The sequence below is a fragment of the Aminipila sp. genome (genome assembly GCF_032051575.1).
In the GTDB taxonomy this organism is placed as follows: Bacteria; Bacillota; Clostridia; order Peptostreptococcales; family Anaerovoracaceae; genus Aminipila.
Genome location: NZ_DAMBYD010000002.1, coordinates 176,751 through 292,093 on the forward strand (window position 1 = coordinate 176,751; position 115,343 = coordinate 292,093).

The 115,343-nt window shown below is 36.3% G+C and carries 106 protein-coding genes and 1 riboswitch (1 of these 107 only partly in view); of the genes, 91 read left to right on the plus strand and 15 right to left on the minus strand.

Translation table 11 applies throughout. The annotated features are described in order from the left end of the window. Positions 1-387: the final stretch of a hypothetical protein gene (locus tag RTW14_RS03080; protein ID WP_312648183.1), read on the plus strand. Its footprint begins 756 nt before the window's first position; the window shows 387 of its 1,143 coding nt (coding positions 757-1,143); the start codon falls outside the window, past its left edge; it ends in the stop codon at positions 385-387. Between the two features lie 129 nt (positions 388-516). On the opposite strand, the gene RTW14_RS03085 is transcribed toward RTW14_RS03080, so the two are convergent. Then, entirely contained in the window at positions 517-2,100 is a 1,584-nt protein-coding gene (locus RTW14_RS03085) for an amidohydrolase family protein (RefSeq protein ID WP_312648185.1), read from the minus strand. 357 nt (positions 2,101-2,457) lie between these two features. On the opposite strand from RTW14_RS03085, the gene RTW14_RS03090 reads away from it, so the two are divergent. The 35 genes from RTW14_RS03090 to RTW14_RS03260 all read left to right on the plus strand — a co-directional run bounded on the left by RTW14_RS03090 (position 2,458) and on the right by RTW14_RS03260 (position 42,798). Then, entirely contained in the window at positions 2,458-2,790 is a 333-nt protein-coding gene (locus RTW14_RS03090; protein ID WP_312648188.1) for a cupin domain-containing protein, read from the plus strand. A 153-nt stretch (positions 2,791-2,943) separates the two neighbouring features. Then, positions 2,944-3,636 (plus strand): response regulator transcription factor, encoded by a 693-nt coding sequence (locus RTW14_RS03095; RefSeq protein ID WP_312648190.1) that lies wholly within the window; start codon positions 2,944-2,946, stop codon positions 3,634-3,636. Beyond that, positions 3,636-4,553, plus strand: a complete 918-nt coding sequence (locus tag RTW14_RS03100) for a sensor histidine kinase (RefSeq protein WP_312648191.1) — start codon at positions 3,636-3,638, stop codon at positions 4,551-4,553. Before RTW14_RS03095 ends, RTW14_RS03100 begins: the two co-directional genes overlap by 1 nt. Before the next feature lie 86 nt (positions 4,554-4,639). After that, complete coding sequence (locus tag RTW14_RS03105) at positions 4,640-6,085, plus strand: serine hydrolase domain-containing protein (protein ID WP_312648192.1); 1,446 nt, start codon at positions 4,640-4,642, stop codon at positions 6,083-6,085. Further along, the gene (locus RTW14_RS03110) at positions 6,082-6,996 is read left to right on the plus strand and encodes an ABC transporter ATP-binding protein (protein WP_312648194.1); all 915 of its coding nucleotides are present in this window, start codon (positions 6,082-6,084) and stop codon (positions 6,994-6,996) included. The genes RTW14_RS03105 and RTW14_RS03110 overlap by 4 nt, the downstream gene beginning before the upstream one ends. Then, positions 6,989-7,714, plus strand: a complete 726-nt coding sequence (locus RTW14_RS03115; RefSeq protein WP_331654382.1) for an ABC transporter permease — start codon at positions 6,989-6,991, stop codon at positions 7,712-7,714. Before RTW14_RS03110 ends, RTW14_RS03115 begins: the two co-directional genes overlap by 8 nt. Before the next feature lie 144 nt (positions 7,715-7,858). Continuing rightward, complete coding sequence (locus RTW14_RS03120; RefSeq protein WP_312648198.1) at positions 7,859-8,464, plus strand: TetR/AcrR family transcriptional regulator; 606 nt, start codon at positions 7,859-7,861, stop codon at positions 8,462-8,464. An 84-nt stretch (positions 8,465-8,548) separates the two neighbouring features. Further along, complete coding sequence (locus RTW14_RS03125) at positions 8,549-9,733, plus strand: alpha/beta hydrolase family protein (RefSeq protein WP_312648200.1); 1,185 nt, start codon at positions 8,549-8,551, stop codon at positions 9,731-9,733. Next, on the plus strand, positions 9,734-10,408 hold the full coding sequence (locus RTW14_RS03130) for a Crp/Fnr family transcriptional regulator (RefSeq protein WP_312648202.1): 675 nt from the start codon (positions 9,734-9,736) through the stop codon (positions 10,406-10,408). A gap of 74 nt (positions 10,409-10,482) precedes the next feature. Continuing rightward, positions 10,483-11,049, plus strand: coding sequence for a nitroreductase family protein (locus RTW14_RS03135; RefSeq protein ID WP_312648204.1), 567 nt, complete (start codon positions 10,483-10,485; stop codon positions 11,047-11,049). A gap of 159 nt (positions 11,050-11,208) precedes the next feature. Beyond that, the gene (locus RTW14_RS03140; protein WP_312648206.1) at positions 11,209-11,895 is read left to right on the plus strand and encodes a response regulator transcription factor; all 687 of its coding nucleotides are present in this window, start codon (positions 11,209-11,211) and stop codon (positions 11,893-11,895) included. Then, the gene (locus RTW14_RS03145; protein WP_312648208.1) at positions 11,882-12,871 is read left to right on the plus strand and encodes a sensor histidine kinase; all 990 of its coding nucleotides are present in this window, start codon (positions 11,882-11,884) and stop codon (positions 12,869-12,871) included. Before RTW14_RS03140 ends, RTW14_RS03145 begins: the two co-directional genes overlap by 14 nt. Before the next feature lie 82 nt (positions 12,872-12,953). Then, the gene (locus RTW14_RS03150) at positions 12,954-13,637 is read left to right on the plus strand and encodes an ABC transporter ATP-binding protein (protein WP_312648210.1); all 684 of its coding nucleotides are present in this window, start codon (positions 12,954-12,956) and stop codon (positions 13,635-13,637) included. After that, positions 13,634-16,174, plus strand: coding sequence for an ABC transporter permease (locus tag RTW14_RS03155; RefSeq protein ID WP_312648212.1), 2,541 nt, complete (start codon positions 13,634-13,636; stop codon positions 16,172-16,174). The genes RTW14_RS03150 and RTW14_RS03155 overlap by 4 nt, the downstream gene beginning before the upstream one ends. A 337-nt stretch (positions 16,175-16,511) precedes the next feature. After that, a complete protein-coding gene (locus RTW14_RS03160; RefSeq protein ID WP_312648214.1) occupies positions 16,512-17,099 on the plus strand; it encodes a hypothetical protein in 588 nt (195 codons plus the stop codon). Positions 17,100-17,241: 142 nt separating this feature from the next. Beyond that, positions 17,242-17,883 carry a TetR/AcrR family transcriptional regulator gene (locus RTW14_RS03165; RefSeq protein ID WP_312648216.1) on the plus strand — a complete coding sequence of 214 codons (642 nt, stop codon included), beginning with the start codon at positions 17,242-17,244 and terminating at the stop codon, positions 17,881-17,883. Positions 17,884-18,058: 175 nt separating this feature from the next. Beyond that, positions 18,059-19,447: an MATE family efflux transporter gene (locus tag RTW14_RS03170; RefSeq protein WP_312648218.1), complete on the plus strand. Its 1,389-nt coding sequence runs from the start codon at positions 18,059-18,061 to the stop codon at positions 19,445-19,447. 51 nt (positions 19,448-19,498) lie between these two features. Further along, on the plus strand, positions 19,499-19,855 hold the full coding sequence (locus RTW14_RS03175; RefSeq protein ID WP_312648220.1) for a VOC family protein: 357 nt from the start codon (positions 19,499-19,501) through the stop codon (positions 19,853-19,855). 282 nt (positions 19,856-20,137) lie between these two features. Continuing rightward, positions 20,138-21,922 (plus strand): adenine deaminase, encoded by a 1,785-nt coding sequence (locus RTW14_RS03180; RefSeq protein WP_312648222.1) that lies wholly within the window; start codon positions 20,138-20,140, stop codon positions 21,920-21,922. 16 nt (positions 21,923-21,938) lie between these two features. Further along, positions 21,939-23,669 (plus strand): adenine deaminase, encoded by a 1,731-nt coding sequence (ade, locus tag RTW14_RS03185; RefSeq protein WP_312648224.1) that lies wholly within the window; start codon positions 21,939-21,941, stop codon positions 23,667-23,669. Between the two features lie 23 nt (positions 23,670-23,692). Beyond that, on the plus strand, positions 23,693-25,258 hold the full coding sequence (locus RTW14_RS03190; RefSeq protein ID WP_312648226.1) for a xanthine/uracil/vitamin C permease: 1,566 nt from the start codon (positions 23,693-23,695) through the stop codon (positions 25,256-25,258). A 297-nt stretch (positions 25,259-25,555) separates the two neighbouring features. Further along, positions 25,556-26,188 (plus strand): DinB family protein, encoded by a 633-nt coding sequence (locus RTW14_RS03195; protein WP_312648227.1) that lies wholly within the window; start codon positions 25,556-25,558, stop codon positions 26,186-26,188. A gap of 239 nt (positions 26,189-26,427) precedes the next feature. Next, positions 26,428-27,873, plus strand: coding sequence for a glycosyl hydrolase family 18 protein (locus RTW14_RS03200; protein WP_312648229.1), 1,446 nt, complete (start codon positions 26,428-26,430; stop codon positions 27,871-27,873). A 195-nt stretch (positions 27,874-28,068) separates the two neighbouring features. Then, entirely contained in the window at positions 28,069-28,335 is a 267-nt protein-coding gene (locus RTW14_RS03205; RefSeq protein WP_312648231.1) for a CD3324 family protein, read from the plus strand. A 176-nt stretch (positions 28,336-28,511) separates the two neighbouring features. Next, the gene (locus RTW14_RS03210) at positions 28,512-28,961 is read left to right on the plus strand and encodes a hypothetical protein (RefSeq protein ID WP_312648233.1); all 450 of its coding nucleotides are present in this window, start codon (positions 28,512-28,514) and stop codon (positions 28,959-28,961) included. Positions 28,962-29,056: 95 nt separating this feature from the next. Further along, complete coding sequence (locus RTW14_RS03215; RefSeq protein WP_312648235.1) at positions 29,057-29,437, plus strand: BlaI/MecI/CopY family transcriptional regulator; 381 nt, start codon at positions 29,057-29,059, stop codon at positions 29,435-29,437. Next, on the plus strand, positions 29,430-31,079 hold the full coding sequence (locus tag RTW14_RS03220) for a M56 family metallopeptidase (RefSeq protein WP_312648237.1): 1,650 nt from the start codon (positions 29,430-29,432) through the stop codon (positions 31,077-31,079). Before RTW14_RS03215 ends, RTW14_RS03220 begins: the two co-directional genes overlap by 8 nt. A gap of 494 nt (positions 31,080-31,573) precedes the next feature. Further along, positions 31,574-32,998 carry an amidohydrolase gene (locus RTW14_RS03225; RefSeq protein WP_312648239.1) on the plus strand — a complete coding sequence of 475 codons (1,425 nt, stop codon included), beginning with the start codon at positions 31,574-31,576 and terminating at the stop codon, positions 32,996-32,998. Between the two features lie 136 nt (positions 32,999-33,134). Continuing rightward, positions 33,135-34,592 carry a sigma-54 interaction domain-containing protein gene (locus tag RTW14_RS03230; RefSeq protein ID WP_312648241.1) on the plus strand — a complete coding sequence of 486 codons (1,458 nt, stop codon included), beginning with the start codon at positions 33,135-33,137 and terminating at the stop codon, positions 34,590-34,592. Between the two features lie 45 nt (positions 34,593-34,637). Then, on the plus strand, positions 34,638-35,333 hold the full coding sequence (locus tag RTW14_RS03235; protein ID WP_312648243.1) for a response regulator transcription factor: 696 nt from the start codon (positions 34,638-34,640) through the stop codon (positions 35,331-35,333). A 4-nt stretch (positions 35,334-35,337) separates the two neighbouring features. Beyond that, entirely contained in the window at positions 35,338-36,741 is a 1,404-nt protein-coding gene (locus RTW14_RS03240; protein WP_312648245.1) for a sensor histidine kinase, read from the plus strand. A 108-nt stretch (positions 36,742-36,849) separates the two neighbouring features. Next, positions 36,850-39,342, plus strand: a complete 2,493-nt coding sequence (locus RTW14_RS03245; protein WP_312648247.1) for an ABC transporter permease — start codon at positions 36,850-36,852, stop codon at positions 39,340-39,342. A gap of 15 nt (positions 39,343-39,357) precedes the next feature. Then, positions 39,358-40,044 (plus strand): ABC transporter ATP-binding protein, encoded by a 687-nt coding sequence (locus RTW14_RS03250; RefSeq protein ID WP_312648249.1) that lies wholly within the window; start codon positions 39,358-39,360, stop codon positions 40,042-40,044. A 65-nt stretch (positions 40,045-40,109) separates the two neighbouring features. Beyond that, positions 40,110-40,207: riboswitch (guanidine-I (ykkC/yxkD leader) on the plus strand. 59 nt (positions 40,208-40,266) lie between these two features. Further along, positions 40,267-40,587: a DMT family transporter gene (locus RTW14_RS03255; RefSeq protein WP_312648251.1), complete on the plus strand. Its 321-nt coding sequence runs from the start codon at positions 40,267-40,269 to the stop codon at positions 40,585-40,587. Between the two features lie 387 nt (positions 40,588-40,974). Next, entirely contained in the window at positions 40,975-42,798 is a 1,824-nt protein-coding gene (locus RTW14_RS03260) for a multicopper oxidase family protein (protein WP_312648253.1), read from the plus strand. 105 nt (positions 42,799-42,903) lie between these two features. Here RTW14_RS03260 and RTW14_RS03265 read toward each other — a convergent pair whose 3' ends face one another. Together RTW14_RS03265 and RTW14_RS03270 are read right to left on the minus strand one after the other, a co-directional pair. Continuing rightward, positions 42,904-44,406 carry an arylsulfotransferase family protein gene (locus RTW14_RS03265; RefSeq protein ID WP_312648254.1) on the minus strand — a complete coding sequence of 501 codons (1,503 nt, stop codon included), beginning with the start codon at positions 44,404-44,406 and terminating at the stop codon, positions 42,904-42,906. Positions 44,407-44,696: 290 nt separating this feature from the next. Next, positions 44,697-45,497: an EFR1 family ferrodoxin gene (locus tag RTW14_RS03270; protein WP_312648256.1), complete on the minus strand. Its 801-nt coding sequence runs from the start codon at positions 45,495-45,497 to the stop codon at positions 44,697-44,699. Positions 45,498-45,652: 155 nt separating this feature from the next. Here RTW14_RS03270 and RTW14_RS03275 point away from each other — a divergent pair, with 155 nt between their 5' ends. The 3 genes from RTW14_RS03275 (at position 45,653) to RTW14_RS03285 (ending at position 48,154) form a co-directional block, all read left to right on the plus strand. After that, the gene (locus tag RTW14_RS03275; protein ID WP_331654383.1) at positions 45,653-46,492 is read left to right on the plus strand and encodes a helix-turn-helix transcriptional regulator; all 840 of its coding nucleotides are present in this window, start codon (positions 45,653-45,655) and stop codon (positions 46,490-46,492) included. A 105-nt stretch (positions 46,493-46,597) separates the two neighbouring features. Next, positions 46,598-47,176, plus strand: coding sequence for a TetR/AcrR family transcriptional regulator (locus RTW14_RS03280; protein WP_312648260.1), 579 nt, complete (start codon positions 46,598-46,600; stop codon positions 47,174-47,176). A 114-nt stretch (positions 47,177-47,290) separates the two neighbouring features. After that, positions 47,291-48,154, plus strand: a complete 864-nt coding sequence (locus RTW14_RS03285) for a DUF4097 family beta strand repeat-containing protein (RefSeq protein WP_312648261.1) — start codon at positions 47,291-47,293, stop codon at positions 48,152-48,154. A gap of 53 nt (positions 48,155-48,207) precedes the next feature. On the opposite strand, the gene RTW14_RS03290 is transcribed toward RTW14_RS03285, so the two are convergent. Then, the gene (locus tag RTW14_RS03290) at positions 48,208-49,437 is read right to left on the minus strand and encodes a hypothetical protein (protein ID WP_312648262.1); all 1,230 of its coding nucleotides are present in this window, start codon (positions 49,435-49,437) and stop codon (positions 48,208-48,210) included. Between the two features lie 286 nt (positions 49,438-49,723). On the opposite strand from RTW14_RS03290, the gene RTW14_RS03295 reads away from it, so the two are divergent. From RTW14_RS03295 to RTW14_RS03305, 3 genes are all read left to right on the plus strand, one after another. Next, a complete protein-coding gene (locus RTW14_RS03295) occupies positions 49,724-50,695 on the plus strand; it encodes a hypothetical protein (protein WP_312648264.1) in 972 nt (323 codons plus the stop codon). Between the two features lie 257 nt (positions 50,696-50,952). Then, complete coding sequence (gene motA / locus RTW14_RS03300; RefSeq protein ID WP_312648265.1) at positions 50,953-51,738, plus strand: flagellar motor stator protein MotA; 786 nt, start codon at positions 50,953-50,955, stop codon at positions 51,736-51,738. 12 nt (positions 51,739-51,750) lie between these two features. Then, on the plus strand, positions 51,751-52,527 hold the full coding sequence (locus RTW14_RS03305; RefSeq protein ID WP_312648266.1) for an OmpA/MotB family protein: 777 nt from the start codon (positions 51,751-51,753) through the stop codon (positions 52,525-52,527). A gap of 83 nt (positions 52,528-52,610) precedes the next feature. Here RTW14_RS03305 and RTW14_RS03310 read toward each other — a convergent pair whose 3' ends face one another. Next, a complete protein-coding gene (locus RTW14_RS03310; RefSeq protein WP_312648267.1) occupies positions 52,611-54,059 on the minus strand; it encodes a DEAD/DEAH box helicase in 1,449 nt (482 codons plus the stop codon). Between the two features lie 240 nt (positions 54,060-54,299). Here RTW14_RS03310 and RTW14_RS03315 point away from each other — a divergent pair, with 240 nt between their 5' ends. The 11 genes from RTW14_RS03315 (at position 54,300) to ndk (ending at position 64,366) form a co-directional block, all read left to right on the plus strand. Then, positions 54,300-55,433, plus strand: coding sequence for an aldo/keto reductase (locus RTW14_RS03315; protein ID WP_312648268.1), 1,134 nt, complete (start codon positions 54,300-54,302; stop codon positions 55,431-55,433). A gap of 27 nt (positions 55,434-55,460) precedes the next feature. Further along, a complete protein-coding gene (locus RTW14_RS03320; protein WP_312648269.1) occupies positions 55,461-55,835 on the plus strand; it encodes a MerR family transcriptional regulator in 375 nt (124 codons plus the stop codon). Between the two features lie 113 nt (positions 55,836-55,948). Next, positions 55,949-56,704: a nickel pincer cofactor biosynthesis protein LarB gene (larB, locus tag RTW14_RS03325; protein WP_312648270.1), complete on the plus strand. Its 756-nt coding sequence runs from the start codon at positions 55,949-55,951 to the stop codon at positions 56,702-56,704. Positions 56,705-56,719: 15 nt separating this feature from the next. Continuing rightward, a complete protein-coding gene (gene larE, locus RTW14_RS03330) occupies positions 56,720-57,541 on the plus strand; it encodes an ATP-dependent sacrificial sulfur transferase LarE (RefSeq protein WP_312648272.1) in 822 nt (273 codons plus the stop codon). Positions 57,542-57,560: 19 nt separating this feature from the next. Next, entirely contained in the window at positions 57,561-58,568 is a 1,008-nt protein-coding gene (locus RTW14_RS03335) for an energy-coupling factor ABC transporter permease (RefSeq protein WP_312648273.1), read from the plus strand. After that, positions 58,568-59,368, plus strand: coding sequence for a cobalt ECF transporter T component CbiQ (gene cbiQ, locus RTW14_RS03340; protein ID WP_312648274.1), 801 nt, complete (start codon positions 58,568-58,570; stop codon positions 59,366-59,368). Before RTW14_RS03335 ends, cbiQ begins: the two co-directional genes overlap by 1 nt. A gap of 15 nt (positions 59,369-59,383) precedes the next feature. After that, positions 59,384-60,124, plus strand: a complete 741-nt coding sequence (locus RTW14_RS03345) for an energy-coupling factor ABC transporter ATP-binding protein (RefSeq protein WP_312648275.1) — start codon at positions 59,384-59,386, stop codon at positions 60,122-60,124. A gap of 63 nt (positions 60,125-60,187) precedes the next feature. Next, positions 60,188-60,604 carry an RrF2 family transcriptional regulator gene (locus RTW14_RS03350; RefSeq protein ID WP_312648276.1) on the plus strand — a complete coding sequence of 139 codons (417 nt, stop codon included), beginning with the start codon at positions 60,188-60,190 and terminating at the stop codon, positions 60,602-60,604. A gap of 106 nt (positions 60,605-60,710) precedes the next feature. Beyond that, positions 60,711-62,630, plus strand: coding sequence for an acyl-CoA dehydrogenase family protein (locus RTW14_RS03355; protein ID WP_312648277.1), 1,920 nt, complete (start codon positions 60,711-60,713; stop codon positions 62,628-62,630). Between the two features lie 18 nt (positions 62,631-62,648). Next, the gene (locus RTW14_RS03360) at positions 62,649-63,854 is read left to right on the plus strand and encodes an FprA family A-type flavoprotein (protein ID WP_312648278.1); all 1,206 of its coding nucleotides are present in this window, start codon (positions 62,649-62,651) and stop codon (positions 63,852-63,854) included. A gap of 113 nt (positions 63,855-63,967) precedes the next feature. Continuing rightward, positions 63,968-64,366: a nucleoside-diphosphate kinase gene (gene ndk / locus RTW14_RS03365; RefSeq protein WP_312648279.1), complete on the plus strand. Its 399-nt coding sequence runs from the start codon at positions 63,968-63,970 to the stop codon at positions 64,364-64,366. A 44-nt stretch (positions 64,367-64,410) separates the two neighbouring features. On the opposite strand, the gene RTW14_RS03370 is transcribed toward ndk, so the two are convergent. Continuing rightward, positions 64,411-65,283 carry a LysR family transcriptional regulator gene (locus RTW14_RS03370; protein ID WP_312648280.1) on the minus strand — a complete coding sequence of 291 codons (873 nt, stop codon included), beginning with the start codon at positions 65,281-65,283 and terminating at the stop codon, positions 64,411-64,413. Between the two features lie 133 nt (positions 65,284-65,416). Between RTW14_RS03370 and RTW14_RS03375 the strand changes: the two genes are divergently transcribed. The 4 genes from RTW14_RS03375 to RTW14_RS03390 all read left to right on the plus strand — a co-directional run bounded on the left by RTW14_RS03375 (position 65,417) and on the right by RTW14_RS03390 (position 70,455). Further along, complete coding sequence (locus tag RTW14_RS03375; protein ID WP_312648281.1) at positions 65,417-66,673, plus strand: APC family permease; 1,257 nt, start codon at positions 65,417-65,419, stop codon at positions 66,671-66,673. 32 nt (positions 66,674-66,705) lie between these two features. Beyond that, positions 66,706-68,490, plus strand: coding sequence for a DUF4153 domain-containing protein (locus RTW14_RS03380; protein WP_312648282.1), 1,785 nt, complete (start codon positions 66,706-66,708; stop codon positions 68,488-68,490). A gap of 101 nt (positions 68,491-68,591) precedes the next feature. Beyond that, positions 68,592-69,503 carry an AraC family transcriptional regulator gene (locus tag RTW14_RS03385; RefSeq protein ID WP_312648283.1) on the plus strand — a complete coding sequence of 304 codons (912 nt, stop codon included), beginning with the start codon at positions 68,592-68,594 and terminating at the stop codon, positions 69,501-69,503. A 187-nt stretch (positions 69,504-69,690) separates the two neighbouring features. Then, the gene (locus RTW14_RS03390; protein WP_312648424.1) at positions 69,691-70,455 is read left to right on the plus strand and encodes a DUF4241 domain-containing protein; all 765 of its coding nucleotides are present in this window, start codon (positions 69,691-69,693) and stop codon (positions 70,453-70,455) included. Positions 70,456-70,562: 107 nt separating this feature from the next. Here RTW14_RS03390 and RTW14_RS03395 read toward each other — a convergent pair whose 3' ends face one another. Continuing rightward, a complete protein-coding gene (locus tag RTW14_RS03395) occupies positions 70,563-71,396 on the minus strand; it encodes a S1 family peptidase (RefSeq protein ID WP_312648284.1) in 834 nt (277 codons plus the stop codon). Positions 71,397-71,619: 223 nt separating this feature from the next. Here RTW14_RS03395 and RTW14_RS03400 point away from each other — a divergent pair, with 223 nt between their 5' ends. Then, entirely contained in the window at positions 71,620-73,269 is a 1,650-nt protein-coding gene (locus RTW14_RS03400) for a methyl-accepting chemotaxis protein (RefSeq protein ID WP_312648285.1), read from the plus strand. A gap of 124 nt (positions 73,270-73,393) precedes the next feature. Here RTW14_RS03400 and RTW14_RS03405 read toward each other — a convergent pair whose 3' ends face one another. Together RTW14_RS03405 and RTW14_RS03410 are read right to left on the minus strand one after the other, a co-directional pair. Next, entirely contained in the window at positions 73,394-74,029 is a 636-nt protein-coding gene (locus tag RTW14_RS03405) for an SIMPL domain-containing protein (RefSeq protein ID WP_312648286.1), read from the minus strand. A gap of 22 nt (positions 74,030-74,051) precedes the next feature. Further along, positions 74,052-75,515 (minus strand): glycosyl hydrolase family 18 protein, encoded by a 1,464-nt coding sequence (locus RTW14_RS03410; protein ID WP_312648287.1) that lies wholly within the window; start codon positions 75,513-75,515, stop codon positions 74,052-74,054. 165 nt (positions 75,516-75,680) lie between these two features. Between RTW14_RS03410 and RTW14_RS03415 the strand changes: the two genes are divergently transcribed. The 15 genes from RTW14_RS03415 (at position 75,681) to RTW14_RS03485 (ending at position 90,472) form a co-directional block, all read left to right on the plus strand. Next, positions 75,681-76,448, plus strand: a complete 768-nt coding sequence (locus RTW14_RS03415; protein ID WP_331654384.1) for a MerR family transcriptional regulator — start codon at positions 75,681-75,683, stop codon at positions 76,446-76,448. 70 nt (positions 76,449-76,518) lie between these two features. After that, on the plus strand, positions 76,519-77,358 hold the full coding sequence (locus tag RTW14_RS03420) for a helix-turn-helix transcriptional regulator (RefSeq protein WP_312648288.1): 840 nt from the start codon (positions 76,519-76,521) through the stop codon (positions 77,356-77,358). A 13-nt stretch (positions 77,359-77,371) separates the two neighbouring features. After that, complete coding sequence (locus tag RTW14_RS03425; protein ID WP_331654385.1) at positions 77,372-78,736, plus strand: MATE family efflux transporter; 1,365 nt, start codon at positions 77,372-77,374, stop codon at positions 78,734-78,736. Positions 78,737-78,812: 76 nt separating this feature from the next. Then, a complete protein-coding gene (locus RTW14_RS03430; protein ID WP_312648289.1) occupies positions 78,813-79,547 on the plus strand; it encodes an ABC transporter ATP-binding protein in 735 nt (244 codons plus the stop codon). Beyond that, positions 79,534-80,277, plus strand: coding sequence for an ABC transporter permease (locus tag RTW14_RS03435; RefSeq protein WP_312648290.1), 744 nt, complete (start codon positions 79,534-79,536; stop codon positions 80,275-80,277). The genes RTW14_RS03430 and RTW14_RS03435 overlap by 14 nt, the downstream gene beginning before the upstream one ends. A gap of 348 nt (positions 80,278-80,625) precedes the next feature. Continuing rightward, positions 80,626-81,978: an MATE family efflux transporter gene (locus RTW14_RS03440; protein ID WP_312648291.1), complete on the plus strand. Its 1,353-nt coding sequence runs from the start codon at positions 80,626-80,628 to the stop codon at positions 81,976-81,978. Between the two features lie 112 nt (positions 81,979-82,090). Then, the gene (locus tag RTW14_RS03445) at positions 82,091-82,501 is read left to right on the plus strand and encodes a GNAT family N-acetyltransferase (protein ID WP_312648292.1); all 411 of its coding nucleotides are present in this window, start codon (positions 82,091-82,093) and stop codon (positions 82,499-82,501) included. A gap of 77 nt (positions 82,502-82,578) precedes the next feature. Next, entirely contained in the window at positions 82,579-82,899 is a 321-nt protein-coding gene (locus tag RTW14_RS03450; protein WP_312648293.1) for a TfoX/Sxy family protein, read from the plus strand. 67 nt (positions 82,900-82,966) lie between these two features. Further along, on the plus strand, positions 82,967-83,806 hold the full coding sequence (locus tag RTW14_RS03455; protein ID WP_312648294.1) for a metallophosphoesterase: 840 nt from the start codon (positions 82,967-82,969) through the stop codon (positions 83,804-83,806). Between the two features lie 82 nt (positions 83,807-83,888). After that, positions 83,889-84,755 carry an AraC family transcriptional regulator gene (locus RTW14_RS03460; RefSeq protein ID WP_312648295.1) on the plus strand — a complete coding sequence of 289 codons (867 nt, stop codon included), beginning with the start codon at positions 83,889-83,891 and terminating at the stop codon, positions 84,753-84,755. Continuing rightward, on the plus strand, positions 84,749-85,681 hold the full coding sequence (locus tag RTW14_RS03465) for a DMT family transporter (protein WP_312648296.1): 933 nt from the start codon (positions 84,749-84,751) through the stop codon (positions 85,679-85,681). The genes RTW14_RS03460 and RTW14_RS03465 overlap by 7 nt, the downstream gene beginning before the upstream one ends. A gap of 89 nt (positions 85,682-85,770) precedes the next feature. Beyond that, positions 85,771-86,403 carry a TetR/AcrR family transcriptional regulator gene (locus RTW14_RS03470; protein WP_312648297.1) on the plus strand — a complete coding sequence of 211 codons (633 nt, stop codon included), beginning with the start codon at positions 85,771-85,773 and terminating at the stop codon, positions 86,401-86,403. Between the two features lie 13 nt (positions 86,404-86,416). Continuing rightward, positions 86,417-87,529 (plus strand): Acg family FMN-binding oxidoreductase, encoded by a 1,113-nt coding sequence (locus RTW14_RS03475; RefSeq protein ID WP_312648298.1) that lies wholly within the window; start codon positions 86,417-86,419, stop codon positions 87,527-87,529. 24 nt (positions 87,530-87,553) lie between these two features. Next, the gene (locus tag RTW14_RS03480; protein WP_312648299.1) at positions 87,554-88,798 is read left to right on the plus strand and encodes a D-alanyl-D-alanine carboxypeptidase family protein; all 1,245 of its coding nucleotides are present in this window, start codon (positions 87,554-87,556) and stop codon (positions 88,796-88,798) included. 312 nt (positions 88,799-89,110) lie between these two features. Continuing rightward, complete coding sequence (locus RTW14_RS03485; RefSeq protein WP_312648300.1) at positions 89,111-90,472, plus strand: amino acid permease; 1,362 nt, start codon at positions 89,111-89,113, stop codon at positions 90,470-90,472. Here RTW14_RS03485 and RTW14_RS03490 read toward each other — a convergent pair. Together RTW14_RS03490 and RTW14_RS03495 are read right to left on the minus strand one after the other, a co-directional pair. Beyond that, on the minus strand, positions 90,456-91,043 hold the full coding sequence (locus tag RTW14_RS03490) for a CDP-alcohol phosphatidyltransferase family protein (protein ID WP_312648301.1): 588 nt from the start codon (positions 91,041-91,043) through the stop codon (positions 90,456-90,458). The two genes, RTW14_RS03485 and RTW14_RS03490, sit on opposite strands and share 17 nt — an antisense overlap. Further along, entirely contained in the window at positions 91,009-91,623 is a 615-nt protein-coding gene (locus RTW14_RS03495) for a class I SAM-dependent methyltransferase (protein WP_312648302.1), read from the minus strand. Before RTW14_RS03495 ends, RTW14_RS03490 begins: the two co-directional genes overlap by 35 nt. A 231-nt stretch (positions 91,624-91,854) precedes the next feature. Here RTW14_RS03495 and RTW14_RS03500 point away from each other — a divergent pair, with 231 nt between their 5' ends. After that, complete coding sequence (locus RTW14_RS03500; protein WP_312648303.1) at positions 91,855-92,241, plus strand: hypothetical protein; 387 nt, start codon at positions 91,855-91,857, stop codon at positions 92,239-92,241. 116 nt (positions 92,242-92,357) lie between these two features. Here RTW14_RS03500 and cooS read toward each other — a convergent pair whose 3' ends face one another. Then, positions 92,358-94,274 (minus strand): anaerobic carbon-monoxide dehydrogenase catalytic subunit, encoded by a 1,917-nt coding sequence (gene cooS, locus RTW14_RS03505; protein WP_312648304.1) that lies wholly within the window; start codon positions 94,272-94,274, stop codon positions 92,358-92,360. Between the two features lie 155 nt (positions 94,275-94,429). Here cooS and RTW14_RS03510 point away from each other — a divergent pair, with 155 nt between their 5' ends. The 8 genes from RTW14_RS03510 to RTW14_RS03545 all read left to right on the plus strand — a co-directional run bounded on the left by RTW14_RS03510 (position 94,430) and on the right by RTW14_RS03545 (position 104,058). Then, on the plus strand, positions 94,430-95,269 hold the full coding sequence (locus RTW14_RS03510; RefSeq protein ID WP_312648305.1) for a class I SAM-dependent methyltransferase: 840 nt from the start codon (positions 94,430-94,432) through the stop codon (positions 95,267-95,269). Positions 95,270-95,271: 2 nt separating this feature from the next. After that, on the plus strand, positions 95,272-95,691 hold the full coding sequence (locus tag RTW14_RS03515) for a YgjP-like metallopeptidase domain-containing protein (RefSeq protein ID WP_312648306.1): 420 nt from the start codon (positions 95,272-95,274) through the stop codon (positions 95,689-95,691). A 185-nt stretch (positions 95,692-95,876) separates the two neighbouring features. Next, positions 95,877-97,238 carry a GAF domain-containing sensor histidine kinase gene (locus RTW14_RS03520; RefSeq protein ID WP_312648307.1) on the plus strand — a complete coding sequence of 454 codons (1,362 nt, stop codon included), beginning with the start codon at positions 95,877-95,879 and terminating at the stop codon, positions 97,236-97,238. A 222-nt stretch (positions 97,239-97,460) separates the two neighbouring features. Further along, positions 97,461-99,710 (plus strand): heavy metal translocating P-type ATPase, encoded by a 2,250-nt coding sequence (locus RTW14_RS03525; RefSeq protein WP_312648308.1) that lies wholly within the window; start codon positions 97,461-97,463, stop codon positions 99,708-99,710. Positions 99,711-99,725: 15 nt separating this feature from the next. Further along, a complete protein-coding gene (locus RTW14_RS03530; RefSeq protein WP_312648309.1) occupies positions 99,726-100,409 on the plus strand; it encodes a hypothetical protein in 684 nt (227 codons plus the stop codon). A 52-nt stretch (positions 100,410-100,461) separates the two neighbouring features. Further along, entirely contained in the window at positions 100,462-101,889 is a 1,428-nt protein-coding gene (locus RTW14_RS03535) for an urease accessory protein UreH domain-containing protein (RefSeq protein WP_312648310.1), read from the plus strand. Between the two features lie 57 nt (positions 101,890-101,946). Then, the gene (locus RTW14_RS03540; protein WP_312648311.1) at positions 101,947-102,651 is read left to right on the plus strand and encodes a response regulator transcription factor; all 705 of its coding nucleotides are present in this window, start codon (positions 101,947-101,949) and stop codon (positions 102,649-102,651) included. Between the two features lie 18 nt (positions 102,652-102,669). Further along, positions 102,670-104,058 (plus strand): sensor histidine kinase, encoded by a 1,389-nt coding sequence (locus tag RTW14_RS03545; RefSeq protein ID WP_312648312.1) that lies wholly within the window; start codon positions 102,670-102,672, stop codon positions 104,056-104,058. A gap of 65 nt (positions 104,059-104,123) precedes the next feature. On the opposite strand, the gene RTW14_RS03550 is transcribed toward RTW14_RS03545, so the two are convergent. Then, complete coding sequence (locus tag RTW14_RS03550) at positions 104,124-105,209, minus strand: transglutaminase-like domain-containing protein (protein ID WP_312648313.1); 1,086 nt, start codon at positions 105,207-105,209, stop codon at positions 104,124-104,126. Between the two features lie 341 nt (positions 105,210-105,550). Here RTW14_RS03550 and argC point away from each other — a divergent pair, with 341 nt between their 5' ends. The 7 genes from argC (at position 105,551) to RTW14_RS03585 (ending at position 110,985) form a co-directional block, all read left to right on the plus strand. Further along, positions 105,551-106,591 carry an N-acetyl-gamma-glutamyl-phosphate reductase gene (gene argC, locus RTW14_RS03555; RefSeq protein ID WP_312648314.1) on the plus strand — a complete coding sequence of 347 codons (1,041 nt, stop codon included), beginning with the start codon at positions 105,551-105,553 and terminating at the stop codon, positions 106,589-106,591. Between the two features lie 74 nt (positions 106,592-106,665). Next, entirely contained in the window at positions 106,666-107,559 is an 894-nt protein-coding gene (gene argB, locus RTW14_RS03560) for an acetylglutamate kinase (RefSeq protein ID WP_312648315.1), read from the plus strand. Then, a complete protein-coding gene (locus tag RTW14_RS03565; RefSeq protein WP_331654386.1) occupies positions 107,559-108,743 on the plus strand; it encodes an aspartate aminotransferase family protein in 1,185 nt (394 codons plus the stop codon). Before argB ends, RTW14_RS03565 begins: the two co-directional genes overlap by 1 nt. A gap of 118 nt (positions 108,744-108,861) precedes the next feature. Further along, positions 108,862-109,218: a YxeA family protein gene (locus RTW14_RS03570; protein ID WP_312648316.1), complete on the plus strand. Its 357-nt coding sequence runs from the start codon at positions 108,862-108,864 to the stop codon at positions 109,216-109,218. Between the two features lie 193 nt (positions 109,219-109,411). Then, positions 109,412-110,008 carry a TetR/AcrR family transcriptional regulator gene (locus RTW14_RS03575; RefSeq protein ID WP_312648317.1) on the plus strand — a complete coding sequence of 199 codons (597 nt, stop codon included), beginning with the start codon at positions 109,412-109,414 and terminating at the stop codon, positions 110,006-110,008. Positions 110,009-110,010: 2 nt separating this feature from the next. Beyond that, positions 110,011-110,244, plus strand: a complete 234-nt coding sequence (locus tag RTW14_RS03580; RefSeq protein WP_312648318.1) for a zinc ribbon domain-containing protein — start codon at positions 110,011-110,013, stop codon at positions 110,242-110,244. A gap of 147 nt (positions 110,245-110,391) precedes the next feature. Further along, positions 110,392-110,985: a dienelactone hydrolase family protein gene (locus RTW14_RS03585; protein ID WP_312648319.1), complete on the plus strand. Its 594-nt coding sequence runs from the start codon at positions 110,392-110,394 to the stop codon at positions 110,983-110,985. Between the two features lie 101 nt (positions 110,986-111,086). Here the strand turns inward: RTW14_RS03585 and pdxR are convergent, their stop codons facing one another. Further along, positions 111,087-112,490 carry a MocR-like pyridoxine biosynthesis transcription factor PdxR gene (gene pdxR / locus RTW14_RS03590; protein ID WP_312648320.1) on the minus strand — a complete coding sequence of 468 codons (1,404 nt, stop codon included), beginning with the start codon at positions 112,488-112,490 and terminating at the stop codon, positions 111,087-111,089. 120 nt (positions 112,491-112,610) lie between these two features. On the opposite strand from pdxR, the gene RTW14_RS03595 reads away from it, so the two are divergent. Continuing rightward, a complete protein-coding gene (locus RTW14_RS03595; protein WP_312648321.1) occupies positions 112,611-113,450 on the plus strand; it encodes an arylamine N-acetyltransferase family protein in 840 nt (279 codons plus the stop codon). A 7-nt stretch (positions 113,451-113,457) separates the two neighbouring features. Here RTW14_RS03595 and RTW14_RS03600 read toward each other — a convergent pair whose 3' ends face one another. Beyond that, positions 113,458-114,201, minus strand: coding sequence for a 3'-5' exonuclease (locus RTW14_RS03600; RefSeq protein WP_312648322.1), 744 nt, complete (start codon positions 114,199-114,201; stop codon positions 113,458-113,460). Positions 114,202-114,365: 164 nt separating this feature from the next. On the opposite strand from RTW14_RS03600, the gene RTW14_RS03605 reads away from it, so the two are divergent. Then, positions 114,366-115,118: an MBL fold metallo-hydrolase gene (locus RTW14_RS03605; protein WP_312648323.1), complete on the plus strand. Its 753-nt coding sequence runs from the start codon at positions 114,366-114,368 to the stop codon at positions 115,116-115,118. Positions 115,119-115,343: the final 225 nt, after the last annotated feature.

Here is a 115,343-nt window from a genome sequence, read left to right on the forward strand (position 1 = left end):
GCCAAGATTATATCAACCTGTTGTGACATTCATGAAGACTTTATCTGTCCGACTTACGGACCTATTGCAGGAGTTAAGACAGCAGACGTAAAAATCTTTGCTGAGCTACAAATCCCAGTGACTATTCGAGCGAATGGTTGCACACCTATCACAACGCCATTTACTTGTGTTGAATGTGTTGTCTTCTCTATCGATAATGTGTTTATTTCAAGTGAAATTAAGAATTGTGAAGTAATTTCTGTAACGGATGTTGTAGGGACCGACTTTAGAATTATTCCTACTGCTCCGGGAACACCACATTGTTGCGTTGAAGGCTTTGCTTCCATTACTGCAAAAGTATCTGGATGTGTAATGACCAACAGTATTGAAGTAATTAAGTGCCCTTAATATGTAGTATTTTAAAAGGCCAGTTTGGGATAAATAGCAGACCCGCCTTAATAAAATGATTTTTTGTATAAGAAAAACAACCTTCAAATGCACTAAAACCAACGATTTGAAGGTTGTTTTATTGTAAGCCTAAATTTCAGGCAAAGATTTCACTGCCATCACCGTATTAGCTTTCTTTGTAATGGTTACAGTCATACTTTTTCCATCCCAGTTTACCTCTGCTCCTGATTCTTCTGAGATTGACCTGGCTGGATAAAGTTGGGGAGCTGAAAGAGGTGCTTTAACAAGATCGTATGTCTTAATAGATTTGTCTAATTCAGACTTCTCCATAAGCTTACCATCTAAAACAACAGCTGAAATAAGAGTTGTATTTTTAATATTGGCTAAAGGATTGGCTTTAAGTACAACTAAATCTGCCAGTTTTCCTTCTTCCACTGAACCAAGCTCTTTTTCTCTCTCCAGGTACTTGGCAGGATTTATTGTAGCTGCTTGCAGTGCCTGCAAAGGAGTAAGACCTGCTTTCACCAGCAGCTCCAATTCATCGTGTAGTGAAATCCCAAAAATCATATTAGGCACTCCAAATACAGAATCAGTGCCTGCTAGAAGAGGGACTCCTGCGGCATTCATTCTGCCTGTAAGCTTCACACAGTTCAGACTATATGTACTATACATTTCTTGAGATTTCTTTATTTCTTCGATTATTTGAATCCATTGTTTCTGATACTGGGTAGGCACATATTTCGCCCTTAAATCAATGTTTTTACAAGATGGATTTTTTAAAGCAACCAATGTAGGTACCTGCCATGTTTTATTTTTTATAAAGGTTTGAAACAGCTTCTCTGCACGTTGAGGGTCGTACATAATAAAAGCTTTGTTTTGTGCCTCTATTAAAGAATTAAATTCTTCCAATTTAGGATCTCCCAACAGCTCTTTTTCAATACTTGAAGTTGCAATAAACAAGCCAACCAGATGCTCCATACTTTTCATTCCCATTTCAGAAGCCTCTAAGGCTGTGACCTGGTTTGGTAAATGTCCTACAACGGGAAGCTTATAATTTTTGGCTTCATCAAACACAGCCTTTGTAAGCCTTTCTGGTAAGTTTGAATAAATCTTTATGTGGTCCGCCCCTTTATCAGCCATTTTACGCACAGCATTACGCGCTTCTTCTTCAGTATTTAAACTAAGCATATGGGGGGGAATACCATTTCCAGGGAGTTTGTTTAATGTCTGCCCAGCATATGCAATCCTTGGTGCAGGAGTACCATTTTTTATAGCTTTATTCCATAACTCAATATTTTCCAACGTTGCTCCCATATCTCTGACGCCTGTAACACCGTTGCCCAACAATAATGGAAAGGCATGTTCATGTTCAGAATTTTGAGTACTCAAATGGACATGCATATCCCACAAACCAGGAATGATATATTGACCTGTGGCATCATAGGATTGTGCTTTGTCAGGTATAATTACTTTGTCGCTCTCCTCAATTTTAGTAATCTTATTATTAGTGACAACTATGGATTGGTTGGGTTTCAATTTACCAGAATGTACATCAACAATGGTTGCATTTTTGATAACTAATGTCTGCCCAGCTTGTTTTTTTGGCTCCATACTCGCAGACACCGGACCGGTATTGGCTAATAATGTAAAACATAATACAAATACCATCAATAATACTGAATCTTTCCTTTGATGTGAACTTACTCTTTTCATTTACTTTACTCCTCTAAATTATTATGAACTTGATAATTTTATTGTACATACCAAAGCTTACTCTTTATTTAACAAAACCTTACAAAATCCTTACGCTTAGTACTCAATAATTCTGTAGAAACATAGGGACAGTTCTATCGCTTCCATATAAAGTTTAATACAAAATCGTTAACATACAGGATGTTTACAGCAAAAGAGAATGCTGCAACCCCTTTTGCTGTTGATTTTTTCATGTTGCATGAGCCAATAAGATTTACGTTTTTAGTAAAATGTGGTATTATTGTTCAAAATACGGGGTTATAAAAGAGTATACCAATTTAAAAAATTAATTTAATTAAGAAAGGAAAACGTGAGAATATGTTAAGTAATTTCCCTGAACCAATATTGAATCTCCCTGAAGCAGATATTCCGATTAAGGGTATAAAAGCCTATCTTTCCCAGGCAGAAAATCATCAGATTATTTTTATGGAGTTTTCAGAAGATGTTGATTTGCCAGAACATGACCATGAAAGTCAATGGGGAATCGTTCTTGAAGGAAAAATAGAATTAGTGATTGATGGGGTAAATTATACTTATGCAAAAGGAGATCGATATTTTATCCCAAAAGGTGTAAAACATTCCGGGAAAATATTTGCTGGATATGCAGACATTACTTATTTTAATCAAAAAGATAGATATAGAGTAAAATAGAAAAGACAAGGATTAAGAAAAAATCTGCCAAGGAACTATCAGGTGTCGATGACATATTATTGAGGCATTTGATTGAGGCATTTGAACCAAACAAGATGTTGTGGTTTTATTCTCTTGATTTGGGAGAAAATTTATAGATACGAGGTGCGATAAATGGCGGATATTTTAATCATTGATGATGATAAAGAATTATGTGTTTTGTTAAAACAATGTTTACAAAACGACGGATATAATGTCCATGTTTTACATAATGGAAATGGGGTTTCAGAATTATTAAAGGGTATTGATTTAGTGATTTTGGATGTTATGCTGCCCGGAGAAAACGGCTTTGATGTTTTGAAAAGAATAAGAAATATATCAGACATTCCTGTTTTAATGCTATCTGCCAAAAGCAGTGAAATGGATAAGGTAATTGGGCTTAGAACTGGAGCAGATGATTATCTTACAAAGCCATTCGGATTATCTGAACTTATTGCAAGAGTAGATAATCTAATTGAACGTTTTAAGGTTTTAAACAATATGGCGATTTCATCTGAGCCGCTTAAATTTAACAATTTAAAGATTGATACTAAAAAATGCATTGTTATTAAAAATAACAGTGCAATCGCATTAACTGCAAAGGAATATAGGCTACTTTGCTTTTTTGCACAAAACCCAATGCAGGTATTTACTAAGAGGCAAATATACCAAAATGTGTGGGATGAAGATTTTATGTATGATGATAATACCATTATGGCACTCATCTGCAGATTAAGAAAAAAATTAGAAGATAACCCCGAAAATCCTACTTTTATACAAACGGTTTGGGGTATAGGATACCGTTTTAACAACGAGGGAACGGTATAATGATTGTATTTCTTTGGGCAAGCATTGCTATTCTTTCTGGTATAGTGTGCTTTTTGATTATGAAACAATATATTCAGTACAGACAAATCAAAAATATAAAAATAACCATTGAAGACATTTTAGGCGGGCAGGACAGTTCAACCCTGTTTACTAATAAAGATGATGTACTTGGGGAATTGGTTTTTGAAATCAATAAATTAATATCTTCATATAGAGTGCAAAAGCAAAACTATGAAAAAGAACGAAACTCAAAAAAGGAATTACTTTCAAACTTATCTCATGATGTGAGAACTCCTCTTGTTTCGGTTATTGGCTATATAGAAGCTGTTATACAAAATAGAATAGATGAAAGAAATAAAAACGACTATATCGAAACTGCATATAATAAGGCCCTGGTATTAAAAGAGCAAATTAATCAGTTGTTTGAGCTAGTTCAAAGTGATGCAAATGAAATTGTATTACACTTTGAAAAGGTAGATATTTGTGAGTTGCTTAGACAAGTAATCATTGACTTTTTGCCCGCAATAGAAAAAGATCAAATTACTTTTGAATCCAATATACCCGATAATGAAATTTATATTTCAGCAGATAAATACTGCCTCACAAGAATATATCAGAATCTTATTAGAAACACTTTGATACATGGTAAAAGCGGTAATTATCTTGGTGTTTTTGTAAGTAAAACAAACTCTGATGTTTATGTTGATATAACGGACAAAGGCATGGGCATAGAAAAAGAACATTTACCATTCATCTTTGATAGACTTTATAAGGCTGATAATGCAAGAACAAGGGGCAGCGGCTTAGGACTTGCGGTGTCCAAAGAGCTTGCTAATAAAATGAACGGTAAGATAGAGGTACTTCGTTCTATACCTAGGGATACAGTATTTCGTATAACTTTTCCTGTCATTGAGTAATTTGTCAGAAAAATATCAGATTCTTATAAGTGCGATGTCATAAGCGTTTGTTACGATAAGCTCATACATAAAAAAGGAGAGCTTATATGAAAAACAAAATGATTAACAAAATGGTAATTAGTCTATTGATTTTAGCAACTTTATTTTCCGTAGCAGCTTGTAGCAGGAAAGACGAGGACTATAGGAATAGTTTAATTGACAAGTATAACCCGCAGGGGGCTTCTATTGTTCTTATTGAGGGTGGACAAATAGCAGAGGTGAGAAATTATGGCAGGGCAAATGTAGAAAAAAATATACCTGTTACTAATAAAACGACTTTTAAGATTGCTTCCATATCTAAAGTGGTAACAGCTTATACAGTCATGCAATTAGTGGATGAAGGTAAATTAGACTTAGATGCACCAATCTCAAGCTATCTGACTCGTTGGAAATTACCATCAAGTGAATTTCATAATGATAAAGTTACGTTGAGAACTTTATTATCTCATACATCGGGTGTCAGTGGCAGTGATGAAATATATGAAAAGTCATTGCCAGATGTTGCAACTGCATTAGAAAATAAGCAAATACATTTAAAACGAGAACCAGGAGAAGAGTTTGAGTATTCTGAATTTTCAGGGTTCGGGATTTGCCAGTTGGTGATTGAGGAAGTAACAGGGGAAAAGTTTGAAGATTATGTTGTAAAAAACGTGTTTCAAAAGTTAGGCTTGCTGGATACTTCTTTTGCAAATAAAAGTGTGGGAGATTGTTTTATGGCAACCCCTTACGCTGGTTTAGGAAAAGCAGTAGACCCAGCTCCGCTTGTTATGACTGGAGCTGGAGGCGTTACTACAACGTCTACGGATTTAGCAAAGTTTACTATTGCATTAATGGACTATTATAATAATGACACAGAAATGTTCCAGATTCAGAAGAACACTCAAAGTAACATCGGGGAGTGTTGTCTGGGAATATTTGCTCAGACTCTTTCTGATGGTAGGAAGGTATATGAACATAATGGAACACTGACTGGGTGGAATGCGCAAATGGTATTTGAACCTCATAGTAAAAATGGAATGGTTATAGTAACAAACTCTGACAAAGCTTACTATTTAACCTATGAAATGATGGAAAAATGGGGACAAAAAGTATTAGGTGAGCCAATAGAAATCAGCGCTATTGCTTCTCTTAGCAAAAATACCGATAATGTAGCTATTATTATGGCTCTAATAGATGGTTTAGCCCTTATAATATTGTTAACTAGAGTTTATCGAAAAAAACTAAAGAACATTGGTAAAAGATATAAAGGAACTGTGATTGTATTTCTACTTACTACAATTATATCGGGAAGCTGCTTTTTCTTATTTTATTCTGATATTCCATTTGATTTGTTATTTGGCATGAAAGATTATTGTTTATTTACATTTTTTCCTCCTTCCCTTAGAATTATTCTATTTGAGTTAGTAGTATTCTTTGGAATACTTATTGCCAGGACACGATTTGTCCGTAATAAGAAACCAATGACTAAAATTGCTGAGGAGAAACATATATGATTTTAGAAACTTTCGGATTAACAAAGCAGTATGGTACACAGTTAGCAGTTTCTGATTTGAATATTCATGTAAAAAAAGGTGAAGTTTACGGCCTTTTAGGTAGAAACGGGGCAGGTAAGACTACTGCAATTCGTATGGTAATGGGACTTATACAGCCCACAAAGGGAGATGTGATACTATTTGGTGAAAAAATGATTGTACCAACAAAACAGAGCTTTAACAGAATTGGTGCATTGATTGAAACACCGGCTTTTTATGAAAACTTAACTGCTAGGGACAATTTGAGAATTATTGCTGATCTAAGGGGAACTCAATCTAAGGATTCAATCGACAAAGCGTTAACTCTAGTAAATTTAGAAAATGAGAAAAGTAAAAAGGTAAAGCAATTTTCACTGGGTATGAAACAGCGGCTTGGTATTGCCATGGCGTTGATGCACGAACCAGAATTCATTATTTTGGACGAGCCCACAAACGGGCTTGACCCTGTAGGTATACAACAAATCAGATTATTAATCAAAAAATTATCTGTTGAAAAAGGAGCTACCATTTTAATTTCCAGCCATATTTTAAGTGAGATTGAGCAAATGGCAGATACAATAGGTATTATCCACCAGGGAAGACTAATTGACGAACTTTCTATGGACGAAATCAAACGCAGAAATCGTCATTATGTAAAGATGACAGTTTCTGATATGGCCAGGACAATTCCAATTTTGGAAAAAGGACTGAACATTACAGATTTTGAAATCAAAAATGACAGAGAACTAAAAATTTATCAAATTGAAGTAAACTTCGAAGAAGTAAATCGCCTGTTAAACAAGAATGAAATAGGAGTTTCAGAAATCAGCCTGAATAAAGGTAATTTAGAGGAGTATTTCCTAAAGTTAACAGGGGGTGATACAATTGGCTAACATAATTAGAACAGAATTAAGAAAGCTAAAGGGTTCAAATATTTTATGGATTTGCCTTGCAGGATGTTTTCTCTTACCAGTGATGTCACTTTTTGTAGGGAACAGCGTTAGTCGCCCTAACGGATGGGTGGAATATTGTACGCAAAGCATGTGGATGTCAATTTTATTATTATGGCCTTGCATTTTTGGGCTTATGGGAACTTACATTTTTACAAGAGAACGCATAGAGAATACATATAAAAATTTGTTTATTATTCCTGTAGGCAGAGTTTCACTTGTATTGTCGAAGTTGTTTGTCTTGCTAATTGGAATACTTGGAATAACGTTTTTATCTTATATATTAAATATTGCGGGAATCCTTATTGGTGTTAAGTTTAATTTGAATGAATTTCTGCAAGGAATGGAAACTTATTTACTGTCCGGATTGCTTACGTTTATAGCGATGCTCCCTGTTATGTTTATCGCTTTAATGAGTAAAAAAGGGTTTTTAGTATCTGTGTGTGTTACTTTTATTTATGCTTTTATTTCATTTATTGGAATTTGGTCACCTGTGCTTTCCTCTGTATTGCCGATTATCTCAATCTTGAGAATTTGCAATATTACGGCTCTAAGCATAGAGTATTCTTTTCCAATGGCAATGAATCTAATTTGTATGGCGATTATTGGACTTGTGTCTATAATAGGTATTATCTATGCTGCAAAGAAACAAGAGGCATAAAATGTTGTTTGGAATTTAAGCAGTTAAATGTCGAATAAATTATTTAAAAAAAAGTCAAAGCATATTGACATTTCATAAAATAAGGATATAGTTATATTACCAATGGTAATTACCATTGGTAATATAACTATATAGGCGGTTAAAATGAAGAAAAATATAACGAAGGAACAGATTATTGCAACAGCACTTGATTTAACAAAAACAAACCAAGATATTCGAAGCATAAACTTAAGAGAAATAGCTCGTACTATTGGGTGTGCCCATACAAATCTCTATAATTATTATCCGTCATTAATTGACTTGCTTTGGGATGTACATGTTGCAATCCAAGAATATTTTATTGTGGATTTGTCATCACGCTTGGCAAAAGTTCAAGAGTCAGAATTAAAACTGCATTGCTTTTTTGAAACGTTTATTGACGTGTATCTGACACATGTTGGCTGGTTCAGGCTTGCATGGGTAGATTATATTGGCGCTGATCGACCAGAAAGTAATAAAATTGCTACAGATAAAATTGTTGATGAATTGGTTGATATATTAATAAATATTTGTTTGGATTTATTCCGAAGTAAGCCTGATAAGGAAAAAACGAAATGTATTTTTCATAATGTCCATTGTTATATCATAGGGGAGATTTCAAATTTTATAAACGGAAGAAGGATACATCAAGATGAAGAGGCCTTGAGGCAATATGTTTCGATGACATCAACATCCATTTTTAAGCTGTGCTTGGAGGATGAAATTAAATAATTACCAGCTAGAAGATAGGCTATATTAGCCTTAAGAGGAGTTTGGATAATTAATTACGAATGAGCGGAAGGAGTTAATAGTAATATGGAAAGAAAAGTTGAGTTTAGCAAGGGTGAGTTTCAACTGCATCAAAATCCTAATTTCAATTATCAGTTAAACCGTACTTATAACGTAAGCAATGGAAATCTTGATGAAATGATAGAACTTGCAGGGAAATTAACCAGTATTAGAGACTGGGAGAAGGAAATGAAAACTCTTGCCGAAAAGGCATTATCAGAAGAAAGAATTAAAGACGCTATTGCATATTTCAGGATGACTGAATTTTTCATGTATGACGGTAATCCTGATAAAATTAAAGTATATGATAAGTCCATAGAATTATTTTACCAGTATCATGATAAATTGTTTAAAACCGGCATGTTGACGCTTGATCACGTTCCTTTTGCGCAGGGATATCTGCCTGTAATACATACCAAGCCCGAAGGAAAATGTGTGGATATCATTTTGATACATGGGGGATTCGATTCATATATGGAAGAGTTTCTGCCTTCCCTAATGTATCTTCGTGAAAACGGATTTGAGGTTTATTTGTTCGAGGGACCGGGACAAGGTAACGTTTTAAGGAAACAGGGCATCAACTTTTCAGTAGAATGGGAGAAGCCCATTAAAGCAATATTGAATTATTATGATTTAAATGACGTAACAATCATAGGCATATCCATGGGAGCTATTCTGGCACCAAGGGCTGCTGCCTTTGAAAATCGAATAAAAAGAGTTGTAGCATGGAGCGTATGTACCAACATGCTGGAACTACTGCTGGATGCCACACCGGAAGAAGAGCGAAAAGTTTTAACAGAGCTATTGGCAAAGGGTGATAGAAATACAATAAATCAAATCATGTACAGTCTGATGGAAAGAGAACCTTTAATCGATTGGGGTATGCATCACGGCTTTTATAACATGGGGGTAGATAACCCTTATGACTATATGCTGGCGGCAAACAGATATGAGTATAAGGATGTTGCCTACAAAATCACTCAGGATTTCTTATTGCTGGGTGCCGAAAAGGACCACTTAATACGGATAGAAAAGTATAAAGACGTTATTGACAGCCTTATAAATGTAAAATCGTTAACATACAGAATGTTTACAGCTAAAGAGAATGCTGCGAGCCACTGCAATACGGGAAATCCAAAGCTAGTCCTAGATACAATAATTTCTTGGATTAAAATGATAAAAAACCATCAAGAGTTTTATGGAGAAAAGTGAATGAAAAAAAGAAAATACTTATGTTTAAATGATATTCCAATATTTTCAAGAATAGATAAAAACTCTTTTACTTCAATTTGTCATGCTACAAAGAAGCAACATATGAAAAAAGGAGAATATTTGTTCAAACAAGGTGATTCGGAAGATAGAGTATATTTTATAAAAGAAGGAAGCTTAAAATTTGTAAGAATCACTGAAAATGGCGAAGAGGTCATTATTGAAATAGTGGGAGCCGGGGAAGTTATAGGTGAGACTTCCTTGTTTAGAGAAGGTGTATTTTCTCCTGTCTCTGCTATAGTTCTGGAAGAAGCCAATGTCTGCAGTATTGACAGTAAATCGTTTGAAAGGATTATTACAGAAAATCCGGAAATTTCTTTGAAAATAATAAAGAATCTTTCTACTCGACTATATGATACTTGGGAAAAGATTACTGAATTGAATACTCAAACAATTCAAGAAAAAGTAATCAGCTTCTTTATTCAATTGGCCCAAGAGCAAGGAGAACTCTGCACAGAGGGTACATTAATCAAAATCCCTTTGACTCAACAGGAAATCGCTTCTGCTGTGGGAGCCTCCAGGGTTAGGGTTGCTCAAACTTTACAGGATCTTATTAAGAGTAATTATATTTGTAGGAAGAGGAAACATTATATATTAAAGAAAAAATGTATTTATTAAAATGTAAAATATTTAACAGAATAAAACTCCTTTCAGCATTATAATTAAAAAAAATGTTAAAGGAGTTTTAAATTATGAATGAAACATTAAAGGCTATCAGCAACCGAAGAAGTACAAGGTCATATAAAGAAGAACAAATACGCGATACGGAATTAAACGACATATTAGAGGCTGCTATTGCAGCACCTAATGCAGTTGGTATACCAAAATGGCATTTAACGGTGGTACAGGATAAAGATTTGTTAGACAGGATAGTTGAAGACGTTATTGAAGCAATAAAAAAATCAAATAATAAATTTTTGATTGATGTAGTAAGTATACCAAATCATCATTCATTTCATCATGCCCCCACTGTAATTTTTGTTTCAGGTGATAACAATTCGCCTTATTGCCAATATGATTGTTGTGCAGCAACAGAAAATATATTAATAGCGGCGGAGTCGTTAAATATTGGTTCATGTTGGATTGGTACATTTCTCTCACTTTTTGCTTCAGAAAAAGGTGAGGAATATAAAAAAGAGTTGGGTATACCGGAAGGTTATAACCTAATAAGTGCAGTTACGCTTGGATATAAGGAAACCGAGAACGCAGTTGTGCCGTCTAGAAAAAAAGATGTTATTAATTTTATAAGGAGAAGATGATTTTGGCTCATAATAGATGAAAAAACAGAACTCTGTTTTTGAGCACTTGGAGGCAGAAAAACTCTGCCTCCATTTTTGCATGCCCCAGCTTGTATATTTCCGTCAAAAGAAATACAATAGAAATATAGGAGCAGTAAAGTAAAGGATGGTGAAAAATAGATGAAACGGGTATTTATGGTTGAGGACGATAAGGCAATCGCCAAAAACCTTGTGCTTTTGCTCCAATCGGAGGGATTTACAGTTACACACGCACCTACGCGGGAGGAAGCTCTTGCCGCCCTTGCCGGGAATAAATTTGACTTGGCGCTTGTTGATATTTCTTTGCCTGACGGAAATGGTTTTACAGTCTGCACAGAAATTAAAGAAACGCAAGATATTCCCGTTATCTTTCTGACGGCTTGCGGCGATGAGGCGAGTGTTGTGACGGGGCTGAACATGGGTGCAGACGACTATATAACCAAGCCTTTTCGTCCGCGTGAATTAATTGCGCGAGTCAAAACTGCTCTGCGAAAAAGCGGGCGTTCCGGGTCGGACTTTGAAATTCGTGGGCTTCATGTGGATACGGGAAGCGGTGTTGTGAAAAAAGATGGCAATGAGGTTTTTCTTTCAGCCTTAGAATACCGCTTGCTGCTGGTGTTTATTAGTAACCCTAAAAGTATTATCACCAGGGGCAGGCTGCTTGACGAATTGTGGGATGCGGCTGGGGAGTTTGTCAATGACAATACATTGACTGTGTACATCAAACGCTTGAGGGAGAAGATAGAGAACAATCCAGCGATTCCACAAATCATTCTAACCGTTCGCGGGACGGGGTATAGATTGGGGGGCGAGTATGCTTCGGAATAGAGAGTTTCGGCAATTTGCCATTTTGTTCTTCTTAATGGCTTTCGTCACTGTAATATTTGGATTTGTGATAAACCTTGCGGCGGGAATTCTTGCCATTGTTTGTGCTGTCGCCTTTGGCACAGCGTTTTTTGGGTTTACCAAAAACCGATACAAAAGCATAGCAAAGCTTTCAGATCAAATCGACCTTGTACTTCATAATGCTAACCGTATGGAGATTGACGAATTGGACGAGGGCGAACTTTCCATTCTGCACAGTGAAATAACAAAAATGACGCTACGTATTCGGGAGCAAAATGATGCATTGAAAAAAGAAAAACAACATCTTGCCGATTCGCTGGCTGACATCGCTCACCAACTTCGAACTCCGCTCACATCTGCCAACCTCATTCTGTCATTGTTAGCGAATAACCCGGATGAAAACCAGCGGAAAGCATTTGTTAGGGAAACAGAGGATCTGCTCGTGCGGATGGATTGGCTGATTACTTCTCTATTGAAATTATCCCGCTTAGACGCGGGCATTGTGGTGTTCCAAAGCCAGCAGATAGATGTACGTAACTTGATATGCGCCGCGCTTCGCCCATTCTTGATTCCAATGGAGCTGCATGATATTACTATTCAAACAGACGTGCCGGAAGGTGTGATGATTCAGGGGGATTCAGGCTGGCTTTCGGAAGCAATTCAAAACATCCTTAAAAATTGTATGGAAAGTACAGGTGATAACGGGAAGATTGAGATTATCTTCGGGGACACCCCTCTGTTTAGCGAAATTACCATCCACGATAGCGGTGAGGGCTTTGAAAAAGAAGATTTACCCTGTTTGTTCGAAAGGTTTTATCGTGGCAAAAGTTCCAACGCTACCGGATATGGGATTGGATTGGCTCTTTGCAAGATGATTATAACGAGGCAGGGTGGGACGATTACCGCAAAAAATCATTCCCAGGGCGGTGCGATATTTGTCATTCGTTTCCTAAAGTGACGAATCTCTCACCTGAAAGTCACCGAGATGTAAGTTGCAAGTTCTATTATATGGGTAAACCATGAGAAAGGAGACTCACATAATGGAGTTTTTAAAAATTGAAAATTTATGCAAAACCTACGGTAAGGACGAAAATCAAGTTGTCGCTCTTGACCATGTTTCGCTAACCATCGAAAAAGGAGAGTTCACTGCAATCATCGGTTCCTCCGGATCGGGGAAATCCACATTGCTTCATAGTATCGGGGGCGTGGATGTGCCGACAAGTGGAAAGGTGTATTTGGAGGGGCAGGATGTATATGCCCAAAACAACGAAAAACTCGCCATTTTTCGAAGGCGGCAGGTGGGACTGATTTACCAGTTTCATAACCTCATTCCCACTCTGAATGTGCTGGAAAACATCACTCTGCCTATCCTGATGGACAAGCGTAAGGTCAACGAAGAGCGGCTAAATGACCTGCTTGAAATGATTGGATTAAAAGACCGAAAAACGCATTTACCCAATCAGCTTTCGGGCGGTCAGCAACAACGTGTTTCCATTGCACGCGCTTTGATGAACGCCCCGGCGGTCATGCTGGCTGACGAACCCACAGGCAGCTTGGACAGCCGAAATGGACATGAAATCATCAAACTGCTGAAAGAAAGCAATAAAAAATATGGGCAGACCCTGATTCTTGTCACCCATGACGAAAATATAGCCTTGCAGGCAGACCGCATTATCGGCATATCAGATGGCAAAGTAGCCAGAGATGAGAGGGTACGGTCATGAATATTTTTAATAAATTCACTCTGCAAAGCTTGAAAAAAAGCCGCACTAGAACAATTGTAACGGTGATTGGAGTGGTTTTGTCTGCTGCCATGATTACGTCAGTCGCTACTTTTTCCGTATCCCTGCAAAGCTATTTGATAAACGGTGCTGCTGCAAAATATGGTGATTGGCATATTGAAATTCCAGACGCAGATTCCTCCTTTGTGCAGGAACAGGCAGAGGACAGCAGGGTAGCAGAGTCTGTAGATCTACAGAACATCGGCTATGCCACACTGGAAGGCGGACAAAATCCAGACAAGCCATATCTTTTTATTACTGGATGGAACCAGGAAGCCCTAAATACTCTGCCGATTAAACTGCTTTCAGGCAGACTGCCGGAGAGCAGCAGCGAGGTGGTGATACCAGCTCATATTGCGGCAAACGGGGGTGTGAAGATTTCGGTGGGCGACACACTCACCCTGGCGGTCAGTAACCGCATGTGCGGCGGTCAGAAGCTCAGCCAGCACGACCCGTATCGTGCTGGAGAAGAAACGCTTGTACCCATGACAGAGAAAACATATACGGTTGTCGGCATCTGTGGACGACCGGCAATCGAGGAGTATGCTGCTCCTGGATACACTTTAATCACAACAGAGGATACAGCAGCAGCGGACAGTCTTAGTGTATTCATTACGCTGAAGAACCCATATCAAGTTCATTCTTATGCAGACAGCATACCAGACAATAAGAGTTACGTTTTGAATGATGATGTACTGCGTTTTATGGGACTTTCTGGGGAAAAGATGATTACAGTTCTCTTGTACTCCATTGGGGGCATTTTGATTGCCCTGGTTATGCTTGGCTCGGTATTTCTGATTTATAATTCATTCAACATATCACTGAATCAACGCACACATCAGTTTGGGATTCTTATGTCGGTAGGTGCCACAGAAAAACAACTGCGTAATTCTGTGTTGTTTGAGGGGTTTTGCATCGGTACAATCGGCATTCCCATCGGTATTTTGGTAGGGATACCAAGCATTAAAATTCTTCTTACTCTTGTGGCAAAGAATTTCGCAAATGCCATGTATGACAATGTACCGTTGACGCTGGTGGTGTCTGCTCCTGCGCTTGTTGCTGCGGTGGTTATCAGTATGATCACCATTCTGATTTCAGCCTATATTCCAGCAAAGAAGGCTGCCAGCATGCCCGTGATGGAATGTATCCGCCAGACAAACGAGGTCAAGGTGGAAGCCAAAGCCATAAGAACCTCAAAGCTCACGAAACGTTTTTATGGTTTAGAGGAAACACTTGCGTTAAAAAGCTTTAAGAGAAACAGACGGCGTTATCGCAGTATTATCCTGTCACTTACACTAAGTGTCGTATTGTTTGTGTCGGCAAGCTCTTTCGGAACCTATCTAAATCAGATTGCAGAGAATTCATCTGTGGTAAGTGAAGATTATGACATCTGTTTCGATACGCGAGACATGGAGGAAAGTGAGCTATTGCAGCTTTATGATGAGATGAAAAACGTCGTCGGCGTTACTAAAAGCTCTTATCAGGCACTTTCCACTTATTCCTGCGTACTCAATACAAGGGATTTATCAAGTCATTTTTTAAATGAGTACGGCCAGCCCATTGGCTATGATGGGGCAAGTGAAACAGTGGATGTGCAGCTCGATATTCAGTTTGTTGAAAACAGCGTTTATCAGAACCTGCTTGAAGGCCTGGGCATGTCCGCAGAGGAATACACGGGGCAGGATAAAAAAATGATTATGGCAGGAATATTGCCTAATCGTTGGTATACGCAGGAAAAACCTATGGAATTTACGCTCCGCTCTAAGACCGGGGATGAGACGAAAACAATCTGTGCAACCTTTGTAAAAGACTACCCAGATTTGCTACCCTCGGAACCAGGTGAGTGGCCTGGATACACTCTTATGGTGATAGCCCCTTACGAGGTAAAGACGCAGTATGACGCACTCGGTTCGACTGTAAAGCCTACAAAGCTAGGTATGACCTTCCAGTCAGAAAATCCCGGTCAGTCTACAGCTGCGATGCAGACGATGATTGATGGGTCCGGCATTAACGCCAACTATAATCTGTACAATGTCTATGGGATACTGGAGCAAAACCGTAATATCACATTCATTGTCAATCTGTTCTCAGTTGTTTTTATTACGATGATTTCTCTGATTGCGGTTGCAAACGTCTTTAATACGATTTCCACCAATATCAAGCTACGCAGACGGGAATTTGCTATGCTTCGTTCTATAGGCATGTCCGACCGTGATTTCAATAAGATGATGCGTTTTGAATGCACTCTTTATGGAGCGCGGACGATGCTCTGGGGTTTGCCCATTTCAGGAGTCCTTTCCTGTCTGATTTATAAGGGTATGGTCATCGGCGGTGGAAACGTTGATTTTGCGTTCCCGTGGGGCAGTATGGCAATCAGCGTGTTTGGTGTACTTTTTATTGTATTTATTACAATGCTGTATGCCATTAGCAAGATAAAAAAAGAAAATATCATTGACGCGCTTCGGGATGATATGACTTGATAATGTCCATCAAATAAGTCCATAAGAAAGTATGAAATTAAGAGGCTATGTTTTAGGTCAATTTTAATGATTGAGAGGCATAGCTTCTTTTTTATATGTATAAGATACTAGTTGATAAAAATTCTGTCAGAAGGCAGTTGGGTCAGTAAAACCTAAAGCTCAATATATGGCTTCGGTGCCGGCGTTCAACCGGCTTATGGCTCATTGCACAGATGTAGTAAAAGACAGGGTTATAAGGTCTTTGTTCAAGATATAATAAAATATTAGATTGTGTGATATAATCTAAACTACGAAGGCAGAGAATTTTATAAAAATTAAGATTTGAAAGGTGATAGATATGAATAAAAGGATATTTCTTATGCTCACGTTCTTATGTTTAGTTTTAGGATTGTGTGCATGTTCGGCAAAGCAGAACGAAGTGAATCAGAATTCCAATTCAGATTCTTCTTTTGTGACTGACTCCACCGCTGCGGCTTTGAATGTATCTCTTGAAGAAAATCGAATTATACAAGATGAATCATTTAATGTTGAGCTAAATAATTGGGGGAACGTAAGGTTTATTTCATATGAACCAGATAATCACATTAATTTTGAAGATGTTTCGTTTTACTTAATAAAAGATGATAAGGTTATATATTCTTTCCCATATTATTGTGAGAATAACAGTACAGAAAATTACGTGGGTCTTTTTGATAGTGTGTCTGCGGTGGAGTTTTGTGACGTGAATAATGATAATATCAAAGATGTAATCGTCATAATTAATTACGTCACAGGTGCAGGCCCCCAGGGTATGGTTCCACGCCCCAGAGCTAGAATATTCTTAGCTGACAAAAAAGAATTTTATCTAGCAACTGACTTAATTGATGATATAACAAACAATATTGAGGAAAAAGATCTTTCAATTGCCGCCATATGTAATTATTAAAAAAATAAGTAAGGCTAGGTTCAATTTTATATAGGTATACGCGGAATCTGTGTTTATCTTCTATGACTTGACAGAAAAGCTAAAATGAACGATAATGAATATATTCATTCACTCATAAAATGATTTAAACGGAGGGAAAAATATGGCATTATCAACAAATAAATTCTCAGAAACCGAGGCCGAGGGTTCACGCAAAATACGGATATCAAAAGAACCGGATGAACGTCGTCAGGAAATTGTTGAAACAGCATTGGAGCTGTTTTCTGAAAAGGGTTATGAAAATACAACCATTCAAGATATCGCTGAACGAATGAATGTATCTCCTGGGTTATGCTACCGATATTTTAAATCGAAAACAGATATCTTTGCAGCAACTTCAGAATTTTATGCAATACAAGCGGTAGAACAGATGAAAATACCAATATCACAGGATATTCCAGCAGTTGAGAAGTTGAATCTTGTCATAAACCGTATGTTTGATTTTTCGGTTAGTCATCATGAGTTTGAATCGAGATATAATGAATGCTCAAGTATTAGGGCAATTTTGTTGGACGATGTAGCCTATCAATGGATGTCTGTGATGATCCCGATTATAGAACAGGGAATGATAGAAAATACTTTTAGCTGTAAGAATGCTACAAGAACAGCTCAGTTCTTGATTTCAGGTCTGATACACACGTTCCACGCAGAAATGCCTGAGGAAAATGCGAAGGAATATATGCAATCCTTTTTTGATTTTACACAAGATATGCTAGTCCGAGTTTTAGGAATCAAGATAGATTAGAATATATAATAATATAATATATGTGAAAGAAAATGTACATGAAAAATCTTTTAAATATCATGTACATTTTTTATTATTAACTAATTGAATAAATTCATTCATTGACATATTCAAGGAAAAGACTTATTATATGAGTGAATAAAATTATTCACTCATACCGAAGGGGGTTTTAATTATGAACAAGGAAGAACGTATCACAATGCTAAGGGAAGCACCAATCCCTCAGCTATTATTTAAAATGGGATTGCCGACAATGGTTGGCATGCTGGTGACAGGGTTTTATAATCTGATTGACGCTTATTTTGTTGGGGGTCTGGGGACAAGTCAAATGGGGGCGATATCCATTGCTTTCCCCCTTGGGCAGGCAATCGTAGGTATCGCAGTCATGTTTGGCGGCGGTGCAGCGGCGTATATTTCCAGACTATTGGGAGAGAGAAAAAATCAAGAAGCAAGTCGTGTGGCCTCAACCGCCCTTTATTCGAGCCTTATTATCGGTGCTGTTGTTATCATTCTGTTAGAGTGCTTCTTGGATAACGTAATATGGGGCTTAGGTGCAACGAAAACAATTTTTCCTTATGCAAAACAATATGCCATTATTTATATAGCAAGTTCAATTTTTAACATATTTAATGTTACTATGAACAATATTGCTTCAAGTGAAGGAGCGGTTAGGGTTTCCATGACTGCTATGCTGCTTGGTGCCGGATTGAATGTGATTTTTGCTCCGGCTTTCATTTTTGGACTGCATATGGGGATTATAGGAGCAGGTATGGCAACGGCTGTTGCTCAAATGGTCACATCTATTATGTATTTGTTTTACATATTAAAGAAAAAAAGTATTTTTAGTTTTTCGCTAAAAGAGGCCCGTTTTGAGGGTATAATTTTCAAAGAAATTTTTAAAGTCGGAATAGGAATTCTTGTCTTTCAGCTTGCAACTAGTGTTGCTATTAGCTTAACAAACATGGCAGCGCAGCCATATGGTGATTCTGTTATTGCTGCCATGGGAATTGTAACCCGTGTGATTTCCATGGGAATCTATGCAGTATTTGGTTTTGCAAAAGGCTTTCAGCCTGTTGCCGGATATAATTATGGTGCAGGACAATATGAACGGTTACAGAGTGCAACAAAGATAGCAGTAAAATGGACTAGTATTTTTTGTGTTTTGATGACACTGTTTATGATTTTATTACCACAGCCGGTTGTTTCTTTATTTACAACGAATAATGCATCAGTCATAGAAATTGGCTCATTTGCACTTCGTATAAATATTGTTACATTCATTTTCTATGGTATGGAAGCAATTTACTGTATGCTCTTTATGGCGCTTGGGAAACCGTTAGGAGGCTGGGTACTTTGCGCAGGACGCCAGGCAGTATTCTTTATTCCGATTATTTTAATTCTTCCTAAATTTATGGGAATAAAGGGAGTGATAGCAGCTCAGCCGATTGCCGATATAATTACGATTATCATTATGGGCATTTTAGCAGTAAAACTGAATGGAGAAATCAAGCAACATGCAAATGTACCAGCGTTGGATGTAAAATTGGGTTCAGTGAGTAAATAGTCACTTGATTATAAAAATGTTACAACTTAATAAAAAATAAGGAGAAAAGAAATGAAAGTTCAGCAAATTTTAAGTCGAATTTATGTTAATGAGATGGATCAGGCAGTAGTCTTCTATGAAAAACTTCTTAGTGAAAAATGCAGTATGAGATTCCAACACGAGAAGCTTCATTTGGAATTAGCACAAGTAGGCACCATTCTGATTATTGCAGGCTCAGACGAAATACTGCAGTCATTTAGAGACACAAGAACAGTATTTATTGTTGACTCCATAATAAAATTTAAAGATTTTCTATTAATGAACGGTGCCACCATAATGAAAGATATAAAGGAAACTCCTACAGGATTAAATATGATTGTAAAACACTTTGATGGTACGATAGCAGAATATGTAGAACAACGAAGCTGACATAAACACGAACAAATCATATAGCGTTAACTTGAAGTTTAGTTAAAATACAACGTTTTAATTATAAAACACGAACTTTAAAAATAATGTGCATATAGAAGTTCCTATTTTATCCGAAAAAATATATGTTTTTTTGTCGAAATATGGTAATATATCATAAAATATTATATTTCAATATTTTTAATCCAATATAAAATTCGTCAAGATACAAACTGCAGGACGGGAAACCTGGTTCATCAGAATTGGTCGGGGTATCTTAAATTATTTATTGGAGGTTTTTTTATGCAAAAAAACAAAAACAACTTAAAACAACTTATCCGTGCAGGGAGAGGAATTACTCCTGCACACACTGTGGTACTTCATGGAAGCTTGGTAAATGTTATGTCAAGCGAAATTTACAAGGCCGATGTGGCAATCTATGAAGATACCATTGTAGCCATTGGCGATGTAAGTGATTACATAGGCCAGGAGACGAAGACCATCGATGCAACAGGAAAGTATTTAGTTCCTGGGCTCATTGATGGACACATTCACAGCGAATGCAGTAAGCTTAGCATAACAAGTTTTGCAAAAGCAGTGGTACCTTGTGGGACAACCAGTATGATCTCAGGACTAGACGAATACATTTCAGTATCCGGATTAGAGGGTTTACAGGAAGTATTTAAAGAAGTAAAGGCAAGTCCTTTAAAAGTATTTTGGGGTGCCCCTTACAGAACACCTTATACTTTTCCACAATCAACAGTGGCCTTTAACTTCACTCAGGAAGTTCACAGGGAAGTACAAAAATGGCCGGAATGCTTTGGCGTTTGGGAAACTGTACGTGAATACATACAGGAAGAAGATGATGACACTTTAGGTGCAATTGAAGAGGCATTTAAAAATCGTCTGCCAGTGTTTGGATGTGCACCAATGGCAAGAGGCAAAGAATTAAACGGATATCTCTGTGCAGGGGTTAGATTGGACCATGAAAGCTATGACCATGAGGAAGTAGTAGAAAAAATGCGTAATGGTATGCATATGATAATCAGAGAGTCTTCCGTTACCCATTTCCTAAAGGAAAATATCAGAGCAGTAACGGAAGTAAACCCTGCTCTTGCACGCCGCGTAAGCTTTTGTACAGACGATGTAACCGCAACAGATGTAATAGAAAAAGGACATGTTGACAATCTTGTCCGTCTAGCTATTGCTGAAGGAGTAGATCCTATGACGGCGATTCAGATGGCTACCATTAACAGTGCTGAAGCTTATAGAATTGATCATCTTGTAGGTTCTATTTCTCCTGGAAGACTGGCAGATATTCTTTTGGTTGATAGCCCAGAAAATTTCCATGTGGAAGCTGTTATTACAAATGGCCGCCTGGTAGCAGAAAATGGTAAATTAAATTATGATCTGAAAGCACCGGTTAGAAGCAGTGTGCTAAGTAGTGCATTAAAATGTGCAAAAACTACAAAAGAAGATTTTGAATATAAAGTAGATCTTAAAAATGGACAAGCTAAAGTGCTTTCTATGAATGTGAAGGGACCTTTCGTCCGTAAAAGAAGAGATGTTATCCTAAATGTAAAGGACTATATTGTACAACCAGATACGGAGCAGGATGTTCTGATGGTTTCAGTTCTTGAACGTTTTGGTCGTAATGGCAATAAATCATTAGCATTTTGTTCTGGATGGAAGCTTAAAAAAGGTGCAATGGCTTCTTCTGCCGCACCAGATGACAATAATATCATTGTTATGGGAGCAGATGCTACAGATATGTCCATTGCAGTAAACCACCTCATAGAAAATGGTGGAGGGCAAGTTGTTGTTGCAGACGGAGAAGTAATAGAATTCCTTTCCCTACCTGTAGGCGGCATTGCCAGCGATTTAGAACCAGAAGAAATCGCTTATCGTGAAACATTACTGACAAAAGCAGCAAATAAGCTGGGATGTGACTTACCAGATCCTCTTATGTATATGTTTTTCTTACCAATTACAGCCATTCCTGACTATGCAATCACAGATGTAGGACCAGTTGACTGTATTGCGCTGACAACCTTTGAACCAGTTCTTGAACTGATTCAGATAAAATAGTAAGGAGTGTTAGCCAATGGAAAAGAAACAACTAAAAAAATTAATCGATGTTGCTGCGGGAAAAATTCCTGCGGATCTTGTTATAAAAAACTGCAAGGTTGTAGATGTATATAACGCTGTTATTATAGAAGGCGATATTGCTCTATGTGAAGGACTAATAGCAGGAGTGGGACATTACGAAGGAATTCAGGAAATTGATGCAAAAGGTCAGTATGCAGCTCCCGGTTTTATAGACAGCCATATTCATGTAGAGTCTTCTTATGTCAGCCCAGAGGAGCTTGGCAGGCTCATTGTTCCCCATGGGACAACCACAATTATTGCAGATCCTCATGAAATTGCCAATGTATGTGGGTTAAAAGGCTTAGACTATATGATAAAGGCTTCCGAAGGAACGGCCTTAGATATTAAATGGATGCTGCCCTCCTGTGTGCCTGCAACACCCTTTGAGCATGCAGGAGCGGTAATTGATGCAGAAACTATGAAAGAGCCAATAAAACATGAAAAAATCCTTGGACTAGGAGAATTCATGGACTTCCCTGGTGTAATAGGAGCCAATGACGGTGTTTTAGATAAACTTTTAGTCGCGAAAAATCAAGGAAAGTGTATTGACGGACACAGCCCTGGAGTAACAGGTAATGCGCTAAACGCTTATGCTGCTGCAAGAATTCATACAGATCATGAATGCGCTACTGTAGAAGAGCTGCAGGATAGAATTGCAAGAGGGATGTATGTGCTGCTTCGTCAAGGTTCTGCCTGTCACAACTTGAGGGAATTACTAAAAGGTGTAACTCATCTTAACAGTAGACGCTGCCTTCTTTGTGCAGATGATTGCCAGCCAAAGACGATTTTAAGTATAGGCCATCTTGATAATCATTTGCGTATTTGTGTAGATGAGGAAATTGACCCAATTATAGCCATACAAATGGCAAGTTTAAATTCAGCGGAATGTTTTGGGCTAGAAGACAGAGGGGCTATCGTGCCGGGTCTTCGGGCAGATATCGTGTTGATGGATAATCTTAAGGATTTTAAGGTACAAAGAGTATTTATTGCCGGACAAGAAGCATCATCAAATGGAATCTACAATTTACCGGTCAATCCATATGATACATCAGAAACAAAAGGAAGTTTTCATGTAAAGGATTTTTCAAAGGAAAAGCTGCGATTAAAGATTAATTCCCATCAAGCAAATGTGATTAACATCTTGCCTGGTGGTGTAGTTACAAGTAAAGAAGTAGCAGAAATTAAACGTGATGAAAATGGAGAATTTATCTATGATCCATCTTCCGATATCGTTAAGGTTTCAGTGGTTGAACGTCATCAAGATACAGGGAATGTAGCTGTAGCTTTATTAAAAGGGTACGGGATCAGAGAAGGAGCGGTTGCACTTTCTGTAGCCCATGATTCCCATAACATCATTGTGGTTGGTGTGAATGACGAAGATATGGCATTCGCTGTAGAGCAGCTGATCAAGCAGGATGGTGGAATTATTCTTGTGAAAGATCAGAAAGTTCTGGAAAGTATGCCGATGCCTATAGCGGGGCTTATGAGCGATAAAAGCGGTGAGTGGGTTCATGAGAAGCTAACTCATATTCACAAAACTGCCCATGAAACTCTTCATATCAATCAGGACGTTGAACCTGTTATGACCCTATGCTTTATGTCTTTAGCCGTTATTCCAGAAATAAAACTTACAGACATGGGCTTGTTTGACGTAACTAAATTTGACTTTATAACGATTGAAGCTTAATAAATAATATAGGAGATATATTTATGACTAAAAGTGAAAAGCGGTTAACACTCTTCAATAGAGGAGATATAGGAGGGTTAACTTATATTCTTGCAAACAATATAGTGAACTACATCATTGTTATTGCAACTCTGTCAGGGGTACTAGGCTGGCCGGCTGACCTGGTTTACGGAAGAGTTATTCCGGGCATGTCCATGGGATTATTGGCAGGGTGTTTTTACTACGCATATATGGCGGCTAAATTAGCCAAGAAAGAAGGAAGAACAGATGTAACGGCACTGCCTTCAGGCATCTCTACGCCCGCCATGTTTGTTATGTTATATGGGGTAATTATGCCATTACATTTTTCACTAAAAGATCCTTATCTTGCATGGTCTGCAGCTGTGGCAGCTTGCTTCATTGGTGGATTTGTTGAATTTTGTGGTGGATTTATCGGGCCATGGATGAAAAAGCATATTCCACGTGCTGCGCTTCTTGGAACTGTAGCAGGAATCGGCTTTATCTGGATGGCTACACAAGGTGTTTTTGATTTATTTGGAGATCCTATTCTTGGTCTACCTATATTCCTTGTAGGAATCGTTGGTGTTTTTGGAGGCTATTTATTTCCCAAGAGAATACCACCATTTGCCGTTGCTATTGTAGGTGGAATCATTTATGCTTTGGCAATTGGACGTACCCATGTTGATTTTACAGGTGTAGGCTTATTTATACCAAATCCTGTTACTACGATACAATCATTGATCAACGGTTTTACTGTTGTTTTACCATACCTAAGCATTATTATTCCAGTTAATATTTATAACTTTATTGAGACAATGGACAATGTAGAAGGAGCAAATGCTGCAGGCGATAATTACAGCGTTAGAGAGGCACAATTTGCAGATGGCATTAGTACTATGATTTCAGCAATATTTGGTGGTGTTGTTCCAAATACCGTTTGGCTTGGTCATGCAGGACTAAAGAAAACTGGATCCAATATAGGGTTCTCATGGGTCGGAGGAATTCTTCTTGCCCTAGCAGGTGTATGTGGGCTCTTTACTTTCTTTAGCGCGTTAGTTCCACCAGCTATTGCTGCGATTACCTATTTATGGTGCTCCATCATTATGCTCTCTCAATCATTCAGGGCATGTGACAAGAAGCATTACGCCGGAATCGGAATTGCTATGGTACCGCCCATTGCAGACTTTTTATATACTCAGGTTACGGGAGCGGTTGGCCTTGCAAATATATGGACAGAGAAATTGCCTTCAGGACTTGTAGGCTATGGCTCACAAGTATCCCAGCGGCTACTGGATTCAGGTGTTATGTGGAACGGTGTCCCAGCTGTAAAATCAGGAGCCATTGTCATAGGCATTATCCTTGGAACATTGACTGTGTTTATCATCGACAGACGTTTGGACAAGGCTGGCATAGCAGCGTTAGTAGGCTCTGCACTTTCCATGTTTGGATTTATACATAGTGCAGGGTTAGGTTTTTATCCGACATCCCAATTTACCATAGGTTATTTAATTATGGCGGTAATGTGCTTTATCCTTCATGCTGGCCGTGGCAAATGGCTGGATACCATTGATGATTATGATTATGTATAAATTATAGGATTGTTAACTCAATGGAAAACTACCTAGCGGGGTAGTATACACCCAAAGAAACCCACTATACAATAATGTATGGTGGATTTTTGTGATTGAAGCAATCACCCTGTTATGGTAAAATGCTAATATAAATGCTACCTTGCATTTTTGCGAAAAGTTGGTTGATAAAAATATCGCAGACAAATCAATTTTATATAACATACACTGAAAAAGGGATAGGACGTATTGTGAGAAAGTAAGGGGATTATTATGTTTCAGGAACAACGCGATTGGACGCCATACCATGATGAATTGGTGAAAAAAATTCGAAGTAAGAGAGATGCTGAAAGTGCCATTGAACTTGCCCTTAAGATGCATACAATGGTACATTTTAAAAGCATGCTTCCGAACAGTCAAATTGAAACTTTTTGGGATGACATATGGAGTGGTTTAACGGATGAGCAATTGGCGGTTATGCCGTCACGCAAAGATAATACCATAGCGTGGTGCTTGTGGCATATTACACGGATAGAGGATATTGTATCCAATCTTCTCATTAATCAGGGTAGCCCAATCTTTGATGAGCAATGGAAGGTCGCTTTGAATATCAACATATCTGATACCGGAAATGCTATGAAGGATTCTGAAATGATAGCGTTCAGTCAGCAGATAAATAAGAATGAGCTCGTAAAATACAGCAACACTGTCGGGCATCAAACCCAAGAGATTATTCGTTCATTAACTGCAGAAAAGCTAAAACAAAGGCCAACTTTGGAGAGCCTTGAGCGCATTGTTGAGCATGGTGGCTTAATTCAGCATAGAAATTCCATATGGCTTAAGGATTTTTGGGGAAAGAAAACAATCGCTGGATTGGTGTTGCTGCCGCTCACTCATCATCATGTTATGCATATGAATGAAGCAGTTTCAATGAGAGAACGAATATTATGAGGAAACTGAAAGATTGTTGAAAAAATCCGAGTTAATATAAGTCTACATAAAATAAACACCGTCTTGGGTTATACAAGACGGTGTTTATTTTTTAACAGCATTACTTTTATTATGTATCCAAAAAAATATGGTAAAATATAAAAAAGAGTTATTGTAGAAAAATGAGGTTGTGAATATAATACATAGCTAATGGACAGACAAGGGTACAAGTATTAGTGTAGCCGAAATGGAGGGAAGATATGGGGATAAGAAAAAGAAGTTTAAAAGGTTTATGTGATGTGATACTAATAATTGTAATTGTGAGTATGTTGGTTACTATGCCAGTCGCAGCTTTTGCGGATGAAAGCGGTAATAGGCAGCTAAATGACATTAATGATAAATTTAGAGTTGTAGGGTATTACTGTGGTGATGCATTTAATAACCCTATAGAAGAGGTGCAGTTTGATAAGTTTACACATATCATATACGGATTTTTAATTCCAACTAAGGATGGAGGGTTAATTCCCATAGAAAAAAAGGATGAGCTGGCTGAAATAGTATCTAGAGCTCACAAATCAGGGACAAAAGTTTTCATAGCAGTTGGAGGATATTCATACCAAAATACTCCCTTAAAGGAAGTTTTTGAAACGATAGGTGCAAGCAAAGATCTTCGTGAGAATTTTACAGATAATCTTTTAAAATTTGTTATAGAAAACAAATTAGATGGAGTAGATTTTGATTGGGAATATCCAAGATATGCTACAGCTGTAGATTATGAGGCTACAGTTAAACTGTTGTCACAGAAACTTAAAAAAGAAGGAAAAGAATTGTCTGCGTCAGTTGCAGGAACAGGGGCAGCTGATGGAGTCAATGCTTGGGAAGCTATAGCATCTATAACAGATGAAACCGTAAACTGTTTTTCGTTCATAAATCTTATGAGTTATGATTTAAATAGTGATGTCAATCACAGTCCATTATGGTTTGCAAATACCTCCATTGAATATTGGCTGAACAGGGGAGTCAATGCGGATAAAATCGTTTTAGGCATGCCGCTTTATGCTGGACCAAGCTGGATTCAGTACAGGGACCTTGTTAAAAGTGAGGCACAAAATGCATATCACGATTATGCGAAAACAGTCCCTCTAGAGTCATATTATAATGGACTGAATACTCTTCGGGATAAAACACTGCTTGCTTTGTCAAAATGCGGCGGGGTTATGATTTTTGATATAAACGAAGATGTGGATTGGCGTGATGAAAAGTTAGGAAAGTATAGTGCAATATCTATGATTGATGAGGTTATAGGAAGGCTTTCGGGACTTACAAGAGGCAACGCAGGGTATCATGTTACAGTTGTTATAGATAATGAAGAATTAAAGTTCTCAGAAGAAGACAACATGGGAGTACCCTTTATAGATGCGGCAAGCAGAACGGATGTGCCACTACGAAAACCTCTTGAAAAAATAGGTGCTGAGGTGTCTTATGATGAAAAAACCAAAATGGTAAAAGCAACTAAGGGAAATATAACAGTACAGATACCAATAAATCAGAAATATATTTTGGTAAATGGTGAAAGTGTTCATATTGACAGCGGAGCAGTAATCATAGGGGGACGTACTTATTTGCCTATAAGGGCAGTCATGGAGGCTTTTGGTTACAACGTGAAATGGAATCAAACAAGTAAAACTGTGTATATTGAAAATTGAGGGGGATTGACAGTAAAATTATATAATGGTATATTTATGAAAAATATGAAAGCAAAGGAGGGCTGATAGCATATGCTTAATCCTATCGTTACTATTGCATAGCATAGGCTATTGCAACCTTGAATAAAAATTCAATATGAGCTGTAAATAGCTTATGCTAGTCCTAGCAAGAAAAATAAAGTTTAGGAGAGCAATATGAGCTATATAAAAGCTACACAACTTTTGCCTATAGATTTACTTGTAAAGGTACAAGAGTATGTAGATGGCAAATACATCTACATTCCCAAATTAGATGATAATAAGCACGAGTGGGGTGCTAATACTTCCACTCGTGAAGAATTGGAAATTAGGAATAAAAGAATCTATGATGATTATTTGAAGGGGCAGACTTCAGACTGCTTGTCTCAAAAATATTTCCTTTCAGTGAAAAGTATTCAAAGAATAATCAGACAGCAAAAATAACGTGAAAATGATTAAAATGAGTCGATATGGTTTTACCGTATCGGCTCATTTTCTTTTATTAATAGAGGATGAGGTTTATTTATGCAGAATGAAATGGTACATTTGTAAATATAAAAGAAATCATAGTTAAACACCAAAATAAAGGTGTTAAGTACACTTGGAAAAAGGAGATTAATATGGACGGTTATAAGGAATGGGCTCAAAATTTCAGCATGGAATGGCTTAGTGAATTGTTGAACAGCATAGAAAAGAATTGCACTCAAGAAAAATGTGCATTACTTTTAGATCAATGCGGTGCATGTCATTATAAATCGATGGAACAAATGCTAGAAGCATATGCTGGAGATTTACAAGGGTTCATTGAGTTCATGTCAAAAGAACATGGACAAATTATTACATATGATGAGACTAAAAATATGATTCTTGTTGACGAGAACAAAAATTATTGCGTGTGCCCAATTTCGCAATGTATGAGCGGTAAAAAAATGTCGCCAGTTCTTTGCAATTGTTCCGCGAGTATGACGGAGAAAATGATTTCAAAGATTATAGGGAAAGAAGTAAAAAGTAAGGTGGTTAGTTCCATTTTAAGAGGAGATAAATCATGCTTGTATGAGATTACATTCTGATATATTTCATCAGATTATGGTATTGACACGCATCTACTACTAATGTAGTATGTAAGGAGTAGATATAATCAATCATAAAGTTATAGGGGGAATATATGAAACACTTACCAGAATCACAACTTGAAGTGATGCGTGTCATTTGGGATGCGAAAGAGCCGGTGGCAAGAAATGAGATTCAAAAAAGACTGCCGGAGAACCGCTGGAAGACAACTACTCTCAACACCTTTTTAAATCGGTTGGGACAAAGTGGATTCTTAAAAATAGAACAGGTGGGCAAGGAGTATATATATAGCGCGCTTATCACCGAAGAGGAATATATGGGATTTGCAGGCAAAAGCATTTTAAAGAATCTTTATGACAACTCCATAAAAAAATTCGTTGCGTCGGTATGCAGCAACAGTGAACTGACAGAACAAGAAATAAGCGAATTGCAGATGCTCCTTGCGAAGCTGAAAGAAGGTGATACACGTGATTAACACGTTGTTTTATAATACTGTATTAACAGGAGGAATCATAGCGTCTTTAATCCTGTTGGTATTTCTTGTTTCACCAGCGTTAAATAAACGATATCAGGCTACTTGGCGTTTAAGTATTTGGAAAGTATTTATGGTATTTCTAATAGTACCAGCAGGATTTATTCTACGTTTTGTGATTAGCAGCGAAAAAACGCAAAACCAAATAACGACCATAAAGAATAGTGTTGAAGCAGTGGCGGTACCCGTTTCTACTAACACAGTTAGTTTTCAAATGATAGCAGAAAATCAACAAGCTTCCATCTGGACAAAACTTATTGATATGGGACCACAGTGGATTCCAATTATCTGGGGTGTGGGTGTCTGCGTAGTAACCATTTACTTAATAAGCGTCTATATACACTTTACCCGTGATATTAAAAAGAACAGCCAATATATCCTAGATGATAGTATTAACAAAATTCAAGCTGGAGTTTTGGAAAAGCACAAAAGAAAGAAACCCCTTTCAGTATATCAGTGTGCTAAGATTCCATCACCCATGATTGTGGGAATCTTTAGACCGGCAATCTTTATCCCAAAGAGGGATTATACGATGGCAGATTTGCAAATAATTTTAACCCACGAGTTAACCCATTACCTGCGGCATGACTTGCCGTACAAAGGACTATTTTTAGCGGCACTTATTTTACATTGGTATAATCCTTTCGTTCATATGATGACAAAAGCTGCAGGCAAGGATATGGAAATGTGTTGTGACCAAGATGCTATAAAGGGAAAAGATAAAGAATTTAAGTCAGACTATAGCGATGTAATAATGGGGGAAATTGTAGACCGTAGGCAAATAAAAGGCCAGTTGTTTGCGTGCATAGGTTGTGAGAAAAAAACCATGGAAGAAAGGTTTAGAAATATTTTCAGCAACAAAAAAAGAAAGGGCGGGATTGTTTTTTTAGGAGCATTGGTTATTGCGGTAGTTATAAGCAGTTTTGCGTATGCCAATGATCATGATGTGCCCGACTTTGACAGTCCAAAATATCAGCAACTGTTGGAAAAGACAATTGCCGATAAGATTGTTGCCGATAAAGCACGAGGTGAAAAACTTGGAAGATTTAATAATCGTGTGTTTGAACAGATACCTAATTATCATGAATTGGCTATGCAGATTATGGATAAAGATGGGAATTATGATGAATTAGATATATATAAATTAGCTGGAGTAGAACCGCCGGATGGAGAAGCCGAATTGAAAGAATTAGAAAAATTAATGTCATCTAATTATAAAGCAGTAAATAACTGCATAGAACCCCATATAATGGGAAATGGTGAAAGAGCCATATACTCAACAGACTCTGGTGAACCGTGGAATTTAAGGAAGGGTCAAGTTGTAAAGCTACATGTATTTGCAGATATTAATCGGTTTGGGGAACCAGATGTAGATCCGTTTAGTGGTAGGAAAATTGCGCATAAAGGACTCCTTAAATTTGGATACATAAAGGATGGCGAACGTACAGATGTTGAGGATATAACAATAAACCATGAAAAGCAAATCGAGTTTGAGATTCCGCAAGATGGCAAGTACAATTTTTATTTATTCTGCCCTGGATCCTTACAAATCATTATACAATGGATTTCTATAGATATTAAATAACAATTCTATTGCAAAGAAAAAACATAGGACTCTGATGTAATATAAAATTTGATGAATACTTTAAACCAATTTTGACTTAATAATAATGTAGTTTAGCACCGTAAACAACTATTTACAGAGTATTGACAATATAACCCGATATAGACTTAATGAGTCTGTATCGGGTTATATTTTAGTTGAATCATCACTAATTAAATACATTTTGTTCATATAATTCTATTTTTGACAAAAAGTACTTTACTTGCTTATAACTAATGAAATGCAGAGGGGCAGAAGCATTTTTACCCACACAGGAGAGGACTATTTTATAAATAATCACCTTTCAACCTTTCAATATTTTTTAATGGCATAGAAATTGCTTTTAATTAGTTAAAAACCAAACTGAATTTGTAAATTATATACATATTACAAAGAAGAGGTTTTACAGTTCATGGCAAGGGAGGGCAGAGATAAAAAATAGAAGTAACATTTAACAAATATATGGAGGTAAAACTATGTTATCAGAGGATGTTAAAAAATTTGTTGTAGATTATATTTTAGAGAAACATGAAACTTTTCATGATGTTTCTCTAAAAATATGGAATTGTCCAGAGCTTGGAATGGAAGAATTTGAAGCTGTAAAATTGCTTACAACTCTATTAAAGAATAATGAGTTTACGGTTGAATCTAACGTTGCAGGGATGCCTACAGCATTTGTCGCAACCTATGGAAGTGGAAAGCCAGTAATAGCATTTAGTTCTGAATATGATGCACTTCCGGGTGTTTCACAAAAAGTGGATTATAAAAAATCGCCGGTATTTGAAGGTGCTCCAGGTCATGGGTGCGGCCATAATCTTATTGCAGTGGGAGGGATAATGGCGGCAGTGGCTTTAAAAGAAGCCATGAAAAAATATAAATTAAATGGTACAATCAAAGTGTATGGAACTCCTGGAGAAGAACTTTGTGTGGGGAAACCTGTTATGGGAAACGCCGGTATATTTGCAGATGCTGATATTATTTTGGATTGGCATCCATTAAATAATAACAGTGCTAATTATGTTTGCTCCCCTGCTTATTTTAATATAAAGTATCATTTCAAAGGCAGAACGTGTCATGGAAACAGCCCATGGCATGGGCGAAGTGCTTTTGATGCAGCAATACTTCAAGGGCACGCTGTAGAAATGCTTAGGGAACACATTAAACCAGGTACAAGTGAGTCGGCAGCCAAAACCATAAACTATACTTTTTCTGATGTTGGACCTGAATATCCTTGTGTTGTACCGGATAGAACAACTGCATGGTATCTTGGAAGATTCCCAACAAATGAGGAAGCATTAGATGTTATGCGCAGAATAGACAAGTGTGCTGAAGGGGCTGCAATGGCCACAGAAACAACAGTAGAAAAAGAAATCATTACAATTAATCGTGAAATGCTGCCAAATGTAACGGTCGCCAAAGTACTATATGATAACCTTATTGAATTAGGTGAACCTATATTTTCTGAAGAAGAAAAAGAATTCATTAAAAATCTGCAAAGTGAAGTCGGGGAAGGATATCCTACAGTAGAAGGTATTCAACCTTTTGGGGAGGAGGACATCCCCGTTACCGATACGGTTGAGTATAGCTGGAATGCTCCCTATGGAATTCTTAGACTTGTACTTTGGCCAGCCCCTGCATTCCATAACTGGATGATAACTGCATGTGCAGGAAACAGCCACGGTAAGAAGGTATTAGACAAAGCAGCTCAGATTCTTGCTGCATCAGCAGTGGATTTCATAACGAATCCCTCGCTTATAAGTAAAGCAAAAGAAGAATTTAAAGAAAAAATGAAGGGGAAAGAATATAAAAGTCTGCTGCCAGAAGGGACTCCAGTTCCGGTCAATATAAACCATGAAATAATGAAGAAATATAGAGGTTTATATAAAACTAATGGCAACTAAAGTAAAAATAAATGTTATAATATTTAATATACTTATTTCTAATTCGACATTTATTTTTTAATATTTGTCTAATGAGGCATCGTTATTCGGTGTCTCATTATTTGCAAATAATCAAGATTAAGATGTGGTGAAGATTATGACAAGGGAAAATGAAAACCTTCTTAAAATATGCAAAAGTCTAAACATTAAGAATGACTCTGCAAGTGAAGAATTAACAGATAACATTATATCTGAAATTGAAAAAATAAAACAAGAAAACTATGAGTTAAATGCCTTTATTGAGGAATCAGCTGACAGTATACATATTGCTGATGGCAATGGGGTTACACTCCGAGTCAATCAGGTATTTGAGAAGGCGGCTGGTTTAACAAGAGATAAAATTATAGGCAAAAATGTTTCTTTGTTAGAAGGAACGGCTTACTATCCCTCTATAGCCAAGATTGCAATTAAAGAAAAACGAAAATTGACTATGTTACAATGGTCTAGTACAGGAGTCAATGCTATTGTTACATCTACTCCTATATTTAATGAGAAGGGACGAATCACCAGGGTTGTTACGAATGGAAGGCTAGTAAAGGAATTGGTGCTGCTCAATGAGTATTTTAATAACCTAAAAAATAATAGGGAATTAAAACCTGAAGCTGAGCAATCAGAATTTATATATAAAAATAGAGCAATGCAAGACTTGATGAATCTTGTTGAGCATATTGCTATGGTTGAATCTGGAATCATTATTACTGGAGAGTCTGGTACAGGAAAAAGCCGAATAGCTAAATATATTCATCACCAGAGTCCAAGATGTAAACAAAGATTTGTTGAAATCAATTGTGCTGCTATACCAGAAAGCTTAATGGAATCAGAATTATTCGGGTATGAGATGGGGGCATTCACTGGAGCAAAAAAAGGTGGGAAACAGGGGCTAATTGAATTGGCAAATAAAGGTACACTTTTTCTTGATGAAATAGGTGATATGCCATTAAGCATGCAGTCAAAATTATTACAAGTTATACAAAACAGACAAATAACCAGAGTGGGGGGCGAAACTCCACGACAGATTGATGTCCAAATTATTAGTGCCACACATAAAAATCTTGAAAACATGATAAAAGAAGGAACCTTCAGGTTGGATTTATACTATAGGCTTAATGTTGTACAAATACATATACCAGCATTAAGAGAACGTTTTGAGGATATTCCACCACTAATTGAGTATTTCATAAAAAAATTTAATCAGAAGTATGAAAAAAGTATTATCATTTCCAATGAAGTAATTAATATAATGGGAAGTTATGAATGGCCAGGCAATATTAGACAGCTTGAAAACTTTGTGGAGAAATTAGTGATTATGAATCAAACAGGATTAGTCACAATGGAGGATTTATCCTTAACTGAATTAGTAGAACATAAAGGTAAAGAAAAGCCTGTTTCCTTCAATCAAATAGGACCTTTAAAAGAAGCTCTCGAAGAAACCGAAAAGCAATTAATATTAAATGCATATCAATCGTTAAATAGTAGTTATAAAGTTGCGAAAGCTCTTAATATCAGTCAATCTGCTGCCCATAGAAAAATACAAAAGTATTGGAAGGGCAAATGATGCCTAATTTTATTGACAATTTCAGTGGAGAAGGAAAATAGAAAAATGAATAATAAGATATTATTAGTGGATGATGAACCGGATATTACAAATTTAATTGAAGAAGTATTACGCAAAGATGGTTTTACCAATATAGCAAAAGCTAATACTGGTGTAAGTGCAATTGAACTTTGTAAAAAACACTCACCTGATGTGATTGTGTTAGACATTATGCTGCCGGATATAGACGGTATTGAGGTGTGCAAAAAGATACGAGAGTTTTCTTATTGCTCTATTCTATTTTTATCTTCAAAAAATGATGATGTGGATAAAATTCTGGGGTTATCTGCAGGTGGAGATGATTATGTGATTAAACCATTCAGTCCCAAAGAAATTGTTTTTCGTATTAAAGCACAGCTTCGTAGACAGCAGTATCAAAACACAACTCTGGTAGATGGCAAAATAATTGTATCTGGCAATGTTTCAATTGATATTGATGGGTACCGAGTATGCAAGAACAATGTTGATGTTGCATTAACAAGTCGAGAGTTCCTGCTTATCAGTTATATGGCACAGAACGCAAATAAAATTATTAGTAAAGAACGTTTATATGAACAGGTATGGGGCGAAGAGAGTGTTGTCTGTGACAACACTATTATGGTTCACATGAGACATATAAGAGAAAAGATTGAAGATAATCCATCTATTCCGCAAATAATTATCACTGTAAAAGGACTTGGATATAAGTTTATGAAGAGGTGATAGGATGAAAAAGTCAGGTTATCGGTCAATTTTTCATATTTATTTAATTTTCTTTTTTCTCCTAATTGGAATGGTATTGTTTGTCATTGGTACAGTATTTTTCACCATTACAATACAAAAACCGAATGGTCAGTTAGGACGAAGCGATTGGCCCAAAAACTTTACAGAGGAATTTAGTGCGCAGATCATATTTGTTGATGGAAAGCCGCAGGTGAAACAAGCGGGATTGGCGCAATTACAGGAGAGCAACCTGTGGTTGCAAATTATAGACGAAAACGGAAATGCTGTTTTTACATATAACACGCCGCAAGGGGTACCTTCTCATTATACCTATGCAGAATTATTGGGCTTTTATGAAACAGGCTCAGTTGGAAATCAGTCCATATTTACGGAATCTGCTCGGAATGATGGGCGTAGCTGGGTTTATGTTGTGGGATTTCCTCTTGATATATCAAAAGTAACCATGTATTTGGACGGCAATAAGTTTTCAACGGGGAAGCCAATTTTTCTGAGTTTAATTGCTGCAATGGTATTAGTGGTGGTGCTGTCAGGGCTCGGATATGGATATTGGATGACAAAAAATATGTCTCGATTAACAATCGCAGTAAAAGACGTCGCTAACAGAGCCTATCTTCCGATTATTGACCAAGGTTCTTTTGCCGACGTATATATTAGCTTGAATACTCTTGATACTGAAATTAAAGCAAGTGATATAGCTCGAGAACAAAATGATAAAATGCGTGAAGAATGGATTGCTAATGTTACCCACGACCTCAAAACTCCACTTTCACCAATAAGGGGATACGCTGAATTGATGGTTGATCCTCAATATCCGATTACATCCGATGAAATAGTTAAGTATGCACAAACTATTTTGAAGAATACAGTGTACGCACAAATTTTGATTGACGATTTAAAATTAACGTATCAGTTGCAGAATGAAATGTTTCCAATTCATAAAGAGCAAGGGAATCTTACAAGGTTTATAAAAGAAACAGTAATCGATGTACTTAATCATCCAGATTATGCAACAAGAAATATTTATTTTAGCAGCTGTGCTGATAGTACGTGGTTTGATTTTGACCCTAAGCTGTTAAAAAGGGCATTTAATAATTTACTTATCAATGCATTGGTCCATAATAGCGAAGAAACAAAACTCTTTGTTTCTATCAAGAGCACAGGGAATATCCAAATTTGCATTAGTGATGACGGAAAAGGAATGAACGGTGATGAGTTACACAATTTGTTTTCACGATATTATCGAGGGACAAACACAGGAGAAAAAGCAGAGGGCACAGGCTTGGGATTAGCAATTGCGAAACAAATTATCGAACTTCACGGTGGAACAATTTCTGTGGACAGTAAATTAAACTTTGGGACGAGCTTTTATATTACATTTGCGAAATAAATTAAGGTTAATTAAGGTTGACTGAAAGATAAATTAAGGTCAATGGCTTATCATGTTTTATGTGATAACCATTGATCTTTTTATTAGTTTCGGAAAGGAAGTATTTATTTGAAAATCATATTAAAATACATTCTCACGAATGTAAAAGAACGGAAAACGAGAACCGCCGTTATGCTTCTTTCGGTAATTCTCTCAACTACATTGCTATTTGTTTCTCTTTCGATTGGAGATTCTTATGCAAGTGCACAACGAAAAATGGCCAGGGGCGTTGCCGGAAATGCCACAATTTCTGTGTCTACAATGCAAGTCGATGATGGAGGAACAAACTGGATTACAGAAGAAACAATTCCCAATTTACCATCTATAAAAAACAGGGTAGGGATTATAAAAACTACTGCTCTTTACAAAGAGAACGGATATTATGAGAATTTTGACCTTCTGGCTGCCGACATAGAACAGCTCAACACCATCAACAAACCCCGCCTGGCAGATGGAACCAAATTGGAAAATATTTCAGGAAATGAAATTGTGTTACCTAAACGGTTTACATCAAAATATGGTGTGCAGGTTGGAGATACGTTTTCCTTGTATATTGGCGGCGTGCCAATTGAATTCAAGGTGGCGGCTATTGCAGCTTATGACACAGTGTTTTTACGGCATACTAGAGGAACTACTGCATTGCTTTCAAAAGAAACACTGCAACAGATATTGAATATTTCCGATGGATATAGCGAGATTATGATTGAACCTGCTGATGGGACTGAAACTGAGCAACTAAAAAGTGAACTGTCCACTGCATTGTCCACCAATGAATTTAAAATATCGGCTATTGTCAATGAAGCACAGGTTGAAGCTGATGCAAAACAAAAATCCATGCCATTTTTCTTAATCAGCTTTTTCACTCTGACCATGAGTGTGTTCATTATTTTTAGCAGTTACAAAGTAATTACAATGGAGAGACTGCCTGTTGTTGGAACTTTTCGTAGTATAGGAGCCACCGAAAGGACAGTTACCAATATTTTAATGCTTGAAAGTTTGTTCTATGGTGTGTTAGGTGGTGTTTTGGGTATTCCTCTCGGTTTTGGTGTATTAAAAGTAATGCTGCAAGGTTTGACAAACTCTTTATCACAAGGAATAGAAATCCCTATGGTAGTTTCACCGTTTGCTATATTGATTACTATTTTTGTATCGGTTATGGTTTCCTTGTTGAGTGCTTATATTCCGGTTAAACGAGCAAGTAGACTGCCAATTAAGGATGTTGTACTGGGGACTGTAGAAGAAAAGCATACATCAAGTATTGTAAAATTTATTTTTGGCGTGGTGCTTTTGGCTGTGTCAGTTATCTTTCCACATTTAGCAAGTGGTAGAATGCTATATTTGGCAGGCGGCTTTTCGTTATTGGGTTTGATCGTGGCAACCATCATTGTGATACCTCTTATTATTTCCATGGCATCCACAGTATTTGAACATATATATGGGCTGTTTTTTGGTAATGAGGGGCGATTAGCTGCTCGCAATATGAGAGATAACAAAAATGTAAACCAAAATATCACGCTGCTATTTATCAGCATATCTGCAGTTATTGCTATTAGCGTAGTCGGTAATTTTGTAAGTGTCTATGTTGGTGATGTATTTCGTGGAGCGAAGCTCGATGGCTTTGCGGATGCAACCATGAGTGCTGAATTTGTTCAGCAAGTTGAGGGGACACAGGGGATTGAAACCGTGTTGCCAACGTTTGTATTCAATAACAGTGTTAAGGGTGATGGCACTACTTTTACACGTATGGAAGCAACAAGTGATTTGAGCCTGTATAGTGATATGTATGGCCTTAGTTATAATAGTGGTGAAGCAGCAAGAAAAGCAAAAACAGACTTTAAAAACACACGTGTCGTTGTTCTTAGTAAAGATTGTCTTAAACAGCGTGGACTAAAAGTTAACGATAGGATTCTGATGTCTGCCAATGGCAACCAATATGATTATGTAATTGTTGGTAGTTTTGGCTCCAGAGCCAATGATACCGAAGCTATTATCCCCGCCGCTTATGCAGAAAGTGACTTTGGAGCTGTCAATTACGGCATTTTGGCATATACTGCCGCCGATCCCGAAGCCGTCATGATCCAGATTCGAGATTTGTTCGGAAGCGCTTCAAACTGGAGCCGTACAGTGGAAGAATTTAATGCGGATGCACTCTCAACAATCAGTGCTTTTCTAAAGCCAATGCAGAATATGACGTATTTCATTTTGCTCTTAGCTACAGTTGGTGTAATTAACAATCTACTGATTAACTACATCCAAAAAAGACGCCCCATTGCAATGTATAAATCCGTCGGCATGAGCAACGCACAAAATATCAAAATGACGTTAATTGAAGGGTTCACCTCTGGCATGTTGGGTGCTATCATTGCGATGGGAGTTTCATACTTGGAAATTAGAACTATTTTCCTTGTGGCAGGCCCTAAAATTACTATGCAGCCGGATTTGGATGTGCGGGTATTCATTATGGCAGGAGTCATGGGAATTGTGGTCACTTTGATTGGTTCGTTAGTTCCAATTCTGAAAGGCTCTCAGATGAAAATTGTTGAAGAAATTAAATTTGAATAAAAGGAGGAATGATACATGAAAAACGTAAGTACACATTACGCCGTTGAGGCGAAAGATATTATTAAAGAATACCAAATGGGGGATAGCGTTACTAGAATTCTTAAAGGTGTATCATTACAAATAGCACAGGGAGAATTTGTATCTATCATGGGACCATCAGGTTCTGGCAAAAGTACTTTGCTTTATATTCTTGGTGGATTAGATAATCCTACTCACGGTAGTGTTCTAATGAATGGAATAGACATTTCCAAATTTAGTGACAATAAAAAAAGCGTCATGCGCCGCCGAAACATCGGCTTCGTATTCCAGTTTTATAATCTGATTCCTAATCTCAATGTTGAGGAAAATATCATGCTGCCGCTTCTGCTGGATGGTAAGTACATGAAAGACTACCAAAAGCAGCTCGCACAGATTGTAGACATCGTAGGATTATCAAACAGAAGAAAGCATACGCCAAGAGAATTGTCCGGCGGACAGCAGCAACGTGTAGCTATTGCAAGGGCTCTTATAAACAATCCAGAAATTTTGTTTGCCGACGAACCCACCGGGAATCTTGATAGTAAAATCGGCACAGAAATTATGGACTTGCTACGAGAAATCAATCAAGAGACCAACAGGACAATTATTATGGTTACGCATTCACAGGAAGCGGCACAAAGCAGCAGCCGTACAATTACAGTTCGTGATGGGGTAATCCTATAATCATAAATAAGAATTGACATTAATCCAGTCTTTTGATAGGATAATGTAGTACAAATTAATATAATGTTTAAGTTTTATAGGGTTCCGCAGTTTAGGACTGGTCTGGTCCAAGATAAAACGCACAGTACTGCTGTGTTCACGGAAGGATAAAAGCCTGGGAGATATTTTTAAAGATATTCCCTGGGCTTTTTTTATTTTTCTAAATTGAAAGGAGTGTAAACGATGGAATGGTTATTTTTGATTTTAGCAGGTGGTTTTGAAGTGGGGTGGGCTTTCAGCTTAAAATACTCTCAAGGATTTACCCAATTGATACCAAGTGTGGTTACAGTATTTGGAATGATATTGAGCTTCTATTTTCTATCATTAGCTTTAAAAGAACTCCCTCTAGGGAATGCTTATGCTATTTGGACAGGGATTGGCACGGTGGGTACTGTATTTTTAGGCATTATATTATTTAAAGAACCATTTGATATAATGCGATTAGTTTGCATTGGGCTGATTGTCACAGGAATAATAGGATTAAAACTTGTATCACCCCACTAATGTCGTAATAAAAATGTTGAATTTATTTAGTTGTGAGGAGATAAAATTTTATGCCAATATATATCTTAGCTTTTATGTTATGGCAGGCACTATCTACAAATTATAAAAAGAAAATGATCAGATCAGGTTTTGTTGTTTTTGCGTTTTGGGAACAGTGCTTAATGCAGCACAGCAATTGAAGATTCATGGCTTGCGCATAAATGAAATCATTGTATGATGAGTAAATGGTAACCATATGGTTTATATAAGGATATAATAAACCAATAAGAAGACATTTATAACTACTCTTTATAGAATTACATATATCGTACTAAAAATCCCACCACCTAAAGCTCTTATGCAGCAATTTGCAGGAAGCCGTACATTCTATAAAGGAGGAGATTTCTAATGCCTAAACCACTTGACCCAAATAGTATTCCCAAATATGTGAACCAATTATTTATTCCACCTGTCTACGAGCCAACCTTGATTAAAGATGCAATTAGCTGTAAGGTAAAAGGTCATTTTTATCGGGTGACAATCAGTAAGTTCAAACAACAAATATTACCCCAAGGTTTTCCTAAAACAACTGTGTTTGGCTACAGCAGCAAAGTGAGAGACCCCAAAACCGGTGAACTTATTCCGGATTTCAAGTCCTCTCCTGGTCCGACTTTTAAGGCTATAAGACACATTCCTATCAAAGTTCAATGGGTTAATAATCTGACTTCACCCCAGCCATTGGCAGTGGACCCAACAATTCATTGGGCTAATCCCAATGATATGGAGATGCCCATGCCGCCGTTCCCACCATTTCCACCAGGATTTCATTTAGCCCAAAGTCCAGTGCCGATTGTGACCCATCTGCATGGAGGAGAAACGGAACCACCTTCTGACGGCTATCCGGAAGCCTGGTTCACCGTGGGAGAAGAGATTACCGGCCCTGATTTTATAACATCCCGTTATTATTATGGGAATGAGCAAGAACCAACCACTTTATGGTATCATGATCATGCGTTAGGCTTGACCCGTGAAAATGTCTATATGGGATTAGCAGGCTTTTATTTACTGCGTGATCCTCACAATCAACTGGATGGAAAATGCTCTAAGCTGCCTAAAGGCGAATATGACATTCCCCTTGCCATACAAGACCGTTCTTTCTTTGACGACGGATCCCTGAATTTTCCTAGTGTTGGCGTAAATCCGAATATCCATCCTTACTGGAGACCTGCATTTATCGGTGATACTATAATGGTCAACGGCAGAGTATGGCCTAACCTAAATGTTGAACCAAGGCAGTATCGTTTCAGAGTTTTGAACGGTTCCAATACCCGATTCTATAATCTCACATTCTCTAATCAGATGCCATTTATACAAATTGGTACAGACGGCGGCTACCTGCCGAAACCTGTCCAACTGGTTTCCCTGCTCATTTCACCAGGTGAACGGGCTGATATCCTTGTGGATTTTTCTAAGCTGTCACCAGGCACTGAATTAGTGCTGACCAATAATGCCAATGCCCCATTTCCTAATGGGAATCCTCCGAATCCCCAGACAACAGGGCAGATTATGCAGGTTACCGTCCTAGATAAACCAGTGGTATTACCGTCACGACTGCCAAAAGTCTTAAATGTTCTGCCTCGGTTAAAACACGTTGACAAGACGCGTACCTTAACCCTTATTGTAGTTGGTGACCCAGCTAAACCACTGGAACTTTTATTAGACGGTCAGATGTGGGATGCACCTGTTTCTGAACTGCCGCTGGTAGGTTCGACCGAAGATTGGCAGATTGTAAATTTAACAGGAGGTGCTCATCCAATCCATCTTCATTTAATTCAATTCCGGCTGGTCAGCCGTCAGGCTTTTCTAGCTGCCCAATATAAAAATGATTGGTTAGCCTTGAACGGGCAGCCGCCCTTTGACCATCCAACTAAAGTGCTTCCTGTGGACCCTTACTTGCTGGATGGACCAATTAATCCGCCTGCTCATGAGGATGGCTGGAAGGATACAATCCAGGTTTATCCAGGACAAATAACCACCATTAGAGCTCGATTCGCTCCTCAGGATGTGGTGGTATCGATTCCCGGTGAGAATCTTTTTCCATTCAATCCTGCTGTCGAACCAGGCTATGTATGGCACTGTCATATTATCGATCACGAAGACAATGAAATGATGCGGCCCTACAAGGTCAGAAATCCACATGAGCATTGCAGCTGCCTGTATACACGGGAATAACGGGCTGTCCAAAAGTAAAGGCTGCAATTTAAAAGGCATGAAGAATTTAATTCTTTATGCCTTAATTATATTATGATACTCCCAAGCTCGTTAAATTATGGGAAGTTATCTTGTACAGATAACACGTGATGTGCCTATAATCTGGCCGTTGGAATTCAATGCGTTTACCTGAAAATACGGTCCCTCCCAATGGACTTTGATTTTTGTCTCAAAACCTGTCCGCGGAGCACAAGATATCACCGGCCGCAATGAATCGCATGCCGATCCGGCCAGTACCTGCCAAGCGGCAGTCTCAGTTGAACCGTTCCATGATGCATAGATAAGCGCAGATTCACAAAGCATTTCTACGGCAATGCGTGGGGGATAAGGCGGCAAACCAACCCATTCGTTCTTAAACGCCCGGTAAGAAAGATTTTGATTGGGGAACTGCATATCATATAAAAAATTCACCGAAGGATCTTCTTCTGTATTTCCGTCATATGCGAATTCAGAAAGATAGGATTCCTGCCCCCATCCGACAAATTGATTTCCATTGGGCAATTTTTGGAGATTCCCCTGGCTTGGGACAAATAATAGTGGATCATGATAATAAGTCCGATCTAAATAGGCTATCATGTTTTGAAAATCCAGTTGAAGGATCAGACCACGGGCTGGGCCATCAGGCCGAGAGCTTGAAGATGCACAACAAGCATCATCAAACAAACTTATTCTGTTTCCCGATCTATGACGTGCATCATGCTGCCAAGAAAATTCGGCGTCAAGTTCCAAAGCAAAATCACTTTGATTTCCGCCAAGCTGCCAAATGATATTTCCTGTTTCTTTATCGATATTATAAATAGCCCACATATTACGCATGCTGATTAGGAGAGTATTGCCCGGTCCTTCTTCAACTGAATTTACATGGAAACAGTCCCAAATATTATTAGAGTCTATTGCAGATGATGCAGATATCATTGAGTCGGCCGGATTAACATGTGCAAGCACATTCCAAAGGAAAAGCAGCTCCCCCGTCATAAGGTCGACTTCTTGAATAGAGTAATTATCAAAATATCCATCTTCCGGGCCTCCATACTCTGTCAGATCTGCCGGTACTTGTTTCACAGCAGTAAACAAAGCGGTGTTTCGCTTTGTAATGGTAAATTCATGAACATCAGCAGTGTACCCTTTTTGGGCCGTAATTTTTTTAATCACATTATAGTGCTGATTTATTATTTGAAAATAAGCGCCAGGTTCAGGATCACCTGCCGGAAGATTAGGATCTGCAGACTGGGTTCCTGATATGGTTCCTTGCCACATGGTAAGCACTGGTTGGCTGTTGAAAGATTGTACTCTGAAATCAGAATTTTGCGTGTATATACTATCAAGTGGTCTGAACCAGACTGGGTTACCAGCTTGATCCATGATTAGTGAGCCCGTTTGCCCAATCATAGTTGCCTCATAGGATGTATATGGCGCAACGAATATTAAGCCTGGAGCCGTTCCTGGTTTATTCACATTTAAAGTAACCTTCATGGGATGCAAGGCGGGTGCTGAAACAAAGTTCCATACTTGTGATTTTGATTTTTTAGCGGATATTCGTGATAATTTTCTCGATTTACAGTCATTCATCCCTATATCATCTCCTATTATTTTTATACATATAAAATATGTAAAATGCTCTTGCTTGGTTTGGAAACTTCTGTGCTATATGTATAATATGAAGTTCATTGTCATATGGTGTAGCTGAACATACTGATTTTTCCAAATTAAGAATTGACATTAATCCAGTGCATTATATTATTTAAAGAACCATTTGATATAATGAGATTAGTTTGCATTGGACTAATTGTCACAGGCATAATAGGATTAAAACTTGTATCACCCCACTAATGTTTATGATGCTTGGATTGTTACTTTGATTATAAAAAGAAAATGGGTTCCTTTCGCTCTTTAAACTTTTCATTTACCCTTATTGCAGCGTCTTTCATCAGACCAGGTTTCATTGTTCTTGCGTTTTGGGGACAGTGCTTAATGCAAGCACAACATAAGATGCATTTTTCTATATTAATCAAACTACTATTCCCTGAATCCACAGCATCAACAGGACAACCTGCTGCACATATTCCACATTGTGTACACGAATTACTAATTGAAATAAAATCAATCTTCCATAGATCCGTAGCTCCTCCATAGGGATAGTTGCCAGGTATATTTATATCAGGGAGGTAATCGGCGGATAGAACAGATTGTAGTTTTTCAATTATTTTTTGCCCAAATAATTCTGCATGACTTATGTCGCTCACATCAGGACGGCCTTCAGCACATGACAATTCGGAACTGGAAAAGGAGTGTTCCCCAATATAAGCTGCACCGGCGATTGGCTTACAGCCGCGTTTTATCAGAATATCTTTAAGCTCAAGTAGTGCATCGTCATACGCACGATTGCCATAGACCACAATACATACAGTGGGCGTATTATGAGCTTTAATCGAATTAAGCCATTCACTTAAAAGTGCAGGTAACCTTCCCATATAAACAGGTACAGCAATAACAAGCAGTTCATTTTCTGATGTTTGTAATTGTTGCTTTCGTGCAGCTGGTTTGGTGATATCAATTAGTTCAACAGCACGTTGATTCATCCCACGCGCAACACTTTGAATAATTGCCTCTGTCGTCCCAGTAGGCGAAAAGTACACAAGTTTTAGCAATTGTATTTTCATTAGATATCCTCCCCGAATCTGTAGCTGTTCTACAGCTAATAATATTTTGTTTAGCTTATAAGTTTTTCTAGGAGTATAATAATATAAGACTTATAATATTAATAGGATCGAAATTATACTAGTATAATTTATAATAGATAGGATTGGTGATGATTTTGAATGATGAAAAGTACCGATACAAAGAGCTAGCCGATTTTTTAAAAACACGAAGAGCAAAAATATTACCATCGCAAGTTGGGATTTCAACGGCAACACCCCGGCGTACTCCTGGATTAAGAAGAGAGGAAGTAGCGCAGTTAGCTGGTATTGGTATAACTTGGTATACTTGGCTTGAACAAGGAAGGCCTATTCGCGTTTCAACTCAAGTAATAGAAAGCCTGTCAAAAGTTTTATTGCTTGATAAACAAGAACGCATTCATCTTTACCTTTTAGCGAACCAACCGCTTCCGGTGGATATACCGGGATACCAAGGAACAGTAAGCCCAATACTTCAACATGTTCTGGATAGTTTAATATTTTGTCCATCTTTAATTACAGATCAACGGTGGAACGTTATTGCTTGGAACAAAGCAGCATACTTTATGTTTGGTGATTTTTGTGAGATGAACGTTCGCGAACGGAATATAGTTTGGGCAATGTTTACAGATAATAAATATAAACAGTTATTTGTTGACTGGAATCTGCATGCCAAGGGGCTACTGGGTAGATTCCGTTCAACATGTGGGCAATATATTGAGGATTCCTGGCTTGCTCAGTTTATTGATGATCTTAAAATGCAAAGTGGAGAATTTAATTTATGGTGGCCTTTATACGAAATCGAAAGTAATAGCGAAAAATACAAACAATTAAACCATCCTATTGTGGGAATATTAGATTTTGAAGTTAGTAATTTTGATGTATCTGATAATTCCGGGTTAAAATTAATTGTACATACTCCTTTACCAGAAACGGATACTGCTGCAAAAATACAATCACTTTTTGTTGAGAAAATGTAGGATACTATATTCAGAGCAACAATTTAAATTGACATTTAATTATTGATACACTACAATATGAATGAATATAAAATTATTCATTCATATTGCTGGAGGTTAGGAAAAATGGAAGACAAAAAAGTTGATATTTTTAATTGCGGAATAGAGTTATTTAGTTCCAAGGGATTTAAAGATACCAATGTTTCCGACATTACAAAAAGGGCAGGAATAGCGGTAGGAACATTCTACAATTACTATGCATCAAAAGAGAAGCTTTTTATTGAAATTTATTTAAAAGAAAACGAGAAACTAAAAAGAAGTATTATGGAATCGATTGACTTGGATGATGATCCCATAAAAGTGGTTAAAGAAGCAATTTCGTTAAACCTAAAAGGTATGAATTCTAATCCGATATTAAAAGAATGGTATAACAGAGATCTTTTTAGTAAGTTGGAGAAGGAATTTTATCAAGAAGGAGGCATAGTTGAAGTCTATGAATTGATGAATAGTAGTACAGCAGAATTAATTAAAAAATGGAAAGTGGAAAAGAAAATTAGGAACGATTTAGATGATGAGTTTATACTTAGTCTATTTAATTCAGTACCTTATATTGAAATCCATAAGCAAGAAATTGGTATATCCCATTTTCCGCAGATTATTGATTACCTAGTAGAATTTATAATGAAAGGGCTGACTGATTTTTAAAAATACAAGAAAGGCATGATTTTGATACTAAAAGAAAAGATAGGAAGAAATTTGTTTATGTCTTTATGAATGAATATTTAGATGTTCATTCATAATCTGAAAGGAGGCTGGCTAGTGAAAATTAGTTTTAATAAGAAACTAATGGTAATTGGAGTGACAATAATCATAAGCATTTTAGTCTTAGGAGGTTTAAATATGATGAAGCAAATCCATGAGGAAAAAAGTGTTTCCATAGATGAAATTAATACGATACAGGTAGATATGACAAGTGTTGGTGTTCATATTATACAAGAGGAAGCAAGTAATGAGGTAAAAGTTAATTTCCACGGTAAAGCCATGCAGGAAATAAAGCTAGTATCTAAAACCACAAATAAAACTTTATTTGTAACAGTACAGCGTAAACATGAGAATTTGCCATTTTATGAAGATGTTGCTTTGGACGTATATATTCCCAAGGAATATACAAAAAATGTTTCAATCGATATGTTGTCAGGTGATGTAAAGATTGATTCACTTAATTTAGCAGATTTTACACTGACTACTTCTTCCGGTAAGTTGGAAGCTGAACAATTAAAGGCTGATAAGATTTCTATAAACTCATCTTCTGGAAAGCTTGAAATAAAAGAAATAGATACAAAAATATTAGAGATAAGTGGAAAATCATCAGAAATTAACATTGATGGATGCATAGCTAATGACACTGGAGTTGAGACTTCATCGGGAAAAGTTTTGATATCATACAATGAATTAGAAAATCAGAATATAAATATAGCAACCGCTTCAGGAAATGTCACATTAGAAATCCCAGAAACTGCTGAGTTTTCAGTTGAAGCAAAAACTTCCAGTGGCAAATTCCAATCGGATTTTCCTATTAAAACAACTGACAAAAAAGATATAAAGGGGCAAATAGGAACGAAAAATAATAAAGTGTCGATTAAAACCTCATCGGGAAGTATTAGGCTAATTAAAAAAACATAATAATAATGTATAGTCTTCTCAACTGCCATTTGGCAGTTGAGGAGAACATTATACTATATGAGAGGCAGCCAATACCCCGTTGCTAAAGGCAGGCTAGGATTTGTCATTACTGAGCTCCTGTAGCCGACATCAGGACTTGGAGGAACTGTAGCCGAAGCCCAAGGTGCAGTAAAAGACGGATTGGCCAAAACATTGCCAGAGGCATAAATATTGGTTGTGCCTGTATAACTTACATCGATTCCGATTAATCCTTTACCAACGGAATTCATCACGTGGTTACCAATTACTTCAATAAATCTAAATATTCCCAGTGCAGGAGCATTGAGCAGGATAGGAACATTATTTTCGCTAATTGTTGTATTATTGTTAATAAATAACTGAAAATCATTGGCGTTAAATTCTTCCATATCAAACAAATGACGCAGCTTAAATAGAGCTATAGTCTGCTCATTGTTACTGACCAGCAACTTGCCTGTTATGGTGCCTGTCAGATTAGTGACAGCTACAAAATAGCACGCTGAATCCTGCGAAGCCGATACAAAAGAATTGCCATTTATAATACTTGCACCAGAAGTGAAATGGATTGAAATATAACGATAATTGTTACCAGCTACACCGGCATAGGTAAATGTGCAGCCAGTAATCTGAAATTCTGCCACATTTACACCAATACCCACTTCACAAGAACTGATTTCACAATTATTAATATAATATCCTGTTGCCGTGTGATTGTTTAGCTCAATATTAACTGCATTATCTGATTGAATCAGAGGTTGAACAATTTTCATATCTTTGAGGACAACACTTGGAGCTGTTATTTCCATCATGACAAGCGCACCTGGAGCCACCATGGTTATTGTTGTTGCTGCAGGGTTTAGTGGGTCGTGCCCCTGAATGGTTAGGGATTTAGTTACTGTAATGGTAGTTGATGTTGTATAGGCTGGATCATCCAAAATTAAAATATCGCCATTTTGTGTGGTTGCGGCATCAATGGCAGTCTGAATCGTTTTATAAGGATCCGGCTGAATAATACCAACATGATGCGTTGTTCCGGTAAATGAAGGAATTGACCGTACTCCCGGCGGGGTGGGCTGCTGGACTTTGTAATACAGATTTCCTGTTGATAAATCAATATACACATTCCCTATGCTGCCTATTGAATTGGTTGGTGCACCTGTTCCTGTTAGGATAGTTAGATCTGGTACCTGGGGAACTTGAGGCCTCAGAGGAAATGGAAGCCCTGAAGGACAACAAGGAGAATAATGTGAACAATTGTTATTCATGATAAAAAACTCCTATTCTTCATTTTTTTATTCTTCTTTTGAGGAAAAATATCTTGTTACATTATATGATGTAACACTCATTTTGTTATTTTTCACAAAGATGAATCCGTTTAAGGCTTACATAAATTCACATTTTGGCACATGCTATCATATATTGTAATAATAAGCTGCAAGGGATACAGAACAAAATTTGTTATCGATTTATGGATTTTAAATCGATGGATATGTAAACCTGATTATATTAATTGCAGTATGAAAAGGAGAAATTCATGTGAGTAATATTGCTTTGCAAATAGAACGCGTGGCAACAGGGAATGTCGGTGTATTAGGAAATGTTATATTTGATACTACCGTGTATTCTGCCGGAAATATCAGCTATAATGATGCCACAGGCGTGATTACTTTTAACGAAGCCGGAAGATATCTGATTAATTGGTGGGTATCCACACAATCATCCGGTTCACCAAGCGGAGTAGCATTTGCCCTTTCCTCATCCGAGGGGGAACTCCTTGAAGGAGCTTCACCTCTTAAGACGGGAGAAGTTGTTGGAACAGGAATTATCAATGTATCCTCCGGCTCTGTAACCGTATCTCTAGTTAATGCAAGCCCAGGCAGTCATGCTTATGCTTTGCAGACACCCCTGAAAGCAGCGTTGACTGTCGTACAGGTTAATATACCGACAGAACCAGCAGAAACCATGAGCTGCTTTGCCGTTAAACAATTAACTAATATTCTCTCCCAAATGATTACAGCATACTCGACGACCACTTGGACGGTGTATTCGGAATCTTTGGCTTCTTATTCTGGAGTGCCATTGGATTTATACACGTCTCCAGACGCCACAGGTCCAGGGATTTTACGACTGGTTGATGTAAATGGCGACTATGAGGCATTACCAATTGCCAATATTACTGCCATTTATCCAGGAGACGGGACCTTATATGATCCTAGCTTCTCTTATCTGAATCCGCCAGACCCTCTGCCTCCGGGCTGCGACACAGACATGTTGGCGGCAATTGAATCCTATCTGATGCCAGTTGGTACCTCTGTTATGTTAAACTTAGGACCGTCAATCTCAGCTTCAGGAAGTGTTTACCAAAATAAATTTGGTATTTTGGTCCTATCTGATGCCAGTGGAAATACCCCGGTTTTTATTCCAACACCTAAAATTTTGAGAATATTTAAAACAGGTACTTCGGGACTCAGTGAGAACAACAACAACGAAAAAAAGCCTCAAATTAGCATTATCAAGGAATGATTGATAAGAAAATAGTTGGTAAGAACAGAAAGGCGGGACGCATGTCCCGCCTTTCTGTTAAGGTAAAAGGTCACATTATATTTTGGTTCTTCAAGGAAAATAAAGTAATATGAGACTGACTGAATCACAATTTTGAGATTATAGAAACCGTTCGGTGAAAATCCAATAAAAAATAATTGTTTAAAATTATAAAGAATGGTATTATGAAAGATAAAATGAAGAATTTGTAAAAGTATGTCGAATAAAAAGGAGGGCGTATGGAACTTACTACACTTTTGGGCATTATTGTAGGCTTTACTTCGGTAATTGGAGCTATGATTTTTAAGCATATTAGTTTTACTGTGTTTTTAAATCCTGCAGCTTTTTTTGTTATATTTGTTGGTACGGTTGCTACTATTTTAAATTCATTCCCTGGAGAAAATCTTAAAAGCATAGGAGCTTTATTCAAAATTCTCTTTACAAAACAAGAGCGGATGTCTGAACTGGATATCATTGAATTAATGGTCAATTTATCAACCACAGCAAGGAAAGAAGGGCTTTTGTCATTAGAAAGTAAAGTTGAAGAAATTGAGGACCCTTTTTTAAAAAAAGGCATTCGTATGGTTGTTGACGGAACTGGAGATGAGGTTATTACAGACATTCTTGAATCTGAAATTTCGGCAATGGAAAAACGACATGAAACAAATGCAAGTATTTTTTCATCAGCGGGAATGTATGCTCCAACCTTAGGTGTTTTGGGTGCCGTATTCGGTTTGATAGCGGCTATGTCTCATATAGATGATACCGATAAGATGGCGGAAGCAATTGCTGCTGCATTTATAGCAACTATTCTTGGTATATTTACTGGTTATGTTTTATGGAATCCATTTGCAAAAAAATTGAAAGTTAAAAGCCAAGCAGAAGTGGCGCTTAAATATATGATCCTTGAAGGTTTGTTATCTATACAGAGAGGTGATTCTCCTTTTATGCTAAAGGAAAGGCTGCTTGCAGTTCTGCCAGCATCGAAACAAGAACAAATAGCTGAGGAAATGAAGTCTGAATAAGGAGGATACAGTATGTCAAAGAAAAATAAACATCCACATCAGGAAGAAGAAGGTGGGGAAGCGTGGCTGCTTCCATATTCGGATTTGATGACTTTATTATTAGCAGTTTTCATAGTTCTATTTGCAGTTAGTCAGGTGGACGCAGGGAAAGCACAACAAATGTCGGAAGAGTTTAGTGAGCAAATGATGACTGAAAGCTTTGTATCTTCTCAAGCAGCAAATAAGCAAAGCACACAGGCGGCGGTTTCTACAAGTAGTCAGACAAAAGAAGAACAGTTAGAGAAAGCCATTGAGCAGAAAGAACTGCAGAATCTGAAGGAATTAAAAGCTGATATTGATGCAAAGTTACAACAAGAAAATATGAGTGCTTCTGTAACAACCAGCATAGATAAGCGGGGCTTAGTTATTAGTTTTAATAATGCAATTTTATTCGAATCAGGAAGTGCACAAATCAAAGAAGAAAATGAACATGCTTTACTGGAAATAGCTGATATGATTAATAATCTGAATAATTACATACGTATTGAAGGTCATACGGACAACGTCCCTATGCACTCAGAGATTTATCCTTCTAATTGGGAGTTATCTACAGCAAGAGCGGTTAGTGTAGTTCAATTATTTATTAAGGAGTGTAATGTTCCCCCTGAAAAACTTGTAGCGGTTGGATATGGAGAATATAGACCGGTTGCGGATAATTCCACGGCAGAGGGAAGAACAAAAAATAGGCGTATTGATATAATTGTTCTAAGCGAGAAGTTTAATGATTTGGAAAAACAGATTACTAAGTAAGTAAAAGAAAAGCAGGAAAGTTTTTGATTAAACTTTCCTGCTTTTAAATTTTTCAGTATATTAGGACATCTTATAAAGTTCAATTATCCTCTTTTAACTCGGTACAGTTTACCCTTGATTTTTTTTGTCTTAAGGGCCTTAATAACTATATCTTCTTTTCCATCAAATATTTCAACATTAGTTACAGATTCTCTTATGTCAACTTTTCCGATATTCTCATTGCAAATACCATTTACATGCCTGATGGCAGCAAGAAAATCACTTGTTTTCAATGAACTGTTACTTCTGCCAGCATTGAACTGTACTAAAGCTTTTTGTCCTCGATTACCTGCTTTATACCTCTCCCTGCCTTTTTTTTGTGTAGAATCTACCTTTGGCCTTCTATCTACATGCCCCCCCTTACATGGGATTTTGTAGCCAAGAAATGTTTCAAGGTCATGAAATCGAGCCATTTCGCTTGGAATAACCATGGTGATAGCAATACCATGCTGATCCACTCGACCAGTTCTGCCAATTCTATGAACGTACTGTTCATGTTCAAATGGGACTCCATAGTTTATTACATGCGTGATACCTTGGACATGTAAACCTCTTGCTGCCACATCAGTAGCAATAAGCATCTTGTATTCTCCCCGCTTGAAAGCAGTTAATTTTTCTGTACGCATTTGCTGATCCATACCACCATGTACTGCGCAAGTAAAGTTACCCCACTTTCTGAAAATTTCAAACAGATTGGTAACCTGTTCCTGCGTATTACAAAACATAATGGCTTTTCTTGGATGTTCTCTTTCTATAACTTTCTTTATAAAGTCCACTTTTTTTAGGCCGTCTACAGCATAATAAATTTGTTCAATCTTTTCGAGATTAGAGACTTGTGGCTCAATTTCTATATTTTCAGGATTTCTCAGATATTCTTGGCTCAGAAAATGAACTTCATCAGGTATTGTTGCAGAAAAAAGCAGAGTCACTCTATCTTTAGGAATTTTTTTAATAATAGCTTCTAGTTGTTCCTTAAATCCCATAATTAACATTTCATCCGCTTCATCAATTACTAGGTATTTGATATCATGGAGCTTTACATTTTTATTCAAAATATGGTCCATCATTCTACCAGGTGTGGCTACAATCACATGTGGTGTGTTTTGCTTTAATTCTTTTCGTTGCTGCTCCATGGGCTGCTTACCATATAAAGCACAGCACTTTAAGCCTTTGTATTTTCCAATATCGTAAATATCTTGTTTTACCTGTTCAGTCAATTCTCGTGTGGGGGACAGAACTAAAACCTGAGGACTTTCTAATTCTACATCGATTTTTTGACAAAGAGAGATGGCAAAGGCCGCTGTTTTACCACTGCCCGTTTGTGATTTTACAATTAAATCCTTGCCTTCGAGAATCATAGGGATTACTTTAGCCTGGACTTCTAAAGGCTGCTTGAATCCTAATTCGCTTAAGGCTCTTTTGATAGAACTATCAAGTGGATAATCCTTAAACTTTTCAATATTTGTTTCCTGTAATTCTTTTATTTCATTCATATTTTTTCCTTTTCTTAACTCAATCCAATTAGTTCTTCTATAATCTATTATTTATATTTATTTTACAATTTAATCACTTGATTACAATATTATAAATTTCTATTATAACATGAATAAATTCAAGGGACAACCCAAGTGATTTTATATAAATTGAATAAATATTTATAACTATAAAAAGTTCTTGACATGGAGTTCACTCCAAGTGATATTCTCAATAGTATAGAAAAGGAGAAAAATCATATGGAACAGAAAAAATTAGGATTTGGATTCATGAGATTACCTATAAATAACCCAGAGGATCCAACAGACATTGATATGGAACAGGTAAACGAAATGGTAGATACTTTTTTGGAAAGAGGATTTACATATTTTGATACGGCATATATGTACCACAATTTTAAAAGTGAAGTTGCTTTAAGGGAGGCACTGGTGAAGCGTCATGACAGGAACAGCTTTACTGTAGCCACGAAAATGCCTACTATGTTTTTAGAAAAAAAGGAAGATCAGGAAAGAATCTTTAATGAACAGTTAGAAAAATGCGGAGTAGAGTATTTTGACTATTATCTTCTTCATAATCTAGGTGTCTCCCATTATGAAATAGCAAAGAATATGGATAGCTACGCCTTTATCCAGAAAAAGAAAGCAGAAGGTAAAGTTAAAAATATTGGCTTTTCTTTTCACGACACTGCGGATTTGCTTGATGAAATTCTTAAGGCTTATCCAGAAGTGGATTTTGTACAACTGCAGATAAACTATATGGACTGGAATAATGAAAGTATTCAGTCAGCAAAATGTTATGAAGTTGCTAAAAAGCATGGAAAACCAGTAATAGTAATGGAGCCTGCGAAAGGTGGTACACTTGCAGCTGTTCCTGCTAAAGCTGAGAAGATTCTGAAACAATATCATCCTGATATGTCTATAGCTTCCTGGGCAGTCCGTTTTGCAGCAAGTCTTGAAAATGTTGTAATGGTTTTAAGCGGCATGTCGAATATGGAACAATTGCTAGATAATACAGGATATATGCAAAATTTTAAACCATTTATTAAAGAAGAATATGATATAATAGAGAAGGTAGTAGATGTTATTAATGAAGCCATTGCAATTCCTTGTACTGCCTGTCAGTATTGCGTCGAGGGCTGTCCGAAGAATATAGCTATCCCTAATTATTTTGCACTATATAATGCGGAGAAGCAGTCTCAGAGCCAAGGGTTTTCAATCCAAGGGGTATATTACGGAAATTATATTAAAAACTATGGGAAAGCCTCGGATTGTATTGGATGCAGAAAGTGTGAGAATAGCTGTCCGCAGCATATTGAAATAATAAAAGGCTTAAGGGACGTAGCGGCACAATTTGAAGCTGGTACTAACCAATAACAAAGGTTAAGTTTTGGGGGAGCAGGTATGACAATTGCAGAAGTAAGTAAAAAATATGACATTTCTCAGGATACATTACGGTATTATGAACGTATAGGGTTGATTCCAGTAGTAAACAGAACTGCCAATGGCAATCGGGATTACACGGAAGAATCCTGTAAATGGATTGAGCTGGCAAAATGTATGCGTTCTGCAGGAGTTCCGATAGAAGCTCTGATTGAATATTGTGCGTTGACCCAGCAGGGAGATTCTACGATTAAAGCCAGAAAAGAACTTTTGTTAGAAGAACGCAGAAAGCTTTCAGAAAAAATGGAAGACATGCAGCAAACCCTGGATCGACTGAATTATAAAATAGGTAGATATGAAAAGGCAGAGGTAACAGGAATTTTGTCTTGGGAATAGAATCAGCATTATGAAATTAGTTGAAGATCTCCGTACCCTAAAACAGAGTATGGAGATTTTTTTGAAAAATAAATGTAAAAATTCCGAATTACAAAAACATAGCGGAGGGTATAATGGAGACACATGATATATTGTTAAAGCTAAAGAATGGTGAGATATCTGTGGAGGAGGCAGAACGATATATTCGAAAACTGCCATATGAAGAGATGGGGTTTGCTAAACTAGATACTCATAGAAAATTGCGGTCTGGTTTTGCAGAAGTAATTTTCTGCAGTGGGAAAGCAGATGAACACCTACTTAAAATATTTGGAAAATTGTATGAAGAAGAGGGCGAGGTATTTGGAACCAGAGCATCGAGACTACAATATGAGCTGATTAAGAAAAAATATCCAGAAACTCAATATGATGAAATTTCGCAAATTATAAAAATAGAAAAGCTAGATAAGAAAAGGCAGGGCAAAATTGCAGTTTGCACGGCTGGAACTGCGGATATTCCAGTGGCGGAAGAAGCAGCACAGACGGCAGAATACTTTGGCTCTTATGTAGAACGGATTTATGATGTTGGGGTAAGTGGCATCCATAGAGTTTTATCCCAACTAGATGTGATTCAAAGTGCCAATTGCGTCATAGCTGTTGCAGGAATGGAAGGGGCTTTGGCAAGTGTAGTCGGTGGTCTGGTGGATAAGCCTGTGATTGGAGTGCCAACTTCAGTAGGATATGGTGCCAGTATGCATGGGTTATCAGCGTTGCTAACCATGATTAATTCTTGTGCCAATGGCATAGCAGTAGTAAACATTGATAATGGTTACGGAGCTGGATATATGGCAACACAAATTAACAGACTGGCAGAAAAAGCTCAAAGTGTTTAGAAAAGGTAGAGTACAATGAATAGCAGTCAAGAAAAGTATATGAAGTTAAATGTGATGATGGATGAATATGCAGACAGAGATGTAATGGTTGCATTTTCTGGGGGAGTGGACAGTAGTCTGCTTCTAAAGATGGCTTGTGATAGTGCTAATAAAAAAGGCAATAAGGTCTATGCGGTTACATTGCATACCATGCTTCATCCCCTAAAAGAATTGGAAAATGCACAGAAGGTTGCAAAGGAAGTTGGTGCAATTCATTATATTATTCAGGTAAATGAATTACAAAATGCAGGCATTTTGCAAAATCCGCCGGATAGATGTTACCGGTGTAAAAAATACTTATTTGAGGAAGTGCGAAAGAAAGCATATGAATTACATGTTGATACCATTATGGATGGGACCAATGAAGATGATTTGCATGTATACCGGCCGGGCATTAGAGCAATTCAGGAGCTTGGAATTGTAAGTCCATTGGCAAAGTCAGGCGTTACAAAAGGTGAAGTAAGGCAATTTGCCGCAGAATATGGAATATCTGCATCAGACCGGCCGTCTGCACCGTGTCTTGCCACCAGGTTTCCATATGGGACAGTTCTTTCCCATGAAAAAATGAATATGGTGGAAAAAGGTGAATTATTTATTAAATCACTTGGAATATATAATATCCGCCTGAGGGTTCACAGTGACATAGTTCGTATTGAAGTAGATGCACAGGATATGAACAAAATACTAACCCATAGGGAAGAAATTATTACCTACTTAAAAACCTTGGGATATGTATACATAACCATTGACTTAGAAGGATTTAGATCAGGGAGCATGGATATTAACCTGAATTTGTAAGTGAAAGGAGAATTTTACGATGCATATGGCTGATGCGCTTGTGGCGCCAGCAGTAGCAGGAACTATGTATGCCTGCTCTGCAATAACAATGGGGTATTCAATTAAGAAGATCCGGCTTGAAAATGAACCAAAGAAAATACCAGTAATGGGAGTGATGGGGGCATTTGTTTTTGCCGCTCAAATGATAAACTTTACCATTCCTGGAACGGGATCTTCAGGACATTTATGTGGAGGCATGTTATTATCCGCAATTTTAGGTCCATACGCTGGTTTTTTAACCATGATAGGTGTTCTGCTAATTCAATGCCTTCTGTTTGCAGATGGGGGAATCCTTGCACTTGGATGTAATATATGGAATATGGCATTCTATGGGTGTTTTATCGGGGCAATGGTAATCTGGACGCTTATCATGAAAAATGGTATGTCAAAACGAAAAATTACTATAGCTTCCATACTGGGAAGTATGATTACACTACAGTTGGGAGCCTTTTCGGTTACTTTAGAAACCTTAGCTTCTGGGGTGACTGAATTACCCTTTGGGGTGTTTGTTGCAACTATGCAGCCAATTCATCTGGCTATTGGATTGGTAGAAGGCTTGATTACTGCATCAGTACTTTGCTTCATATATGAAGCAAGACCGGAACTTTTGTGGAGTGATTCAGGAAGAACTGGTGTAAGTCCTGAGAAACAAGGAAAGCTTTCCTATAAGAGTACTTTTACAGTGCTGGCAGTAGTGACCATTGTGATTGCAGGATTACTGTCTCTGGCTGCATCTGCTAATCCAGATGGACTGGAATGGTCTATACAAAGAATTACTGGTATTCCTGAAGTTGCTGCATCGGGAACTGTGTATGATGCCGCTGAAAAAATTCAAAGTTTGACGGCAGTCTTACCAGACTATGCATTCAAAGGTTCAGATTCTAAAGCGGGCACTTCCCTCGCAGGGATTATAGGTGGAATGGTAGTGTTAGGAGTTTGTGTAGCCAGTTGCTTTATGTTCCGTTTATTTAGAAGGAAAACGGAGTAATGAGCAAAATAAATGAAGCGGTACATGGTATTCATCATATGGATGCCATGTCAGCAAAAGATAAATGGATTAATGGGATTCATCCACTGGTCAAACTGATTGTCACCATCAGTTATATACTAGCTGTAGTGTCTTTTGACAAGTATGATGTGGTAGGTTTAGCAGGAATGAGCATCTATCTGCTGTCAATAATTATATTGGGAGATATATCCATTATACATAGCATGAAACAGATAAAAGTGGTGCTGATTCTAGCCTGTATAGTTGGAATAGCCAACCCCTTTATTGACAGGATGCAGATGGGGCATATTGGGGGAATCGTTATTACTGGTGGTATGCTGTCCATGATTTCATTAATGATGAAAGGAATATTTGCAGTAGTTGCTTCTTATATTCTGATTGTAACAACTTCAATAGAAAAAATCTGCTATGCCCTTAGATTAATTCATGTTCCAAGGGAGTTAGTTACACTTATTCTGTTAATCTATCGTTATGTTATTGTGCTTTTGAAGGAAGTTCAACGAATCTCTGACGCGTATCAATTGCGCGCACCAAAACAAAAAGGCATACATATTAAAGCATGGGGATCTTTAGCAGGGCAGTTGCTTTTGAGAAGCATGGACAGAGCCCAGGTCGTTTATGAAAGTATGACACTTCGTGGATATGATGGTGAATTTTCACCTGGACAGGAGAAAGAATCAATAATAAAAAGCCTCTGCTATTTTATCTTATGCATGGGGATGATTCTGCTTTTTAGGGCAGTCCCCCTTTTTTATATTGTAGGAAATATCTTGGTATAGTTTGGAGGAAAATAGATGCAGAACATTGAAGTAAATCACCTAACCTTTTCCTACGGCAGAGGGAAAGAAGTCCTTTCAGATATTAGTTTTACTGCATCCGGCAAGGAATCAGTGGGGATTATCGGAGCAAATGGAGTGGGCAAATCTACCTTACTAAAGTTGCTGGTGGGATTACTAGTAGAATATACAGGAAAAATTGTAGTTAATGGATTAGAAGTCAAAAAAGAAAATCTTCCACAAATAAGAGAAAAGACTGGTTATGTTTTTCAGGATGCGGACAGTCAGCTGTTCATGTCTACAGTGTATGAAGACGTGGCCTTTGGCCCGCGGAATTATGGGTACTCAGAAACAGAAGTTCAAAGGAGGGTAACAACAGCCTTAAGGATGGTTCATATTGAAGAAATGAAAGACAGGCAGATTTACCGTTTATCTGGTGGACAAAAAAAGCTTGCGTCTATTGCCACTATTCTTTCTATGGAGCCGGATCTAATTTTGCTGGATGAACCTTCCATTGCACTGGATCCAAAAAACAGAAGAAATTTAATTGAGATCTTAAATTCCATTAACAGTTTAAAAATGATTGCTTCTCATGATTTAGATATGATTCTGGATACCTGCGAAAGAACAATTTTGATAGCTAATGGGAAAATAGTTAAGGATGGGAAGACAGAAGAAATTCTAACAGACAAAGCATTACTTGAAACAAAGGGGCTTGAACTGCCATTGTGTTTATCGGAAAGAAAAGTTAGAAAATAATGTTGACTTTTTTTGTCAAGATTGATATATTAGGTATATAATAAAGAAAAGGAGGTAGTGGATTTGCTGATTACGCGAGAAACAGATTATGCATTAAGGATGCTTCGGACGTTGTCACAGGGGCAGAGCTTTACAGCGGGTGACTTGGTTGAGAAAGAGTCGCTGCCTCAGAGTTTTGCGTATAAAATACTGAAAAAGTTAGAGAAGGCTGGAATTATTCAAATTACACGTGGCTCAAATGGAGGATGTATTTTGAAAGCTGATTTAAACACCATCAGTCTTTACCAATTAATTGAAGCGGTGGAATTTAACTCTTATTTAACTGCATGTATGAAACCAGAATACAACTGTGAATGGCGGGAAAAGAACAGAACAGCATGTAATGTTCATAACCAATTAGATATAGTGCAGAAAAATATTGATAAAGAACTTGAATCCCATAGCCTACATTGGGTTCTCTTTGGAGATAAAGATGAATAATCTATAAAAGATTTAATTTGTATATATTTTTTTACAATTTAAAGTGGATAAATTTTATCAAGTATTTCTAATATAAATAAACATAAATAGAAAGGGAGGAATGAATATGCTATTTAAAACAAATCAGGACCATGAGGCTCTTCGTCAGACAATCCGCAAATTTGCGGAAACTGAAGTAAAACCTTTGGCATTCATGCTAGACAAAAACAATGAATTTCCTACTGAGGCTGTAACCAAACTGGGTGAAATGGGACTCATGGGGATACCTTATCCTAAAGAATACGGTGGAGCGGGTCTTGATGCTTTAAGCTATGCTATTGCCGTGGAGGAGCTGGCGCGAGTTGATGGCGGTATGGGTGTTATTCTTTCTGCTCATGTATCATTGGGCTCATGGCCTATTTCTGCATTTGGAAATGAGGAGCAGAAAAAGAAATATCTAGTACCTTTAGCAAAGGGTGAAAAGGTTGGGGCCTTTGGCCTTACAGAACAAAATGCTGGTTCTGACGCAGGTGGAACAGAGACTACAGCTGTGTTAAAAGGGGATTATTACTTGTTAAATGGCGGTAAGATTTTTATTACCAATGCGCCAATCGCCGAAACCTATGTTGTTTTTGCTGTAACCACCCCGGATATTGGAACCAGAGGAATTTCTGCATTTATTGTGGAAAAAGGATGGGAAGGGTTTGAGTTTGGTGACCATTACGATAAGATGGGTATCCGTTCTTCCTCTACTGCTGAGCTGATTTTCAATGATGTAAAGGTTCCCAAAGAAAATCTGCTAGGAAAAGAAGGTGATGGCTTCAAGATTGCAATGGCAACTTTAGACGGCGGTCGTATAGGTATAGCGGCACAGGCTTTAGGAATTGCACAGGGAGCTTTTGAAAATGCACTGGAATACTCAAAGGAGCGTGTCCAGTTTGGAAAGCAAATCTGTCAGCAACAAATTATTGCCTTTAAGCTGGCGGATATGGCCACAAAGTTACGTTGTGCCCGCTTCTTAATTTATAGTGCTGCAGAATTGAAAGAAAATCACGAATCTTATGGGATGGAGTCTGCAATGGCAAAACAGTATGCTTCTGATATAGCTCTGGAAGTTACAAATGATGCCCTGCAAATCTTTGGTGGAAGTGGTTATTTAAAGGGTATGGATGTAGAACGTGCATACCGTGATGCAAAGATCACCACTATCTATGAAGGAACAAATGAAATACAAAGAGTTGTTATAGCTTCCCACCTGATTGGAAAGCTGCCGAAAGAAGAATCTTCAGGCAGTGGCGGAAAAATCATGAAGAAAGCTGCCCCAATTACTGGTTTGCGTAAAAAGATGATTTTAAAAGAAGGCAGCACAAAAGAAAAAGTGGAAGCACTAGTTGCAGCCTTGAAAAAAGATGGTTTTGATTTTACTGTAGGCAGTCCATTGGATACCCCTATACCACAAGCAGAGAGAGTGGTATCTGCTGGTAAAGGTATTGGGGATAAGAAGAACATGAAACTAATTGAGGCCCTTGCGGTTCAGGCAGGAGCGGCTATTGGATCTTCACGTCCAGTAGCAGAAACATTAAAATATGTACCACTTAACCGATATGTGGGTATGTCAGGACAGAAGTTTACAGGAAATCTGTATATTGCCTGTGGGATTTCTGGTGCAACACAACATTTGAAGGGGATTAAAGATGCTTCTATTATTGTAGCTATTAACAAGAATGCCAATGCCCCAATTTTTAAGAATTGTGATTATGGAATTGTAGGGGATTTGATGGAAATTCTTCCGTTGCTGACAGCTGCTTTGGATAACGGCCAAAGCAAAAAACCAGCTCCGCCTATGATAAAGATGAAGAGACCGTTACCGCCTAAGCATACACCGATTGGAAAGACCTATGTCTGCGGAGGCTGCGGTTACGAATACAATCCTGAAATGGGTGACCCGGATGGAGATATTGCTCCAGGAACATTATTTGAAAAAATTCCTGAAGACTGGGTCTGCCCAGAATGTGCTGAAGCCAAAGATATGTTTATAGAGGCTTAATTGAAAGGAGGTCACAATATGTATTGTGTAAGAAATGTAACGGAAGATTTATACTGGGTAGGAGCTAATGACCACAGGCTTCATCTATTTGAAAATATTCATCCTATTCCAAGAGGGGTATCCTATAATGCATATCTTTTACTAGATGAAAAGAGTGTGCTTTTTGATACAGTAGACTGGTCTGCATGCAGACAGCTTTTGGAAAACATAGATTTTCTTTTGAAAGGAAATCCGCTGGATTACCTGGTAATTAATCACATGGAACCCGATCATGGGGCTTCAATTGAAGAAATTTTACTGCGTTACCCAAATGTGAAAGTAATCAGCACGGAAAAGGCTTTCATGCTAATGCGCCAGTTTGGATTTGATATAGATAGTCATGAACTCATTGAAGTTCACGAGGGAGACACTCAAAGCTTTGGAAAGCATACGGTTACTTTCGTATATGCACCAATGGTGCATTGGCCAGAAGCTATGGTTACTTTTGATGTAACCAATGGAGTTCTTTTTGCAGCTGACGCTTTCGGTTCATTCGGAGCATTGGATGGAAAGCTGTTCAATGACGAAGTGAACTTTGACAGAGACTGGATAGATGATGCACGACGTTATTTTACCAATATTGTAGGGAAATATGGTCCTCATGTGCAGGCACTGTTAAAGAAGGCAGGTACAATTGACATTAAGCTTATTTGCCCGCTGCACGGACCTGTATGGCGTTCTGATTTGGGATATTTTATTGATAAATATGATCACTGGAGCCGTTACGAGCCAGAAGAAAAGGGTGTCATGATTGCTTATGCATCTATGTACGGAAACACGGAAGCTGCGGCCCAGGCTTTAGCAAGTAAGCTTTGTGAAAAAGGTATGACAAATGTGGTTATGTATGATGTTTCAAATACCCATGTTTCCCAGCTTATATCCGAGACTTTCCGACTAAGCCATATTGTATTGGCATCTGTCACTTATAATCTGGGAATATATCCAGTTATGCACAATTATTTGATGGATATGAAAGCATTGAATTTACAGAACCGTAAGATTGCCATTATCGAAAATGGGTCTTGGGCATGCAAGTCAGGAGATTTAATGCAGAAGTTTATTGATGAAGAGCTAAAGAATATGACTGTACTAAATGAAAGGCTTTCCTTGGCTTCTGCATTAAATTCAGATAAGGTGACTGAGTTGGAAGCTTTGGCAGACAGCATTATTGAATCAATGAAATAAGAAATAAATGGACATCACATATGCAATAGTTGTATAATCAATTATAAAATTTTTAACTTGTGAAAATGGACAAAAATATTGGGAACTAATACTCTAAAAATGGGAGGAAAACCATGGAAAGAACTTATGTGATGTTAAAGCCAGATGCCATTAAACGAAAACTGGCAGGACAGATTATTGCCAGGATAGAAGCTAAGGGCTACAAAATCATTGATTTGAAGGTCATAAATTTAAAGGAGAAAATACTAAGGGAACATTATGCTCATGTTGCGAATGAATCGTTTTATCCTAAAATGGAAGACTATATGATGTCAGGACCTGTATGGGCAATGATTGTTGAAGGAGAAAATGTAGTTCAGGGAATACGCATATTAATGGGGGCAACAAAATTCGAAAATGCCCTTCCTGGAACAATCAGGGGAGACTTTGCCAGTTCTACTACAGAAAATTTAATCCATGGTTCTGATTCTCCGGAAAACGCGGAAATTGAAATAAAACGTTTCTTTGGATAGTTCTTATAGAAAACAGCTCTTACATGAGCTGTTTTTTTGATAGACTACCAGGCTGCAGCATGCTGGATACTCAGGTCTATAAAAGCTTTTAAAGCAGGATTCAGCCATTTGTTTTTATGGTAGACAAGCTGTGTATAAAAAGTTATAGATGAAGTGTGTTTTTTTATTCTTAGCCGCTTTTCTTCTGCATCCTCTGCAACAGCATATAAGGGCAGATAGGAAATCCCCATTCCATAGTAGATATATTTCTTTATAGCTTCAACACTCCCTGTTTCTAAGATATTTGTAGGATAGAAATTATGACTTTTCAAATAGTTACTGAAAATCTGACGGTAGTCACAGTCTTTTTCTGTAAATAAGATCATTTGCGAATCACCGGGTAAAAAATCTTCTCCCTTATAATCATATGGGGCAACTAGACACATTTCTTCTTTTTTCAACAGTATAGTTTTCAGTTGGGAATAGGTGTATTCAGGCTGTAATAAAAAGCTAATATCTAAATCGTGTGAAGTAAGCTTATTTCGCAAGTGTGAGCATTGGTCGTTAATAATAACCACTTCCACATCTGGGTAAGTAAGTTTATATTGTTTAAGGATATTGTGAAGTCTGTACAACATTAAAGATTCAGGGACTCCGATTCTGAGAACCCCTTGGGGCTGACATTCAGACAAGGAATAACTCTCTAAATTATCATAAGCATTTAAAAGAATATCAATCTGCTCGGATAACATATGCCCAAACTGAGTCAATTCAATCCTCTTTCCAATTCGATTAAAAATAGGTCTTTTGTAATACTCTTCAAGGGACTGTATATGAAAGGTAATGGTTGATTGGGCATAGCCCAGTGAATTGGCGGCTTTGGTAAAGCTTCCTAACTCGATGATTTTTTTTAAAGTTCTAAAATTCTTTATATCCATATATGGCTGTCTCCTTTTTAAATACTTTAAAATCATTATAGCATACTTCAAAAAAATCGATATATATAATTCAATCTTTCAATTATACAAATGGGTAATAAACTTCTATAATATGTATAAAAGGAGAAAAAATATGCAGAAAAAATTAAACACATTAACATTAAGCGGACTAATGATTGGTCCAATCTTAGGATCTGGAATCGTATTATTACCGCCATTAGCTATAAAAACGCTAGGAAATCAAGCTATTTTTGCATGGCTTATTATCATGGCTTTGGGAGTCATTTTTGCCTATATATTTGCAAAAATGAGTTTAAAAATATCTAGCAATGAGGGAATGAGTATAGTAATAGGGCAGGAGCTAGGACAATTTTTCAGAGAATTATCTGCTAATTATCTTACTACAGCAGTTTGTTTCGGTCCAGTTGCAGTTGCGCTTACAGCTTCAGAGTTCCTAAGTCATATAGTAAATCTAAATTTAGACAAAACTATATTAGCGTTTATAGTTTTGCTATTATGTGTTACAGTCCTCTTAGGGGGCATAACAACTGTTGGAAAGCTTACATTGGTACTTTCATCTTTAACAGCGGTGCTTCTTGTTACAGGCAGTGTCTACAGCTTACTGACCCAGGTTAAAGTTATGTATCCTACGGGTTTACCTGAGCCAGATAAACTGGGATATACTTTGCTGCTATTATTTTGGGCTATCATAGGATGGGAAGTTATAGGCAATTATGTGGAAGAGGTTAACAAGCCAGAAAAAACGATTATGAGGTCCATGAAAGTCAGTGTGGTAGCTATAACCATCGTATATGTAGTAAGTGCATTTGCATTGCAGAACCGAATGCAGCTGCAGGAAATTCATGTTGCCAAGCTGAATATGAGTCTGATATTGATTCCCCTATTTGGAGATTTTGCATATATTCTGATGGGAATTATCGCTGCAGGATTATGTTTCTGTACGCTTCTTATGATTCTTGGTGCAGTAACGCGGCAGATAGCTGTTCGGGCCGAAAACGGTAAATTACCAGCTTTCTTTAAAATGAAGCTACAGGAAAAAGCACCGAAACATGCATTGTTTGTTCTAAGTGGGTGGCACTGTATTCTTCTTGTACTGATTTATTTTAAGGTCCTATCCATTGAAGGAATTGTAGGAATTGCCAATACCTTCTTCATAGGGAATGCATTGCTCGGACTGGCTGCAAGTATAAAATACATGAAAGAATATTGGGTGAAAGTTTTTATTTTTATTTTAATCATCGCACTGATTATTTTAATAGGATTTTCCTCGGCGTTTGCTTGGATTGCCTTAGCTTTGGTAACAGCGGGGACTATATACAAAAGCAGAAGGGATACAAATAAAAAGGATAAAAAGGGCAACAATACATAAATAAGAAAGCTTATAGTGAAAGGATGATACAAATGAAGTGGTTTACACGGATGCTAGACAAGCTGAAAGGGCTGACCAATGCTATTACCCGTTATCCCTTGACCGCAGTAATTCTTTTAGCTGCGGCTGTTATTGTTGCAATTTCAATTCATGAGGAAAAGAATTATTCAAAACTAATTATGACCTGTGCAGTAGGAGCTATGTTGAGTGCTACATTACAGGCAGCATATGAATGCTTTTTCAGTAAAGTATCTGCCAAGATTGCTTTATTGGGAGCTGGTATTCTTGTGACGTTAGGCTACTACTTTATGGTCAGGTCTGCTCCTGAGTTAAGCATAGAAATCAGTATTCGAACATGGGTTGCCCTTTTAGCCTTATGGGTTGCCTTTATATGGGTTCCTGTTATTCGAAGCAGGATAAGCTTTAATGAAAGCTTTATGGCAGTGTTCAAGACTTTATTTCATTCTGCATTTTACTCTATAATAATCTATGCTGGATGCAGCCTTATTATCCTGGCGGTGGATACACTTATTACTGATGTAAGCTATAAGCTTTATTCTTATATTGCCATTATTGTATTTGTGTTATTTACACCTTTATATTTCCTTTCACTTATTCCTGTATATCCAGGGAGGAGGGATAGAGATAGTCAGAATGACCAAAACTCCATACAGAACGAGCTGATTAATAAAGCTGCATTTTGTCCTAAGTTTCTGGAAATCCTGATATCCTATATCATTATTCCCCTTACGACAGTTTTTACAGTTATTCTCTTGCTTTACATTGTACTGAATGTCAGAGGAGAGTTCTGGACTAATAATCTTTTGGAGCCAATGCTGGTTTCTTATGCCATAACGGTCATTTTAATCTATATTCTGGCAAGCAGACTGGAAAATAAATTTGCAGCCCTGTTTCGCCGTATTTTTCCAAAGGTACTTGTGCCAATTGTACTGTTCCAAATTACATCTTCAATTCTTAACACGGGGAATACAGGGATTACCCACACCCGGTATTTTGTGATCCTGTTTGGTATTTTTGCTGCTTCTGCAGGAGTTGTAATGAGCCTGCTGCCTGTTAGAAAAAATGGAATTATAGCAGCAATGCTTATAGCCTTTTGCATTGTATCTATTATACCTCCTGTTGATGCGTTTACTGTCAGCCGCATCAATCAGGAAAAAATGCTTAAATCTGTCTTAGTACAAAATAAAATGTTAAAAAATAATGTCATAATACCAAACAGTGCCATTCCTGATCAGGATAAAAAGAAGATTATTTTATTTGTTGAGTATTTGAGCAGGATGAGCTATACAGATAAAATAGAGTGGTTTCCAGATGAGTTTACAATCTATGAGGATTTTTATAAAACATTTGGTTTCTATGAATATGATGTACCAGATAAGGACAACAGAACAGTCAATGTATTCCTTAATTCAATGACTCCAATTGATATTGCAGGGTATGAGGTCCTAACCCGCACTAATATTCACTCAGAAGAAAACATGGAATCTCAAATATGCAGCATCCAAAAATCTGGAACAGAATATATGCTTGAAAAAGAGAAAACGGGTGGAAAGTATGATATTATTCTGACAGATGGCAGCAATAATGAGTTTATACGCTTTAACACAGAGGATATTTTTTCAAGATACAAGAGCTATGCCAACGATAAAACGGAAATATCCCAAGATGAGGCGATTTTTTCTAGGGAAAATGACCAGGTAAAACTTACTATTGTCGTGCAGGAGGCAGGTATAAACTTTTCTTTTAATCAAGACTTTTATTACGCTGATTTTTACATCTTAGTCAGATTTAAATAAAAAACTGGATAGTTCCTATTTAAACTTAGTGTGTATTCGCAACCAAGGTCAAGAAATAAAATCCTATATGATATAAACTTTTGATATAAGGAGGTGAGAAAATGGATGAGGCTGAAAATATTATGGCCGTACAACGTATGCAGGAGTACATTGACCTGAATATTCTAAGGAAAATTACGTTGAAAGAATTAGCTGTTACAGCAGGATATTCGCCATGGCATGCTGCGAGACTGTTTAAAGAAGCTACTGGTAAGGCACCATTTGAATATATTCGTGCGCTAAGGCTTACTCAAGCAGCGTTAATACTACGTGATAATAATGAAAAAATCATAGATGTGGCTATGGACTTTGTGTTTGATTCTCATGAGGGATTTACTAGGGCATTTTCCAAAGAATTTGGAATACCGCCTATTAAATATAGCCAGCATACGCCGCCAATAAAACTGTTTATGCCTCAGAAAGTTTTCGATACCTATCGAGCACTTCATAAAGGAGGAGAAAAGATGAGTAATAATTGTAGCACTAAATCTATATTTGTACAGGTGATTGAACGTCCTGCACGAAAAGTTTTGTTAAAAAGGGGAAAACAGGCAGCGGATTATTTTGCATACTGTGAAGAGGTAGGCTGTGATGTATGGTCAGTACTTTCAAGTGTAAAAGAGGCCATGTATGAGCCAATTGGTATGTGGCTGCCGAAACATCTTATGACAGAAGGAACATCACAATATGTTCAAGGGGTAGAAGTTCCTCTTGACTATACTAATGATATTCCAGAGGGGTATGAGCTAATAGAGCTGCCCCCTTGTAAACTGATGATTTTTCAAGGGGAAACTTATAATGATGATGATTTTATGGATGAAATCAATGAAGTTTGGAATCATATTGCGAAATTTGATCCTAAAGTATATGGATATCAGTGGGCACCAGAAGAGGCGCCAAGATTTCAGCTTGCACCGATGGGGTATAGAGGCTATATTGAAGCACGGCCAGTTAAAGCAATTAATATGAAATAGGAAAAAATGAAGTCTTTAGTCAAATTAGGCCAAAGACTTCATTTTTATATTTAGGACTTTTATAAAATCGTTTCAACTGGTATAATAGTAGAAATATTTTACAATTTGATATTACATAAAAAAGGCTTTAACATGGATTATGCCAGTCATATAATTTTATTGAAAGCGAGAAAAGAATTTGGGTATAATGAATTTATTTAAGAAAAAGGATAAAAAAGAGGAATTAGAGCAACCAAAGGTAAATAATGATTTACAGCAGATTTTTAGGGATATTTTTCAAAGAAATCTACAATTATTGTCTGAAGAATTTGAAGCAGAAGAGATGAATAAGTTATTTGCAGACAATGGAAACTATATGGTTAAAAATATAGGCACAGTCAATATCAATTCTGGATTTGTAGAGGTTGGAGATCCCTTGTGCTATTTAGGGACACAATGTGCATTACAATTAGGAAAACAGATTAATTCAGGTACATACCCAGTATTGCTTTCCATCTTCTCACATAATATTTTCGGCTTAAGATATCTAGCCGCCAAAATGCAAGTTACAGATAAATCCCCAGTAAAATATGAAGAGGCATTACCAAAGGAGGATTCTGGCTTAAATTTTTTTGGCGTAGAAACAGGCTTGGCTTGTTTCTGCGATTTGGAAACAGAAAAGAAATATGTACAGTTTCTAGAGAAATGGCATAGTGAACACCCAGATAAGAATCATTACGATGACTATTTTGCAGCTCTTTTTGCTGAAAGTGCAAGAAAAGAACCACAATATCAAAGGAATGATGGAGACTATCTGGATTGGCATCTGCCAGACAATGATAATTGTAATATTGTTATGTTTTGCAGTGGCTTTGGTGATGGAGCATATGTACCTTATTGGGGATATGATGAGAATGAAGAAGTGTGTTGTCTGATACTTCGATTTATTGATCCTAAAGCATTTAATATTTGAAAACGGCAATGCCAGGAGTAAGGAGACTTAAACTACTGGCATTGCCGTTTTTTAATTAATTATTTATTTGGATAACTCGTCTTAATAAGCATTCTAAACAATAAAATTTATTTTCCTAAAGCCGATTTTAGCTGTTCATAAATACTTTGTGCAGAGTGTGCAAAACGATATGAATTATTTGAGCCAATATGTATTCCAACAAGTTCACCTTTACTATTTACAATTGGTGCTCCGCTGGCGCCAGTAGTGCCAAATTGGTCACTTAAAATATAGAGCATTTGCTCTCCATCATCACTGAGGACTACGCAGGGATAGATATTGTTTTCATATGCCTTGTCAGTGTCCCAAAGTGAGGCAAGCAGGTATACGACTTCTCCTTCAACACAAGGTTCTTTTGCTAGGGGAAATGCTTTTAAGGCAGAACTGTTATCCAATTTAAAGGCAGCAAGATCTTTCGTAGGACTCTGGGCTGTATCAATACCTTCGGCATCAGGAATTGTAATGGTCTCTTTAACATTGCCGATTATAGATGCGGAATCCTCTGGAGACATGATATCGATTAATTCTCCACCTTTGATGTAATCTTTTAACGTGTCAGGGGTCAAATCAACAGTCTCAGAATCAAAAATATGATATGCAGTGATAAGAATTGGCTCATCGCTTAAATCCGTTTTCAGGAGAGAAGCGGTACCTGACATCACATCTCCATCCACTGATGTTTTCCAATTGACATTGAATACAGAGGAAGCGGCAATGGAACCAAAACCAGGTTTTGCAAGTGTGTCTGGGTCTGGAATGGTCTCGCCGGTTGAATCTGTAATAGTTGCAATATCATCAGGCATTATATTTTTGCCCTCGGTATTGGAATTTGGTACTTGTCCGCAAGCGCAGATACTTATAGCAAGCATACAGGCTATAATAAGTAATGACATTTTTTTCATGGGTAAAAACTCCTTTTGTTACTATTTTATGTAAATAAGTATAATACCTTGATAAGTACTATTATGTCAATACAAATATGCTTTATAGAAGGGACTTTAATGAAACTATTTTTAGTATAAATAGTATTATTTAAGGCTTTTATTGACAGATATAATATGGAAGATTATGATGAAATTAAGTATCTAAGTAAGTATCTAAGTAAGTAAGGGAGGCGCAAATGTCGTGAAGTTTTTTAAAAAAACAGGGCGAGATGAGAATGACAGTGTTGTAATAAAAAAGAGCAATAAAGAGTTGGCCGATAAATATTTAGAACTAATTAGTGGGTTTTCTTTTTCTGTAGATGAATTGGATCTGGAAATGAATGAAATCCTTGTCAGAATTCAGGGACTTACGTCAGAATCAAAGGGACAAGCTTCAAGCATGATCTCTATGAATGATGTTATTGATGTAATCTACACAACGGTCCAAGGAAGCAGGGCAAAAGCTTCACATGCTTCTGAGATTTCCAATAACACCTATGAGACTATAGTCAGTAAGAAAAAGAAGTTTCAAGAGATCACAAAGAGTTTAAGTGAGACAGGCGGGAACTTAAATTCTGCGAAACTTTCCTTCAGCGAGTTGGAGGGAAAAACGAAAACTGCCAAATCTCTTGTTGACCGGATTGAGCACATTTCCGCACAAACGAATCTGCTTGCTTTAAATGCGTCTGTGGAAGCTGCTAGAGCAGGGGAGCATGGACGTGGCTTTTCTGTCATTGCAGAGGAAGTAAGACATCTGGCAAGTGAAACCAGTGAGGTTAATAAAGTAATAAACGGGATTATTGCAGAAATTATAAAATATGTAGGTCAATCGAAAAAAGATATCCATCAGGTAATAGAAAACATTGACTTTCAAAGTACTCAAATAACAAATACAATTGCAGATTTTGCTTTGATTGAAAATGTATCAAAGGAATCAAGCGAAATGAGTCTTTGGATTGCAGATAATTCAAAGAAACTAGAATCTTCTATTTACTCCGCTAAGGAGGTAATTGAAAATGTGACCAAATCAGTAGATTGTTCTTCCCATAAAATTGAAGAGCTTTCACAGTCCATAAAGGAAGAAGCCAAATCCGCTAATAGTATTAAAAAAAGGATTGAGCAACTTGAACAGCTTAACTTTCAGCTTATGGACAAGGAGAAATGTAGAGATGACTCAACCATTATTGTAGCAACTTCACCATATGAGCCATATTTCATTTACAATGAAAATACTAAAGTGATCTCAGGAATGGATTACGATTTAATTCAAGAAGTTTTTAAAGAATCAAATTATCAAGTAGAATTTAAAATTGTACCCTGGGATACTTCCATAAAAATGGTTAAAACAGGATTATCAGATATCCTTCCTGCCATATCCTATGATAAAACCAGAGAAAGCTATTTAAAATTCAGTGACAGCTATCGCTATGAAAGCCCCTATGGATTTTATACTAGCAAAGAGCAGAATATAAGAGTTAACCAGCTTTCTGATTTGGATAGAAAAAGGATTGGAGTTATTTCTGGATATACATATTTCCCTGAACTATACAATTTGGATATTAAAATTGAAGAATGCAGCAAGGAGGATATTTTATTTAAAAAATTGCTGAAGGGTCAAATTGATATAGTAGTATTAGAAATGGAGTCAGGAGATTATCAGGTAAAGAAGCTGCAAATGGAACATATGATTTGCAAAGAACCTTATATTTTTGTCTTGAAAAATCCAGTAAAGACATATTTAGGTTTTGGTATAGGCAAAAATCATGATTTGATTAGCCAAATTTTTAATAGAAAAGTTAAAGAAATGCAGCAAAGTGGAGTACTGCAAAAAATAGCAGATAAATATAGATAGATAATACATAACAAGTAATACAGTATCTTATGACATAGGTAAACTCAATAAGGTTAGTCAGATGACTTAACATGAAAATGAGTTTTCCTATGTCTTCTTTTTTTATCTAAGGGCAGGAAGGAATTTAACAGGCATAAGAGAAATCTGCTGTAACAGAAGCCTCAATCCTTAATTCCCCAGGGACAATTGGTGTTGTAGTATCTGCTCGTTGAAAACCCATCATAGGAACCGGTGCAGCACTATCTTCAATAATACGAATTGGTATAGGATTTAGTTGTATATGTATATTTGCAGAAACTGATCGTGCTTTCTCCATTGCCTGATTAATGGCTAAGTTTAATGCATGCTGATAATAAATCTCAGGTTCAGCTAATTCAAAGGATACAGATTCAACAATATTAGCCCCCATATTCACTGCGGTATCAATGATTTCTCCTACTTCATCAATATTACTTATTTTGATTTCAAGTATATGCCGTACCGAATATCCTTGGTCAATCTGATTCCCATCCTGATATTCATATTTTTTATCAATTAAGTACTGAACTGTTTTTATGTCTTTAATTTCGTACTGACTTACAGCCTGAATAACCCTCTGACTGATTTGTGCATTCTCTAATTGTATTTGAGGTGGATTATATCCCGTTGTTTCTACCCCCAAACGAATGACAGCTAAGTCTGGAGTTGCTGTAACCTGACCCTTACCGGTTAACGTCATGGTATAATTGGAACAATGATTCACAGATAGCGAATGTGCCATAGGTAAATCTCCTTTCACTATTTTATTTTATTCCATTATATAGTGTATTAAGGAGAACTTCATTTGGGTCCTGGCTAAGTTCCCAAATCATGGCGCCGCCTAAATTTTTTGTTTTGATATAATCAGTTTTATAGGTAATGGATTGTGGATCTTCATAACTGATGAATGTTGAACCATTATATAACCACGGAACTAATGATTGAGAATGAAAATATCTGACAAAACCTGGCTTATTTAAATAATTTTCTGCAATTAATTTATAGCTTATGGAATTTGCGCCAGTATAGGTCTGATATAAGCCATTATTTGTATTGTTTACGGAAGAGTAGATATATCCGTAAAATGGAATACCAAGTACCAGCTTGTCCGCTGGGAAAGAGGCATTAAGCCATGCACTTACTGTAGAGTCAGAACTTCCCTTGTACTGTGGGGAAGAATCACTATTTGTATACAGTGGCGCATGAAGGTCAGTGTAAGTATCCCAGGTTCCATGAAAATCATAAGTCATAAGTGTTGCATAATCCAGATATTGAGGCAGCTTTGCAAGTTCAATATTATTTAGATAAGAAGAACCTGCACCTCCAGCAATGGTCAGAAGATAATGCTTATTGTCCAGAGCACCCTGTGCATCAAGCTTTTCTCTGATTTTCTGAAGAAGAAGAGTAAAATTTTGCTTATCTTCAGGCCGTTTTGAGTTAGTTGCCAGACCGCCGCTGACAGGATATTCCCAGTCTAGATCCACACCATTAAAACCATATTGAATGATAAAGGCCACACAGCTGTCTGCAAATGTAGTTCTGGAAGCGTCAGTCAGGGCAGCATCAGAGAATTTTCCGGACCAGCTCCAGCCTCCAACTGATATTAATGTTTTCAAATTAGGATTTGATTGTTTTAGAGAATTTAGAAGCTTAATATTGTTTTGGTCAATATCTGGATAGCCTAAAGTAATTTTTAAGTCAGACCCAATATTTGCAAAGGCATAATTAATATGTGTAAGTTTATTGGCATCTATATCATTAGGATAATAACCGGAATAGGCTGCCCATGCTGCATAATAACCAATTATTTTTTTTGATAAGGGTGGAACGGGTGGTGTAGTATCTGATGCTGCTGCTAATGTTGTTATAGAAATAACATTACTGGAGTTTGATACATTTCCCCTTGCATCTTTTGCCTTTATATAGAACTGATAAGTTGATGCAGGAGTTAACCCATTCACAGTATATGTAGTGGTTGTCGTGGAAGTAAGATAGGTGTTGTTGCGATAAACATTGTATTCTTTTATTCCAACATTATCTGTGGAGGCACCCCAGGTAAGGGCGGCGGTTGTATCGGTAATGGTAGCTGCTTTTAGATTTGCAGGTGCAGTGGGTGCAATGCGGTCCGGCTTTGCCGCATAGGTAAAGCTATCCAGGGAGAGGCATAATGTGGTTATAAGAATAATGGACAGAGCCAGCACAAACGTCTGGGAGATACGTTTTTTCATAATTATTTCCTCCTTTTTTGTTACTGCAAGTATAACATGCTGGTTATTTTTTCAGCACTACACAAAATTTGGTAAAATAATCTGACAATCTATCTCGAAAAACTATCCATTATAACACCAGACTTTGAGCATATGATATGATATCTTTAAGGCAGGTGAAAATATATGATGAATAATAAATATACGACAGCACAGGTAGCAAAAATAATTGGCGTTCATCCAAATACAGTACGTCTTTATGAAAGATGCCAATTAATATCAAAGGCAGAAAGAATGACAAACGGGTATCGTGTATTTACTGATTTACATATTGAGCAATTTAAATTGGCAAGAACAGCATTAAAAGTTGAGGTATTACAGAATGGACTGCGAAAAAAAGCAGTGAAAATTATAAAGGCTTCTGCTTCAAAAAACTTTTCTGCTGCAATTCAGCTTACGGAAAGTTATTTGTCGCAAATTCGAACAGAGCAACACAATGCTGAAGAAGCAATTGAAATTGTAAAACAGATATTATCTGGTGCACATTATATAAAAGAAACGGAAAATTTATCTCTTACAAGAAAACAGACAGCTGAATATTTACAAGTTACAATGGATACTTTGAGGAATTGGGAGTTAAATGGTTTGATTGCAGTAAAACGCAAAAAGAATGGGTACAGGGTTTATACAGGAGATGATATTATGCGCCTTAAAATAATCCGTTCTCTGAGGTGTGCCAATTATTCTTTGGCAGCTATTTTGCGGATGCTGGGAGCTATTTCTAATAATCCGGATATCGATATCAGAGCAGTCATTGATACGCCTAAACAGGATGATGATATTATTTCTGTATGTGATAAACTTCTTACTTCCCTTCAGGAGGCGGAGTACAATGCTCTTGAGGTAATGGCTCAGCTAAAGAAAATGAAAAAACAATTTTATAAGGCACCATAATTGAAGATAGCAAGAATAATGAAAAGCAGGGTGTTGGGTTTTGCTATAATCATTAGGAAAGGAGGCTATTATGAGCAATTTAAGAAGTGTTGTCATGGCAATAAAATACATCGAAGGACATTTAAATGAAAAACTGGATTTAGATGTTGTTGCAGATGCAGTTCATTACTCGAAATATCATTTGCACCGTGTATTTACTGCTACTGTAGGTTTGACAATTCATGAATATGTGCAGAGGAGAAGACTGACTGAAGCAGCTAAATTACTGGTGTTTTCAGAAAAACCCATATTAGATATTACACTGCTTGCAGGATATGAAAGTCAGCAGGCTTTTACTTCTGCTTTTAAGGCAATGTATAAACAAACACCCAATCAATTCCGAGAAGGAAAGGCATTTTATCCCTTGCAGTTAGAATTCCTATTTGAAAATTATAGTGACTTGCCAAATAACAAAGGCAAAGAAACAAAAAGGAAAATTATCATTGCTACTGAAAAAGATATAGCACAGTGGATGGATTTAGTTCGTCTTGTGATCGACGGATTCCCTTGTCTCATTGAGAAGGAACATGTCAGGGTTTTACAACGATATATTGCGAAAAAACAGGCTTTAATCATGAAAGAAGCAGGAATGCTCATAGGAATTATGATGTTTTCTTATGAAACTGGAAGTATTGACTTTTTAGGAGTACATCCCTTGTATCGGAAAAAAGAAGTTATTGAAGAATTTCTAGAACAAGTAATGTATGAACTATTAGATAATAAAGAAATCAGCATAACCACTTACCGTGAAGGGGATAGGGCAGATACTGGACACCGAAAGGTATTACAACAACTTGGTTTCGCAGAAGCAGAATTGCTTACAGAATTTGGATATCCAACACAAAGGTTTGTATTTTCTAAAAAATCATAGGAGGTTAAAAGAAATGAATAACATGCAATTAACTGCTGGGCAGGCGGAAAAAAATCCACTTGCTCAGCAGTTTTATGTGGGGGCACTTTTACGTTTTGCTGTTCCCACTATTATTATGATGGTCTTTATGGGCCTATATACAATTATTGATACCATATTTGTAGCTAGGTTTGTCTCTACAAATGCCCTTTCATCCATAAATATTGTTTGTCCAATCATTAACATTATTGTGGGATTGGGCACTATGCTGGCTGCTGGAGGAAGCGCGGCAGTTGCCCAGAAGATGGGGGAGAAGGATGAAAAGGGTGCATGTGAAAGATTTACTATGGTTATTCTGGCAGGACTGGCTGTGGGGCTGCTGATTACTTGCATTGGATTGGCATTTCTTGGGCCAATCATTCGAGGGCTCGGGGCAAGCGACCTGCTGTTTCCATACTGCCGGGATTACCTGACTATTTTACTGATTTCTGCACCAGCAAGTATGATGCAGGTGCTTATTCAAAATTTTTTGGTGACAGCAGGAAAACCAGGCCTTGGGTTTTGTTTAGTTGTGGCTGCAGGACTTACTAATGCATTATTAGATTTTATTTTTATTGTACCCATGAGGATGGGAATTGCGGGTGCTGCTCTTGCAACCAGCATGGGTTATCTGATACCAGCAATTATTGGTATCATTTTTTTCTATCTCAATAAAAATGGTTCCTTGTATTTTTGTAAAACAAACTTTCATATAAGGATTTTAAGTAAAATCTGTTTTAATGGTTCCTCTGAAATGATCGGACAGTTATCTACTGCAGTGACTACTTTTTTATTTAATGCAGCTATGATGAAATTACTGGGGGAAGATGGTGTTGCTGCCATTACCATAATAATATATTCTCAATTTTTTTTAACAGCGTTTTATATTGGATTCACTATAGGAGTTGCACCGATTATCAGCTATAAATATGGCAGTAAGGACTACAGACAACTCAAAAGCATTTTTAAAATCTGTATGGCATTTATCCTTTCAGCTTCGTTGTTAGTATTTCTGCTTGCTATGGCAGGAGGTTCATTTTTGGTACAAATATTTTCACCTAAGGGTACTTCGGTTTATGAAATTGCACGGAACGGATTTTTGATTTTTCCTATTAGTTTCCTGTTTTGTGGGTTTAATATCTTTACATCCAGTATGTTTACGGCTTTGTCCAACGGGAAAATATCAGCCATTCTGTCTTTTCTGCGTACAATGGGATTTATCACAATGGGGCTAATGATATTGCCTGTATTTTATCAGGTCAATGGTATCTGGCTGGCAGTTCCGTTTGCAGAAATCCTTAGTCTGTGTGTTTCTATTTTCTTTCTTTCCTATTACCGAAAAAAATATCAGTATATTTAAATAAAATAAAAACCCTCTACTTTACCACCAGACTATTTTCTGGTGGTATTCTTTATAAAAAACAGGAGGTTGAACTATGGAAGCAGCAATTAAAGTGGATAAACTATGTAAATCTTATACTGGGATTCGTGTGATTGAAAATCTAGATATTTCGGTTTCGAAGGGCGAAGTATTTGGTTTGCTTGGTGCAAATGGAGCTGGGAAAAGTACTACAATTGAGTGTATACTGGGTACAAAAAAACCGGATAGTGGGACTGTATCGATTTTAGGAATGAATCCTGATTCAGACAGAAAAAAGTTATACGAGAGAGTAGGCGTTCAGTTTCAGGAAGGGAATTATCAGGATAAAATAACGGTGATAGAGCTTTGTCAGGAGACGTTTTGTCTGTATAAAGCCCCTTCCGATTATAAAGCTTTGTTAGAGCAATTCGGTCTGGAGAGTAAAGCTAAAAATATGGTAAATGAATTGTCAGGAGGACAGAAGCAGCGGTTGTTTATTGTGCTTGCCCTAATCTCCAATCCAGATGTAGTGTTTTTGGATGAATTGACAACAGGACTTGATACAAAAGCAAGAAGGAGTGTATGGAACAGTTTAACTGAATTAAAAAAGAGAGGTCTAACTATTTTTTTAACTTCACACTTTATGGATGAAGTAGAAATATTATGTGACCGGATAGGTATTTTGAAAGATGGCAGCCTGATTTTCTGTGGGACAGTCAAGGAAGCTATTGATGAATGTCCTTATGAGAAATTAGAAGATGCATATCTTTGGTATACAGGGGAGGAGGAAATAGAGAATGAAGACATTTAGTACGATACTTAAAACAGAGTTTAAGCTATCTCTGAGAGGAATGGATATGTTTATATTTGCGTTATGCATGCCAGTGGTGGTTGTTGTAATTCTGGGTATAATATATGGTAATAAACCTGCATTTGACGGATCAGAATACACTTTTTTAGAGCAATCCTTTGGAGCAGTGTCTACCATTGCCATTTGTGCTGGCGGAGTAATGGGTCTTCCGTTAGTTATATCAGATTACAGAAATAAGAAAATTCTCAAACGATTTCAGGTTACACCCATAAGTCCTGCATTAATTTTAGCTGTACAGGTTGCCATATATATGCTTTACTCAATTGTTTCACTTATTCTTGTATATACTGTGGCAGCTTTGTTTTTTAAGGTACACTTTGCTGGATCTCTGATACAGTTTTTAGGTGCATACCTGCTTGTTATGTTGTCTATGTTTAGCATTGGAATGATGGTAGGAGGATTATCCCCAGATATGAAAACTGCCAGTATAATTGCAAGTATTTTATATTTTCCTATGTTGATTTTTTCAGGAGCAACTTTACCTTATGAAGTAATGCCCCTGGCACTTCAAAAAGTAGTTGATGTGCTGCCATTAACCCAGGGAATAAAGCTTCTGAAGTCAGCATCACTTGGTTTGCCCGTTACAGATGTAACCTTCTCAATCCTAGTTATGATTGTCCTAGCAATTATTTGCACGGGTATTTCTCTTCGCTTCTTTAAGTGGGAATAAGAAACACCCCATTAGGTTGACAAATTCTATGAAAATAATTATGATATATATGATTAAATAAAAAGAAAGGGTTAGTAGAATGTTTTATATAATATTTGGAAAGTATTGCATTGAAAATGGCTCCGGACATTTAAAAACAGATGAAACATTGTGCGGAGCCCATTAAAAAAGGATAAGTAGTATTCAATGAAAGCAGTTTTATAAAAACCAATATAAGAATATATTTATATTGGTTCTGTTGTGTTACTTAAAATTCAATTAATACTGAATTGGGAATTAGGCCGTAGGCAATGTTTTGTCTACGGCCTTTTGCTATAATTTTGTTTAATTGAAAGGAATATGATCAAAATGAAAAAAGAACAACAGGATTTAACCATGGGAAATGTATCAATAAAACTAATTAAATTTGCAATACCTCTCTTAGCAGCCAATTTAATCCAAGCATTTTACAGTATTGCAGATATGTTGGTTGTTGGGCGGATTGTTGGAGCGGTTGGACTTGCAGCAATTAGCAATGCATCCATGATTTGCTTTATTATTAATTCAATTTGTATTGGAATTACAATGGGTGGTACAGTAGTAGTAGCACAATATAAAGGTGCACATGATGAACAGGGACAAAAAGAAACGGTCAGCACATTGTTTACTGTATCATTTATTATGTCAATTATTCTTACTATAACAGGGTTACTTGTATATAAACCTGTATTTGAACTCCTAAATGTACCTGCTGAGGCTATGCAGGATGCTTGTGATTACATGATGATCATATGTGCAGGAACCTTTTTTGTATTTGGATACAATGCTGTTTGCTCAATTATGAAAGGATTTGGAGATTCAAGAAGTCCCTTTATCTTTATTGCTGTAGCTGCAGTCATAAATATTATTTTGGATTTAATCTTAGTAGGACCCTTAGGCCTTGGAACGAAAGGCGCTGCATATGCAACAATCTTTTCTGAGGGCATGTCCTTGATTATATCAGTTATCTATTTACGCTATAATAGTTTTATGTTTGATTTTAAGTTAAAAAGTTTTGGCATCAAGGCAGATAAGCTAGTAGCAATTTTAAAAGTTGGAATGCCTACAGCTGTTCAGATGGTGATTGTTAATGTCTCATATCTTATGATTACAGGAATGCTCAATAATTTTGGTGTTTCAGTTGCAGCAGCTTCTGGTATTGGATTAAAAGTAACTACGCTTGTTGGCATGCCTTGTTGGGCTATTGGCCAAGCTGTCACCGCTATGGTAGGTCAAAATATGGGGGCACACAATTTCCAACGTGTACAGCATACTACGAAAATTGGTCTGCGATTTAACTTAATGATTACTTTGGCAGTGGTACTACTCGTATTAATCTTTGCAGAAGCTATAATTATGCTATTTAACCCATCCAGCCCAGATGTCATAAGAGAAGGTGTCTTATATTTAAGAATATGCTGTTCATTAAACAGTTTGGTTTATGTAGCGATGTATACCTTTGATTCGTTTGCAATTGGCGTAGGAGCTGCGAACATAGCCATGTGTAATGCACTACTAGATGCAGTTGTAGTTCGATTATTCATGAGCTGGCTTTTCGCATTTTCCCTTGATTATGGTTTTAAAGGTATTTATGTTGGACAAGCGATTTCACCAATATTACCAGCTATTGTTGGAGCAATTTTTTTTTATGGAGGAAAATGGAAACAGAAAGGGTTGGTTTAAGTAATGATTAAAAACTCCTATTTTTGTATTGACTTTTTATGGTACAATAGATTAGAAAGAATTATTGCGTTCAAGATGAATGAATCAAGGAAAGAATAAGGCAGGTGTATGAATGAAATTAACCTATGAAAAACCAAAGGCAGAAGATTATGTTAGCTTGAGGATTCGTTCAGGAATGGGAAATAAAGATTTGGAAAGAAGCCGAAATGCCATAGCAAATTCTTTGTTTACAGTATCTATTTATGATGAAGAGAAACTAATTGGATTTGGCAGAATTGTAGGTGATCAGGGAATCACATATGTTGTGAGTGATATTATGGTGGATAAAAGTTATCAAAGAAAAGGCTACGGAGATCAGATAATGAAAGAAATTAATAGCTACTTTGAAGAAAATACCTTTGAAGACTGTTATATCTGTTTGATAGCCAATTCTCCTGCTGATAAGTTATATCATAAATATCGATTTGAATATTTACCTGAAAGTAAATGTGGAATGTTACGTAAACAAAGTACTAAAAAATAGATACAGTTTAAATATAAGTTGCAATTAGTTTATAATAATTAATTTAAACGATAGTGGATAAGAATGGTGGTGTTAATATGGCTTCAAGTCTTGATTTTATTGAATATGTATGTGAGCAGATTTCTGGTGTGGGAGTAGTACGATATAGAAAAATGTTTGGTGAATATATGGTATATGTGAATGATAAACCAATACTTCTCATTTGTGATAATATGGTCTTTGTGAAAATTCTTGATTGTATAAGTGATCAGATGAAAGAAGCAGAAAAGGGGTTTCCTTATGATGGGGCAAAGGAACATTATGTATTGGATATAGATAATGCTGAATTTAGCAAAGAAATTATAACGTTGCTGGAACCGTATATTTCCATTCCAAAACCAAAGAAGAAAAAGGCTTAAAAATTATAATAATAAAGAATAAGGAAGTCGATTCAGACTTCCTTATTCTTTACGAGGAGAAATAGATTTGAAAAAAGATAGTATAACAGTTTCTAAAATTTTGGCATGCTCTATCTTAATTATGGCTTTCGCAGCTCTAATTATTTATGCCTGCAATGATGACTTGACAGTCAGGTATTATGAAATTGAAAGCAAGAAAATCCAAGACAATATTCGAGTAGCTTTTATTACTGATTTACATAGCTGTTACTATGGTAAAAGTCAAACTGAGCTGCTGAGTTGCATTGATGAGCAATACCCAGATGTTATATTGTTTGGTGGTGATATTGTAGATGATAAGTTACCAAATAAAAATGCAGTTACTGTTCTTAAAACCCTAGCAGAAAAGTATCCTTGCTATTATGTTTCGGGGAATCATGAGTATAGGAGTGGCAAGATTGATACTATAAAACAAATGATTGAAGGATATGGAATTATTATCCTTGAAGGGCAAAGTGAACAGGTTGATCTAAATGGACAAGTAATCAACATATCTGGAATTGATGATGCAGAGGTTGGGGAGAAAAATATTATGCATCAAATTGAAGAGGCTGAAAATCAAATAGAACCTACCCTGTTTACCATTTTTATGGCCCATCGTCCCGAATGTATAGATACTTATCTGCATTATGATTTCGATTTGGTTTTGGCTGGGCATGCACATGGCGGTCAATGGCGGATTCCCGGAATTATGAACGGTTTACTAGCACCCAATCAGGGATTTTTCCCCAAGTATGCTGGTGGAAAATATGATTTCAATGATAAAACTTTTATTGTGAGCCGTGGATTAGCAAGGGAATCCACCCGAATCCCGAGGATTTTTAACCCGCCAGAACTAGTGATTGTTGATATTGTACCAGTGAGCTGATAGAAAAAAGGCAACATCATACAAGAAAAAGTCATTTTACCATGTTAGAATAACAAATAACTTATGAAAAGGAGGAATAAACATGCTACAACAGCAAGAACAACGACACATTTACTATGACAACGACTTACATATAGAAGCTTACAATTTAACAGGCATTGTACAGAAATTCCCTAATCATTTTCATGACTACTTTGTTATTGGTTTTATTGAGGGTGGTAATCGCCATCTTTGGTGTAAGGGCAAAGAATATGACCTATCTTATGGTGATTTATTCTTACTTAATCCCAAGGACAATCATTGTTGTGCACCTATAAATGGAGAAATTTTAGATTACAGAGCAGTCAATATAAATAAAGATGTTATGGAAAAAGCGGTGCAGGATATTACCGGATATAAATTTACTCCTTATTTTAACCAAAATGTCGTGCCAGAATGTGACATTACATCTTCTATTAAAGACCTCTATCAGACTATTTTGGAGCATTCACCTAAACTGGAGAAAGAAGAGGCATTCTACTTTTTGTTAGAACAGATTTTATTGGATTATACTTCTCCATTTCAGGAAACAGAAGTTGTGCAGACCAATTGCTGGATAAAGATGCTTTGTGATTATATGGAAGAACACTTTGACCAAAACATTACTCTTGATGAATTGGCATTAAAAGCTAACTTAAGTAAATATCACTTGCTGCGCTCATTTACCAAACAGGTAGGGGTTTCTCCATATCGATATTTACAGTCTATACGTATCGAAAAAGCGAAAAAACTATTGGAACACGGGACTTCTCCAATTGAAGCTGCAAGTAAAGCAGGGTTTGCAGATCAGAGCCATTTTACAAATTACTTTAAGGAATTTATAGGCTTAACCCCAAAGCAATACCAAAAAATATTTATTAATACAAATAGTACGGATTCAGAAAACAATGGAGGTATAGTTGAATGTTAAGTAATCAAACACTAAGAGGACATTCTTTGGCATTTATCACCATTCTTATTTGGGGAACCACGTTTATTTCTACCAAGGTGTTGCTTGTCGCTTTTGCTCCCATAGAAATATTATTTTTCCGCTTCTTTATGGGGCTTATAGCACTTATGGTTATTTATCCACATCGTTTAAAAGTAAAAGATAAAAAACAAAATCTTATTTTTGCTTGCGCAGGACTTTGTGGCATCACCTTATATTATTTGTTGGAGAATATTGCACTGACATACACCATGGCCTCTAATGTGGGGGTTATTATATCTGCGGCACCGTTTTTTACAGCTATTCTAACACATCTGTTTTTAAAAGGAGAAGAAAAACTTCGAGTAAATTTTTTTGTGGGCTTTGGGGTAGCTATGATTGGGATTTGCCTGATTAGTTTTAACGGAAGTACTAATTTAAGCTTAAACCCGTTGGGAGATTTCCTTGCCATAGCAGCAGCTTTTGTATGGGCTGCCTATTCTGTTCTTACAAGGAAAATCAGTAGTTATGGCTATAATACCGTACAAACTACCAGACAGGTATTTTTATATGGACTTATATTTATGATACCGATGTTATTTCTTTTTAATTTTAAACTGGAACTTTCGCGATTTTCTAATTCTGTATACCTGCTAAATATTATATTTTTGGGACTGGGAGCTTCGGCACTTTGTTTTGTGACATGGAATTTTGCAGTTAAGGTATTAGGAACAGTTAAGACAAGCATCTATATTTATGTCGTTCCAGTAATTACTGTTATTACTTCCGTGATTGTACTAGGTGAGAAAATCACTGTTATGGCTACATTTGGAATAGCAATGACTCTTGCAGGACTGCTGATTTCAGAAATTAAATTTGATTTTAAGTGTTTAAAGATAATAAATATGAAGCAGGAAAACTTGAAATAAATCATAAGCCTAAAACTAATTGACAAATAATCAAACTGACAGTACAATTAAAATATTGACAGTTTGATTATTTTAATTTGAGGTATTATATGGGAAGAAATCGAAAAGAACAATTGACTAAATTTAATAAAAGTAATATTTTAGATGCAGCAAAGAAGCGGTTTGCTGAAAAAGGTGTTCTACAGACCACCATGGATGATATTGCAAAAGAAGCTGATTACAGCAAATCTACTATATATGTGTACTTTGCCAGTAAGGAAGAAATCTACAATCACATTATACTGGAAAATATGATAATGCTTCGTGATGCTTTAAGCACAATCATTGACAGCAATCAGGGATTTGAAAACTGCTATTTTAAAATTTGTAAAATCTTAGTTCATCTTAACAAAGAATATCCCCTGTACTTTGAAAGCATGATGGGAAAAATCAGTATAGAACAGGAGGACTTTGAAAAACAGCCTGTGCTTTTAGACATATTCAATGCTGGTGAAGAAATCAATAAAAAAATCTGTCAATTTATAGAACGTGGAATGTCAGACAATTATTTACGTAATGATCTTGAACCTCTGGCTACTGTATTTATGATGTGGTCAAGCTTATACGGTATTATTGTAATGTCAAGCCAAAAGGAAGAATACTTACAGCGAAAGCTTAATCTTCAACAAGAAGCTTATCTGGATTATAGTTTTAAGGGGTTGCTAGACTCACTGTTAAAATAGAGGAGTTAAAAGGATGAAAAAGAAGATGAAAGTAGTTTTTATTATAATTGGTATTATTGGGGTACTTATAATGGGTTTGCTTATTATGGCAACTATTCTTGGGAAAGAGGTAACTGTTAAAACGGATAAGCAGCTTGAAGGAGTAGCTGAAGATGTTGAAAGTGTCTTGTACTACGCATCCCTTGCACCTAACTCCCACAACTCACAGATGTGGAAAATCCAGTTGAATACAAAAGCCGGTGAACTATTTGTAGGGGTTGATGAATCAAGGGTTCTTGAAGTTGTTGATTCAGCTAAAAGGGAAGCCTATATTTCTTTAGGGTGCTATTTGACTAATCTGCAAACAGCCTTCGAAGCTTACGGATATGATATAAAGTTAGATGTATATGATAAGCCTGATGAAAATGGATTTATATCAAAGATTACATACAAAAAAACAAGGGATAAAGTTGATTATACTGCCCTTAAAACAATTGAGAAGCGGCATACGGACAAAAGTGTATACAAAGATACTCCCATAACGCAAGACGTTGCAGATGCAATAACTTTGGACAATTCTATTTGTTACCTTGATGGGAGTGATAACTTTGCATATCTGAAGAAAGGAACATTAGATGCAATAATGGTTCAGTCTGCCAATCAGGCATATCGGGATGAACTGGCTGAATGGATGCGCTTTTCTGATGGAGAAGTATTAGAAAAGCAGGACGGCATTTCTGCAGAGCAAATGGGGCTAAAGGGAATGGTCAAGACTTTTTATTATTGGACAACGAGTCATGAAAGCGCTAAAGGCGATACTTTTGCCAAGCAGGGGATTAATACAGCCAAAAATCAGCTTGAAGGCTGCAAGGGATTCTTGGCTGTTACAGGGGATAACACAATCAAAGGCTGGGTTAACTCAGGACTAGATTCAGAAAAAATATGGCTTAAATGTGTAGAACAAAATATTTCTGTACAGCCCATGAGTGCGATGCTTGAGACAGAGCCTTTTGCCCAAAGTATCCAAAAGGATTTAGGGACAGATAAGCCAGTACAAATGATTTTACGTATTGGATATGTTAATGAATATGGTAAGAACAGAAATATAAGACGTGATTTAAAGGAGTATATCTCGGTAGAGAGATAAGCAATTTGTAGGAGTTTATTTATTATGAAAAAAGTATTTATGGTATTGCTAACAATATTAATTATATCAAATTCTATGACTGTTTCTTTTGCTGAAATGGATAAAGGACCCAGTCTTAATGCAAAAGCCGCAGTCTTAATAAACGCCTCAACAGGTGAGGTTTTATATAATAAAAATATGAATCAGAAAATGTATCCTGCCAGTACAACCAAAATTATGACCGCTTTATTGGTGCTTGAAAACCTTGATCTTTCAAGTACAGTAACCATTGATAAGGAAACGGCTGAAACAGGAGAATGCCAGATTAATCTTATAGAAGGTGAAAAGGTTACTGTAGAACAACTGCTATATGCATTGCTATTAAAATCTGCAAATGATGCAGCTGTTGCCCTTGCAAAGGAGGTTGATGGAAGTATTCCTGCGTTCGCAGATAGAATGAATGCGAGAGCTAAAGAATTAGGGGCCCAAAATACAAATTTTGTTACACCCAATGGACTACATGACGACAATCATTATACCACAGCTTATGATTTAGCGATGATAACCAAAGAAGCTATGAAAAACAAGGAGTTTAGAAAGATTGTTACTACTCTCAAATATACAATACCAGAAACGAACAAAAGTGATGCACGAGTGCTTCACAACCCAAACAAACTACTTTACAGTAAAACAAAGATTCTTGTAAATGGAGTCCTTAAACCTTTAAAATATGAGGGCGCCACGGGAATCAAAAATGGATATACAAGCGAGGCAGAAAGATGCCTTGTAGCCGGCGCAAAGAGAGAAAATATAGAACTTATTTCAGTAGTTTTAAAAACAACTGCCACCGGAAAGTTTGCAGATTCCATAGCACTTCTTGATTACGGCTTTGAAAACTATAAAAGTGTACCAGCCATAAAAAAAGGAGATTCTTTTGGAAAAATAAAGGTTATTAAAGGAGCGGTAAGAAACGTAGAAATTGTTGCTGCGAAATCTTCCTATTTAACGATACTCCAAAATAAGGCTGATTTAAAGGTGAATAAAAAAGTAATGATTGATAATGAAGTAGCTGCACCTGTGTCAAAGGGACAAAAGGTTGGGAAGGTTGAAATCTATACGGGCAATATTCTTGTTGACGCAGTGGATGTTGTAACCGTAAAACAAGTGGATAAAGGTGGGATTTTATCTGTAATCGGAATTCCTGATAGCTTTTCTCATATTTTAAAAATTGCTTTATTAGTTATAATCGTTTTGTTTGCAATATTTATTTCTAGAAAAAAGAGAAATTAAGTATAGCTTTATTATTATACTCATTGTAATTCTATTATTAAGCTTGTAATTATAATAGCCAAAATTAATAAATGTGCGGTTACGTCAACATGTAAAAGAAATTTCATACGAACACCTCCTTAAAATAAAATATATAGTTAACATAACCCGCAGGAAGTAAAAATATACAATGTATTTATTATATGTTAATTTCTTTAAAATAATGAAAAGATTATAGAAGGTAAAAGAACCTCAAAAAAATAGTCCATAATATTTGAAAATTAAGGAACAATAGTATAAAAAGGATTAAAGTATTGAAAGGGTTAAAATATTATGGAAAAAGGAGTTAAAGGAATGTCTGCATGGCAGCTTACTATGTTGGCATTAGGAACGGTAGTGGGAGGCTCATTTTTTGTAGGTTCCTCTGTCGCTATTCACGCAGCAGGACCTTCCGTTGTCATTGCTTATATTTTGGGAGGTGTACTGGTCTATTTTGTACTTATAGCTTTGTCTGAGCTGACGGTGGCAAACCCTGATTCTGGATCATTTCGAACCTTTGCTACACAAGCTTTTGGAGAGGGAACGGGCTTTGTTGTTGGTTGGGTGTATTGGACAGGAATGGTTTTGGCCATGTCAAGTGAATCAACAGCAGTATCTATTTTAGTGAGCAAATGGATTCCCGATATATCTATACAAGTATTGGGAAGCATCATCATTATAGGAGTTACATTATTAAATCTACTTGGTGCAGACAAGTTAAGCAAATTGGAAGGTGCTCTTGCAGCTGTAAAGCTAGTAGCAATTGCTTCATTTATTGTAATTGCATTCCTTCTTATCTCAGGTGTGGCTATAGGAAATGCTCCAATTGGAATTGGAAATCTTGCAAAAGAGCCTTTTATGCCAGGAGGAATAAGGGGAATTGCAGGGAGTATGCTTATTGTTATGTTTGCTTATGCAGGCTTTGAAATCATTGGGTTAGCAGCTTCAGAAACGGATGAGCCCAGAAAGACTGTACCTAAAGCAATTAACTATACCGTACTTTGCTTAGTAGGATTTTATATTCTTACAGTTTCTTTGATTTTACCGCTTATTCCTACAAACAGTATAAATGAAGATGTAAGCCCAATGGTTGCAGCCTTGAATAATCAAGGACTTGGCTGGGGCAGCACGGCATTAAATCTAGTCATGATTACAGCCATTATATCAACGATGCTTGCGGCTATGTTTGGAATTGGAAGAATGATGAGGTCACTAGTAGATGAGGGACATGCGCCTAGAATTTTGAAAGACACAACAGATGTTCCTTATCGAGGAATCTTTTTTTCAGGCGTGGCTATGTTAATTGGTCTGGCGATTGGCTTTATCTTTCCTAAAGTATATATCTTTTTAATAAGTTCTGGTGGGTTTGCATTGCTATTTACTTATACAGTAATTATTGCTAGTCATTTACGATTACGTAAAAAAAATGGCTGTCCCCCAGAAGGAAAGTGCCAGATGCATGGTTTCCCTTATACTTCTTGGATTACTTTAATTAGTATGGTTATCATTATATTTAGTATGCCATTTATTCCAGATCAGGTTTCGGGATTAATCACAGGTATCACTATGATTATTTTATATTCTGTAGTATATTTAGCAGCAAAATTTATCATAAATAGACCGAAGAGAAGAACAATCATTACAACCAAGAACTAATACAAATAGTTTTTATATTTCTATCTAATTCCTTGGAAGTTACGATTATTATCAATTCTTCTATGGCGGACAAGCTTGCGATACAGCCTATTAAAACTGTAGTTATTTGAAAACTACAGAAGGTATACAAAAATGGAAAACAAAATAGAGCAGCCCCAGTAGCTTTATTTGCGTAGGTATGTAAAAAAGTAACCGTATGATATTTTATAAATCCAATGGCCAATGAAAAAAATCTAATGGAGGCTATGATACCTATCCAATAAAGCATCCATTTTGACCAAGGGAAAATGGGTATAAGTATAACCAATAGAATGGCAATAAAGAATAAATCTGCAATACTGTCAAAAGTTGCACCATATGAACTATCGCATTTTATTTTTCTGGCTATATACCCATCTAAAATATCACTCACCCCACACAGAATGTAAAAGAGGAAAAATAAAGCAGAAAAAGGAATTATAAAAATTAAAATTGTAGAACAAAAAATACGTGCTGCAGTAAGAATGTTTGGAATATGTTTTATTGCTATCACCTCCTTATTTGTAATCCAACCTGACAAGTTTTTTTCCATTAGGAAGGTGTTTTTCTATTGTGTAACTCAAATCATAACCTATGCCTTTCATGGTATTTGATAAGGCAGTTGTATCCATTTGGTGGTGTACTTCAGATAGTCTGTCAAAGGCTTTCAAATAAGGCGAGTCGGAAATAAATCCGTTATCATCATTTATTTGAATTACACATGAGACATACTTAGGCATACTTCCTTTAATTAACCGTTGAAAGCAATCGTATCCGATATACTCTAAGAGTAAATTGGCAATAACTAAATCCGTCTGTGGCAGTATAAGTTTAGGATTAGTTAAGTCTACATTGATAGGTTGAAATATATCACCAAGTGCACTGTACCTTTCTACACACATATCGAGATAATTTTTATTTATATCAACACCAAATACTTTTTTTATTTTATTAGTGTTAATATGGTTTAATCCATTCCCTCCAGCTATGCCCAGGATCATTACTGATGAAACAGGATAATGATAAATCTGATCATACATGAGGCTGTTCATTGCTTGAAGTTGAAACACAGATTGTAATTGCATATGATTTTCGTAGTCATCTAATTTTATTTCTGTCCAAGGATTATTCATAACTGACTCTTTCAAATTAGTAGATTAGGGTTAACTTATATTTAATTAATTATTTTATCATAATAATTACAGACTATAAAGTCTATTTATACTTTTCATACAGTTGTTTTCAATATGTTCTCTTAGCATTCATAATATGCTATAATAGAAGTTAACAAAACGATAAAGATTTAGTTTGAAGGAATTTAAGCGGATTTAATACGCATTATTAAGGATATAGGAGAAAATAAAATGATTAAAGCATATTTAACGGCATTTCCCATGTTATATGAAGGAGAAGATATTGAAGTACGATACAGCATTTTTGAAGATGATGTACTAATAAAAAAGGAATCCGTTTATTTAGCGTATATGAAGCCGGCTATTGTTGGGCTGAATTCAGTACTTACTTTATTGCATAAGCTGGAACAATATAAGGAAAAAGAAATCACAGTTGTTTTAAACGACGCATCTTTATATGAAGTCATAAAGGGAGCTAGTACCACTCAGAATGGAGATGTCATTAAAATGTACAATAAAGCAAAGAAGCAACAAGCCAAATTCAACAAGCTGTCTTTTATTAATGTAACTAAAGATAAAGAGGCGCTAGCCAGATGGAAAGAAATATTAAAGGATTAATATACTTTAGACTGTTACTATTTATTTAAAATTAACAAAAAGTCACCTTACATATCAATGTTGGGTGACTTTTAAGTTAATTAAATATTTATTTATTTGGGAAAATCGACTTATTCTTATTCTTTTAAGCCCATTGCTAGTCTTTTCTTTAAGATATGAGCTTTAATGTCCTTAGCAGCTTGAACGGGATCATCTCCTATAGCTACTTTTCCGCCAGTTAATCCTTCTACATCCTGTGTTAGTAGTTTTACTAAATCGGGGGCACCAGTTACAAACGGAGTTGGAGAAAGATGAGTATATGCGCCATAAGCTACGGCAAATAGGCCATCTATAGTAGCTTTTTGTTCCATCCATTCAGGGGCGGTAACGGCTATTGGAAGATCTGGAATATCAACCTTTAAGTGATCAGCCAATGCGGTAACCAACATAGAAATTCGCCCTGTATCAGTACAAGTACCAAAGCTCAGTACGGGTGGGATATTTAACGCCCTGCATACGCCTTGTAATCCTTCACCCGCTAATTCAATAGCATCAAGATTACACATACCTGCAACCTCTAAGGCATGGTTTCCGCAGCCTCCGGCAACAACTAAAATATCACCCTTAATTAGTTCTTTAGTAATATTAACGGTATTCCAATCCTGAGGACCGTTTCGTAAAGTAGAACAGCTTGCTAACGCTACAATACCCTTGATTTGGCCTTTTGCAATTACATCAACTAAATTATCTAAATCATTGCCAATCGCACCAAGTACCGCTTCAGTGGAGAAACCTGCAATAGCTTTTGTTTTATGCTGAGGTACCAAAGGCTTAATTTTATCATGTCTTCTTTTAAAGTTCTCAATAGCAATCTGAATACAGTTTTCAGCCATTTCATCAACTTTTGCTGGATAATATGGCATTTCATGTTGTGTTCCAGGTACTCCTATAATTGTGCTGGCACTAATCAATGCTACCTGATATTTTTCTGCATATTGATCAATGGCAGGAGGCGAACAGTTTTCTTCCATAACAAGTGCGTCCACTGTTCCTGTTGCAAGGAATGGTTCTATTGATAGCCAGTCGCCCATCAATCCTACGAACACATCGTCAACTTCAAATCTCTGCAGTAATTCCTGGCCAGTTTCAATAGAACCTACAATATGAATTCCTTTTGCTCCCGCTTTTTTTGCCAATTCCTGATATTCCTGCATTTTAGCTTTTTGCAATGTTGCAACACCTACCCATGGCTGGTGACCATTAAATGCAATGTTTACATAATGTGGGTCCATAATTCCCAAATCCACATCTACTTCATGAGGCATTGGGGTACCAAATAAAATATCTTGAGCCATTTCAAGACCAATCTGAGCAGTATATATCGTAGAAAGCCCTAATCTTAGAGCCTTTTTAGCCAGAGAAACATAATCTCCATCTACATTTGTGAGACAGCTTGCAATAGAGTTCTCTACTTCGTGTTGAACGCCACAAGGATAAATGTGTAATTCTTTCCATAGGGGCTTTCTTTTTTGAGGCGCAAAAACTTCAACCATTTTATTTTCATGGTCGGGGGTGACTTTCATTTCTTTGTCAAGGAATTCAGCTAATTGAACCGCAAGTGCATTTATGTCCTGATTTGTATCTATGCCAACTTTCTGACACATCATCTTCAGCTTATTTTCATCTGTAATTTTAAATGGGGTTTTTCCTTCTCCAGTAGCTTTTAGTGTTCTAAAAGCTTCATATGCGTGATGAGCATAGGTTGCTGCTCCCATGATATTTCTCATGAGAAGATTCCTCATGGCCATGGCATCTGGGCCAATACCACAAACCCCTTTATCAGCACCTGCTTTTTCGCTGATTCTGCAAGGACCCTGTGTACAGAGTTGGCAGCTCAATCCCTGAAGACAAAAGTTACAGCGGATTTTATCCTGAGGATCCCATCTTGAAAATACACTGGAAAGCCCGTCTTCTCTAATTCTAATCAACATTTCTTCTACTGAATCATGAAAACTAACACGCTCCGCCATTTTTTTTGAAATCGTTTCTGACATAATTAACCTCCTAGTTAACATTTACATAAATCTAATATCAATTAGTATGTCATTTTTATTAGAAATTATTGACTATTAACTTAATACACTCCTAAAAATGGTGTATAATGACTAAGTCGTGTAAGACTAAATGAAAAGGGAGTTTGTGAGTTTGTATGTACAAAAAAATATTAGAATATGCAAAAGAGAAGCCACCAGTTTATACTCAAAGTTCTGAAAAGTTTTGGGATGATGAACATATCTCCAAGCAGATGCTAGAGGCCCATTTGAATCCAGATTTTGATGGAGCTTCTAGGAAACATAGTTTCATTAAACAATCTGTGCAATGGATTGAAAGCCTTTGTGAAAACAAATCTGAAAAGAAACTTTTAGATTTAGGCTGTGGACCTGGAATATATGCAGAGCTGTTTGAAGAAAAGGGATTTACTGTTACTGGAATAGACTTTTCAAAGAGATCAATTAGTTACGCAAAAGAAAATGCAGAATCTAAGCAAAAAAATATAGAATATTTTTATCAAAATTATTTAACTATGGACTATGAAAACCAGTTTGATTTGGTGACTTTAATCTATTGTGATTTTGGCGTGTTAAATCCAAAAGATAGACATGAACTGCTTGGCAAAATTAAACGGGCCTTGAAGCCAAGTGGAGTTTTGATATTAGATGGGTTTACAAAGTTACAATTATCAGTGTCTATGGAAAAAGAACTAATTGAGTATTATGATAGTGGATTTTGGAATCCAACGCCGTATGTTTGCATTCAGCGAAATTTTCACTACGATGACCCTAAAGTTTTTCTAGAACAATATCTTGTGATTACAGAAGAAGAGTGCAATTGTTATAATATGTGGAATCAAATTTTTAGTAAGGATTCTTTAATGGAGGAGTTACAGCAAGCAGGTTTCGACAAGATGGAATTCTTTGATGATGTTTGTGGAAAAACTTTTTCAGGTGACAGCAATACCATATGTGTTGTTGCAAAATATAGAGGGTAAAATTGAAAGAAGCACAGGAAAAATACATTAAATATCTAGGGAACGTGAAACCCCTGGACGAAGTTATACACAGTGAAGGGTTATCTGAAGCGGAGACATTAGAAGAGATTATTAAATTTTATATGAGGAGCAGCAAGCAGATTACTAGGGAAAGAACGAAGTTTTATCAGAAATTGTTAAAAGTAACCCCCAGTGGAATAAAAATAGATAAAATCAGCAATCGATGGGGAAGCTGTAATTCAAGGAAAGAAATTACTTATAATTATTTAATATCCACATTACCCATGGAACTGATTGATTATATTGTAGTTCATGAGCTATGTCATATACATCATATGAATCATGATCGATCCTTCTGGCGTAAAGTAGGTAGTATTATGCCTGATTACAAGCTTAAAATGAAAATGCTTGAAGACAGATAGAAGAAATGAGTTGTCATTGCTACAACTCATTTTTTTGTGTGTGATATTTAAATAAAAAGATTAAGGAGCATTGTGCGTATTGGAGAAGGAAGCATGAATAAACTTGATTTGATACAAATTAAGGCATAAAATGGAAGAATAAGAAGAACAGTATTTTTAAAAGGGGAAGCCAAGGGGAAAGCAAAATGTATGATTTAAATACCATAATAAATATATGCCAGACTATTTCCAGTGAGATAGAAGTGAAAAAATTGCTTGAAAAATTAATGGAAATAGCAATGCGAAATTCAGGGAGCACAATGGGATATATACTTTTGAAAAATGATAATAGATTGGTTTTAGCTTCTGGAAAATTAAATAATAACTCAGAACTTCATATTAATCACAAAGAAATAGAGTTTAATCCTATTGATGTTAAAGATTTGTTACCAAGCTCTATGATTAACTATGTTACTATGACTAATGAAGTGCTGATTATTGACAATATATCCAGAAGTCAATTTGCCTATGATCAATATTTTGAATCCAATACTGTTCAATCGGTTATGTGCCTGCCTATTATGAAACAAAATGTTTTAAAAGGAGTCGTGTATTTAGAAAATAATATTTTGTCGGGAGCATTTGATAAAAATAATATGGAAGTATTAAATATAATTATTTCGCAAGTTGCTATTTCCATAGAGAATGCTTTTTTATATGCTGAGCTTGAAAATAAGGTGAAAGAACAAACTATGCAATTGGAGGAGACTGTATCTAAGTATAAACTTAAAACAGAGTTTTTCTCCAACATTTCTCATGAGCTCAGAACTCCGATTAACGTAATTATCTCAGCATTACAGATGCACCTGCTTAAGCTAGATGGCTGCCACTGCAAGAAAATTTCAAAAGCTTGTTATAAATATCATAATATAATGAGGCAAAATTGTTTCCGCCTTTTAAGGTTAGCCAATAATTTAATTGATATAAGCAAGATAGATGCAGGATATTTTTGTGTAAATAGTATGAATGTTAATCTTGTTAATGTTTTAGAAAATATAACTATGTCAGTAGCGGATTATGTTGAAGATAAGGGAATAGAATTAATTTTTGATACAGATGTGGAGGAAAAAATAATAGCTTGTGATCCGGAAAAAATCGAGAGAATTTTGCTGAATCTACTGTCAAATGCAGTCAAATTCACACCTAGTGGGGGAAATATCAGGGTGGATTTTAGGGACGGAATAGAAAATATCTGCATTAGTGTAAAAGATAATGGAAGAGGTATTCCACAAGATAAGCTGGGTGTAATCTTTAAAAGATTTGTTCAAGTTAATAAATCCTTTACAAGAGATCATGAAGGAAGTGGAATAGGACTTTCGCTTGTTAAAGACTTAGTGGAACTTCATGGTGGTACAATATCTGTTAAAAGTGACACAGATCAGGGTGCGGAATTTATTATATCGTTGCCTTGTAAATTATTAGATAAAGAATATGATGAAGTAGACTGCTGTGGTGAACTGAATAAGCAGCATATGGACAAAATTAATATAGAATTTTCAGATATATAAATAGGATGTCAGTGGCTATTGTGTATAGCTGAACATAAAAAACAAAGCGCAGAGGGTTTATCCTATCTGCGTTTTTTTATGTTTATTATAGGCGATATTTACTTTTTCAATTCTCCATAATATCTTCATAAAGGATTGATAGTATGAGGTCAATACAATTATAACTATTTCCGTTTAGTGCATAATACTAAGATGTACTAAGAACAAAAAGGAGAGAGAAGCATGCAAAAAGAGAATCTTCAAATTGTGGGTATGACATGTGCAGCCTGTGCAAATAGAATAGAAAAAGTTGTTTCCAAATTGGATGGAGTTTCTACCGCTTCTGTGAATTTTGCATCGGAAAAGCTTGTGACAAATTATGACCCTGAAAAAATAAACGTATTAGAGATAAAAAATGCCATAGCAAAGGCAGGTTATGAAGCCTTAGATATTCAAAAGAAAATAACTGTAGATGAAGACAAACTCCGAAAAGAAAAAGAAATAAAATCTTTGTGGACAAAGTTTATTGTTTCTGCAGTATGCTGTATTCCATTGCTATATTTAGCAATGGGTGCAATGATCTGGTGGCTGAGGTTCCCAATTCCTGATTTATTAAAGCCTATGCAGTATCCTTTGAACTATGCATATACACAAATTGCATTGTTGATTCCAATATTAGTAGCCGGACATAAATTTTATTCTGTAGGCTTTAAGGCAATCCTAAGCCGAAGTCCCAATATGGATTCACTGATTGCTATGGGGACCTCTGCGGCAATTTTATATAGCGTATATTCAACATACCGGATTTCAATTGGTGATTTTGGCTACATGGAGGATTTGTATTTTGAAACAGCGGGGGTTATTATCACCTTGATTTTATTAGGTAAATCTCTTGAAGCGGTTTCCAAAGGAAAAACTTCTGAAGCCATTAAAAAACTTATGGGTCTGGCACCTAAAACAGCCATTGTCATACAGGATGGAAAAGAGGTAATCATTCCAATTGAAGAAGTGGAAGTGAACGATATTATCCTAGTAAAGCCTGGTGAAAAAATACCTGTAGATGGAATAGTAACACAAGGTCTGACGTCTATAGATGAATCTATGCTGACTGGTGAAAGTATACCCATTGAGAAAAAGGAAGGGGACAAAGTTTTTGCAGCCAGCCTCAATAAAAATGGATCGATTCAATTTAAAGCCACAAAGGTTGGAAGTGATACTGCTTTGGCTCAGATTATAAAATTAGTTGAAGATGCTCAAGGGACAAAGGCTCCTATTGCGCAAATGGCTGATGTTGTTTCAGGATATTTTGTCCCAATTGTATTTGCCATTGCTGTCATAGCATCTGCTGCTTGGCTGATTAGTGGACAAACTGCTGTATTTGCATTAACTATATTTATATCTGTTCTTGTAATTGCTTGCCCGTGTGCACTAGGTCTTGCAACCCCTACAGCCATTATGGTGGGAACTGGAAAAGGTGCTGAATATGGCATATTAATTAAAGGTGGAGAGGCACTTGAGCACACACATAAAATAAACACTATCGTATTTGATAAGACAGGTACCATAACAGAGGGAAAGCCAGAAATAACAGATATCATAACGGTAGCTGATATAAGCAAGCAGAGACTATTGCAGATAGCAGCATCATCAGAAAAAGGATCAGAACATCCCCTAGGTGAAGCAATAGTACGGGGAGCTGAAAAGGAAAGTTTGAACATTTTAGAGCTGGATAATTTCGAGGCTATACCAGGGTATGGAATTCAGGTACAGGTTGATGGATTAAAAGTACTTTTGGGTAATGAAAAATTAATGACTGATAGAGGAATCTCTTTAATAAAACTTAAGGAAGAATCCGACCAATTAGCCTCGGCAGGTAAAACTCCTATGTATATTGCCATAGAAAATGAGCTTTCTGGAATAATAGCCGTTGCTGATGTGGTAAAAGAGAGCAGCTCTAATGCTATAAAAAAACTTCATGAGATGGGTATCGAAGTAGCCATGATTACGGGGGATAATAGAAGAACTGCAGAAACTATTGCAAAACAAGTAGGAATTGACAGGGTATTAGCTGAAGTACTTCCACAGGATAAATCAAATGAAGTAAAAAAATTGCAGGCAGAAGGTAAGGTCGTATCTATGGTAGGAGATGGTATCAATGACGCTCCGGCATTAGCCCAGGCAGATATTGGAATAGCTATCGGTTCTGGAACGGATGTAGCCATGGAGTCGGCAGATATCGTATTAATGAGAAGTGATTTGATGGATGTTCCGACTGCCATTCAACTTAGTAAAAGTACCATTAGAAATATTAAACAAAATCTATTTTGGGCATTTGGTTACAATGTATTGGGAATTCCAGTAGCCGCAGGCTTATTGTATGCCTTTGGTGGTCCTACTTTAAACCCTATTTTAGCAGCTGCTGCAATGTCGTTAAGTTCAGTATCTGTTTTAACGAACGCACTTAGATTAAAAGGGTTTAAACCCTATAAATAAAAGGAGATTTAAGATATGAAATCTATGAAGAGTAAAATACTGATTATAGCACTTTCACTTACTATAATCGTTTCGATTTCCGCGTGTGGTAAATCGGATGTAGTAGGGGAAGTGGCAAAGACATCCTTTGCTTCTGTATTAGAAGCTATTCCAAATCAAATTGAGGAAGATGAAATGAATGGGGGCTGGTCCTTAAGTGCACCAGATGACTCCGCAAGATTTATCTGGAGTAAAGACTATAGTAAAAGTACAATGCATGATGTGATGATTGAATTTGATGCGCAGCCATTTGTTAATGCTGGTTTAAATGTCAATAAGCTGCCCAAGGGTATTGCATTTGAGGATAAGATAATGCTAGGCACTGAATTAGGAAATGACGAATTAAAATATTCTGGCGAAGCAACTCCGTCAGCTTCCTTTAATCAACTGGTGGATATCTACAGAGACTCAATCGGATACCATGAAGTATTGGATCATTATGGTGTTGATTTAGGAGATGGAAATAAATTTGAGTGGGCGAAGGATATGAGTTCAAATGATAAAGATATAGTATTTGTTGTGGATCCTGAAATCTTTATTGAAGCAGGAGTAGATCCGGATAAAGTACAGGGCTGGGTCTATGCTTCTGTGGAAGTTAAGGATGATAGCGGTAAGCCAGTTAAAGTAAAGAAATTTTTAAAGCCTTTTGATTTACAATAACTGATTTAAAGTAAAAGTGGCCAGTATAACCTATAAAAGGGAGGAATAAATAGTGGGAAAAAAATTGATTAAAAAGAGACTTAAAGTAGAAGGATTGACGTGTACAGGCTGTGAATCAAAAATTGAAAATAAATTAATCAAAATGCATGGCATTTATGAAGTAGATGCAAGTTATTACGCTGCGAGTTTATCTGTGGTTTATAATCCCCAAGAGGTTGCAATTGAGGATATCATAAATGCAGTAACAAAGCTTGGTTATAATGTAAAACTTAATCTAAATGAACCTCAAGATAACTCACAAAAGAGTTCAAACAACCAGCTTATCGTTATAGGTATTATTATTTTGGGGCTTTATCTTATTATAAAAAATACGGTAGGATTCAACTTTATACCCAAAATAGATCCGAGTATGGGTTATGGCATCTTATTTGTAGTTGGTCTGTTATCTTCTCTTCATTGCATTGCTATGTGTGGTGGAATTAACCTGTCACTCTCTGTATCCCATAAATTTGATCATGAGAGTAACAAAAAAATTGTAAAGGTACTACCAAGTTTACAGTATAATGCAGGAAGAGTAGTGTCATACACCATAATAGGAGGTATTGTAGGTGCACTTGGATCTGTATTCACTATGTCAAATACTGGTAGTGCTTTTATAACTATATTAGCTGGTACTTTTATGGTTATAATGGGGCTGAATATGTTGAACATATTTCCTTGGCTAAAAAAATTAAACCCACATATGCCTAAGGTATTTGCTAACAAAATATATAGTGCAAACAGTAATAAAGGTCCATTTGTAGTTGGATTATTGAATGGTTTAATGCCTTGCGGACCGTTACAAGCTATGCAGTTATACGCACTTGGAACAGGTAGTTTTATAGCTGGTGCATTATCAATGTTTATGTTTAGTCTAGGGACCGTTCCTCTTCTGTTTGCTTTTGGCGCGCTAGGCTCAATGCTAAGTTCTAAGTTTGCAAAAAATATGGTAAAAGTAAGCGCAATGTTAGTTATCGTATTGGGCATTGTGATGATGAATAGAGGAATGGCCTTTACAGGAATTAGTTTTGGTTCATTGGCTACCAGTGCTAGTACGGATAATGCAACTATAAGCAGTATTGTAGGCGAAGAGCAACAAGTAATGACTACGTTGGATGGAGGCAGTTATTCTCCAATTGCAGTACAAGCAGGGACTCCAGTGAAGTGGACAATTAATGTAGATGAAGGGGATTTAAATGGATGTAACAATGAAATGATTATTCCGGAGTATAATATAAAGCAAAAATTGAAAGTAGGTGAAAATGTGATCACCTTTACCCCAACGGAAACTGGAAAGTTTGGATATAGCTGCTGGATGGGTATGATTACCAGTAGTATCACCGTGGTTGAGGATATACAGAATGTTGACGCTACAAAAGATGCACTAGATTCAACAGCTGTAAATAATTCAGGAATGCCAGCAGGATGTTGTGGTATATAACCTATAGTTGATTATGATTTTGTCTTTATGGTATAGTGATGATATGGGAGGGATGACATGATTGAAGATAAGAAAAAAGTGCTGATTGTTGATGATGAGCCTAAAATAGTAGAAGCAGTAGTAGCTTATCTAGAAAAAAGCGGATACAATCCATTTGCTGCTTATAATGGAGAAAAGGCCCTTACTTTATTTGACAATGTAAATCCTGATTTAGTTGTTTTAGATTTGATGTTACCCAGGATATCAGGCGAAGAAATATGCAAAATTATTCGAAGAAATTCCAGAGTTCCAATTATCATGCTAACTGCAAAAATCAGTGAAGAGGAAAAGATAAATGGATTAAATATTGGGGCAGATGATTATGTGACTAAGCCATTTAGCCCCAGAGAGTTAATGGCAAGAATAAATAGCTTACTCCGGCGCGCTGATGAAGGCGTGTCTCCCCTTTTTCATATAATGAGCTGGAATGATAATGATTTACAAATTGATTTAAATTCTTATACTGTTAAAAAGTCTGGTGTAAGCGTAAATCTTACACGTATAGAATTCAAATTATTATGTACCTTGATAAAATATCCTAAAAAAATATTTACGAGAGAGGAATTGATTGATATTGTCCTTGGAGCAGATTATGATGGGTTTGAAAGGACGATTGACTCCCATATAAAAAATTTGAGGAGTAAAATAGAGGATGATACCACCAATCCAAGATATATTCTTACGGTTCGAGGTGTTGGCTATAAATTTGGAGATAACCAGTGATAAAGAAGGGAGTTAATTATGAATTTAAGTCTTAAAGTTAAATTGACTATATCCTATGTCTTACTTTCTTTGTTTCTTGTTAGCTCCCTTTTATTTGCATCTAATTATTTTCTAGAAAATAAGTTTCAAAGCTATATTGCAAATACGCAGGAAAAGAAGAATCAGGATATAGTAAATTTAGTAACGGATGAATTTAGTGCAAATGGAGAATTTCCTAGTGAGGATTCTCTTGAGAACATAGGGCACACTGCACTATCACAAGGTTTGATTTTAATGGTTAATGACTTAAAGAATAACCAATTGTTTTGTATGAGCACTTTGGATAGCCAAATGTGTGATAATATGCTTGAAAGCATGCGCTCTAATATGGCAAAAATATATCCTAACTTTAATGGTCAATATAAAGAAAATAATTATGATGTTCTGAAAAATGGTAAAAAGGTTGCCACCGTTACCCTTGGCTATTATGGACCTTATTTTTATAATGATGAAGATATACAATTCATTCAAGTATTAAATAAAGTTTTTATTAGTATAGGCATATTATTTTTGATGATAGCAGCTTTTTTAGGGTTTTATATGGCAAACAGGATTTCAATGCCAATTAAAAAAGTAATAAATAAAACAACACAGATAGAAGCAGGCAATTATAGCGAGAGATTAACACTTGTTTCTAAAACAAATGAAATTAACCAGTTAATACATAGTGTAAACATATTAGCTGATACTCTTGAAAAGCAACAAATTTCTAAGAAGCGTATGGCAAGAGATTATGCTCATGAATTTAGGACACCATTGGCTGCATTACAATCAAACTTAGAGGCAATGATTGATGGAATATTGGAGCCAACTCCAGAAAGACTGGAAAGTTGCAGAGTAGAGATTTTAAGACTAACCCGAATGATATCTGATATAGATAAAATCGTACAAATTGAAAATGACAGCCTAAAGCTTGAAAAAACAAAATTTGATTTAGTAAACGTTATCCATCAAATTGTTTCAAATTTTCAACCAGAGCTTTCCAATCAGAATATACAAATCCACATAAGCACAAAACCATGCGAAATCTATGCAGATAAGGATAAAATCATTCAGGTAATTGTAAACTTACTGTCTAACGCAATTAAATATACTGATAGTGGTGGAAAAATTCAGGTAGCTGCAAACAAATATGGGAATAAGGCAGAGCTCATCCTTTCAGATACAGGTGTAGGTATAGAAGAAGAAGACCTGCCGAATATTTTTGATCATTTATATCGTACGGATAAATCGCGGGATCGAAATACAGGAGGCTCAGGAATTGGATTATCTGTTGTAAAAGCAATTGTTGATGCTCATGGCGGTCATATAGAAGTAAAAAGTGAATTGTATAAGGGCAGTCAGTTCATCGTTACGTTTCCACTGTAAATTTTATTTCAATATAAATAGTTTAAAGTTTATTAATAATTATAAAAATACAAGGAGAGGGGTTTTTACCACTCTCCTTGTATTACGTCGTACTTATGATTCATGGCGAAATTCGAATTGTCAAAATAGTCTAATCCAGAATTACCAAATGTCGTATCTACATTTATCCATCGTTGCTCATCTGAGTCATAGACCTGATTCCAGGCATGGTCACCCCATTCAATTCCATTATAGCCCAAACCTGTTACAAATCGTACATTTATCCCTACTGAACGGCACATGGAAACATATAAGCATGAATAGTCAAAACATACTCCTTCTCTTTCATTGTAGGTAACTATGGAACCAGATTTCACATGGGAAGGGCTTTTAACTATTACCGTTGCCTTATCATCATCATATTGTATATTCTGGCTAATCCACTGGTATAGCAGGTAAGCCTTTATCTTATCACTTTTCTCAGTTCCAACAATTTCTTTTGCCTTTTTGTCTATTTCTACATTTGACTTGACGGCTTCTTCAAGGGTTACCCCATTAAAATATTTTATTACAGGTACTTTCCAATAATTAGGGTTTTCGCCATTTTCATTATTAGCAGGTGTAAAATCTTCTGCAGCTTTATTAAAGGAATCATTAATTAGTACAGGCAGCTTTTTAGCTATGTCTGTACTTAGTATGGGTTGTAGAAATTTTTTATTAATTATTTGATAGGCAGAGGAATGGTTTATGTAATCACTGGTAGTATCATTATTAATAAAATTTGTATAAAAATTTAGTAACAATGAAAAAATTAGTACCATGCATACAGACTTTGGAATCTGCCAGGATACACTTAGTATTCTTTTGACATTATTGCTCATTGAATTAAATATAGATGAAAGTCTTTCCGTCAAAGGAATAACTGCATATTTTTCCAAAGGAATTGTTAAAATCTCCAACACCCAAAGAGTAATGGCTAATAGAATGAAAAAAACAATAAAATAGGCCATAATATCATGATTATAACGAAGAATCAAATCTTCAATAGATGGAAAAAACTTATATAAAGGCGCTAAAAAGCTGTTCGAATTGTTAGAAAAAATAACCCGAACGAGATAGAACGAAAGTAGAAGGCCTACAATAAGTTTAATGCTATTCAAAAACGATAACAATGAGTGATGTATCCTATTGATTGAAATAGGATACATCACCCCTGTGAGTAAAGGCATAAAAAAAATGCCTAAGATTATTAGTGTTATTATATTAAAATTATTAAATAAATTCATAAATACTCCGTTTACTATAGTTGTTTATACCTTAAATATAAGGCTTGATTAATGCGATACTTATATAATTATAGCACAATAAAATGAATAATAACCACCCAACAGAATCTACCAAAATAGATTATTAATAAACAATCCTAGAGTGAACATCAAATAATGCTTGCATATTTTACGATTAAAATGTATAATTATTCAAATATCGCAAAAGTAAAAAGGAGTGTTGAAGTATGATTAAAGTAGGGATTATTGGTGCAACAGGGTATGCAGGTGGCGAATTAGTCAGACTTTTATTAGGGCATAAAGGCGTTGAGATAAAGTGGTATGGATCAAAGAGTCATATTGACAAGAAATATAGTGATGTATTCCAGAATATGTTTCGGATTGTTGAGGATTACTGTATGGATGCCAATTTTGAAAAATTGGCAGGAGAAGTAGATGTCATTTTTACAGCTACACCACAGGGATACCTGTCAGGAATTCTAACAGAAAAAATTCTAGACAAAGTAAAGATTATTGATTTAAGTGCAGATTATCGTTTTAAAGACGTTAAGGTATATGAACAGTGGTATCAGATAGAACATAAGACTCCTCAATTGATAAATGAAGCAGTATATGGATTATGTGAAATAAACAGAGAAAAAATAAAAAATGCACGATTAGTGGCTAATCCCGGCTGCTACACAACTTGTTCAATCTTAACCATTTATCCATTAGTTAAGGCTGGCCTTATTGATAAACATTCCATCATTATTGATGCTAAGTCTGGAGCTTCTGGAGCGGGAAGAGGCGCAACGCTTCAAAATCTATATTGTGAAGTAAATGAAAATATGAAGGCTTATGGAGTTGCCACCCATAGACATACCCCAGAAATTGAAGAGCAATTGGGTTATGCAGCGGATGGAAAAGTAGTATTAAATTTTACTCCTCATCTAGTGCCTATGAACAGGGGGATATTAACAACTGCTTATGCAAACTTGCAAAAGGATGCTTCATATGAAGATATTAAAGAAGTTTATGATAAATATTACAAAAATGAACCATTTATCAGGGGTTTGGAAAAAGGTATTTTCCCCCAGACCAAATGGGTACAGGCAAGTAATTATGTGGATATGGGATTTAAAATTGATCCACGTACAAATCGGATAATCGTGATTGGGGTACTGGACAACATAGTTAAAGGTGCTGCAGGGCAGGCAGTTCAAAATATGAATATAATGTTTGGAATAGATGAAAAAACAGGATTACTTCAGCCCCCAATGTATATCTAATACCTATTGTGAACACGGATATAAGTTTGAAAAAGTTGAAGTTGAGATATTATATAGTAAACAGAGGAGAAAAAATGACGAAAGAGATGGACAACATATTGCAGAGAACAGAGATTTTAATTGAGGCATTACAATATGTAAAACGATTTAACAATAAGATTATTGTCGTAAAATATGGCGGAAGTGCAATGATTGATGAAAAGATGGAAAAGAGTGTGATACAAGATGTTGCATTGCTGAAATCAGTAGGGTTTAAACCGATTATAGTGCACGGAGGAGGGAAGGAAATCAGTAACTGGGTTGAAAAAATAGGGAAAAAAATAGAATTTGTCGAGGGCCTTCGAGTTACAGATAAAGAAACAATGGAAATAGCAGAAATGGTATTGAATAAGGTTAATAAAGGACTTGTTCAGAAACTTGAAGAATTTGGAGTTAATGCCGTTGGAATCAGTGGCAAAGATGGCAGTTTACTTAAGGCGGAAAGGAAGTGTTTAAATGGTCTGGATCTGGGTTATGTAGGAGAGATTACCCAAGTGAACCCACAATTATTATATGGACTGCTCGAAAAAGGCTTTCTTCCTGTTGTAGCGCCTATTGGAACAGATGATGAGTTTGAATCTTATAATATTAATGGTGATGATGCAGCATGTGCTGTAGCTAAAGCTCTTAATGCTGAGAAACTAACATTTCTAACAGACATAGAGGGGGTTTTAAAAGATCCTGCTGATAAGTCTACATTAATTTCTGAATTGATGGTAGAAGAGGCAAAAAAATTAATAGAAGATGGAATAGTCAATGGTGGCATGCTCCCTAAAATTAATAGCTGTATTGATGCAATTGAAAACGGAGTTTCAAGAGTCCATATTATTGATGGTACAATTGCCCATTGTTTATTACTCGAAATATTTACCAATAAGGGGATTGGAACAGCGATTTTAGCAAGTTCAGAAAGCAGGTTTGATGTGTAATGATGGAGAATTATATTAATAATGCTGAGCAAGTTGTTTTACATACGTACAATCGATACCAGATTGTTTTGGAAAAGGGAAGAGATGTCTATCTATATGATGTAAATAATAAAGAATATCTAGATTTTGCTGCAGGCATAGCGGTATTTGCATTGGGATATGGCAATGAAGAATATAATAATGCTTTAAAAGGACAGATTGATAAGCTTATTCATACGTCAAATTTGTATTATAACGTTCCTGCAATTGAAGCAGCAGAAAAATTACTTCAGGCATCTGATATGGATAAAGTATTTTTCACCAATAGTGGAGCAGAGGCCATTGAAGGTGCTTTGAAAACGGCAAGAAAATACGCATTTTTAAAGGATGGAAAGACAGATCACGAAATCATTGCAATGAATAATTCTTTTCATGGGAGAAGTTTTGGAGCGTTGTCCGTAACTGGAAATGTGAAGTATCAAGAGGCATTTAAACCGCTGATTGGAGGCATAAGATTTGCTGATTTTAATGATTTGGAAAGTGTGAAAGCACAAATAACAGATAAAACATGTGCCATTATAGTAGAACCCATACAAGGAGAAGGTGGAATCTATCCCGCTACGGAAAGCTTTTTAAAGGGTTTACAGAAAATTGCGAAGGAAAGGGACATTTTATTGATATTTGATGAAATTCAGTGTGGAATGGGACGTACAGGTAACATGTTTGCATGGCAGTCTTTTGGAATTATGCCTGATATAATGACTTGTGCAAAAGCTCTTGGCTGCGGTGTTCCAGTTGGTGCTTTTGTTTTGAATGAGAAAACGGCAAAAGCTTCTTTGACATCGGGAGATCATGGAACTACTTATGGTGGTAATCCTCTAGTATGCGCCGCTGTAAGTAAGGTATTTGATCTATATGAAGAACAGAACCTGCTGCAGCATGTAAATGAGGTGGGTACATATTTAGCTAAACATCTTGATATCTTAGCAGAAAAATATGAATGCATTGCAGAAAGACGAGGTATAGGTTTGATGCAAGGTCTGGTGATTCAAGGAAAGCAAGTGGGCGACATAGTAACAAAGGCATTGGAAGAAGGGCTAATCATTATTACAGCAGGGAAGGATGTACTGCGTTTTGTACCTCCATTAATTATAGAAAAGCGCCATGTTGATGAAATGATTACAAAATTGCAGCGTTGTCTTTAACTTTGATTTAATATTATTGTAAGATTATTGTTAGATTTCCGCAAGGTTTAACTGCTAAGCTATTTTTTGACAAACAGATAAAATCTGTAATAGCATAGCAAAAGGGGGAAATTTCATTTTGAAAAAGTTTATTATGATTATAGGATTAGTAGTATTAATTTTGGGGGCTTTATTTGTTTTATTTTTAAATCCAGATAAAATAGATCCGGATAATCCAACTGGAAAGACAACATATTATACACAGATTAGTAATCAGGAGGTTGAAGTAAATGACGATAACAGGTATGAATATGTTCTGACTTGTTATGATGAAAAGGGAAAGGAAAAAAGTCTAAACTTTACTACTGGGAAAAAACTACGAGAAGACGCTTATGTAAAACTTTATGATGCGCCATTACGAGGAGTAACTTATTGGGAAGAAATAGGGGAGAAGGACCTTCCTGAAAAAGTTAAGGATATATATAAGGTAAAATAAAATGGACCCTGCAGAATAGACACTAGAAAAAAGTGCCTATCTGCGGGGTTATTTTGTATGCTGCTCTTGCGGAACCTGTATTTTTCCAGAGGCTCATCGATAAATTTACTTTTTTATTTTAAAATCTGTATTGACAGAATCCTCTTTATAAAATATAATGAGTATACACTCAATGAGTTAGGAGTCAATTAAGATGAATAAAAGGCAGGAACAAAAAGCTAAAACCAGAGAACATATAATTCAGATAGCATTTAATGAATTTTCCAATAACGGGTTGACTAACACTTCAACTGCTGACATTGCAAGAGCTGCAGGAGTTTCTCATGGAACAATATTTGCCCATTTCCCTACAAGAGAAATGCTGTTGGATATAGTTATAGAGGAATTTGGCATAAGAATAACAAAGCGCTTGCATGAATTGGTTGATGAAACCTGTGGGATGCAAGAGATACTTGAAGCACATCTGAAAGGAATAGAGGAATATGAAGATTTTTATATTAGACTGATTTCGGAAGCTCCTTTACTTCAAGTAAGTTCAAGAAATACCTTGATTATGATTCAATCTGCCATTTCATTTCATCTTACACAAGTAGCAGAAAGGGAGCAGAAAAATCATAAAATTAAAAAAATGCCTTTGAATCTTATGTTCAACACATGGGTTGGATTGATTCATTACTATCTGACCAATCAAGAGATGTTTGCACCAGGGAAATCTGTTGTATCAAGATATAGAGAAATCTGGATTGAACATTTTATAAATCTAATTTCCATAAACGAAGGAGGAAAATAAAAATGAAAACATGTATTGCGTGCGGTATGCCTATGAAAGCAAAGGAAGATTATGCTATGGAGGATGAAAGCAAAGACTATTGCAGATACTGTGCAAGACAGGATGGTTCTATGCAGTCTTATGAAGAAAAGCTGACAAGTATGACTGAATTTATTGTCAGAACTCAGGGATTGGATAAAGAAGCAGCAAAAGAAGCAGCAAAAGGCATGATGGAAAAATTGCCAGCTTGGAAGTAATAATACACCAATTTTACTGTTAAAGAAATAATGTACCTAGAGAAATATTCTGGGTGCATTATTTGATTCAATATTAGATAACAGACAGGAAGAATGAACACTGGAAAAACAAGTAGAAATAATGCATAAGGGGTTGTAGATTAAAAAATGATTAAATATATAAAGAACAGTGAAACGGCAATCATAGTATTACATGAGATTTATGGCAGGAACGACTTTATTAAAGATGTTTGTGCTGAATATTTCGAAGAAGGCTTTGATGTATATTGTCCTAATTTATTAGCAACCCATAAAACTTTCTCTTATGAGGAGACTGAAGAGGCTTACTCTTATTTTATCAATGGAAGTGGGTTTGATGTCTATTCTGATATTTTGTGTCTAATACAAAAGCTAAAGGAACATTATAAAAAGGTAATTGTTTTAGGCTTTAGTATTGGGGCTACTGTTGCATGGCGTTGTTGTGAAAGTGCCTATTGTGATGGAATTATAGCCTGCTATGGATCCCGCATAAGAGATTATTTAAATTTAAAACCTAAATGCCAAATGTTTTTAATGTTTGCGGAACAAGATTCTTTTGATGTTAATTCAATATGTGAACAGCTATTACAGAAACCAAATCTTGAAATTATGAGGATAAATGCACAACATGGCTTTCTTGATAAATACTCAAAGTATTACAATCCAGAAAAGACAAAAGTTTTTAAAGAGCAAAGGGAAATTTGGCTTAATCATTATAAATAGGTTAATCCGGGTAAGAATAGAGGAATAAAGTTTCAATAACGAAATTTAAAACAAGGGGCTGCTTTAAGCAGCCCCTTGTTCTTACTTTAATAATCAGGAAATCAAATGTTCCTTAAAACTTCAGAAAGCTTTTCGATACTTTCAGGGATCTCTACTGTAGGAATAGAGCTAAAACCAATCAGTATCTGATTTTTAGGACAAACGGATTGGTTTATCCAGTATATATCCGTTGCATAGACATGTATTTGACTCTCTGCAAATCTGCTTATTAACTCCTGCTGATTAAGAGAAGCATCCAGTGTTAATATAAAATGTAATCCGGCGCTGGTCCCTTGAATCTTTACGCAGGGAGGAAGCGTTTTTTGAAGGTAAGTCAAAATCAGATTATTCTTTTTCCTATAATGTGCTCTCAATGAATTTATATGTTTTTGATAATCTCCGCAGCGAATAAAGTTTGCTAAAGCTATCTGCAAGAAAGAGGGAACCGAGCAATTGGATAGTTGGTATTTTGCGTTATATAATGTCATGAGGGACTCTGGAAGTACTAAAAAGGCAATTCGTAAATCAGGAGAAAGTGATTTGGAAAATGTACCTAAGTAAATTGTTCGGTTGTAATGGTCAATAGATTGCAAAGAGGGAATAGGAAGAGTATTATATCGCAGCTCACTATCATAATCATCTTCAATAATGTAGCTGTTATTTTGATCTGCCCAATCTAGAAGAGAAAGTCTTTTGGTAATGGGAAGAACACTTCCCATAGGAAATTGGTGGGAAGGGGTAATATATAGTAAGGCATTATGAATATCTTCCAGAGCACTAATCATTATGCCGTCACTTTCTAGTGGAATAGGAATGATGTTGTGATTGTTTCTTTCAAACACAATGCGTGTTCCATTATAGCCGGGATCTTCCATGGCAAAATGCCAATCTTTATTTGAAAAAATGTGAGCTATGATTTCTAAAGAGTGTTGATGCCCACTTGTTATGACAATTTGGTCAGAAGTGCATTTGACACCACGTGCCAGATGTAGATAATCAGCTAATCCTTTTCTTAGTTGGAGATTTCCTTGATGCTCTGTATATGATATCTTAGACTGTAATGCAATTTGATCAAAGGCTTCCAGGACACATTTACGCCATGTTTTGGTTTGGTAACAATTATAGTCCAAATCTCCATACTGGAAATCATATTTATAATGAGTAGTTAAGATAGAAGGAGACAAAGCGGCAATTTTCGAGGGCATATCTAAGAAAATGGAATTTTGAAAATCTATTTGTTCAACATAATAGCCAGATCCTGTAACTGATTTTACAAAACCCTCCAATAGTAACTGATCATATGCAGCAATAACAGTATTTCTACCTAGCATCAAGTCTGATGCAAGTTCGCGTGTGGCTGGTAATTTTTGACCAGCTATCAATTTCCCGGTTAAAATTTGTTCCTTTAATTGCATATATAGCTGCTTGTATAATGATATTTTTGAGCTTTTATCTATTGATATCATCTGTTTTACCTCACATAAATTGGTTCCAATAAAAATAAAGGAATTGGAACTTAAAACAAAACCAATTAAATGCTATTATAAAACACATAGACTGAATAAACAAGGAGTAAAGGATTAATTATGACGATAGATGAAAGTTTTGTGTTGACGGAAGAACAGGTTAGAAATTATTTTACTAGATTAGAAATCGTGTATGATAAAGACAAATGGAAACCATCAGAGGAAAACTTGACAATTTTACAAAATATACATATTGCTATGATTCCTTATGAAAATTTATCAATACTAATGAAGGAAACTATATCCTTAAACGGAAATGATTTATATGATAAAATCATTGTCAATCATAGAGGAGGGTATTGCTTTGAGGTAAATGGACTGTTCACACATTTATTAAAAGCATTGGGATATCAAGTTACTGTATACAATTGTAGATTTATTTATGAAAATCAAGGCGTGCAAATACGCAGACATCGAATTATGAAAGTAGATTTTGAACAGATGTCTTATATCACTGATGTAAGTTTTCGTAACGAATCTCCAAGATATGCGCTTAGGTTCGTATGTGACGAGGTGCAATCGGATGGGATAGCAGAATACAAGTTTACTCAAGACGAATATTATGGGTATGTGATGTGGCAGAAGTTGACTGGGCAGAGTTGGAAAAAAGTTTTTGGATTTGAAGAAAGTCCACAATCAGAAACAGACTTTTTTCTACCAAACTATTTTTGTGAAACACATCCTCAATCTCCTTTTGTCGATGAACCGCATATGTCGATTTGCCCTGAAAATGAGCATATCACCATTGCAGGAAGAAAGTTTGTTTCGTCAAAGAAAAATATAATAGTGGAAACAAGAACAATCAATTCAGGGGAAGAATTTTGCCATTTTTGTAAAGCGTATTTTGGGATTGTTATAGATAAGAAGACAGCGGAAACAATACTGTCAAACTCAAATTAATACTTTTTTATTTTAGAAATTGATTGGTTTTCCCCATCTTATAGGCGAGAATAATCATATCTTGTTCTTCTTTGCTTAATCCACGGGCATACATTTTTTCAAATTGTTGTAGTAGTTTTTCAAAATCCACAATCTTTTTTCGTTGTATGGAACGAATGGATATATAATCAGGATTATATTTCTTTGGCTCAATGATAGGACTATTTATTCTTTTAAATATTTCTGCGGTATAATAGGCATCATAAAAAGCATTATGAAATGCATAAGGCATTGGAATTTTCAGCGATTCAACAGCAGTCTGAAGCTTTAACAATTTTGTTTTAGAAAAGCCTAAACGAAGCGAAAGATAGGGCTGAATATTAATATACATTTCAGGCAATAGGCTTTTATCTAATTTATGGTATTCAACATTTCTAAATAGCTCTTTCATATCAGACATTCCCCAGACACAAAAAGCAGAATCCACTTGGCCAGTAAATGAAATATAGTCATTGAAAACTTTAGAAAATGACTCCTCTGATGTAAGCTGCTCTGTGGTAATACCAGTCAAATCTGAGATAAAGGGATTAACTTGTGAATAAATGGACGGCTTTACATAACGGTTAAAAGTTGCAATTGTCTTAAAATTTGAATCTAATTTCACAGCACCAATTTGAATAATCTCAAAGGGAGTTTTAGCCTTTTTTTCAATAGAAGACAGAGATGAACAACTACCCTGATTAAATTCTAAATCAAATACAATATAGTACATGTAAGATCTCCTTCAAAATAAACTCAACCTTATTTTTAGCTAAAAATAAGATAATATTCTTGGGACAGTTTTAATTTTCCATAAAAGGGTAAACATATATTGTTAATAGAAAAAAAGAAAGGGAAGGTATTGCATTTAGCTTTGCAGTATTTATTGGGTATAGTATGATGAAAATAGAAGCCTTAGAGTTTTATAAAAATGGAGAAATGCAGGAATCGTTTGCATTTGGAGGATCAATGGAAAAAGCGTTGATTCAAGAGGACGTAATATATCCTGCAAGTTTACAAAACTATTTAATAGACACAGGTAAGGAAGTAATTTTAATAGACACAGGGTTACCTGTTGAAACACCAGAATTTAAAAAGGAGTCAAATCAGAAGTTATTTATGGGTGAAAAAATTGCAGATTTTGTAACTGCTTTAAAAAAGCTTGGTTATAGCCCGGAAGATATAGATAAAGTACTTGTGACACACAAACATCCAGACCATACAGGGGAACTAAGAATGTTTCCTAATGCTAAAATATATATATCTGAAATAGAGGCAGATGCTATGAATCTGCAAGGTGAGAATATCATAAGAGTTTCTTTTAAAGATGGAAATTTTAAAAACTTTGAACAAAGTGAAAAAATAAGTGAAGGCTTAACTATGTTACCTGCATATGGACATACTAAAGGAAATTCGATTTTTGTTTTGGAATGGGATGGGATTTATTATTTATTCCACGGGGATGTTACATATACTGATGAAGCTTTAAGAAAGAATGCCTTATCAGTCGTGTTTGAAGATATTGATTCAGCAAAAGAAACTTTGGAAAAAGTAAGAACCTTTGTAAATGAAAATGACACTGTATATTTGTCAACACATACGCCAGAGGGAATTGCTTCTCTGAAGCAGAGGAAAATAATGAAGTTATAAATGAATTTATAATGGAAGTAATAATCAAAAATGAAATATTTGTTAAAGCATCTTGTAAAGCAATGGGAGAACCAAGCTTTAAGATGCTTTTTATTTTATCTTTGCTAAATCGCAGATCTTTCTTTGAAAAAGGCAAAGGAAAACCTTGTTTCTTAATAATAATATAAACGCTATTTTTTATGAATGTAGTTAATATAAGATGTGGTATAATGCTTACAATAGCTA

Excerpts from the sequence above, each read along its gene's own strand:
- RTW14_RS03085 (WP_312648185.1), bottom strand. The coding sequence starts at position 2,100 with ATGAAAAGAGTAAGTTCACATCAAAGGAAAGATTCAGTATTATTGATG.
- RTW14_RS03090 (WP_312648188.1), top strand. The coding sequence starts at position 2,458 with ATGTTAAGTAATTTCCCTGAACCAATATTGAATCTCCCTGAAGCAGAT.
- RTW14_RS03095 (WP_312648190.1), top strand. The coding sequence starts at position 2,944 with ATGGCGGATATTTTAATCATTGATGATGATAAAGAATTATGTGTTTTG.
- RTW14_RS03100 (WP_312648191.1), top strand. The coding sequence starts at position 3,636 with ATGATTGTATTTCTTTGGGCAAGCATTGCTATTCTTTCTGGTATAGTG.
- RTW14_RS03105 (WP_312648192.1), top strand. The coding sequence starts at position 4,640 with ATGAAAAACAAAATGATTAACAAAATGGTAATTAGTCTATTGATTTTA.
- RTW14_RS03110 (WP_312648194.1), top strand. The coding sequence starts at position 6,082 with ATGATTTTAGAAACTTTCGGATTAACAAAGCAGTATGGTACACAGTTA.
- RTW14_RS03120 (WP_312648198.1), top strand. The coding sequence starts at position 7,859 with ATGAAGAAAAATATAACGAAGGAACAGATTATTGCAACAGCACTTGAT.
- RTW14_RS03125 (WP_312648200.1), top strand. The coding sequence starts at position 8,549 with ATGGAAAGAAAAGTTGAGTTTAGCAAGGGTGAGTTTCAACTGCATCAA.
- RTW14_RS03130 (WP_312648202.1), top strand. The coding sequence starts at position 9,734 with ATGAAAAAAAGAAAATACTTATGTTTAAATGATATTCCAATATTTTCA.
- RTW14_RS03135 (WP_312648204.1), top strand. The coding sequence starts at position 10,483 with ATGAATGAAACATTAAAGGCTATCAGCAACCGAAGAAGTACAAGGTCA.
- RTW14_RS03140 (WP_312648206.1), top strand. The coding sequence starts at position 11,209 with ATGAAACGGGTATTTATGGTTGAGGACGATAAGGCAATCGCCAAAAAC.
- RTW14_RS03145 (WP_312648208.1), top strand. The coding sequence starts at position 11,882 with ATGCTTCGGAATAGAGAGTTTCGGCAATTTGCCATTTTGTTCTTCTTA.
- RTW14_RS03150 (WP_312648210.1), top strand. The coding sequence starts at position 12,954 with ATGGAGTTTTTAAAAATTGAAAATTTATGCAAAACCTACGGTAAGGAC.
- RTW14_RS03155 (WP_312648212.1), top strand. The coding sequence starts at position 13,634 with ATGAATATTTTTAATAAATTCACTCTGCAAAGCTTGAAAAAAAGCCGC.
- RTW14_RS03160 (WP_312648214.1), top strand. The coding sequence starts at position 16,512 with ATGAATAAAAGGATATTTCTTATGCTCACGTTCTTATGTTTAGTTTTA.
- RTW14_RS03165 (WP_312648216.1), top strand. The coding sequence starts at position 17,242 with ATGGCATTATCAACAAATAAATTCTCAGAAACCGAGGCCGAGGGTTCA.
- RTW14_RS03170 (WP_312648218.1), top strand. The coding sequence starts at position 18,059 with ATGAACAAGGAAGAACGTATCACAATGCTAAGGGAAGCACCAATCCCT.
- RTW14_RS03175 (WP_312648220.1), top strand. The coding sequence starts at position 19,499 with ATGAAAGTTCAGCAAATTTTAAGTCGAATTTATGTTAATGAGATGGAT.
- RTW14_RS03180 (WP_312648222.1), top strand. The coding sequence starts at position 20,138 with ATGCAAAAAAACAAAAACAACTTAAAACAACTTATCCGTGCAGGGAGA.
- ade (WP_312648224.1), top strand. The coding sequence starts at position 21,939 with ATGGAAAAGAAACAACTAAAAAAATTAATCGATGTTGCTGCGGGAAAA.
- RTW14_RS03190 (WP_312648226.1), top strand. The coding sequence starts at position 23,693 with ATGACTAAAAGTGAAAAGCGGTTAACACTCTTCAATAGAGGAGATATA.
- RTW14_RS03200 (WP_312648229.1), top strand. The coding sequence starts at position 26,428 with ATGGGGATAAGAAAAAGAAGTTTAAAAGGTTTATGTGATGTGATACTA.
- RTW14_RS03205 (WP_312648231.1), top strand. The coding sequence starts at position 28,069 with ATGAGCTATATAAAAGCTACACAACTTTTGCCTATAGATTTACTTGTA.
- RTW14_RS03210 (WP_312648233.1), top strand. The coding sequence starts at position 28,512 with ATGGACGGTTATAAGGAATGGGCTCAAAATTTCAGCATGGAATGGCTT.
- RTW14_RS03215 (WP_312648235.1), top strand. The coding sequence starts at position 29,057 with ATGAAACACTTACCAGAATCACAACTTGAAGTGATGCGTGTCATTTGG.
- RTW14_RS03225 (WP_312648239.1), top strand. The coding sequence starts at position 31,574 with ATGTTATCAGAGGATGTTAAAAAATTTGTTGTAGATTATATTTTAGAG.
- RTW14_RS03230 (WP_312648241.1), top strand. The coding sequence starts at position 33,135 with ATGACAAGGGAAAATGAAAACCTTCTTAAAATATGCAAAAGTCTAAAC.
- RTW14_RS03235 (WP_312648243.1), top strand. The coding sequence starts at position 34,638 with ATGAATAATAAGATATTATTAGTGGATGATGAACCGGATATTACAAAT.
- RTW14_RS03240 (WP_312648245.1), top strand. The coding sequence starts at position 35,338 with ATGAAAAAGTCAGGTTATCGGTCAATTTTTCATATTTATTTAATTTTC.
- RTW14_RS03250 (WP_312648249.1), top strand. The coding sequence starts at position 39,358 with ATGAAAAACGTAAGTACACATTACGCCGTTGAGGCGAAAGATATTATT.
- RTW14_RS03255 (WP_312648251.1), top strand. The coding sequence starts at position 40,267 with ATGGAATGGTTATTTTTGATTTTAGCAGGTGGTTTTGAAGTGGGGTGG.
- RTW14_RS03260 (WP_312648253.1), top strand. The coding sequence starts at position 40,975 with ATGCCTAAACCACTTGACCCAAATAGTATTCCCAAATATGTGAACCAA.
- RTW14_RS03265 (WP_312648254.1), bottom strand. The coding sequence starts at position 44,406 with ATGAATGACTGTAAATCGAGAAAATTATCACGAATATCCGCTAAAAAA.
- RTW14_RS03270 (WP_312648256.1), bottom strand. The coding sequence starts at position 45,497 with ATGAAAATACAATTGCTAAAACTTGTGTACTTTTCGCCTACTGGGACG.
- RTW14_RS03280 (WP_312648260.1), top strand. The coding sequence starts at position 46,598 with ATGGAAGACAAAAAAGTTGATATTTTTAATTGCGGAATAGAGTTATTT.
- RTW14_RS03290 (WP_312648262.1), bottom strand. The coding sequence starts at position 49,437 with ATGAATAACAATTGTTCACATTATTCTCCTTGTTGTCCTTCAGGGCTT.
- motA (WP_312648265.1), top strand. The coding sequence starts at position 50,953 with ATGGAACTTACTACACTTTTGGGCATTATTGTAGGCTTTACTTCGGTA.
- RTW14_RS03305 (WP_312648266.1), top strand. The coding sequence starts at position 51,751 with ATGTCAAAGAAAAATAAACATCCACATCAGGAAGAAGAAGGTGGGGAA.
- RTW14_RS03310 (WP_312648267.1), bottom strand. The coding sequence starts at position 54,059 with ATGAATGAAATAAAAGAATTACAGGAAACAAATATTGAAAAGTTTAAG.
- RTW14_RS03315 (WP_312648268.1), top strand. The coding sequence starts at position 54,300 with ATGGAACAGAAAAAATTAGGATTTGGATTCATGAGATTACCTATAAAT.
- RTW14_RS03320 (WP_312648269.1), top strand. The coding sequence starts at position 55,461 with ATGACAATTGCAGAAGTAAGTAAAAAATATGACATTTCTCAGGATACA.
- larB (WP_312648270.1), top strand. The coding sequence starts at position 55,949 with ATGGAGACACATGATATATTGTTAAAGCTAAAGAATGGTGAGATATCT.
- larE (WP_312648272.1), top strand. The coding sequence starts at position 56,720 with ATGAATAGCAGTCAAGAAAAGTATATGAAGTTAAATGTGATGATGGAT.
- RTW14_RS03335 (WP_312648273.1), top strand. The coding sequence starts at position 57,561 with ATGCATATGGCTGATGCGCTTGTGGCGCCAGCAGTAGCAGGAACTATG.
- cbiQ (WP_312648274.1), top strand. The coding sequence starts at position 58,568 with ATGAGCAAAATAAATGAAGCGGTACATGGTATTCATCATATGGATGCC.
- RTW14_RS03345 (WP_312648275.1), top strand. The coding sequence starts at position 59,384 with ATGCAGAACATTGAAGTAAATCACCTAACCTTTTCCTACGGCAGAGGG.
- RTW14_RS03355 (WP_312648277.1), top strand. The coding sequence starts at position 60,711 with ATGCTATTTAAAACAAATCAGGACCATGAGGCTCTTCGTCAGACAATC.
- RTW14_RS03360 (WP_312648278.1), top strand. The coding sequence starts at position 62,649 with ATGTATTGTGTAAGAAATGTAACGGAAGATTTATACTGGGTAGGAGCT.
- ndk (WP_312648279.1), top strand. The coding sequence starts at position 63,968 with ATGGAAAGAACTTATGTGATGTTAAAGCCAGATGCCATTAAACGAAAA.
- RTW14_RS03370 (WP_312648280.1), bottom strand. The coding sequence starts at position 65,283 with ATGGATATAAAGAATTTTAGAACTTTAAAAAAAATCATCGAGTTAGGA.
- RTW14_RS03375 (WP_312648281.1), top strand. The coding sequence starts at position 65,417 with ATGCAGAAAAAATTAAACACATTAACATTAAGCGGACTAATGATTGGT.
- RTW14_RS03380 (WP_312648282.1), top strand. The coding sequence starts at position 66,706 with ATGAAGTGGTTTACACGGATGCTAGACAAGCTGAAAGGGCTGACCAAT.
- RTW14_RS03385 (WP_312648283.1), top strand. The coding sequence starts at position 68,592 with ATGGATGAGGCTGAAAATATTATGGCCGTACAACGTATGCAGGAGTAC.
- RTW14_RS03390 (WP_312648424.1), top strand. The coding sequence starts at position 69,691 with ATGAATTTATTTAAGAAAAAGGATAAAAAAGAGGAATTAGAGCAACCA.
- RTW14_RS03395 (WP_312648284.1), bottom strand. The coding sequence starts at position 71,396 with ATGAAAAAAATGTCATTACTTATTATAGCCTGTATGCTTGCTATAAGT.
- RTW14_RS03405 (WP_312648286.1), bottom strand. The coding sequence starts at position 74,029 with ATGGCACATTCGCTATCTGTGAATCATTGTTCCAATTATACCATGACG.
- RTW14_RS03410 (WP_312648287.1), bottom strand. The coding sequence starts at position 75,515 with ATGAAAAAACGTATCTCCCAGACGTTTGTGCTGGCTCTGTCCATTATT.
- RTW14_RS03415 (WP_331654384.1), top strand. The coding sequence starts at position 75,681 with ATGATGAATAATAAATATACGACAGCACAGGTAGCAAAAATAATTGGC.
- RTW14_RS03420 (WP_312648288.1), top strand. The coding sequence starts at position 76,519 with ATGAGCAATTTAAGAAGTGTTGTCATGGCAATAAAATACATCGAAGGA.
- RTW14_RS03425 (WP_331654385.1), top strand. The coding sequence starts at position 77,372 with ATGAATAACATGCAATTAACTGCTGGGCAGGCGGAAAAAAATCCACTT.
- RTW14_RS03430 (WP_312648289.1), top strand. The coding sequence starts at position 78,813 with ATGGAAGCAGCAATTAAAGTGGATAAACTATGTAAATCTTATACTGGG.
- RTW14_RS03435 (WP_312648290.1), top strand. The coding sequence starts at position 79,534 with ATGAAGACATTTAGTACGATACTTAAAACAGAGTTTAAGCTATCTCTG.
- RTW14_RS03440 (WP_312648291.1), top strand. The coding sequence starts at position 80,626 with ATGAAAAAAGAACAACAGGATTTAACCATGGGAAATGTATCAATAAAA.
- RTW14_RS03445 (WP_312648292.1), top strand. The coding sequence starts at position 82,091 with ATGAAATTAACCTATGAAAAACCAAAGGCAGAAGATTATGTTAGCTTG.
- RTW14_RS03450 (WP_312648293.1), top strand. The coding sequence starts at position 82,579 with ATGGCTTCAAGTCTTGATTTTATTGAATATGTATGTGAGCAGATTTCT.
- RTW14_RS03460 (WP_312648295.1), top strand. The coding sequence starts at position 83,889 with ATGCTACAACAGCAAGAACAACGACACATTTACTATGACAACGACTTA.
- RTW14_RS03465 (WP_312648296.1), top strand. The coding sequence starts at position 84,749 with ATGTTAAGTAATCAAACACTAAGAGGACATTCTTTGGCATTTATCACC.
- RTW14_RS03470 (WP_312648297.1), top strand. The coding sequence starts at position 85,771 with ATGGGAAGAAATCGAAAAGAACAATTGACTAAATTTAATAAAAGTAAT.
- RTW14_RS03475 (WP_312648298.1), top strand. The coding sequence starts at position 86,417 with ATGAAAAAGAAGATGAAAGTAGTTTTTATTATAATTGGTATTATTGGG.
- RTW14_RS03480 (WP_312648299.1), top strand. The coding sequence starts at position 87,554 with ATGAAAAAAGTATTTATGGTATTGCTAACAATATTAATTATATCAAAT.
- RTW14_RS03485 (WP_312648300.1), top strand. The coding sequence starts at position 89,111 with ATGGAAAAAGGAGTTAAAGGAATGTCTGCATGGCAGCTTACTATGTTG.
- RTW14_RS03490 (WP_312648301.1), bottom strand. The coding sequence starts at position 91,043 with ATGGAAAAAAACTTGTCAGGTTGGATTACAAATAAGGAGGTGATAGCA.
- RTW14_RS03495 (WP_312648302.1), bottom strand. The coding sequence starts at position 91,623 with ATGAATAATCCTTGGACAGAAATAAAATTAGATGACTACGAAAATCAT.
- RTW14_RS03500 (WP_312648303.1), top strand. The coding sequence starts at position 91,855 with ATGATTAAAGCATATTTAACGGCATTTCCCATGTTATATGAAGGAGAA.
- cooS (WP_312648304.1), bottom strand. The coding sequence starts at position 94,274 with ATGTCAGAAACGATTTCAAAAAAAATGGCGGAGCGTGTTAGTTTTCAT.
- RTW14_RS03510 (WP_312648305.1), top strand. The coding sequence starts at position 94,430 with ATGTACAAAAAAATATTAGAATATGCAAAAGAGAAGCCACCAGTTTAT.
- RTW14_RS03520 (WP_312648307.1), top strand. The coding sequence starts at position 95,877 with ATGTATGATTTAAATACCATAATAAATATATGCCAGACTATTTCCAGT.
- RTW14_RS03525 (WP_312648308.1), top strand. The coding sequence starts at position 97,461 with ATGCAAAAAGAGAATCTTCAAATTGTGGGTATGACATGTGCAGCCTGT.
- RTW14_RS03530 (WP_312648309.1), top strand. The coding sequence starts at position 99,726 with ATGAAATCTATGAAGAGTAAAATACTGATTATAGCACTTTCACTTACT.
- RTW14_RS03540 (WP_312648311.1), top strand. The coding sequence starts at position 101,947 with ATGATTGAAGATAAGAAAAAAGTGCTGATTGTTGATGATGAGCCTAAA.
- RTW14_RS03545 (WP_312648312.1), top strand. The coding sequence starts at position 102,670 with ATGAATTTAAGTCTTAAAGTTAAATTGACTATATCCTATGTCTTACTT.
- argC (WP_312648314.1), top strand. The coding sequence starts at position 105,551 with ATGATTAAAGTAGGGATTATTGGTGCAACAGGGTATGCAGGTGGCGAA.
- argB (WP_312648315.1), top strand. The coding sequence starts at position 106,666 with ATGACGAAAGAGATGGACAACATATTGCAGAGAACAGAGATTTTAATT.
- RTW14_RS03565 (WP_331654386.1), top strand. The coding sequence starts at position 107,559 with ATGATGGAGAATTATATTAATAATGCTGAGCAAGTTGTTTTACATACG.
- RTW14_RS03575 (WP_312648317.1), top strand. The coding sequence starts at position 109,412 with ATGAATAAAAGGCAGGAACAAAAAGCTAAAACCAGAGAACATATAATT.
- RTW14_RS03580 (WP_312648318.1), top strand. The coding sequence starts at position 110,011 with ATGAAAACATGTATTGCGTGCGGTATGCCTATGAAAGCAAAGGAAGAT.
- RTW14_RS03585 (WP_312648319.1), top strand. The coding sequence starts at position 110,392 with ATGATTAAATATATAAAGAACAGTGAAACGGCAATCATAGTATTACAT.
- pdxR (WP_312648320.1), bottom strand. The coding sequence starts at position 112,490 with ATGATATCAATAGATAAAAGCTCAAAAATATCATTATACAAGCAGCTA.
- RTW14_RS03595 (WP_312648321.1), top strand. The coding sequence starts at position 112,611 with ATGACGATAGATGAAAGTTTTGTGTTGACGGAAGAACAGGTTAGAAAT.
- RTW14_RS03600 (WP_312648322.1), bottom strand. The coding sequence starts at position 114,201 with ATGTACTATATTGTATTTGATTTAGAATTTAATCAGGGTAGTTGTTCA.
- RTW14_RS03605 (WP_312648323.1), top strand. The coding sequence starts at position 114,366 with ATGATGAAAATAGAAGCCTTAGAGTTTTATAAAAATGGAGAAATGCAG.